Source organism: Variovorax ginsengisoli, assembly GCF_030811835.1.
Taxonomy (GTDB): domain Bacteria; phylum Pseudomonadota; class Gammaproteobacteria; order Burkholderiales; family Burkholderiaceae_C; genus Variovorax; species Variovorax ginsengisoli_C.
Window position 1 is genome coordinate 55923 of sequence record NZ_JAUSRO010000006.1, and the last position, 111433, is coordinate 167355.

Genomic DNA, 111433 nt, shown 5'->3' on the forward strand with positions numbered 1-111433 from the left:
TCACGCCGCCCGGCGTGCACGGCCCGGCCGGCTGCGTCGGGCTGCCGCTGCCGTATTCGCAGATGCGCATCGTCGCGCTCGACGCGCAAGGCGGTGCCAGCGAGCAAGACCTGCCGCCCGGCGAACACGGCATGGTGCTCTTCAAGTCGCCCAATGTGTTCTCGGGCTTCCTCGATCCGGCCGACACCGCCAAGGCCTTCACCGGCGACGGCTGGCTCGCGACCGGCGACCTCGGCTGGATCGACGGCGAAGGCCGCCTCAACCTCACCGGGCGCTCCAAGGACCTGATCATCCGCAGCGGCCACAACATCGATCCGAAGGTGATCGAGGACGCCCTGGGTGCCCACCCCGCGGTGCAGCTGTGCGCGGCCGTCGGCGCGCCCGACGCCTATGCGGGCGAGTTGCCCGTCGTGTTCGCCACGCTGCGCCCGGGGGCGCAGGCGAGCGAAGCCGAACTGCTCGCCTTTGCGGCGGGGAACGTGGACGAAGCGCCGTCGCGTCCCAAATCGGTCACCGTGATCACGCAGATGCCGATGACCAACGTCGGTAAGATCTACAAGCCCGAACTGCGCGCGCTGGCGGCAGGCCAGGTGGCGCAGGCGCTGGTCGACAAGGCCGTGGGTGACCTTACGCTGGCCCCTGGCCATGCGCCGCGCGTGCACAGCGACGAACAGCAGGGTGTGACCGTGTACATGATGCCGGGTGCGCAAGCGGCGCAGCCGCCGGACCTGCAGCAGCGGCTCGAAGCCGCGCTGGCGCCGCTACCCGTCAAGACGCGCGTGGTGTTGCAGACGCCAGCGTAGCGGGCGTTCGCGCACCTGAATACGCCGACGTTCTCGCGTGCGCTGCCCCTGTTTTTTCCAACGATAGAGAGAGACAAACCACCATGCCCATCACCTTCCAAACCGGGCGCCGAGCGGCGCTGGCCTGCGGCGCGGTTGTCGCGTTGCTGTGCGCCGTGGCGCCGGCTCTGGCGCAGACCGCGGCAACGTCCACGCCGTTCCCGAGCAAGCCGGTGCGCATGGTCGTGCCTTTCGCTGCCGGGGGCGGCACCGACACGCTGGCCCGCGTGCTTGGCGAGAAGATGGCGACCAGCCTGGGCCAACCGGTGATCATCGACAACAAGCCCGGTGCAGGCGGCATCATCGGCACCGACGCCGTGGCCAAGGCGCCGCCGGACGGCCACACGATGATGCTGGGCCTGAGCACCTCGCTCATGATCAACCAGTTCCTCTATTCCAAGCTGCCCTATGACACGCAGCGCGACCTGACACTGGTCTACCGCATTGCGATGGGTCCGATGGTGCTGGCCGTCAATCCGACCGGCATTCCGGCGAAGACCGGCCCCGAACTGCTCAAGTACGTGAGCGCCAACAAGGCGAAGCTGGCCTACGGTTCTTACGGCATCGGGTCGTATCCGCACCTGGGTGGCGCGTACCTGAGCGAGACGCAGCAGGCGCAGATGAACCACATCGCCTACAAGGGCGAGGCGCCGATGGTGCAGGACCTGATCGGCGGCCAGATCCACATGGCGTTCGCGAGCGCGCTGGCCGCCAAGGGCCACATCGAGTCGGGCAAGCTGCGCGCCATTGGCGTGACCGGCGACCGCCGCATGGCCGCGCTGCCCAACGTGCCCACGCTGGCCGAGCAGGGGCTGGACGACGAAACCTATCGCATCACCGGATGGCTGGCTGTGGCCGCGCCCGGCGGCACGCCCAAGCCGGTGGTCGACCGCGCGGCCAAGGACATCCACGCGGCGCTGCAACTGCCCGAAGTGCGCGAGCGAGTGGCCGCCATGGGTTTCGAGATCGAAGACAGCTCGCCGGAGCGCTTCCTTGCGGCTTACCGCAAGGAACTGCCGGTGTGGGAGCGGCTGGTCAAACAGTCCGGCGCACGGCTGGAGTAGCGTTCGGCGGGGTGGCCACTCGCTGGTGCAGGGCTGGATGAGCGTTATAGGCTTGTGCTTATCCGAAGCGCGCCGCTTTTCGATAAGCTCGAGCGCCCATGAAAAAAGCCTACCGCGCCTCCCTCCTGCGCTTCGACGATGCCGGCCGCGCCCAATTCGATGAAGACGCGCTCCTCGTCGTCGCCCCCGATGCGCGTGGCCGCCAGTGCGTCCTCGATGCCGGCAGCCACGACGACGTCGCGCCGCGCCACCCCGGCGTGGACACCACGTCGCTTCCCGGCCGCATCCTGGCGCCGGGCTTCGTGGACATGCACATCCACTTTCCGCAGACCGACATCATCGGCGCGCCGGCCGATGGCCTGCTGCCCTGGCTGGAAAACTACACTTTCCCGGCGGAGAGCCGCTTTGCCGAGGCGGGCCATTCCGCCGAAGTCGCCGAGGTCTTCCTGGACGAACTGATGCGCAACGGCGTTACCACCGCGCTGACCTTTGCGACTTCGCACGTGGCCTCGGTCGACGCGTTCTTCACCGCTGCACAGAAGCGCCGACTGCGCATGATCACCGGCAAGGTGCTGCAGGACCGCCATTCGCCCGACGGTGTGCGTGACGAGACCGCGCAAAGCCTGCTCGACACCGAGTCGCTCATCCAGCGCTGGCACGGCGTCGACCGCCTGGGCTATGCCATCACGCCGCGCTTCGCACCCACCAGCACCGACGCCCAGTTGCGCGGCGCTGGCGAACTGGCCATGAAGTACCCCGATACGTGGATCCACTCGCACGTCGCCGAGAACAGGGACGAGGTGCAGTGGGCGCGCGAGCTGTTCCCCCATGCGCGTTCCTACCTCGAGGTCTACAACGGCTTCGGCCTGATGCGCGAGCGCGCGGTGTACGCGCACTGCATCCACTTCGACGACGAGGACCGCCGGCTGATGCGCGCGACGCAGACGGCGACCGCTGTGAGCCCCACCAGCAACCTGTTCCTGGGCAGCGGCTTTTTCGACTTCGCGGGCGCAGACCGCATCGGCTATCGCTACGGGTTGGCGAGCGACGTGGGCGGCGGCACGAGCTTCAGCCCTTTCGCGACCATGATGGCCGCGTACTACGTCGGTCGCGAAGGCCAGACCAAACAGGGCATCAGCATCGCGCCTTCGGAGCTTTGGTGGCGGCACACGGGCGGGGCGGCGCGCGCGCTGGGGCTCGACGGTGTCATCGGCACTCTGCAGCCGGGTTCGGAGGCCGATTTCGTGGTGCTCAATCCCAAGGCCACGCCCTTGCTCGCGCGCAAGACGGGGCTGGCCGAGAACCTGGAGGAGCTGCTGTTCTCGATGATCGTGCTGGGCGATGACCGGTTGATCGAGCGCACCGTCATCTCACAGGCAGGTTGACGCGCCGGCGCGGGGAGCCATGCCACAATTCGAACCATCTTCTCCCGCAAAAGCAGCGACCGCATATGAGCATCAAGAGCGACAAATGGATCCGGCGCATGGCCGAGCAGACCGGCATGATCGAACCCTTCGAGCCCGGCCAGATCCGTGAGCGCGAGGGCCAGAAGATCATCAGCTATGGCACGTCCAGCTACGGCTACGACATTCGCTGTGCCCCTGAATTCAAGGTTTTTACCAACATCCACAGCACGGTGGTCGACCCGAAGAACTTCGACGAGAAAAGCTTCGTCGACATGAACGGCGACTACTGCATCATTCCGCCGAACAGCTTCGCGCTGGCACGCACTGTCGAATACTTCCGCATCCCACGCAACGTGCTGACCATCTGCTTGGGCAAGAGCACCTACGCGCGCTGCGGCATCATCGTCAACGTGACCCCGTTCGAGCCGGAGTGGGAGGGGTACGTGACCCTCGAATTCAGCAACACCACGCCGCTGCCGGCCAAGATCTACGCGGGCGAAGGCTGCGCCCAGGTCCTGTTCTTCGAAAGCGACAAGGACGACGTCTGCGAGGTCAGCTACAAGGATCGCGGGGGCAAGTACCAGGGCCAGCACGGCGTGACCTTGCCCAAGGCCTAAAGCTTCGTTGCGGTCCTACAGCCGCTCGCGCCACTTGGCCTGTTCGGCGCCACCGCGCCCGAGCACCATCGCTGCACTTCCACAGGGTGTGGATGGGTGGAGCGGCATATGGCTTTTTTTCAGTACTTCCGAGGCATGCAGCAGACGCGGCTTTGGCTGGTCGGTGCACTGGTCGCCTTGCTGGTGGGCTTGCTTGTCGCGTTCGTGAATGTCGCGCAGTCGCAGGTGCAACGCGCGGCCGAACGTGATGCGATGGAGCGGTCCGCTGCCGCTGCGCGTTGGGGCACCGACGCCACGCCGACCCGCGACCACGCGCTGCTGGCCGACGGCGTGATGACAGTCGGTTACGCACCCGTGCGTTGAGCGCTTACCATCCCGCCATAGCCGCCATCACGGCGGCGTCAAGGAGTGTGTGACATGAGATGGGAAGGCAACGAGCAGTCGGACAACGTCGAAGACCGGCGCAGCGGGGGCGGTGGCGGATTCGGCGGTCTGCCCATCGGCGGACGCAGCGTGGGCCTAGGTGCCGTCGCGGTGGCGCTGATCGCCGGCTGGATCTTCGGCATCAACCCGCTGACCATGCTCGGCATGCTCAGCGGTGGCCAGTCGGCACCGCAGGTGCAGCAGCAGGGGCCGGCGCCCAAGCCGCCTGCCAACGATCGCGAGGCAGCGTTCGTTTCCACCGTGCTCAAGAACACCGAAGTGGTCTGGACAGGCATCTTCCAGCAGAACGGCGGCACCTACCACCCGCCGCGGCTGGTGCTGTTCCGCGATGCCACGCCGACAGCCTGCGGGACCGGCGAGGCCGCAATGGGACCGTTCTATTGTCCCGGCGACAAGAAGGTCTACATCGACCTGGGTTTCTACGACACCTTGAAGAACCAGCTGGGTGCGCCCGGCGAGTTCGCGCAGGCCTATGTCATCGCCCATGAAGTGGGCCACCACGTTCAGGACGAACTGGGCGTGACCGCCAAGGTCGACGGCATGCGCAGCCGCATGAGCCAGACGCAGAACAACGCGATGAGCGTGCGGGTCGAACTGCAGGCCGACTGCTTTGCCGGCGTATGGGCCCACCATTCGCAGGAGTCCAAGAAGTGGCTGGACCCGGGAGATATCGAGGCGGCCATGAACGCCGCCCAGAAGATCGGCGATGACGCTTTGCAGCGTTCGGCCGGCCGGGCGGTGGTGCCCGACAGCTTCACGCACGGCTCGAGCGCGCAGCGCCAGCGCTGGTTCGGCAACGGCTACCAGAGCGGCCAGATCCAGTCCTGCGACACTTTTTCCGCCAAGACGCTCTGAGTCGCTCCGCGTGGCTTCTGACACCGGATTCAAGCCCGGATCCGGCGCAAAAACCGGGGCAGATACAGTGCGATAGTGTTATTTTTGCGGCGGTGCGACAATAGCGGGCTTCATGACAAGCTCCTTTTCCAATCTTTCGCTGGCAGAACCGCTGGCGCGCGCCGTGGCCGAAATGGGCTACGAGACCATGACGCCCATCCAGGAGCAGGCCATTCCAGTGGTTCTGTCCGGACAGGATGTCATGGGCGCGGCCCAGACCGGTACCGGCAAGACCGCCGCTTTTTCGTTGCCTTTGCTGCAACGGATGCTCAAGCACGAGAACAGTTCGACCTCTCCCGCCCGCCATCCGGTACGCGCGCTGGTCCTGTTGCCGACGCGCGAGCTGGCCGACCAGGTCGCCCAGCAGGTCAAGCTCTATGCGAAGTACACCAACCTGCGCAGTGCGGTGGTGTTCGGCGGCATGGACATGAAGCCCCAGACGGCCGAATTGAAGAAGGGTGTCGAGGTGCTGGTGGCCACGCCGGGACGCCTGCTCGATCACATCGAAGCCAAGAATGCGGTGCTCAACCAGGTCGAGTACGTGGTGCTCGACGAAGCCGACCGCATGCTGGACATCGGCTTTCTGCCCGATCTGCAGCGCATTTTGAGCTACCTGCCCAAGCAGCGGATCACGCTCCTGTTCTCGGCCACCTTCTCGCCGGAAATCAAGCGACTGGCGGGCAGCTACCTGCAAAACCCGGTGACCATCGAGGTGGCACGGCCGAACGAAACGGCTTCCACCGTCGAGCAGCGGTTCTACAGCGTCGGCGACGACGACAAGCGCCGTGCACTCAAGCAGATCGTGCGTCAGCGGGGCATCACGCAGGCCTTCGTGTTCGTCAACAGCAAGCTCGGTTGCGCGCGTCTGGCGCGCTCGCTGGAGCGCGAAGGTCTCAAGACCACAGCGCTGCACGGCGACAAGAGCCAGGACGAACGCCTGAAGGCACTCGATGCATTCAAGAAGGGCGAAGTCGACCTGCTCGTCTGCACCGATGTTGCGGCCCGCGGCCTGGACATCAAGGATGTGCCGGCGGTGTTCAATTTCGATATCCCGTTCAACGCGGAAGACTACGTGCACCGCATCGGCCGCACTGGCCGTGCGGGCGCTTCGGGCCTGGCCGTGAGTTTTGCGAGCGGCGGCAACGACGCACGTCTGGTTGCCGACATCGAGAAGCTGATCAAGAAGCCGATCGAGCTCGAGGCGATGGAATTCGAGGAAGACCGTCCTCGCGGGCACATCAACGACGGCCGCCGTCATTGGCGGGAAGCGGGCGAAACCGGCGACATGCGCGATGCGCTCGACCCGCCTCGCGAGCCGCGCGGCGACTTGCACGCGCCACGCGGCGGCGGGCGCCCGCACCGTTCGCAGGCGCCACGCGATCCGTTCTTCGAAAAACCCTACGAGGCCCCGGCCGTCGATGCCACGCCTGCCTGGGAAGCGGCTGCCAAGGCAGCACCGGCGCGCGGTATTTCGGCCAACATCAAGAGCAAGCGCAAGGTTGCCGCGTTGTTCAAGACGCCTGAACGCGGCTGAGCCGCGCTTCGCTATTCGCGGGCCTGCTCAGGCCCGCACACCCAACACCGACAGCACGATGGCCGCCAGGGTCAGGGTCACGGGCATCCGATGCACGGCCAGTGCGTGCACCCGTGTCATCGAGCGCTGCGAGAACAGCAGCAGGTTCTTTTCCGAGTGAAGTGATGTCGACATGAAGGACTCCTTGACGGGTTGGCGGACGGTGTGTCCGCATGCCTCCAAGATAGTCCCGTTGCGGCGCTGCAGCACGGACAGATGGAAGACACGGCGTTTCCATTTGCGAAACGAACTTTCCGCGCCGCTTGCGGTCGCAGCCCGCCCCGCCACCTTCGTCGCTCAGATCACCCTGAAGTGATGCGTGCCGTCGCGCGCGAGTTGCGCGACCAGGCCGAACTCCCAGTCCAGGTAGGCCTGCATGGCTTCGGCCGGTGCGTCGGTGCCTTCGTAGGGGCGACGGTAGCGATCGGTGCGCGCGGTGGCCAGGCGCTGTTCTCCTGCCTCTGAGGGCAGGCCTGCCGCGAACCAGGCCACATTGCCGCCGGTGAGTACATACACCTGGGTGTCGCTGCCGCGGGCGTCGAGCAGTGCGCGCAGGTCGCGCGCGGCAAAGCGGGCCAGCAGGCTGCTGCCGCAGGTCAGCACATGGCGCGGCACGTCGGGAATGCGTTCGAGCGCTTGCGCAAGTTGTGCGCGAATGGCAAACCATGCGCCCGGAATGTGGCGCTTGACGTGGTTGGCGCTGGTGGTGACGTCGATCACCGCCACCGTCGAGGGCGATTCGGCAAGCCACTGTGCCAGTTCGGCGGGTGACAGTTCCGTGACCTCGGGTTCGGGCGCATGCGTGGCCGTGGCCGGGCCGCACACGCTGAATGCCGAACGCGTCGGCGTGGCGACCACATGCACGTCCCAACCCATCTGGGCGAGCCAGGATGCGCTCATGGCAGCGCGCACACCGTCGTCGTCGGCCAGCACGATGCGGGCGCCGCGCACGGGTGCCTGATGGTCGGTTTCCTGCACCAGTTGCCCGCCGGGGGCGTTCGCGAAGCCTTCGAGGTGGCCGGCTTCGTATTCCTCGGGCGTGCGCACGTCGAACCGGTACACGGTACGCCCTGGCGCCTCCAGCGTGGACAGGGCGTCGAGCGCGATCCAGCGCACGCCTGCGCGTTCGGCCACGTGCCGTGCGTCGGCCTGCGCGGCCGCCTGCTGCGCCGCGCTCGGCGCAGGCGCCTGGCGCGTGGCGCCGTGGTCGAGTTGCTGCCCCGCGAGCTTCCAGCCAATGGTGCCGTTGCGCAGTGCCGCCACCGGATTGGGCAGCCCGGCGTTCACGAGGGACTGGGTGCCGATGATGCTGCGTGTGCGGCCGGCGCAGTTGACGATGACCTGCGTCTTCGGGTCGGGTGCAAGCGCACGGGCGCGCAGCACCAGTTCGGCGCCCGGCACGCTGGTCGCGCCCGGGATGCTCATGGTCTGGTACTCGTCAAAACGGCGCGCATCGAGCACCACCATGTCGGCGTGCGCGTCGATCAGCGCCTTGACTTCCTGCGCCGACAGCGAAGGCGTGTGGCGCTCGTGCTCGACCAATTCGCCGAAGGACTTGCTCGGCACGTTGACGTCGCGGAACAGTTCGCCGCCAGCGGCGCGCCAGCCTGCCAGACCACCGTCGAGCCGGCGCACCTGCGTGTAGCCCAGCGCCACCAGCCGATCGATCGCCAACGGCGCGAGGTCGACGCCGTCGTGTTCGCCGTAGACGACGATCAGCGTGTCGCGCCGCGGGATGCGGCGCCAGGCGTCGAGCTCGATGCGCGACAGCGGCAGGTTGGCAGCCCAGAGAGGATGTTCCTGCGCAAAAGGGTCCTCCTCGCGCACGTCGAGCAGCGCGATTTCGGTGCGGTCGAGCAGGTGCTGGCGCACCTGGGCAAAGTTCAGGGTGTCGGTCATGCGGGGGCGGTGGTCGGCCCGGCGCTGCTAGAGCGTCGGCGGTTCAGTGTTCGAATAGCCGGAGACGAATGGCTTGCGCCCGCCATCGGCCGGATAGGTGTGGCGCCGCACGGCGCCGATGTCGGCGCCGTAGACGTGAATGCTCACCGAGACGCGGTCGGCATGGGCGTTGTGCACGCGGTGCATGTCGCCGATGGTGGGCGATACGGCTTCGACCTGGCCGGGCTCCAGCCGCAGCGGTTCGCCGTCGGGCACGGCGCGGCTGTGGCCGCCGTCGTCCTGCAGCCGCCAGCGCTGGCTGTATTCGGCGCCGCGCAGCATGCCGATGAGTCCCCACACCGTGTGGTCGTGGACCGGCGTGGCCTGGCCGGGACCCCAGACGAAGCTCACGACCGAGAAGCGCGCTGCGGCGTCGACATGCAGCAGGAACTGCTGGTAGCGCTCGGGATCGGGTACGGCGCAGTCGTCGGGTAGCCAGTCGTCGCGCGCGCCCAGGGTGCGCAGCAAGGCGGCGCCTTCGTCGAGGATTCTCGGCTCGTCGGGATGGGTATCGAGCAGGCGGCCAAAGGCCGCCACGAACTCGCGCAGGGGGGCGAGGGCGCGCGTGGCGTCGGTGGCGTCGATGGAGGCGTCAGTGGCGGTCATGCGTATTGGAATCCGTGCGGCGGCAAGGGTGCATGGAATTGCAGAAGGGATGGGGTCGCATTGTGGGCCTGATCGGTTGCCCTGTCGCGCAGCTGAAGGGACCGGATCAGCGGGCGGCCAGCGCCGCCTTGCCGGCGGCCACCAGCACGGCGTCGTCCTGCGGCGTGTGAACGCGCCCGCACAGCACGTCGCGGTGGTGGCGTTCCAGCGGATGATGGCGGCTGAGTCCGTGATTGCCGCTCAGCTTGAGGGCGAGCTCGACGGCGCGGATCGCCTGGGTGGTCACCGTGTGCTTGAGCAGGCCGCTGTCGGTGGCCCCGGGCGTGCGGCCTGCATCGGTTTCGGTGGCGGCATGGCTGAGCAGCACGTCGTTGACACGCAGCAGCGCCGCGATGTCCCCGACCTGCTCCTGCACGCGCGGCAGCGTGGCCAGTGGCGCGCCGAGGCTGGCGGGTGCGCGTTCATGGAGAAAGCCGAGCAGCCAGCCCTGCGCGGCGCGGGCGATGGCGTCGTACAGCGTGCCGAGCAGCACCACCATCCAGGCCTGCTGGTCGGCGTGCGCCTCGATGTCGGCGGCGCTACCGGCCTGGGCGGCCCAGGCGGCGGGCGGGCGCAGATCGACGGCATGGTCGAGCGGGATCGACACGTTGTCGAACACGACCTCGTGGCTGCCCGAGGCGCGCAGGCCCAGGTGATCCCAGCTCGCGATCACGCGAATGCCCGGTGCATCACGTGGCACCAGGAACACGCCCACGCGGGGTTCGGGCTCTTCCGTGCGACCCCATACCGACAGCCAGCGCAGGCCTTCGATGCCCGTGGTGTACAGCTTGTGGCCGTCGATGCGCCAGCCGTCCGCGGTGCGGCGCCCGACCGTGCCCGGCAGGCCGCCGCGCGCGGGCGAGCCGAGTTCGGGCTCCACGCGCAGGGAATTGATGAGCGCGCCGTGCTGCACACAGTCGCGCAGCACGCGCTCGCGCAGGTGCGCCGGCCATCGGTTGTCCGGGCGGGCGATCGCGCGGTGCTGGAGATAGGTCATGGTCAGGACCAGCGCCGTGGCGGGCTCGCCTCGGGCGACGGCGGCGATCACGCGCCGGGCCTCACCGAGCGTGGCACCGCTGCCACCCAGATGGGCCGGCGCCAGCAGGCCGATCAGGCCGTGGCGCTGGAGCGTGGCGAAATTGTCGTGAGGGAAGCTGCCGTTGCGGTCGTAGTCGCCCGCGGTCGCCGCGAACTGTGCGGTGAGGGACGAGAGCACTGCAGGGGTCAGCGACGCCTCGCGTGCAGCAAGCGCGGGTGCCCGGGGCGAGGCGACCGCCGGGCGAAGCAGGGTGGTGGATGGCATGCAGCCGAAGGTAGCCAGGCGCAGGCCGAAAGGAAACAAAGTTTTCCGTCTATCCAAGCACGTTTTTCTGCGTTGGGATTCGGGGCGGCGGCGGGTACGGTCACCCTCCAGTCACATCGCACACCCGCTATTTCCAGTCACCGAGGAACGACGCTCATGTCCTTCAAGCCACTTCGCCCTTTGCGTCGCCCTTCACCGCTGCCGCGCGGCGCCGCATCCTCGCGCAGGCAATGGTTGCAGGCTGCCGCTGCGCTGGCCGTAGGCGCCAGCCCTCCTTTTGCGCAGGCGGCGGTGTCCGCGGGTGCCGGCCCCGACCTGTCGGGCGTGACGCTGCGAATCGGCACCTACAAGGGGCTCTGGCGCCCGTTGATCCAGGTCGCCGGCCAGGCTTCGACGCCGTACAGGATCGACTGGCGCGAGCTCAACAACGGCGTGCTGCACATCGAGGCGATCAATGGCGATGCGCTCGACATCGGCTCGGGCAGCGAGATCCCAGCCACCTTCGCCGCGCGGCAGAAGGCCAGTGTGCGTTTCATCGCGGCGTCCCATGAAGACCTGAACAACCAGGTCACGCTGGCACGCAAGGACACGCCGATACGCAGCATTGCCGACCTGCGCGGCAAGCGCGTGGGCTACGTGCGGGCCACCACCGCGCACTACTATCTCAGCAAACAGCTTGCCGAAGCAGGTCTGGGCTTCAGCGACATCCAGGCCGTGAACCTCACGCCTGCCGACGGTCTGTCGGCATTTGCCCGCGGCGACCTCGATGCCTGGGCGATCTACGGCTACAACGGGCAGATCGCGCGCACCCAGTACGGCGCGCGCATCCTCAAGACAGGCAAGGGCTACCTGTCGGGCAACTTTCCCGTGTACGCGAATCCGCGCGCGATAGACGACCCGCTGCGCCATGCGGCCATCACCGACTTCCTGCTGCGCCTGCAGCGTGCCTATGCATGGGCCAACCCGAACTTCCTGGCTTATGCCAAGGCGCAGTCCGCCGAGACGCGCGTGCCGGTGGGGGACCTGGTCGAGCTCTTTAACGGCCGCAGTGACGACTTCAGCCTGGGGCCGGTGACCGATGCCGTCGTGCGCAGCCACCAGGAGGTGGCCGATGCCTTTCAGCGCCTGGGCGTGCTCGACGGTCCGGCCCACGTGGCGCCGCTGTGGGACCGCAGTTTTTCCAAGGCACTCGCCGTGCGCAGCGTGGAAGCTGCCTGAGCGCTCTCTTCTCTTCATCCATGACAACAGGAACCCTCCCATGAGCCAAAACGACATCGAATTCATCGGCATGATCCAGGGACAGAAGGTGTCGGAGATCCATCCGGCGCAAGGCCCGGCGCTCGACCGCGACTACGTGCGTGCCTTCGCCCAGGCGCACGAGGCCGCCGGCTTCGACCGCATCCTGGTGCCGCACCATTCGAGCAGCCCCGATGCCACGCTCACCGTTGCGTATGCCGCGTCGGTGACCGAGCGCATCCACTTCATGCTGGCCCACCGGCCGGGCTTTGTGGCGCCCACGCTGGCGGCGCGCCAGTTCGCCTCGCTCGACCAGTTCAGCGGTGGGCGGCTCGCGGTGCACTACATCTCGGGCGGCTCCGACGAAGAGCAGCGCCGCGACGGCGACTGGCTCGACCATGACCAGCGCTATGCGCGTACCGACGAATACCTCGAGGTGCTGCACAAGGTCTGGACCAGCGACAAGCCCTTCGACCACGAGGGGCCGCACTACCGCTACCAGCGCGCGTTTTCCGAGGTCAAGCCGGTGCAGACGCGCCATGGCAAGCCGCATGTGCCGGTGTATTTCGGCGGTGCGTCGGAGGCGGCGATTCCTGTTGCCGGCAAGTACGCCGACGTGTACGCGCTGTGGGGGGAGTCGCTCGACCAGGCGCGCGAACTGACCACGCGCGTGCGCGCCGAGGCCGCCAGGCATGGCCGCAGCGTGCGCTTCTCGGTGTCGTTCCGCCCGATCGTCGCGGCGACCGAGGAGGCCGCCTGGGCGCGGGCCGAGAGCATCCTGGCGGAGACCCGGCGCCTGCGTGTGGTGCAGGGCTACAACCGCGGCGGGCCGCAGCAAAGCGAAGGGGCCAGGCGCCTGCTGGCTGCGGCGGACAAGGGGCCGCGTGTCGACAAGCGGCTGTGGACCGCCATCGCGCAGGAAATCGGCGGGCGCTCCAACAGCACCGCACTGGTCGGCACGCCCGAGCAGGTGGCCGACGCGCTGCTCGACTACTACGACCTCGGCGTGACCACCTTCCTGATCCGTGGCTTCGACCCGCTGGAAGACGCGCTCGAATACGGCCGCGAGCTGATCCCTCGCACGCATGCGCTGGTGGCCGAACGCATCGCTGCAAGAAGGAAGGTGGCATGAGCGCAGTCCTGTCCATCGACCGCGGGCAGAAGCTCGCGCTCAACCCGAGCCCGAAGCAGAAGTTCTGGTTCGATCCGAGCCTGCCGCGCACCAGCGTCGAGGCCGAGCGCCGCCATCGCCAGGAGCGCCTGGCCGGCGCCTTCCGCCTGTTCGCGCGCTTGGGCTTCGCGCAGGGTCTGGCCGGCCACATCACGGCGCGCGACCCCGAGCTGACGGACCATTTCTGGGTCAACCCGCTGGGCGTGCACTTCTCGCGCATCAAGGTGTCGGACCTCCTGCTGGTCAATGCCCGGGGCGAGACGGTGATCGGCGACCGCCCGCTCAACAAGGCCGCCTTCGCGATCCATGCCGCGATCCACGAGCACAACCCGAAGATCGTCGCTGCGGCCCACACGCACTCGACCTACGGCAAGGCCTGGTCGACGCTCGGCCGCAAGCTCGACACGCTGACGCAAGACAGCTGCGTGTTCCACGGCGACGTGGCGCTGTTCGACGACTTCACCGGCATGGTGGTTGACGGCAGCGAAGGCCAGCGCATCGCGCAGGCGCTGGGCGACGGCAAGGGCGCGATCCTGAAGAACCACGGCATCCTGACCGCCGGCCCGACGGTCGAGGCGGCTGCCTGGTGGTACATCGCGCTCGACAACGCCTGCCACACGCAACTGCTGGCCGAAGCCGCTGGCACGCCGCAGCCCATCGACGAGGCGACCGCGCGCCACACGCACGGCCAGATCGGCGGCCCCGAGGGCGCGCTGCATTCCTTCGAGAGCCTGTACGAAGGCTTGGTCGAAGCCGAACCCGAACTGCTTGATTGACCAGGACCTGCGGAGAACCCATGACCCATTCACTGTCCCGCCGTGGCGTGCTGCGCGCCGGCAGCGCGGCTGCCCTCGTTGCGTCCAGCGGCCTCATCGCCTCGCGCGCCTGGTCGCAGCAACGCAAGCTGACGTTCGCCTGGAACGCCTCGGCCTTCTGCCTGTCACCCGTGGTGGTGGCGCAGGAGCGCGGCTACTTCGAGAAGAACGGCCTACAGGTCGACCTGATCAACTACACCGGCTCGACCGACCAGCTGCTGGAGTCGCTCGCGACCGCCAAGGCCGACGCTGCGGTCGGGATGATCCACCGCTGGCTCAAGCCGCTCGAGTCGGGCTTCGACGTGAAGATCGTCGGCAGCTCGCACGGCGGCTGCGTGCGCCTGGTGGGCGTGAAGGAGGCCGGCATCACGAACTTGCAAAAGCTCAAGGGCACGACCATCGGCGTGTCGGACATCGCGAGCCCGGGCAAGAACTTCTTCTCGATCCTGCTCAAGAAGAACGGTATCGACGCCGACAAGGATGTGACCTGGCGCCAGTACCCGGCCGACCTGCTCGACATCGCCGTCAACAAGGGCGAGATCCAGGCGATCGCCGATGGCGACCCGACGCTCTACCTGATCGAGAAGCGCAACAAGGGCCGCTACGTCGAGCTCGCCTCGAACCTGTCGGGCGAATACAAGGACAAGGTCTGCTGCATCGTCGGCGCGCGCGGTGAATTGGTGCGCAAGGACAAGCCGACTGTCGCAGCGCTCGTCCGCTCGATCGTTCAGGCCTCGGACTTCGTCGCTGAGAACCCCAACGAGTCGGCCAAGCTCTTCGCCAAGTACTCGCCCAAGGTGCCGGTGGAAGACCTGCAGGCGCTGCTGGGTACGCTGACGCACGGGCATCACCCTGTCGGCAAGAACCTGCGCGACGAGGTCGAGTTCTATGCGCGCGATTTCAAATCGGTCGGCGTGCTCAAGGCGTCGACCGATCCGGTGAAGCTGGCCAATCACGTGTCGGTGGATGTGCTCGCATGACGACCGCTGACCAGGTTCTGGGCCGCCGGCTCGAGCGGCCCGGCGTTCCGCCCGCCCGCGCCGTTGCGCCGACTGCGCCGCGCACCGCAGCATTGCCAGCCTCGCTGCAGGACATCGCCGTCACCGGCCTCTGGCGCACCGGCCTGGCGGCCGCCCTCGCATGGCTGGCGCTGGGCGGGCTCACGCTCTACTGGCCGAACAAGGAAGTCGGCTTCAGCGACTGGGCCTTCACCACCGAACTCGGGGTGGCCGCGCTGGTCGTCGGCGTGTTGCTGCTCGTCGTCGCCGTGCTCGGCGCCAACGCCGGCCGCGTCGGCCGTACGCTGCGGCCCGCAGGGCAATGGTTGATCGCCGCACCGCTGCTGCTTGCGCTGTGGGAAGCGTTGACGGCCAAGCTCGGCGCGCTGCCGCCGCCGTTCTTCGCGCCGCCGCAAAGCCTGATCGACGTCGCCTATGAGGACTGGGCGCGGCTGGGCCTGTCGACCGCGCACTCGCTGCGGCTGCTGGCGCATGGTTTCGTGCTCGGCGCCTTGGTGGGTTTCGGCACCGGCGTGTGGATCGGCTGGTCGCGCATCGCGGGCTACTGGGTGCATCCGGTGCTGCGCTTCCTCGGCCCGGTACCGGCCTCGGCGTTGCTGCCGCTGGCTTTCTTCTTCGCGCCGTCGAGCTATGCGGCAGCCGTGTTCCTCGTCGGGCTCGCGACGTTCTTCCCGGTGGCGGTGCTCACCTGGTCCGGCGTGGCCTCGGTCCACAAGAGCTACTACGACGTGGCGCGCACGCTCGGCGCGTCGGAGTGGTTCCTCGTGCTGCGCGTCGCGATTCCCGCCGCGCTGCCGCAGGTCTTCGTGGGGCTCTTCATGGGGCTGGGCGCATCGTTCTCCGTGCTGGTCACGGCCGAGATGATGGGCGTGAAGGCCGGGCTCGGCTGGTACCTGCAGTGGGCGCAGGGCTGGGCGGCCTACGCCAACATGTACGCGGCGCTGCTGGTGATGGCGGTGCTGTGCTCGGGGCTGATCACGCTGCTGTTCACGGTGCGCGACCGCGCGCTGTCGTGGCAGAAGGGGACCGTCAAATGGTGAGCGTCGCTTCGGCCCCCGCCGCCGCCGACGCGAAGCTTTCACCCGGCGGCGCGCGCATCGACATCGAAGGCGTCAGCCACTGGTTCAAGCAGCAGGACGGCGTGCTGCAGGTCCTCGACAGCATCGACCTTCAGGTGCAGCCGGGCGAGTTCGTCGCACTGCTCGGCCCGAGTGGCTGCGGCAAGTCGACGCTGCTGCGGCTCGTCGCCGGCCTGGAGCCCGCCACCACCGGCCGCATCGCGCAGGACGGCGAGCCCATCACCCGGCCCGACCCGTCGCGCATCGTCGTGTTCCAGGACCCGACGCTGTACCCCTGGCGCAGCGTTTGGGACAACGTGGCGCTTGGCCTGCAGGCGCGCGGGCTGCTCAAGACGCAGCGCTCGCGGGTCGACGATGCGCTCGCGCTGGTCGGCCTCACCGATTTCGCGAAGAGCTTCCCGCACCAGCTCTCGGGCGGCATGGCGCAGCGGGTGGCGCTGGCGCGTGCGCTGGTCAACGACCCGCAGCTGCTGGTGCTCGACGAGCCACTGGGCAAGCTCGATTCGCTCACGCGCATCGCCATGCAGAGCGAGCTGGTCAATCTGTGGCAACGCGCCGGCTTCTCGGCGCTGCTGGTGACGCACGATGTGGAGGAGGCGCTGTTCCTCGCCAACCGCGTGATCGTGCTGAGCGACCGGCCGGCGCGCATCGCAGCCGAGTTGGTGGTCGACCTGCCATATCCGCGGCATCGTGGCCATCCACGTCTGGCGCAATTGCGCCATGAGGCGTTGCGGCATCTCGGGCTGGATGCGACCTGGTGACGGGTGCGGACGACGGCTGGCTCAACGCGCTGATCGGCTTGATGCAGAGCGCGCAATTCGCGCTGCTGCAGGCACTCGCTGCGCTGGGCCTGGTCGAAGCGAGCCATGGGCAACCGGGCTGGCCGTGGCCGGTCAAGCTGTCCGGCGAGAACCTGCTGATCGACGGTGGCCAGGCGCGGCGGCTGGCCGGCAGCTTGGCCGTTCTCGCGTTGGTCGTCTTCCTGTTGCTGCTGGCCATGGTGTGGCGCCGTCGACGTGTCGCCATCCTCGTCGCCGTGCCTGTGTTGCTGCTGGCCGCACCCTGGCCGGATGCGCACGTGGTCTGGGTGCCGGCCACACCGGCGAGCTTTCATCGTTCGCCGAGCGGCTTCACCGTGCGGTCGATCGCGCAGGGCCAAGCCCTCTATGCGCAGCACTGCGTGGGCTGCCATGGTGCGGACGGGCGCGGGCAGGGGGCGTTGGCCGATGCCCGGTCGATGTCGCCGCCGAACCTCGCGGGGCCACTCCTCTGGCGACGCGCCGACGGCGATCTGCTCTGGCATGTGATGCACGGCATGCGCGCCCGTGACGGTAAGGCGACGATGCCGGCCTTCGGCGAACGCCTGCGCGACGACGAGGCCTGGGCGCTGATCGATTTCATGAAGGCGCAGGCGGCCGGCGAGACGCTGCGCAGCACTGGCGTGTGGGCGTGGCCCGCCGCGCTCCCCGATGCGGCGGTGCGCTGCGAGGACCAGTCGGCGCGGCGCCTCGCAAGCTGGCACGGGCAGCGCGTGCGCATCGTGGCGCCGGGCGTTACGCAGGCGCCGCCGCTCGAAGACCCGCGCCTCGTGACTGTGCGGATCGCCCCGGATGCGGAATCCGCTCTGCGCGATGCGATCGGTTGCGTGGTCGACGCATCCGAAGCCGCCGACGCCTGGGCCGCCTTCGCGCTGGTCACCGGCACGCCGTCGCCGGCGGGCACCACGCTGATCGCCGACCGCGACGGCTGGCTGCGGGCGCGCAGCCAGCCGGGCCAGGCCGGATGGTCGGACGACGACCTGCTGTGCCGCACCGACGCGGTGCCGAGCGGAGCGCAGCCCGCTGTTGTCGCCGATGGCCTCGGCGCGCTGATCGCCCGCATGGACGCGCAGCCGGTGCGTTTCGTCAAGGGCGGCTTCGTCCACTGAATCACTTGTTCCAAAGGAGAAACCCATGTCCCATCCATCACGCCGGCAATTCGTCGCGCGCACGCTCGGTGCAGGGGCCGCGCTGGCGATGCCCGCCATTGGCCGCGCGCAGGCGCGTCCCGTTCTCAAGGCCGGCGACCAGAAGGGCGGCCTGCGCGCGTTGCTCGAAGCCGCCGGCGCGCTCGACGGCCTCGGCTACGACATCCAATGGTCCGAATTTCCGGCCGCAGCGCCGCTGGCCGAGGCGCTCAATGCGGGCGCGGTGGATTCCGGTCCGATCGGCGACGCGCCCCTGGTCTTTGCCCTGGCCGCAGGCACGCGGATCAAGGCCATCGGCGCGAACCGCTCCGACTCCTACGGCACGGCGGTGCTGGTGCGGCCGGACTCGCCGCTCCAGCGTGCCGCGGATCTCAAGGGGCGCAGCATCGCAACCAACCGCGGCTCCATCGGGCACTACGTGACGCTCAAGGCGATCACGCAGGCAGGCCTGAAGCCCGAGGACGTGAACATCCGTTTTCTCGCGCCAGCGGATGCCAAGCTCGCTCTCACGCAGGGCTCGGTCGACGCTTGGGCGACCTGGGAACCCTACACCGCGCTGGCCGAAGTCAGCCAGCATGCGCGCGTGCTGGTCAGCGGCCGGGGCCTGCTGCCGGGGCTGAGCTACCTGGCTGCCACGGACGATGCGATCGCGGCCAAGCGGGCCGTGCTGCAGGACTACCTGCAGCGCATCGTGCGCGCGCAGGTCTGGTCTTACCGCAACGTGGACGCCTACTCGGCCGCGCTGGCCCGCATCATCGGCATACCGCCCGAGGCGGCCAGGCTGCAGTTCGAGCGGCGCCAGCAGAAGTGGGTCGCGATCGATGCGAAGGTGATCGCCGACCAGCAGGGCACGGCGGACTTCTACCGGCAAGTGGGGCTGATCAGGCAGCCGTTGCAGGTGGCGCCCACCTTCGACACGGGCTTTGGCGTGACGGGCTGAAGATGGGGAGGGCGCTTCGTGCGCCTCAGCCTGGCGCCTGCGCCTGATCGCAGTGCACCTCGATGTGCTCGCGCTCGGCCAGCGTGGCGCCGATGCGCACCGCGCTCAGGCAACCGCCCCAGACGCAGCCGGTGTCGGTGGACAGCAGGTCGGGTCGCGACAGCCAGCCCAGGGTCGACCAGTGGCCGAAGGCGACGGTGGCGTTCGCCGTGCGGCGCCCGGGGACGTCGTACCAGGGCATGAATCCGGCAGGGGCCTCGGCCGATGCGTCCTTGCTGTCGAACTCCATCACGCCATCGGCGCTGCAATAGCGCAGGCGCGTGAGTGCATTGACGATCACCCGCAGGCGCGCGCTGCCTGCGAGTGCGTCGCTCCATTGCGCAGGCTCGTTACCGTACATGGACTGCAGGAACTCGCCGAGCTGCGGACTGCGCAGCACCTGCTCGACCTCGGCTGCGCGCGCGAGCGTGTCGGCCACCGTCCACTGCGGCAGCACGCCGGCATGCAGCATGAGCAGGTCGCCGGCCCGCTCGCCCGTGCCGACGCGCTGGTGCAACGCCATGTGCTGGTGGCGCAGCCAGTCGAGCAGGGCCGCGCGATCGGGTGCATCGAGGATGCCGGCGAGCGTGTCCCGACGGCCGGCCTTGCGGATGCCGTGCGCCACGCCCAGCAGATGCAGGTCGTGGTTGCCCAGAACGCTGCGCGCCGACGCACCCAGCCGCTGTACCCGGCGCAGCACGCCGACGGAGTCGGGGCCGCGGTTGACCAGGTCGCCCAGCAGCACCAGCGTGTCGCGGCTGGGGGAGAAATCGAGGGTGTCCATCAGCCGCCGCAGGGCATCGTCGCAGCCCTGCACGTCGCCGATCAAGTAAAGTGCCATGTCCCCATTCTCCCTCCCGTTCATGGATGTTTTTCTGCTGGCCATGCTGACGACGCTCAACGCGTTGTTCGCCATGTCCGAAATGGCCCTCTCCACCAGTCGCCGCGCGCGCCTTGCCGCATTGGCCGAAACGGGCGATCTCGGCGCCGCTGCGGCGCTCAAGCTCATGGAGGATCCGACCCAGTTCCTCTCCAGCGTGCAGATCGGCATCACGTCCATCGGCATGCTCAGCGGCATCGTCGGCGAGGCCGCTTTCGCCGCGCCACTGGCCGTCTGGATGGAAACCGTGGGCATGGGGGCCGGCACCGCGAGCGTGGCGTCGACCGCGGTGGTCGTGACCTGCATCACCTTCTTCACCATCATCTTCGGCGAACTGGTGCCCAAGCGCATCGGACAGCTTTACCCCGAGCCGGTCGCTCGCTTCGTGGCGCGCCCGATGCGCGGGCTGGCCACCGCGGCCAAGCCGTTCGTGCTGCTGCTCAGCGGTGCGACCGCCGCCACGCTGAAGCTGCTGCGCATCGACTCCAACGCTGCACGCACCGTGACGGAAGAAGAAATTTCCGCCAGCCTGGAAGAAGGTGTCGATGCCGGCGTGATCGAAATGCACGAGCACCAGATGGTGCGCAACGTGTTCCATCTGGACGACCGGCGACTGTCGTCGCTGATGGTGCCGCGCGCCGACATCGAATGGCTCGACGGTTCATTCACCGTGGCGCAGAGCCTGCAGAAGGTGGCTGCCGCAGGCGCGCTCAACCTGGTGCATTCCTGGTATCCGGTGTGCCGCCATTCGCTGGACGACGTGGTGGGCGTGATCAGCGTGGCGCACCTGCTGCGCCTGGGTCCTGCGCACGAAGGCAAGATCGAGAGCGTGGCGCAGCCGGCGTCCTTCGTGCCCGAGACGCTCACCGGCATGGAAATGCTCGAGCAGTTCCGTGCGCGGGCTGGCCGGCTGGTGTTCGTGGTCGACGAATACGGCGTGGTGCAAGGCCTGATGACGCCGCGCGATCTGCTCGAGGCCATCACGGGCGAGCTGCAGCCGGGCATGCACAGCGAAGCCTGGGCGCGCCTGCGCGAAGACGGCGCCTGGGAACTCGATGGGCTGATGCCGGTGTCGGAGCTGCGTGCACGCCTGGCGATCCGCGAGTTGCCGGAAGAAGAGCGCGGGCGCTACAACACGGTTGCCGGCTTGCTCATGGCCGTCTCGGGCGAGTTGCCTGCGGTGGGCGAACGCATCGAGTGCGCGGGCTGGATTTTCGAGGTGACCGCGCTCGAGGGGCGGCGCATCGACCGCGTGGTGGCGTATCCGGACGCCGGCGTGCCCGACGCCGCAGTGCGCCGGCGCTGAGGCTGCGGCGCCCTTGGGCGCCGGTGCGCAGCCGGTCGCCCGGACTCAGGGCTTGAGATTCAGCTTGGTGATCAGGTCCTTGAAGTACGCGTTGTCCTTGGCCAGCGTGTCCTTGAAGACGGCGCCGTCGGTGTACACATAGCCCAGGTTCTGCCGCTCCATGACCTCGTGCATGAGCGGCTCGGCTGCGGTCTTGGCGGTGATTTCGCGCAGCCGTGCAATGACCTCGGGTGGTGTGTTCTTCGGTGCGCCCAGTCCGCGCCAGGTGCCGATCGACAGATCGATGCCGCGTTCCTTGGCCGTGGGCACTTTCTCGAAGCCTTTCACGCGCTTGTCGGCCATCACCATCAGCACCTTGAGCTTGCCGCTCTGCACATGCGTCGTCACCTCTGCCGGGCTCACGGCCACGGCCTCGATGTGGCCACCCATCAGTGCCAGCACCGCCGGGGCGGCACCCTGGAACGGGATGTGGTTGAACTTGGCGCCGGTCTTGTCTTCCAGTGCTGCAGCGGCCAGGTGCCAGATCGAGCCGTTGCCCGAGTTGCCCACGCGAACCGCGCCGGGCTCCTTCTTCGCAGCGGCGAGGAATTCCTCGACGGTGTTCCAGGGCGCGTCGGCCTTGACCGTGATGGCGGCCGGGTCGGCGTTGAGCTGTGCGATCGGCTGGAAGTCGTCGTAGTTGAACTTGGCCAGGCCCAGATGTGGCAAGGTCAGCAGCTCGACCGTGAGCACGGCCAGCTTGTAGCCGTCGGGCTTGGCATGGATCACCTCGTTCCAGCCGATGGCACCGCCTGCGCCGGGCCGGTTGATGATGACGATGCTCTGGTCGATGTGCTTGCGGCTGGCTTCGGCGAAGGCGCGCGCCAGCCCGTCGGTTCCGCCCCCCGGCTGGTAGGGCACCAGCAGCTCGATCGTGCGGTTGGGAAAGCTCGACTGCGCCATGGCGGGCGCCGTCAGGCCCAGTGCCAGCAGGGCAGCGCCTGCGAGTGCTGCGATGCGATGGAAAATCTTCGGTGTCATGTTGTGGTCTCCTGCGTGTTGTTGATCTGTGTCACTTGACTACCATGAACATGCTCGGCAGCCAGGTGGAGAAGGCCGGCACGAAGGTCACCAGCCCCAGCGCGAAAATGAGCGCGCCGTAGAAGGGCCAGATGGTCCGCATCACCGTGCCGACCGACACACCGCCGATCGCGCAACCGACGAACTGCGTGGTGCCCACCGGCGGCGTGTTCAGCCCCAGTGCGCAGTTGATCAGCATCACGATGCCGAACTGCACCGAGGTCATGCCGTACTGCTGGGCGATCGGCAGGAAGATCGGCGTGCACAGCAGGATGGTCGCGGCCATGTCCAGGAAGGTGCCGAGCACGAACAGGATGATGTTGATCATCAGGAAGATCATCCAGGGCGTGCTGGTGATCTGCGACAGCATCTGCCCCGTGAGTTCGGCCACACCGTAGAGGCTGATGAGGTAGCCGAAGGTGCTCGAGATGCCGATCAGCAGCAGGATCACGCCGGTGGTGCGCACCGCCTTCGACGCCGCCTTGATGAAGTGTTCCCACTTCAACGTGCGGTAGAGGAAGATCGTCAGCGCCAGCGCGTAGAGCACGGCCACCGCCGCCGATTCGGTCGCGGTGAAGATGCCCGAGAGAATCCCGCCGAGGATCAGCACGACGATGAACAGGCCCGGCAATGCCGCTGCAAACGACCGCGCCACGATCGACCAGCCCGGGAAGGTGCCGCTCGGGTAGCCGCGCTTGACCGCCACCCCGTAGGCCGCTGCCAGATTGCTGATGGTCAGGATGGCTGCGGGCAGCAGTGCGGCCAGGATCAGCGCCGCGATCGACACCTTGCCGCCGGCGGCCAGCGAATAGATGATCAGGTTGTGGCTGGTCGGCATGAGGGCGCCGACGAGCGCGGCGTGGGTCGTCACGTTGACCGCGTAGTCCGCGTGGTAGCCCTCCTTCTTCATCATCGGGATCATCACGGCGCCCATGGCCGAGACGTCGGCCACGGGCGAGCCCGAGACGCCGCCGAACAGCGTGCAGGCCACCACGTTCGACATGCCCAGGCCACCGCGCACGTGGCCCACCAGGTCGCGCGCGAAGTTGACGATGCGGTCGGCGATGCCGCCGTAGAGCATCAGCTCTCCGGCAAAGATGAAGAACGGAATGGCCAGGAACGAGAAGATGCCCATGCCGGAGGTCATCTGCTGGAAGCCCACGGCCAAGGGCAGGCCCTCGTAGGCCAGTGTGGCCAGCGCCGAGAGCCCGATGGAAAACGCCACCGGCACGCCCAGCAGCAAGAAGAGCGTGAACGACACGCACAGGATCAACAGAGGAATGGTCATTGGCTCAGCCCCAGGCGGGTTCGACTTCGCGGCCTTGGGCGAGCGCGATGATGTGTTCGATTGAGAACATGACGATCAGCACGCCGGAGATCGCGGCGGGCACGTACTTCCAGCCTTCGGAGATCCACAGCGTCGGGAGCCGGTAGTCCCACACCGATTCGGCCAGCGAGGCGCAATTCCACGCCATCGTGGCGCCGAACACGAGGACCAGGAAGTGGATCAGCAGTTCCATCTTCAGGCGAAGCCAGTCCGGTGCGAGCACCAGAAAGGACTCCAGCCCGATGTGGCCCGCATCGCGCACGCCCACGGCGACGCCGAACATCGTGACGTAGATCACCAGCAGCAACGCCAGGCTTTCAGCCCAGGTGGGGGTGTTGTTGAGCACGTAACGGCCGAACACCTGCCAGCTCACGGCGCAGATCACTGCGACGAGTCCGAGGATGCCCAGCCACATGCAGGCACGCGCAAGCGTGCGGCAGATTTTGGTGTACATAACTTTCAATGTGAAAAAGAGCGCGCCGCTCTGCGCGTGAAACACCGCGGAACCGGCTCCGCCGGGCCGCAGGTGTTGCCCCCGGCAGGGGGTGGGCGGCGACACGCAGTGCGCAAGCCTGGGGGTGAGCCCTACTTCGTGTCCTGAACGCGCTTGACCAGGTCCTTGAGCCGCGCGTCGGTGATGAACTTGTCGTACACCGGCTTCATCGCTGCCTGGAACGGGGCCTTGTCGATCTCGATGATCTCGGCACCGCCGGCCTTCACGACAGCCAGCGACTTGATCTCGCGCTCTTCCCATTGCTTGCGCATGTAGGGCACCGACTCCTTGGCAGCCTGGCGGATCCAGCCTTGCTCTTCGGCCGAAAGCTTGTCCCAGGTGCGCTTGGAGAACAGCAGCATTTCAGGCGCCATCGAATGCTCGGTCTTGGTGTAGTACTTCGCCACCTCGAAGGCGCGGGCGCTCTCGTAGGTCGGGTAGTTGTTTTCCGCCGCGTCGATCAGGCCGGTCTTCAGGCCGGTGTACACCTCGCCCATGGGCATCGGCGTGGCGTTGGCGCCCATGGCTTCGAGCATGGTCACCCACAGGTCGGACTGCTGCACGCGGACCTTCAGGCCCTTCATGTCGGCGAAGCTGCGCACGGGCTTCTTCGCGGTGAACATCGAACGCGCGCCGCTGTCGTAGTAGGCCAGGCCGATGAAGCCCTGCTTTTCGCAGCTCTTGAGGATCTCCTCGCCGATCGGGCCGTCCAGCACCTTGTGCAGGTGGTCGACCGAGCGGAACAGGAAGGGCATGGTCGGCACCTGGGTTTCGGCGCAGATGTTGTTCATGGGCGCGATGTTCACGCGCACCATCGACAGGGCGCCGATCTTGGTCTGCTCGATGGTGTCCTTCTCGTTGCCGAGCGAACTGTTGTTGAAGACCTTGATGCTGTGCTTGCCGCCCGACAGCGCCTTGAGGCGCTCGCTCATGAACTTGACCGCCGTCACGGTCGGGTAGTCGTCGGGGTGGATGTCGGCCGAACGAAACTCGGTGGCGTGGGCGCCCAGGCTGGCCAGGGCGGCGGCAGCGCAGGTGGCCAGCGCGATCAGTGTTTTTTGTAGTTTCATTTGTCTTCCTCGGTAGGGTGGGCTCAAAGGTGGGGAACGTGGGAAATTAGAACTGGCAGTGCGGCTCCGGCAGGCCGCTCACGCCGGGGCGCAGCGCGAACACGCCCCCGGCCAGTGGCTGGTCGGTCAGGTCGCCGCCAGGGCGGATGGACGTGACGTACAGCGTGTCGAGTTGCGGGCCGCCGAACGCGCACATGGCGGGCTTCTTGACCGGCACGGCCAGCGAGCGGTCGAGCCTGCCGTCGGGCGTGAAGCGGTGCACCAGGCCCGCGTCGTTGCCGCAGATCCAGTAGCAGCCGTTGGCGTCGATGGCGGCGCCGTCCGGGCGGCCGGGCAGGGCGGTCATGTCGACGAACAGACGCCGGTGGTGCGGCGTGCCGTCGGCGATGTCGTAGTCGAAGGCCCAGACCTTCTGCACCTGCGGGTGCGAGTCCGACAGGTACATGGTGCGGCCGTCGGGGCTGAAGGCCAGGCCGTTGGGCACGATCATTTCCTCGAACTGCAGACGCAGCGCAACTTCGGCATTCAGGTCGCGCTGGTACCGATACACGCGGCCCACCGGATGGGCTGCGGCCATGTCCATGTGCATGGTGCCGGCCCAGAAGCGGCCCTGGCGGTCGCAGCGGCCATCGTTGAACCGCATGCCATGCCGGGCATGCGCGGCGCTGGCGAGCAGCGTCTTCGCAAGTGTGCCGTCGGGCCGTGTGGCGATGGCGAACAGGCCGCTTTCCATGCCGGCGATCCACTGGCCCGGATGGCCGGCGCGCGGCGCGACGCAGGCGAGCATTTCGTCGCCCGTCCATTGCGCGTGGGTGCCCGTGGCGGGGTCGAGTCGGTGGAGGGTGCGCTGGGGAATGTCGACCCAGTAGAGCGCTTGTTCGTCGGCGTGCCAGACCGGGCTTTCGCCCGTGCCGCAGCGTGCATCGAGGACGAGTTCGGCGTGCATGGCGACCGTCTCAGTCGCCGAAGGGGCCTTGGGCGGTGAAGGCGCCGCCCTGGTAGATGGCGTTCGGGTCGGTGGCGGCCACGGGAGGCTGGGCCTCGACCTTGTCGCGGAACACCTCGGAAGTGTCCTGTGGCACGAAGCCCAGATGCGCGGCCTGGCTGTTGTCCCACCAGAGGCCTTCGTTGTCCGACGCGCCGTAGACGATGGTGTGGCCCACGTGGGGCGTGAACAGCGACTTTTCAATCAGCGTGGTGAGGTCGCGGTAGCTCAGCCAGGTGTGCATCATGCGGCGGTTGGCCGGCTCGGGAAAGGAGGAGCCGATGCGGATGCTCACGGTCTCGATGCCATAGCGATCGAAGTAGAAGTTCGCCATGTCTTCGCCGAAGGACTTCGACAGGCCGTAGTAGCCGTCGGGCCGGCGCCGTACGTTGGCGTCGATGCGTTCGTCCTGCCTGTAGAAGCCGATCACATGGTTGGAGCTGGCGAAGACCACGCGTTGAACGCCATGTCGGCGGGCGGCTTCATACACGTGGAATACGCCGCGGATGTTGGCTTCGAGGATTTCCTCGAAAGGCCGTTCCACCGACACGCCGCCCAGGTGCACGATGGCATCGCAGCCTTCGACCAGCGCGTCGACCGCCTGCTTGTCTGCCAAGTCGCAGGGCACCACTTCTTCCTGCGGCCCGATGGCGCCCTGCATGGCGCCGATATCGGACAGTCGCAGCACATCCGCATAAGGCTTGAGGCGCTCGCGCAGCACCTTGCCGAGTCCGCCTGCTGCGCCGGTGAGCAGCAGGCGTTGCACATGGCCGGCCGTGGAGGGAGAGGAGGTGTTCGTCATGGATATGTCTCTAAAGTTATCTGTTGTCGTACAACTGTTCGGACGATTATCATCAGGCAATGCCAAGCCTGTCAACAGAAGTTCCCAGCACGCCGGACGCCGGCGTGACCGCAGGCGTCGCCCCGCCTTTCACGGGTCGGGTGCGCACCCGCGGACGCGGCCTGGCGCACAACCTGGTGGACGATTTCGGCGCGCGCATTCGTGACGGCGTGCTGCGTCCGGGCGACAAGTTACCGACCGAATCGGAAATCATGCAGGCCTTCGGCGTGAGCCGCACGGTGGTGCGCGAGGCGCTGTCCAAGCTGCAGGCGGCCGGGTTGGTGGAAACCCACCATGGGGTAGGCACTTTCGTGCTGCAGCAGCGTGCGAGCGGTGTGTTCCGGCTGGACGCCGGCGACATCGCCACCTCGGTCGATGTGCTGGCTGTGCTGGAGTTGCGCATCAGCCTGGAGACCGAGTCCGCCGGCCTGGCGGCCACGCGCCGTACCGATGAGCAGCTGCGCGCGATGCGCCAGGCGCTGGACGACTTCGAGGGCAACGTGGGCGTGGCGGGCGACACGGTGGCGCCGGACTTCCGCTTTCACCTGCAGATCGCGCAGTCGACCGGCAATCCGTATTTCGCGGACATCATGAGCCACCTGGGCACCACCATCATTCCGCGCACGCGCATCAGTGCCATCCGCAATCTGGACCGCAGTGGTGTCTATCTCAGCCGCGTGAATCGCGAGCACGAAGAGATCTACGCGGCCATTGCGCGACGCGACGCAGAGTCGGCGCGCGCGGCCATGCGCATTCACCTGACCAACAGCCGGGAACGGTTGCGCATGGCGCAGGAGGCGGCCCAGCAGGCGGCGTCCAAGTCCAGGTCTGCGGGCGCTGCCTCCGAGGGCAACGGCTCGCGCTGATCGCGTGCGGTTCGCGGCACTGCCGTGGATTCTCTTCGAAAAGTCCGCTCCCAGGCGGCAGAAATCTGGACAACTCATTCTTTGAGTTGTACGATGACTGATAACTAAAAAACAGATCCATCCTTTCTTCCATCGACCGCAGGAGACACACCTTCATGACTTCCACCCGTCGCGGCGTCATTGCCGTCGCCCTGGTCACCGCTGCCACCACCCTGGCGCCGCTGACCGCCTCTGCGCAGGCACCCGCCTGGCCCAGCCGGCCGATCAAGCTCATCGTGCCGTACCCGCCAGGCGGCTCGTCGGACATCATTGCGCGTGCCATCAGCCAGCCGCTGTCCGAGGTGCTCAAGCAGACCGTGATCGTCGAAAACCGTCCGGGAGCCAATGGCAACCTGGGCGCCGACTTCGTGGCCAAGTCGACACCGGACGGCTACACGCTGCTGCTGTGCGATGTGGGCGCGCTCGCCATCAGCCCGTCGGTCTACACCAAACTGCCGTTCGACCCGTCCAAGGATCTGCGCGGCGTGGGCATGCTGGCCTATTCGCCGCATTTGCTGGTGGTGCATCCGTCTGTGAAGGCGAACAACCTGAAGGAACTGATCGCGCTGTCGAAGACGAGCGACCTGAACTTCGCCGTGACCGCCACAGGCAGCGCGCCGCACCTGGCCGGCGTGGCGCTCCAGCGTGCAGTCGGTGCCAAATGGACCTACGTGCCCTACAAGGGCGGCGTGCAGGCGATTCAGGACACGGTGGCCGGGCAGACCCAGATCCTGATGAATGGCATGCTGGCCACGCTGCCCCAGGTGCAGGGCGGCAAGCTCAAGGTGCTGGCAGTGTCCAAGGGCACGCGCATGCCGCTGATCGGCGACGTGCCGACCATTGCCGAGCAGGGCGTGCCTGGCTTCGAGTCGGGCACCTGGCAGGGCGTGAAGGTGGCGCGGGGCACGCCCGACGCGATCGTCCAGCGTCTGAACAGGGAGCTCGTCACCATCATTCGTTCACCCGACATCCGCTCGCGCCTGGCCGGGCAGGGCGCAGAGGTCGTGACCATGACGCCCGCCGAAGAAGAAGCCTTCTTCAACAAGGAACGCGCGCGCTGGGCCCAGGTCGTCAAGGACGCCGACATTCGCATCGACTGATGCATCGCTCTCGCTTTTTCTCACTCTCCATTCCACGACCTTCTTCATCATGAACCCGCAAGAACTCAAGACCATCATGGGCTCCGGCCTGCTGTCGTTTCCGTTGACCGACTTCGACGCGAACGGCGACTTCCACAAGAAGGGCTACGAGCAGCGCCTCGAATGGCTCGCGCCGTACGGCGCCAGCGCGCTGTTCGCCGCCGGCGGAACGGGCGAGTTCTTCTCGCTGACCGGTGCGGAATACCCCGGCATCATCCAGACGGCCGTCGACACCTGCCGTGGCGTGGTGCCGATCATTGCCGGCGCGGGCGGCCCGACGCGTTTTGCCATCGAGTGCGCGCAGGCGGCAGAGAAGGCCGGCGCCCACGGCATCCTGCTGCTGCCGCACTACCTGACCGAAGCCGGCCAGGAGGGCCTGTCCGCCCACGTCGAGGCCGTGTGCAAGAGCGTGGACTTCGGCGTGATCATCTACAACCGCGGCACGACCCGCTTCAAGCCCGACACGCTGGCCCGCCTGGCCGAACGCAACCCCAACCTCGTGGGCTTCAAGGACGGCATCGGCGACATCGAGACCATGGTCGCCATCTACCAGCGCATGGGCGACCGCTTCGCCTACCTGGGCGGCCTGCCCACGGCCGAGGTCTACGCCGCCGCCTACAAGGCGATGGGCACGCCGGTGTATTCGTCGGCCGTCTTCAACTTCATCCCGAAGACCGCGATGCAGTTCTACGCAGCCGTGCGCGACGACGACATGGCCACGCAGCACCGGCTGCTCAAGGACTTCTTCATGCCCTACCTCGACCTGCGCAACCGCATGCAGGGTTACGCGGTGAGCATCGTCAAGGCCGGTGCCACGATCGTCGGCCACACCGCCGGCCCGGTGCGCCCACCGCTGACCGACCTCAAGCCCGACGAGATGGAAATGCTCAAGGCCCTGATCGACAAGCTCGGCCCGCAGTAAGCTGCGCAGCGATGGTTTTTCCCTCTTCATTGTCAGCAGCAGCAAGGATTTTTCAATGCAACAACACGACAACCTCATCGGCGGCGAGTGGACCCCAGGCAACAGTTACAGCCCGAACCTGAATCCCTCGAACCTGTCGGACACCATCGCCGAATACGCGCAGGGTGATGCCGCCCAGGTCGACGCGGCCGTGGCTGCCGCCACTGCTGCCTTTCCCGCCTGGTCGACCAGCGGCATCCAGGCGCGTTCTGACGCGCTCGACAAGATCGGCACCGAGATCCTGGCGCGCAAGGAAGAACTGGGCACGCTGCTCGCGCGCGAAGAGGGCAAGACGCGCGCCGAAGGCATCGGCGAAGCCACCCGCGCCGGCCAGATCTTCAAGTTCTTCGCCGGTGAATGCCTGCGCCTGGCCGGCGAGATCATCCCGTCGGTGCGCCCGAACATCGGCGTCGAGATCACCCGCGAGCCCGTGGGCATCGTCGGCCTGATCACGCCGTGGAACTTTCCCATCGCGATTCCCGCCTGGAAGATCGCACCGGCGCTCGCCTTCGGCAACTGCGTGGTCCTTAAGCCCGCCGACCTGGTGCCCGGCTCCGCCTGGGCCCTGGCCGAGATCATCAGCCGCTCGGGCATTCCGGCGGGCGTGTTCAACCTGGTGATGGGTCGCGGCAGCGTGATCGGCAATGCCCTGGTCGAGCACCCCGGCATCCATGCGATCAGCTTCACCGGCTCGGTCGGCGTGGGTCGCAACATCGCCCTGCAGTGCGTCAAGAGCCACAAGAAGGTGCAGCTGGAGATGGGCGGCAAGAACCCGCAGGTCATCCTGGACGACGCCGATTTGGCCCAGGCCGTCGAGCTCAGCGTCCAGAGCGCCTTCTATTCCACCGGCCAGCGCTGCACCGCGTCGAGCCGGCTGATCGTCACCCAGGCCATCTATCCGAAGTTCATCGAGGCGATGAAGGTGCGCATGGAGAAGATCAAGGTGGGCGACGCGCTGGCGCAGGGCACCGACATCGGCCCGGTGTCCAGCCAGAGCCAGCTCGACCAGGATCTGGACTACGTGAAGATCGGCCAGGACGAAGGCGGCACGCTCGCCGCGGGCGGGCTGCGCCTGAAGCTGGACACCGACGGCTTCTACATGTCGCCGGCACTGCTGGTGGACACCGACAAGACGGCGCGCATCAACCGCGAAGAGGTGTTCGGTCCGGTGGCGAGCGTGATCCGCGTGAAGGACTACGAAGAAGCGCTGGCCACGGCCAACGACACGGAGTTCGGCCTGTCGGCGGGCATCGCGACGACCAGCCTGAAGTACGCGACGCACTTCAAGCGTCACAGCCAGGCCGGCATGGTGATGGTCAACCTGCCGACAGCGGGCGTGGACTACCACGTGCCCTTCGGCGGCCGCAAGGGCAGCAGCTACGGACCCCGCGAGCAGGGCAAGTACGCTCAGGAGTTCTTCACTGTCGTGAAGACGGCTTACACGCTGGCTTGATTCGCCAATAGCCGGTTGCTGGCGGCGCTCGATGGCCCGACGGCGGGCCGGCAACGGCAACAGTCAAGGCGCACCCGCCACGCCATGCCGGCGGGTGCGTCACTCCTGCACTGCACGCTGTCGCGCCTGCCGCCGCACCAGCAGATACCCCAGCACCTCGAAGAACAGTTCGCTCAGTACGGCCATGGCCGCTGCGGGTACGGCACCTGCGACGAGCAGCGCGCGGTCGTTCAATGCAAGTCCGGTGACGATGCGCTCGCCAAAGCCGCCAGCGCCGATGAACGCGGCGATGGTGGCCGTGCCGATGGCGATGGTGGCCGCCGTGCGTACGCCGGCCAGCAGCGTCGGCAGCGCGAGTGGCAGCAGCACGAGGCGCAGGTTCTGCATACGACCCATACCCAGCGCCATGCCCGCCTGCTGCATGCCGTGCGGCACTTCGGCCAGGCCGGTCACGGTATTGCGCATGATGGGCAGAAGGGCGTAGAGCGTGAGCGCAATCAGCGCGGGCAGGGTGCCGATGGCGCCCAGCGCGGAGATCAGCACGGCGAGCAACGCGAGCGAGGGAATGGTCTGCAGCAGGCCGGTGATGCCCAGCACCGTCGTGCGCCAGCGCGCATGCGCGAACACGGCAATGCCCACCGGCACCGCCATCAGGATGGCCAGCCCGACCGATGCCACCACCAGCAGCAGATGCTGGCGGGCGAGCCGGCCGAGGTCGGGGCCCATCAGCTTGGCCATGAAGCCGCGCGCGCCGACGGGGGATGCGGCGGGAGCGTCGGACGTGTGCCCGGCCAGGAAGTCGCGCGCGATGGTGTCGAAACCCGCCCCCTGCAGTTCGGCGCGCGCATTCATCGCGATCATCGCGCGCTCGTCGATACGGCCTTCGAGCTTTTGCAGCGCAGACCAGACCGGCGGCAGTCGTTGCGGCAGATCGAGCCGGTAGAGCAGCACCGCGTCGTAGCGCGGGAAATACTGGCGGTCATCCACCAGCACGCGCAGGCCGAGGTGGTCGATCTTGGCATCGGTCGTGTAAATGTCGATCACGTCGATCTGCCTGGAGGCGAGCGCGTCGTAAGCAAGGCCATGGTCCAGGCCCGTGGGCGTCTGGCCAAAACCGTAGCGTGCGGCCAGCCCTTTCCAACCGTCGGCGCGACCGATGAACTCGTTCGACAGACCCAGCTTGAGTTCACGATGGCGTGCGAGGTCGCTCAGCGTGCGCACCTGCAGCCGGTCGGCGTCGGCCGCACGCATGGCAAGCGCATAGCCATCGTTGAAGCCCAGCGGCACGGCCACGCCCAGGCCCAGCGGAGCGAGTGCGGCGTTCATGGCTGCGGGCGTGAGCACGTCGCCTTCGGCGGGGCGCTTGAGGATCTCCTGCGCGATGGTCCCGGTGTATTCGGCGTACACGTCGATGCTGCCGGCGCGCAGCGCCTCGTACACGATGGCCGTGTTGCCCAGGCCCTGTCGCAACTGCGGCGGTTCCTTCAGGTGCGGCGCCGCCGTCTGCGCGATCACCTCGGCCAGGATGTACGACTCGGTGAAACGCTTGGAGCCCACGCGCAGTTGCGTGTCCTCTTGCGCCTTCGCCTGCGCTGGCAGAGCCCACAGTCCCAGCAGCGCCAGCGCGCCCAACGAGAGGAACAACGCGACGTTGACCGGCATCCTGCGGTGCCGCGCAGTGCGCCAGGCGGGGTGGGGCATTTGCATCGTCGGCAGTGTATCGGCCAGGGGTGTGCGGCGGTGCGCACGTGCTGCATTCAGGCCACATTCCTACAGGCGTTCGTGCGCCGGGCCGATCGGCCGAGGGTGCGCGGGCATGCACAGTGGTTCATCACTTTTCGAAAGAAGCCATGGCAGACAAGTCCCCGCCTGTTCCTGACCCCGAAGTGCACGGCACCCGCGAATTGCCTTCGGTGACGGTCGACGGCTACAGCCTCCAGGTGCGCGACAAGGACGGTTTCGTCGGCGATCAGGCAAGCCAGACGGCGTTCCGCGAACTCCTCGAACGCTGGCGTCGGCGCCGCCGCAAGAAAGGCGACGATCCGCTGGGCGATGCGCATTCGCGCGACCTGAGCAAGAAGTCGCTCGACCGGGTGCTGGCGAAGAAGAAGGCGTCTGAAGCTGCCGACGTGGTGCACGGCGCCATCGAGGAATTCGCCGAAGACCTCGCCTATGTGGTCGACCGCTTCCTGCGCCAACCCTCCTGGAAGAAGGTCGAGCGCATCGTGATCGGCGGCGGCTTTCCGGAGAGCGACGTGGGCGAACGCGCGATCCTGCAGGCCTCGGCCATCCTGCAGCACATGGATATTCACGTGCCGTTGGCGCGCCTCTCTCACGAGGTCGACGATGGCGGCCTGCTCGGCTGGGTGCACCTGGCGCCGCCGCGCATGGTGAAGAAGTACGACGCCATTCTGGCGGTCGACATCGGTGGCACCAACGTCCGCTGCGGCATCGTGAAGACGCGCTACCGAAAGGCCAAGGACATGTCCCGGGCCAAGGTCGTCCGGCGCGAAAAGTGGCGCCATGCCGATGACAAGCCCAGCCGCCGCGGCCTGGTCGAGCGGCTGGCCGAAATGCTGGAGGACATGGTGCGCTACTGCCGACGCCACGAGATTCGCCTGGCCCCCTTCGTGGGCATCGCCTGCCCCGGCGTGATCCGCAAGGATGGCTCCATTGCCAATGGCACGCAGAACTTGCCCGGTGACTGGGAGTCGGACACGTTCCATCTGCCGAGCGAACTGCGCAAGCGCATTCCGGAGATCGAGGGCGAGCCGACGGTGGTGCTGATGCACAACGACGCGGTGGTGCAGGGGCTGAGCGAGCTGCCCTTCATGCGAGAGGTCACGCGCTGGGGCGTCCTGACCATTGGGACCGGGCTGGGCAATGCCAGTTACACCAACCGAGAGCCGGTCGAGATCGAACCGCCGGTGCGCGCCAGGAAGACGCCGAAGTCCGGATCTGGGCCGGCTGCCAAGGCTCGCTGAGCCTGCGCCATCAGAGCTGGAATGCGATGGCCAGCAGCAGGCCTTCGGCCACATCGCGAACGAGGCCGGGGCGCCGCGCACGGTAAGGCTCGCCGGCCGAAGCGGTGGTTTCGATCCAGCGCGCCAGGCCGTCGATCTCTTGCTGGCCATAGAAAACCACCGCGGCTTCGTGGTTCAGCAGCAGGCTGCGCAGGTCGAGGTTGATGGAGCCGCACAGGGCCAGGTCGTCGTCGACCACCACGGCCTTGGCATGCGCCATGAACGGCAGCATGCGGAAGGTCACGCCCGCCCGCGCCAGGTCGCGCATGGCGCGGGCACGCACGAAATCGGTGAGCCGGTGGTTCGACCGAGCAGGAATGGCAATGGTCACCTGCACGCCGCGCCGCGCGGCCAGGCGCAGCGCATCGCGCAATCCGTCGCCGGGCACAAAGTAGGGCGTGACGGCGAGCACACGGTGCTCGGCGCGAAAACACGCGTCGATCAGCAGGGCGTGTGCCGTGTCCTCGGTCTGGTCTGGGCCGCTCGGGAGGAACTGCGCATAGGCACCGCGGTCGTCGCTTTCCAACAGCGGGACTGGTTTGCGCGCCTTGCGGCCGCGCACCGAACCCCAGTCATGGTTGAACTGGCGCGCAGCCGCAGCGGCCACGTCACCGTGCAGGTCGAAGGACAGGTCGCGCCAGGGCACGGGGTGCGCCGCATTGCCGGTGAAATACTCGCCTGCGAGGTTGCGGCCACCGGCCCAGAGCCAGGCATCGTCGGCGATCACCAGCTTGCGGTGGTTGCGCAGGTTGCGCGGTCCGCTGTGGCGCAGGCTGAAAAAGGGGCGGAACACCGACACCTCGGCACCGGCCGCGCGCAGCAGGTCGAAGTGGTGGCGTGGCAGCGTGAGCGCGCCGAAGCCGTCGAGCAGCACGCGCACCTGCACGCCCTCTTGCGCACGCTGGGTCAGGCGCGCCAGCACCTCATGGCCGAGCGCGTCGTCGCCGATGATGAAAGTGCACACGTCGAGCTGCTCGCGCGCACCGGCGATCACCCGCCAGAGGGCGTCGCGCGCGGCCTCGCCATCGGCATGCAGTTGGATGTCGCAGCGGCTGGGCGCAGCCAGGCCGAAGCTTTCAATGAGGTCGGCCGCCCAATGGCCGGCGGGGATCGAGCGAGGCGGACGGGGCGAGCCCGCAGGCCGCAGCTTGCGCTGGCCGAACACCAGGTAGGCCGGCAGCGTGAGGTAGGGCATCAGTACCAGGCCCATGACCCAGGCGATGGCGGTGGCAGGCGCCCGCTGTTCGCGCCGCGACCGTGTGGTCAGCACGTACACCAGCAACGCGAAGGTGACCACCAGGAAGTGCTGTGACGGGGAGGGCAGCCAGGACAGGGATGAGTGGATCATCGGTGTCCGAGATTAACCGCGTTGTCTGCGCCCTCCCCGGATTTCCCCTCGAAATGCCGCCGGTTTGCGCAGCGCACCAGCGCACATCACGCTTCTGGCGCCTTCGGGCTCAGCGCGTACCCCAGACCTCCTGCGCCGTTTCCACCACCAGGCGCAGCTTGGCGCGCTGCGCCTCCACGGCAATGTTGTTGCCATGCACGGTGCTGGAGAAGCCGCACTGGGGCGAGAGCGCCAGTTGCTCGAGCGGCACGTACTTTGCCGCGTCGTCGATGCGGCGCTTGAGCTCGTCCTTGTCCTCCATTTCGCCGAACTTGGTGGTCACCAGGCCCAGCACCACGGTCTTGCCCTTGGGCAGGAAGCGCAGTGGCTTGAAGTCGCCGGAACGCGCGTCGTCGTATTCCATGAAGTAGGCGTCGAGGTCCATCTCCTTGAGCAGCGCCTCGGCCACGGGCTCGTAGTTGCCAGCCGCAGCGTGCGTGCTCTTGAAGTTGCCGCGGCACAGGTGCATGGCCAGCAGCATGCCCGCGGGCTTCTGCGCGACGACCTTGTTGATGAAGGCGGCATAACGGTGCGGCAGTTCGTTGGGGTCGTCGCCGCGCTGGCGGGCCGCCTCGCGCATCTTTTCGTCGCACAGGTAGGCCAGGTTGGTGTCGTCCATCTGGACGTAGGTGCAACCGGCCGCGGCCAGCGAGCGCAGCTCGTCGCCATAGGCCTTGGCCACGTCGTCGTAGAAGGCCGGGTCGAGCTCGGGATAGGCCGTCTTGCTGATGCCGGCGCGGCCGCCGCGAAAGTGCAGCATGGTGGGCGAGGGGATGGTCACCTTGGGCGTGTTGCCTGCTGAGACCTGGCTCTTGAGGTACTGGAAGTCGGCCAGCTGGATGTCCTTGGCATGGCGCACCTTGTCGATCACACGCAGCACCGGTGGCGCGAGTTCCTCGGTGCCATCGGGCTTGCGGATCGTCACCGGGATGTCGGTCTTCACGCCCCCGAGCTGATCGAGGAAGTCGATATGGAAGTAGGTGCGGCGGAATTCGCCGTCGGTGATGCTCTTGAGGCCGATGTCCTCCTGGAACTTCACGATCTCCGTGATGGCCTTGTCTTCTACGGCGCGCAATTGCTCGGGCGTGATCTCGCCCGAGGCCTTCTGCGCGCGGGCCTCAAGCAGGTATTGGGGACGCAGGAAACTGCCGACGTGGTCGTAGCGGGCAGGCAGGGCGGCGTGCTGGGACATGGGAATGGCTCCGTCGTGTTGGAAAAGAACGATCGATCCTAAACCCTCTATCGATGGCCTTGATGGATACATAAGACTCAGTGTTTACCCTGAAAATAAGCAATTTCGCTGGATTTTTAAGCATGGCTGGATACAGTCCGTATCCATGAACAAGCCCACGAGCGCCTTTCCCCTGAACGCGTGGTACGCCGCCGCCTACGATGTCGAGGCGGGTCGCACCTTGCTGCCACGCACCATCTGCAACCAGAAGATCGTGCTGTTCCGTCGCACCGACGGGCAGGTCGCAGCGCTCGAAGACGCCTGCTGGCATCGGCTGATGCCGCTGTCGCTGGGGCGCCTGGAGGGCGACGAGGTGGTCTGCGGCTACCACGGGCTGGTCTACAACGCCCAGGGCCGCTGCACCTTCATGCCCAGCCAGGAAACGCTCAATCCGTCGGCTTGCGTGCGCAGCTTCCCCGTGGTGGAGCGGCATCGCTTCGTCTGGGTCTGGCCCGGCGATCCGGCCAAGGCCGATCCCGCCCTGGTCCCCGACATGCACTGGAACGACGACCCGCAATGGGCCGGCGACGGCAAGATGATCCGCGTGGCCTGCGACTACCGTCTGGTGGTCGACAACCTGATGGACCTCACGCACGAGGCTTTCGTGCACGGCTCGTCGATCGGCAACCGCGCAGTGGCCGAGGCTCCGTTCGTCGCCACGCATGGTGACCGCTCGGCCACCGTCACGCGCTGGATGGAGAACATCGATCCGCCGCCGTTCTGGGGCGCGCAGATCCGCCATGCGCGCGGCTATACCGGCAAGGTCGACCGCTGGCAGGTGATTCGCTTCGAAGGCCCCTGCACGGTCAACATCGACGTGGGCGTGGCCGAGGCCGGCAGCGGCGCCGTGCCGAGCGACAGCTCGCCGGGTGACCGCAGCAAGGGCGTCAACGGCTTCGTGCTCAACACCATCACGCCGGAAACCGACGGCACGTGTCTCTACTTCTGGGCCTTTGCGCGCAACTACTGCATCGGCGAGCAGCGTCTCACGCACGAGCTGCGCGAAGGCGTGGCCGGCATCTTCCGCGAGGACGAGGTGGTGCTCGAAGCGCAGCAGCGCGCCATCGACGACCACCCTGATCACGCGTTCTACAACCTCAACATCGACGCAGGCTCGATGTGGGCGCGCCGGCTGATCGACCGCATGATCGAAAAGGAGCGTCCGCGCATGCCGGTCATTCCGATCCATGCGGCCGAGCGGGCCACGGCATGAGCGTTGCCAGCGCTGCCGTGAGTTCGCTGCCGGGCGCCGATGCAGCCGACGGCGGCAATTCGCAGGCGGTCAAGGCGCAATTGCGCCTGCGCGAAATGGTGCTGGCCGGCGACCTGCCGGGCGGCTCGCGCATTGCCGAGGTGGCTATCGCCGAGCTGCTGGGCGTGTCGCGCACGCCGGTGCGCAGCGCGCTGATGCGCCTCGAGCAGGAAGGCCTGCTGCAGGCGCTGCAGAACGGCGGCTATGCGGTGCGGACCTTCTCCGAGCGCGACGTGGCCGATGCGATCGAACTGCGCGGCACGCTAGAAGGACTGGCCGCGCGGCTCGCGGCCGAACGTGGCGCCGCGCCGGTGGTGCTGCGCGAAGCCCGCGCCTGCCTTGCGCGCATCGACGCATTGCTGCGCGAGCATGCGCTCGATGACGCGGCTTTCTCGCGCTACGTGGCCTTCAACGAGCAGTTTCATCTGCTGCTGGCCGAAATGTCGGGCAGCCCCGTGATCGCGCAGCAATTGCAACGCATCGTCAATCTGCCGTTTGCGTCGCCCTCAGGCTTCGTCGTGGTGCAGGCGAACTCGCCGGCCGCACGCGACATGTTGCTGATCGCGCAGGACCAGCATGTGCAGGTCCTCGATGCCATCGAAAACCGTGAAGGCTCCCGCGCGGAAGCGCTGATGCGCGAACACAGCCGCATCGCGCAGCGCAACCTCAAGGAGGCGTTGCACGGCAGCGCTGAACATTCCCTGCCTGGCGTCCAACTGATCCGGCGCCGCGACTGAAGCTGTCCCATGATGAAAAGCGAAACCCAATGGATGCCCGCGCGCATCACGGCCCTGCGCGACCTGACGCCCACCGTGCGCGAGTTCGAGATCCGGCCCGAGTCCGGCGTGGTCGCCACGCACGAGCCCGGCGCGCACCTGCAGGTGCAACTGCTGGTCGGGCGGCCCGGCCAGGGCAAGGTGCAGACACGCTCCTATTCGCTGGTCGGTGCGCCCGACGGCCAGGCGTGGCGCATCGCGGTCAAGCGGCTGGACGACGGCCGCGGCGGGTCGCTGGCGATGTGGGGCCTGGCCGAGGGCGACCGCTTGCTGGTCGGCTCGCCGCAGAGCCATTTCGGCCTGGACCTGTCCGCGCCCGGCTACCTGCTGGTGGCGGGCGGTATTGGCATCACGCCGTTGGTGTACATGGCGCAGCGCCTGGCCGCCAGCGCGCAGCGCGGCGCGGTGCGCATGCTCTATGGCGCGCGCAGCGCCGAGGAACTTGCCTATCTGCCGCACCTGCAGGAGGCGCTGGGCGACCACGTCCAGGCGCATGTCGGCACTGCGGCGATCGACTTCGCCGCCGAGATTGCCGCGTTGCCGCCGGGCGCACAGCTCTACACCTGCGGCCCCGTGCCGATGCTCGAAGCCATCAAGCGCGCCTGGGCCGCCGCGGGCCGTGCGCCGGCCGACCTGCGCTTCGAGACCTTCGGCAGCAGCGGCCGCCTGGCCGCGCAGGCCTTCGAAGTGCGCATTCCGCGCCACGACCTCACCATCCAGGTGCCGGCCGACAGCACGCTGCTGGACGCGCTCGACGCCGCGGGCGTACAGACACTGTGGGACTGCCGCCGTGGCGAATGCGGCCTGTGCGCGATGGACGTGCTGGCGGTCGACGGTGAGATCGACCACCGCGATGTGTTCCTGAGTGCGCACGAAAAGCAGCAGTCGCAGCGCATCTGTGCCTGCGTGTCGCGTGCCGTCGGTGCCGTCACGCTCGATTCGGCCTGGCGCCCCGACGCACGCTGATGGGCGCTACTTGGTACCCCTGGGGCCTTTGCGCGATCATCGCGCAGTCGCATTGCTGATCGCGCATTAGTGTGCGCCCGCATCGGCGGCCCTAGGGATTGCCAAGGGGCGTCACGCACCTTCCTTTGCCAACAATAGCCTCATCCGGCACTTCGCCTGTCATTTCGCCCGTCATCAGGAGACAACCCCATGCAGCGTCGCCATCTCATCCAGGCCGCCGGCCTGACCGCCATCGCCCTGGCCATGCCTTTTGCGCATGCGCAGGACAACAAGTTCAAGATCGGCCTGATCCTGCCGATGACCGGCCAGTCGGCCTCCACCGGCCGGCAGATCGAGGCCGCCGCGCGCCTCTACATGGCGCAAAACGGAGACACCGTGGCGGGCAAGAAGATCGAACTGATCGTCAAGGACGACACAGGCCTGCCTGACGTGACCAAGCGCCTGGCGCAGGAACTGGTGGTCAACGACAAGGTCAACGTGCTCGCCGGCTTCGGTCTGACGCCGCTCGCGCTTGCGGTGGCCCCGGTCGCCACGCAGTCGAAGACGCCGCAGGTCGTGATGGCCGCGGCCACCTCCAGCATCACGGAGGCCTCGCCCTACATCGTGCGCACCGGCTTCACGCTGCCGCAGGTGTCGGTGCCGATGGGCGACTGGGCACCGAAGAACGGCATCAAGAGCGTGGTCACGCTGGTGGCCGACTACGGCCCTGGCAACGACGCCGAGAAGTTCTTCAGCGAGCGCTTCCAGCTCAATGGCGGCAAGGTCATCGACAAATTGCGCGTGCCGCTGCGCAACCCCGACTTCGCGCCGTTCCTGCAGAAGGTGCGCGACGCCAAGCCCGACGCGCTCTTCGTCTTCGTGCCGTCGGGTGCGGGCGCCGCGGTCATGAAGCAGTTCCTGGAGCGCGGCATGGACAAGGCCGGCATCAAGCTGATCGCCACCGGCGACGTGACCGATGACGATCAACTCAACGACATGGGCGACGGCGCGCTCGGCGTGGTCACCTCGCACCACTACTCGGCGGCGCACCCGTCGGCGATGAACAAGAAGTTCGTCGACGCCTTCCAGCAGGCCAATCCCAAGCTGCGTCCCAACTTCATGGCGGTGGGCGGCTACGACGGCATGCGCGTGATCTATGAAGCGCTCAAGACCAGCAAGGGGCAGGGCGGCGGCGACGCCTTGCTGGCCGCGATGAAGGGCCAGGTCTTCGAGAGCCCGCGCGGCCAGGTGCTGATCGACGCGCAGACGCGCGACATCGTGCAGGACGTGTACCTGCGCAAGGTCGAGAAGAAGGACGGCCAGCTCTACAACGTCGAGTTCGACGTGATCAAGGCCGTCAAGGACCCGGGCAAAACTAAATAAAGGGCTCGCCACCAGGCTGCGCGCACTGCGTGTCGCTTCGCCTTCCCCCTACCGGGGGCAACACCAGGGGCCCGGCGAAGCCGGTTCCTCGGTGTTTCCCGAAGAGACCGCGCTGTGCGGCAAGCTGGTGAATCGCTGATATGTTGACCATTCTTTTCGACGGCATCGCCTACGGCATGCTGCTCTTCGTCCTTGCCGTGGGCCTGGCCATCACGCTGGGCCTGATGAACTTCATCAACCTGGCCCACGGAGCCTTCGCGATGGTGGGGGGCTACCTCACCGTGTTCGCGATGCAGAAGCTCGGGCTGCCCTTCCTGGCCTGCCTGCCGCTGGCCTTTGTCGTGGTCGGCCTGGCCGGCGCGCTGCTCGAGCGCACGCTCTACCGGCCGATGTATGGCAAGTCGCACCTCGACCAGGTGTTGTTTTCCATCGGCCTGGCGTTCATGGCCGTGGCGGCCATCGATTACTTCGTCGGCTCCTCGCAGCAGAACGTGCAACTGCCCGAGTGGCTGCGCGGTCGTACCGAGGTCGGCGACGGCGCGCTGCTGCTGGGCATGGGGCACTACCGGCTCTTCATCATCGGCGTGTGCGCTGTGCTCACGGTGGTGCTGCAGCTGATCCTGTCGAAGACGCGCTTCGGCAGTCGCCTGCGTGCCGCGGTCGACGACCCGCGCGTGGCCGCCGGTCTGGGCATCAACGTCAACATCGTGTTCCTGCTGACCTTTGCGGTCGGTTCCGGTCTGGCAGGCCTGGGCGGCGCGCTGGGCGCGGAAATTCTCGGGCTCGACCCGACATTTCCCCTCAAGTACATGATCTATTTCCTGATCGTGGTCTCGGTGGGCGGCACGTCGTCGATCACCGGTCCGCTCGCAGCGGCGCTGCTGTTGGGCATCGCCGACGTGGCGGGCAAATACTTCATTCCGAAGATGGGGGCGTTCACCGTCTACCTGCTGATGATCCTGATATTGATGTGGCGCCCCCAGGGCCTGTTCACCCGCAAGGGAGGTCGTTGATGAGCGCGCCTTCCAACGTTGACTTCCAGTCGGCCCTGCTTCGCAAGGCGCGCTGGAAGCCGCTGGAGTTCGTGGCCTGGGCGATCGCCTTTGCGCTGCCGCTCGTCATGCCTTCGCATTCGCTGCTGGTCAACGAAATCGCCATCGTCGCGCTGTTCGCGATGTCGCTCGACCTGATCCTGGGCTACACCGGGATCGTGTCGCTGGGCCATGCGGCATTCTTCGGCTTCGGCGCCTACGTGGCGGCACTCTTCGCCAAACTGGTCATGCCCGATCCGACGGTCGGCCTGCTGGTGGCCATCGCCGCTTCGGCCGCGCTCGGCGCGGTGGCCAGCGTCACCATCCTGCGCGGCAGCGACCTGACGCGGCTCATGGTCACGCTGGGCACGGCGCTGCTGCTGCTTGAGCTGGCCAACAAGCTCGACTGGCTGACCGGCGGCGCCGACGGCCTGCAGGGCGTGGTGCTCGGTCCGGTGCTCGGACTGTTCGACTTCGACCTGTACGGCCGTGTGGCCGCCTGGTACTCGCTGGCCGTCATGCTGGTGCTGTTCCTGCTGATGCGGCGCTTCGTGCACTCGCCGTTCGGTGCCACCCTCAAGGCGATCCGCGACAACCGCCTGCGCGCCATGGCCATCGGCCTGCCTGTGGTTTCGCGGCTCGCCGTGATCTACACCCTGGCCGCCGGCGTGGCGGGCGCTGCGGGTGCGTTGCTGGCCCAGACCACGGGCTTCGCGTCGCTCGACGTGCTGGCCTTCGACCGCTCGGCCGATGTCCTGCTCATGCTGGTCATCGGCGGCGTGGGCTGGCTCTACGGCGGCGTGCTCGGCGCCATCGTGTTCAAGCTGTTGCAGACCTGGCTGTCTGCCGTGACGCCGCAGTACTGGATGTTCTGGATCGGCCTGATCCTGGTGCTGCTGGTGCTGGTCGGGCGCGAGCGGCTGCTCAAGCCGTGGCTGTGGTTCGGGAGGCGCGCATGACCGACACCGTGCTTTGTGCCACCGGCCTGGTGATGCGCTTTGGCGGCATCACGGCCACCAACAACGTCACGCTGAATCTCAAGCGCGGTGCACGTCATGCGCTGATCGGCCCCAACGGGGCGGGCAAGACCACGCTCATCAACCTGCTCACGGGCGTGCTCACGCCCACCGAAGGCCGCATCGAACTGCTGGGCGAGGACATCACGACGCTCGCGCCGTACCGCCGCGTGGCGCGCGGCATGGTGCGCACCTTCCAGATCAACCAGTTGTTCGACTCGATGACGCCGCTGGAAACGCTCGCCCTCGTGGTGTCGCAGCAGCGGGGCATGGCCGGGCAGTGGTGGCGGCCGCTGGGCGCTTCCCGCGCGGTGGTGGAGCGGGCGACCCAACTGCTCGAACAGTTCCACCTGGGCGATGTCGCGCAGCAGCAGGTCAAGCACCTGGCCTATGGCAAGCGCCGCTTGCTGGAGATTGCGATTGCGCTGGCCTGCGAGCCCCGCGTGCTGCTGCTCGACGAGCCGGTGGCCGGTGTGCCGGCTGGCGAGCGCGAGGAACTGCTGCAGACCGTGGCGGCATTGCCGGCCGATGTGTCGGTGCTGCTGATCGAACACGACATGGATCTGGTGTTCAGCTTCGCCGACCGCATGACGGTGCTGGTCAACGGCACGCTGCTGACCGAGGGGGACCCCGATACGATCGCCAACGATCCGAAGGTCAAGGAGGTCTACCTGGGCCACGGAGAAGCCATCCATGTCTGATTTCCTGCGCATCGACAACCTGAGCGCCGGTTACGGCGAAGCCGTGGTACTGCACGACGTCGCGCTCACGCTGGGCGAGGGCCAAACGCTGGCGCTGCTGGGCCGCAACGGCACCGGCAAGACCACGCTGATCAACACGCTCGCCGGCAGCACGCGCCAGCACGGCGGCAGCATCATGCTCGGCGGCGTGGCGTTGCACCGGCTGGCGCCACACCAGCGCGCGGCGGCCGGCATTGGCTGGGTGCCGCAGGAGCGCAACATCTTCAAGTCGCTCACGGTGCATGAAAACCTGACCGCGGTGGAGCGGGCCGGCCCCTGGAACGCGCAACGTGTCTATGAGATGTTCCCGCGTCTGGCCGAGCGAAAGACCAACCTGGGCACGCAGCTCTCGGGCGGCGAGCAGCAGATGCTCGCGGTGGGCCGTGCGCTGGTGGTCAATCCGCGGCTGCTGCTGCTCGACGAGCCGCTCGAAGGCCTGGCGCCGATCATCGTGGAAGAGCTCCTGCGCGCCATCCGTCGCATCACACGCGACGAGGGACTGGCCGCGATCATCGTCGAGCAGCATCCGCAGGCGATCCTGGCCATTTCCGACCATGCCGTGGTGCTCGACCATGGCACCGTGGTGCATGCGGACACGGCACCGGCCCTGCGCGCGCAACCCGCCGTGCTCGACCGTCTGCTGGGCGTGGCGCGCTGAGGCGGCGCCTCGCGTGGAAGGCCCGGTCCCAGAGCCCCGACCATGGGGTCCTGTCAGGTTGAGGTTGCCAGCGGGGCCTGCGACGGCAGCCATGCAGCGACGAGCTTGCGCAAGGCGTCGACCGACTGCGGGCGCCCGAAGAGCCAGCCCTGCGCGTACTGCACGCCGCGTTCGCGCAGGAAGTGCGCTTGCGCCTCTGTTTCGACGCCTTCTGCCACCACTTCCAGGCCGAGCGTGCGGGCCAGATCGATGACCATCGTCACGACCTTGTCGCCCGTGCCGATGCCGGCCACACCGATGGCGTCGACAAAGCGCTTGTCGATCTTCAGCACGTCCAGGCGGAAGCTGCTCAGGAATGCCAGGCTCGAGTAACCGGTGCCGAAGTCGTCGATCGCCACCCGCAGGCCGACGGTGCGGATGTCGTCGATGACCTGCATCACGTCGGTGCTTTCGAGGAAGCCGCGCTCCGTGGCCTCCACCCAGAAGCTCTGCGGCGGCAGGCCGGTGCGCTCGAGCATGTTGGCGAGCATGCTCACCGTGCGGCCTGAGCTCAGATCGGCCGCCGACAGGTTGATGCTGATGTGAAAGTCCGGATGCTCGTGCAGGAAGACTGCGGCGTCGCGGGCCACCAACTGGACCACGCGCTCGGTCACCCGCTCGATGAATCCCGCCTTTTCGGCCGCGGCGATGAAGTGGTCCGGTGGAACCATGCGCTTGCCGCGCTGCCATCGCATCAGCGCTTCGGCACCGATGCACCGGCCCGAGCGCAGGTCGACGATGGGTTGGTATTGCATGAACACCTGAGGCGACTGCAACGCATAGCGGAAATCAGCCGCTTTCTGCACGTAAAGCCGTGACAGCAGCCACAGGCAGGCTGACAGCACCACACCGAAGAGGGCGCCGATCGGCAGCAGGAACAGGCGCGCCTCGTCGATGCGTGTTTGCGTGCGCGGCCGAGGAAAGGCCACGTAGGCCACGACGTCGTGTTCGGGTGTGGCGTGCATGGCGACGACGTAGTCGCCATCGACGAAGGTCGCGGAGGTTTGTTGGGCCATCGAGGAGGCCCAGGCCGGATTGAAGTCGCCGCGACCGATCAGGCGCCGGTGTTCCGTGCGCAGGAACATGCCCAACGCCACGTCGGGCGCCGTGCGGAAGATGTCGAGCGTCACCGCTTCGTCGATGAAGACGATCACGCCGTCACGTTCAGCGGCCAGGTACTTGTGGCCCTCCATGCCCGGCAGGCTCATGCCGGTATGAATGCGCAGACCGGTCGAGCTGACCGTGGTGGCGGCATCGAGCAACAAGCCTGGCCCATAGAGGCCAAGCGAGGAGCACATCAACCGCCCGTTCTGGATGCGGCCCACCGCGCTCGCGAACAGGGACGCCGCATCGGCCTGGCGCAGGCGCAGCATGCCTTGCTCGCTGCAGGCGTCGGCATGGACGGGCGTGCGAGAGACGATGTTGATGATGGCGTCGACATCGGCACTGCTGGCCTGCGCCTTGCGCAGCACTTCCGCGACGATGCGCGTCGCACCCTCTGCGCTGTCGTGGCGGCCACGCAGTTCGGCCATGTGCGCTGCGAGGAGCATGCAAGCGGTAATGACCATTGCGCTGGCAAACAACAGCGCCACGTTGGCCAGTTTGCTGCGTAAGTCGATGGCGGGCAGGATCACAGAAGCGTTCTCGCGTGGCGCGGGGCGAAGGCGCCGTTCGCGGTCTTCAGGGGATGGAGGTGCATTCAGTTGGCGCCGGCAGGGACGATGGTCATACCGATCATCCCCGCAATCTGCAGGCTGCCTTCAAGATATCTTCATTCGATCGGGTGGTAAGCCCGCGCCGTGTCGCGGCCCTCGGCCTTGGCTTGGTAGAGCGCCTGATCGGCGCGTCGCAGGAGTTCGTCCGTGGGAATGAGTCCGTCCGAGCAGCTCGCCACGCCAATGCTCACCGTCACACCACCATGCAGCCCGCGGGTGTCGCGTGCGATCACCGTCACCAGTTCATGCGCCACCTGCAGCGCAGTGGCGGTATCCGTGTCGGGCAATATCGCCGCGAATTCTTCTCCGCCCAGGCGCGCGACCACGTCGCCCGTGCGCAGGTTGGTGCTCAGCAGTGCAGTGAGGCGGCGCAGCACCTCGTCGCCCACCGCATGGCCGTGAACGTCGTTGATTTGCTTGAAATGGTCGGCGTCAATCATCAGCACGCTGAGCGAGCGCTTCTGACGGCGCGCATCGGCCAGCGCACGGGCCAGCAGGGGATCGAACATGCGGCGGTTTGGCAGGCCGGTCAGCGCATCGGTGTGGGCCTGGTGGCCGAGTTCGGCGTTGGCGGCTTCGAGTTCGAGCGTGCGTTGGCGTACCTGCTGCTCGAGGTCTTCGCGTGCATCGACCAGCCGGCGCGTCATGCTGCTCAGCGCGACGGCCAGTGTCTGCATCTCGGCGCTGCTGGTGGCCATCGGAATCCTGGCACCGGGAGCACCGGACTCCACGTCGCGCGCCGCACGTGCCATGCGCATCAGATCGGCGCCGAAGCGGCGTGCGGCCACGCCAGCGAGCAACGAGCCCACCAGCGCGGTCAGCAGTCCGATGAGCAGCGCGCTGCGCGTGGTGTCGGCCACGGCCGCAAACGCGTTGGCCGCAGGTTCGCGCGCCACAATGGTCCAGCCCAGGTCGCTGACCCGATCGTGCGCCGCCAGCGGGCTTGTGGCGGTGAGGTAGTCGGCGCCATCGTGCCAGCGCACGACGGCAGCGGCGCCGGGCGCCTGGCCGCTCGCTGGCAAGCGCACGCCGGCATCTGCGAGGCGCCGACTCTGGCCGCCGGGTGCATAGATGACATCGCCCTGCCGGTCGAAGATGAAGACCTCGATGCCGGCGGCGCGTGCCTCGGCCGGCAGCACGGTGTCGATGACCTCGCCTGCCCAGTCCCAGCTGGTGTGCACGCCGATCACGCCGATGATGCGGCCTTCATGCATCACGGGCGCCGAATAATCGAGGAAGCGAAGCGGTTCGTTGTTCTTGTCAGGTGGCAGCAGCGTGGCCAGCAGCTTGGCTGGATGCACGTCGCCCACATAGAGGCTTCGCTGGCCGTTCTGGAACCAGGGCCGCTCGGCCACGCTTTCGTTGTGCAGGATGTCGCGGGTGGAGGCTGCCACGCGACCTTGCGGATTGGCCACGCCGACCCACAGGTTCGTCGGTTGGGTGGCCTCGATCAGTTCCAGCGCGCGGCGGGCCTCCGGCGAGGCCAGCCCATCGCCCCACAGTGCCTCGCGGCTGGCGATCATGCCCACCACGGCGGCGTTTGCATGCAGTCCATTGGCGAGCGTGCGAGAAGCGGCGGCGGCCGCGAAGATGAGCGAGCGGCCAGCATCGGCACGAATCCGGCCGCGCAGCATGTCGCTCAGGATCCATGTGGTGGCGATGGAAGCCAACACCACCAGCGTACCGAACACGATCGTCAGTTGGACCGTCAAGCTGGGCGGTGTGTTGGCGGGACGGTCGGGCATGCGATGGATTCTAGGGGCCGCCCCGGGGGCACCCAGCGCTCAGATCGGCAGCGCCGTGGTGGTCTTGACGCGGTCTAGCACGAAGCTCGTCTTGCAGTCCTGCACGCTCGGATGCTTGAGCAGCGTGTCCATGACGAAGCGCGAGTAGTCCGCCATGTCGGCCACCACGACGCGCAGCAGGTAGTCCATGTCGCCGGTGAGCGAGGCGCATTCGACCACCTCGGGCCAGCCCTGTACCGACGCGCGAAAGGCATCCATCGGGCTGCGCTTGTGACTTTCGGTGTGCTTTTCCAGACGCACGTTGATGTATGCGGTGAGCGCCAGGCCGACCCGCTCAGCGCGCAGCAGTGCCACGTAGCCGGCGATCACACCGGTTTCCTCCAGCCGCTTGACCCGGCGCAGCGTGGCCGACGACGACAGGCTGACGATGGCCGCCAGCTCGTCATAGGTGGCACGTCCGTGGGTCTGCAGCGCGCGAAGCACGCGCAGATCAATGGCATCGAGTTCAGCTGAGGCGTTCATTTCCGCAATCTTGCAGGAATCTTGCGCCGCTGACCAGCCAAGCCCTGCAAGTTGCAGGAATTCTGTGCGCGGATTGCCTACGATCGATCCCATACCCCACCTCATTCCGGAGACGCACGATGACCGACCTTTTCGACAATCCCATGGGCCTGATGGGCTTCGAATTCGTGGAGTTCGCTTCACCCGAAGCCGGGCTGCTCGAATCGGTGTTCGAGACGCTGGGCTTCACGCTGGTCGCCAAGCACCGTTCGAAGGACGTCGTGCTCTACCGCCAGGGAGGCATCAACTTCATCGTCAACCGCGAGGCCAAGAGCGAGGCGGGCTATTTTGCGGCGGAGCATGGCCCGTCGGCCTGCGGCCTGGCCTTCCGGGTGAAGGATTCGCACAAGGCGTACGAACGCGCTCTGGCGCTCGGTGCCCAGCCGGTCGAGATCGCCACGGGTCCGATGGAACTGCGCCTGCCCGCCATCAAGGGCATCGGCGGCGCGCCGCTGTACCTGATCGATCGCTTCGAGGAAGGCAAGTCGATCTATGACATCGACTTCGAATTCATCGAAGGTGTCGATCGCCATCCGGTCGGCCATGGCCTCAAGTTGATCGACCACCTGACCCACAACGTCTACCGTGGCCGCATGACCTTCTGGGCCGACTTCTATACGAAGCTCTTCAACTTCCGCGAAATCCGCTATTTCGACATCAAGGGCGAATACACCGGCCTGACCTCCAAGGCCATGACCGCGCCGGACGGCAAGATCCGCATTCCGTTGAATGAGGAGTCGAAGTCGGGTGGCGGCCAGATCGAGGAATTCCTGATGCAGTTCAACGGCGAAGGCATCCAGCACATCGCACTGATCTGCGACGACCTGAAGGCTGCGGTCGACAAGCTCGCGCTGGCCGGCGTGCCGCTCGCAACCGCACCGAACGACGTGTACTACGAGATGCTGGACACCCGCCTGCCGGGCCACGGACACGACATTTCAGAGCTGCAGACACGTGGCATCCTCATGGACGGGACGACCGAAGGCGGCGAGCCACGCCTGCTGCTGCAGATCTTCTCGCAGCCCTCGCTCGGCCCGGTGTTCTTCGAGTTCATCCAGCGTCAGGGCGACTACAGCGAAGGTTTCGGCGAGGGCAACTTCAAGGCGCTGTTCGAATCGCTCGAGCGCGACCAGATCCGCCGCGGTGTGCTGGACACGGCCGAGGCCTGAGCGTGTCGGCTGCCCAAGCGACCAAGCACGGTCTCGCCGCCGGCGATGCGGCCGCGCCCGAGCGGCCGGACTGGACGATCGACCAGGGCTGGTCGAACTACACGCCGGCCGAGCACGCCGTCTGGAAGACGCTGTTCGAGCGCCAGACGAAGCTGCTGCCCGGCCGCGCCTGCGATGAGTTCGTCGAGGGCATGAAGAACCTGCCCATCGGCGCCGACCGGATTCCGGACTTCCTGGAACTGAGCGAGGTGCTGATGCAGCGCACCGGCTGGCAGGTCGTGGCCGTGCCGGGCCTGGTGCCCGACGAGGTGTTCTTCGAGCACCTGGCCAACCGCCGCTTTCCCGCCGGCAACTTCATCCGCAAGCCGCACGAGCTCGACTATCTGGAAGAGCCTGATGTCTTCCACGACGTGTTCGGCCACGTGCCGATGCTGATGAACCCGTCGATCGCCGACTACATCCAGGCCTATGGCGTGGGCGGCTTGCGGGCAAAGAAGCTGGGCATGCTCGACAAGCTGGCACGCGTGTACTGGTACACGGTGGAATTCGGCCTCATCCAGCAGAAGGACGGGCTGCGCATCTACGGCGCGGGCATCGCCTCGTCGCGCACCGAGAGCGTCTTCTCGCTGGACGACCCGTCGCCGAACCGGATTGCGTTTGACCTGGAGCGGGTGATGCGCACGCACTACCGCATCGACGATTTCCAGGAGAGCTACTTCGTCATCGACAGCCTGGCCGAGCTGCTCGACCTGGCGACGATCGATTTCGCGCCGCTGTACGAACGCATCGCCGGGCAGCCGGAGTACCAGCCGGGCGACGTGCTGCCGACCGACCGCGTGATCACGCGTGGCACCGGCCGCTACCACGACGCCAAGCGCCGGCAGGCGGTCACCGCCTGAAAGAGCGTCAGTAGCGGGTGACCTGCCGGCCGATCTCCGGCCAGCGGCGGTGCAGCCAGGCCCAGGCCACCAGGCCGATGCCCATCATCAGGATCGACGTCACGGCCAGCGCCAGCGTCGAATGCATCACCAGCGGTGCGATCACACCGGCCACCAGGCCGTTGGCGGTCGAGCCGATGACGGCCTGCAGCGACGATGCCATGCCGCGGCGCTCGGGGTGGAGGTCCAGCACCAGCAGCGTGATCACCGGCACCATCAGCGCCCAGCCGAAGGCGAAGATCGCGATCGGCCACATGGCCCAGAGTGCGTGCGGCTCGAACAGCGCATTGGCCGCGACGTTGGCCGCGGACGTGGCCAGCATGATGAAGAAGCCGTCGCGGATCTGCCGCTTGGGCGCGACCTTGCCTGCCATGCGGCCGCTGGCCCAGGCGCCGGCCATGATGCCGCCGATGGTCAGCAGGAAGAACCAGAAGAACTGCGTGGGCGCCAGGCCGAGGTGGTCGCCGAGGAAGGCCGGCGCCGACAGCACGTAGAGGAACATGCCGTTGAAGGGCACGCCGCTGGCCAGCGCCAGCAGCAGGAAGCGTGGGTCGGAACACAGGTCCCAATAGCCGCGCATCAGGTGCCGCGCATGGAAGGGTTGGCGCTGCGTGGCGTGGAGCGTCTCGGGCAGCAGCTTCCAGTTGGCCGCGAACAGCACCACGCCGACAGCGACGAGGAACCAGAAGACGGCGTGCCAGCCGGCATGCACGAACAGGAAGCCGCCGACGATGGGCGCGATGGCCGGCGCCACGCCGAAGTAGATGGTGACCTGCGCCATCACCTTCTGCGCCTCGGCCGGCGGGAACATGTCTCGGATCACCGCGCGCGACACCACGATGCCTGCACCCGTCGACAGGCCCTGCAGCGCACGGAACAACACCAGCTGCCCAATGGTCTGCGACATCGCGCAGCCCAGCGACGCGAGCGTGAACACGGCCAGACCCCAGAGCACGACCGGGCGCCGTCCGAAGCTGTCCGACAGTGCGCCGTGGAACAGGTTCATGAAGGCGAAGCCGAAGAGGTACGCCGACAGCGTCTGCTGCATCTCCACCGGCGTCGCGCCGATCGACTTCGCGATGCCCGAGAAGGCCGGGATGTAGGTGTCGATCGAGAAGGGGCCCAGCATGCCGAGCACCGCGAGCAGGATGGCGAGCGCCCATCGCGGGGCTTTCCAGAGGGTTTGGGCGTCGGGGTTCATGGGTCTCTCAAAAACAAGCGGACTTGCCGAACGCAGGGTCCGGCAAGTCCGCTTTTGGGGGCGTGGCTGTTTAGAGCGTGTCGATGAAGGAGCGCAGCTTGTCCGAGCGGCTCGGGTGCTTGAGCTTGCGCAGCGCCTTGGCCTCGATCTGGCGGATGCGCTCGCGCGTCACGTCGAACTGCTTGCCGACTTCTTCCAGCGTGTGGTCGGTCGACATCTCGATGCCGAAGCGCATGCGCAGCACCTTGGCTTCGCGCGGCGTCAGCGAGTCGAGGATGTCCTTGACCACGTCGCGCAGGCCGGCCTGCATGGCGGCCTCGATGGGCGCCGTGTTGCTGCTGTCCTCGATGAAGTCGCCCAGGTGCGAATCGTCGTCGTCGCCGATCGGGGTTTCCATGGAGATCGGCTCTTTGGCGATCTTCATGATCTTGCGGATCTTGTCTTCCGGAATCTCCATCTTCTCGGCCAGGATGCTGGCGTCGGGCTCGAAGCCGAACTCCTGCAGATGCTGGCGCGAAATGCGGTTCATCTTGTTGATCGTCTCGATCATGTGCACCGGAATGCGGATGGTGCGCGCCTGGTCGGCGATCGAACGGGTGATGGCCTGGCGGATCCACCACGTGGCGTAGGTCGAGAACTTGTAGCCGCGACGGTATTCGAACTTGTCGACCGCCTTCATCAGGCCGATGTTGCCTTCCTGGATCAGATCGAGGAACTGCAGGCCGCGGTTGGTGTACTTCTTGGCGATGGAGATCACGAGGCGCAGGTTGGCCTCGATCATTTCCTTCTTCGCGTCGCGCGACGACGACTCGCCGTCGTTCATGCGCTTGTTGATGTCCTTGAGCTGCGTGAGCGGCACCACCACCTGCGACTGGATGTCGGTCAGGCGCTGCTGCAGTTCCTGCACCGGCGGGATGTTGCGGGCGAGCACGGCACTCCATGGCTTGCCGGCAGCGGCCTGCTTCTCGACCCACTTGAGGTTCAGCAGGTTCGACTCGACACGCTTGCCGTTCTTGTCGAAACCGCTGAAGTCGCGGATGAAGTCGTCTTGCGGGTAGCCGCACTTGTCCACGATGATGCGGCGCAGTTCGCGTTCCTTCTTGCGCACGTCGTCGACCTGCGTGCGCACCAGGTCGCACAGCTTTTCAATGGTCTTGGCGGTGAAGCGGATGGTCATCAGCTCGTCCGACAGGGCCTGCTGCACCTTCTGGTAATTCGGCGTGCCGTAGCCTTCCTTGTCGTAGATCTTGTGGACCTTCTCGAACATGGCGGCGATGCGGTCGAAGCGCTCGAGCGCGTCGCGCTTGAGTTCTTCCAGCTTCTTGGTCAGCGCCTTGGAGCCGCCCTTGCCGTCGTCGTCGTCTTCCTCGTCGAATTCGTCGAAGTCTTCTTCGGCCACGTAGTCGTCGGCCTCGTTCGGGTTCGAGAAACCGTCGACGATGGTCGAGATGACGACCTTGCCTTCGCGGATGTCGTTGGCCAGGCGCAGGATCTCGGCGATGGTCGCAGGCGATGCGGAGATCGCCTCCATCATGGCCATCAGGCCGCCTTCGATGCGCTTGGCGATCTCGATTTCGCCTTCGCGCGTGAGCAGTTCGACCGTACCCATCTCGCGCATGTACATGCGCACCGGGTCGGTCGTGCGGCCGAATTCGCTGTCCACGGTGGAGAGCGCGGCTTCGGCTTCTTCCTCGGCTTCTTCCACCGTGGTGGCGGTCGGCGCGGTGTTGTTCAGCAGCAGCGTCTCGGCGTCGGGCGTCTGTTCGTAGACGGCCACGCCCAGGTCGTTGAGCATCGTGACCACGACTTCCATGGTCTCGGCGTCGACCAGCTTGTCGGGCAAGTGGTCGGAGATTTCGCCCTGTGTCAGGTAGCCGCGGGTCTTGCCCAGAGTGATCAGGGTCTTCAGGCGCGAACGGCGCTTGGCCATGTCTTCTTCGGACAGGACGGTTTCGTCCAGGCCGAATTCCTTCATCAAGGCGCGTTCCTTCGCCTTGCTGATCTTCATGCGCAGCGGCTTGACCTTTTCCTCGGTCGCACCCGGCGTGGCTGCCACGGGTTCATCGCCAGTGATGTCGTCCTCGATGTCCGACAGGTCCACATCGCTTTCAGACGCGTCGCTGCCCGCCTTGGGCTTGCGTCCGCGCTTGGCGCCGGTGGCTGCGGGTGCGGCTGCCGTGGCGGCCTTGGGCGGGCGTCCTACCTTCTTGGCGGCGGCAGGGGCAGCGGCCTTGGCGGTTGGCTTGATGGTTTCGTCGGTCGTCGATTTCGTAGGCACTGTTTTCACTTTCGTTGCTGCTTTTGCCTTGGACGTGGCAACACCTGCCTGAGTTGCCGGCAAAGCGGCAACTTTCAATGGCTTTTCTGCAACGGCCTTCTTGGCGACGGACACGGCTGGCTTCTTCGGACTGGGCATATGACCTCGGTGCAAAAAGAATGGACAAGCGGAATCACACGCGCCACGAACCCGGCGCAGGGATATACACGGACAAGGGGCAAGGAGGGAGGAATCCCTCAAAGGCAAGATGTCGGGCGATCATTTGGTGTGCAGTCCTTGCGGTGTATTGACCCGTTTCCCTGTGGGAAGTGCATTGCGCATGGGGTCGGCCCGGAGGTGCTGCTGTCGCTCTTGCCTAATTTCGCCTGTTGCGAAGCCCTACATTATAGCGCAATACGAATTTTCAAGGCTCAGCCGTCATTGCCGGACGCTTTGAGCCGCGCGCGCAGCGCAATGCGGCGCACTTCCAGTGCCCGGTAGCGCTCCAGCGCCAGGGGGTCGGAGCCGACGGCGGCAATGGCTTCGCTTTGCCGCGCCTTGAGGAAATCGTCGAGCATGAAGTCCAGCACGCTGCGCAGTTCCCGTGCGGCATCGGCTGCGCCGTCGGTGTGTGGCGTGCCGGCCTCGTCAGCCGGGCCACCGCCCGGGTCCGTCATCGCACGCACGGCCAACGCTTCGAAGGGCTGGCCGCGCAGGCCTTCGCGCAGGGCGGCCCAGGGCTGCACACCGTGTTCGTGGAACTGGCTGTCGAGCCAGGTGAAAAGCTGGCCGTGGTCGCCGGGCAGGTCGCACAGCAGGCCGTGCAGTTCGTGCGACAACGCCTCCCATTCGTGCATGTTCGACAGCAGCAGGCGTGCTGCCACGTCGGGGCGGCCGGGCGGGCGCACGCGGCTCTTGCCGGGGGTGCGGGGTTCGGAATACCGGTCGGCATCGCCCGCGCCGCGCTTGCCGCGCTGCCATTTGCCTTTGCCCTTGAAGTCGCCGCGCTCGAAGCTGCGTGGCGCCGATGCTTCGTAAAAGCCGGGCGGCGCGTCGTCCATCGGCATGTCGTCGTACGACGGCGGCGATGACGACGAAAAACCGCCTGTCGGTCCTGCCGGGCCGCGCCCGCGGCCGGGCGCCGCGGCCTTGCCCCAGAGCGACTCCAGTTCTGCGGCGCCGAGCTGGACGTGTTCCGCGATCTCGCCGAGCAACTGCCGCTTGAGCGCGCCTTCGGGCATCGCACTCCAGAGCGGGCGGGCGTTGCTGGCCATGTGGGCACGGCCTTCGGCGCTGCCCAGGTCGCAGCCTTCGCGGGCGGCCTCGACCATGAAGCGGCTCAGGGGTGTCGCTTCGGCGACGAAGCGGGCGAAGGCGTCTGCGCCGAACTCGCGGATGAAGCTGTCGGGGTCGTGTTCGGCCGGCAGGAACAGGAACTTGACGCTGCGCACGTCGGTGGCGAAGGGCAGGGCGGCGTCGAGCGCCTTGCGTGCCGCACGACGTCCGGCGGCGTCGCCGTCGAAGCTGAAGACGACCGCATCGGTGAAGCGAAAGAGCTTCTGCACGTGCTCGGTGGTGCAGGCCGTGCCGAGCGTGGCCACCGCATTCGGAAAGCCGAGCTGCGCGAGCGCCACCACGTCCATGTAGCCCTCGGTGACCAGCGCGTAGCCGCGATCCCGGAAGGCAGCGCGGGCCTCGTACAACCCATAGAGCTCGCGGCCCTTGCTGAAGACCGGGGTTTCGGGCGAGTTGAGGTATTTGGGTTTCTCGTCGCCCAGCACGCGCCCGCCGAAACCGATGCATTCGCCCTTGACGTTGCGGATCGGGAACATCACGCGGTCGCGAAAGCGGTCGTAGCGCTTGGCGGCATGGCCGGCGCCGTCCGCCGGGTCTTCCTCGCCCACGATCACCAGGCCGCTCTCGGCGAGCAGCGGGTCGTCGTAAGACGGAAAAACGCCTGCCAGCGTGCGCCAGCCGGCCGGCGCATAGCCAATGCCGAACTGCCGGGCGATCTCGCCTGAAACGCCGCGGCCCTTCAGGTAGTCGATCGCGCCCGGCGACTGGCGCAGTTGCTTGCGGTACGCCTCGCCGGCCTTCTCCAGCACCTCGGACAGCGTGGCCTGTTTCTGCCGCTGGCCGGCGGCGCGAGCACGTTCCTCGGGCGAGGCGTCGTCTTCGGGCACCTGCAAGCCGTACTGGCCGGCCAAGTCGTGCACCGCCTCGACGAAGCCCATGCCGGCATGTTCCATCAGGAAACCGATCGCGTTGCCGTGCACGCCGCAGCCAAAGCAGTGATAGAACTGCTTGGTCGGACTGACAGAGAATGAGGGCGACTTTTCGCCATGGAAGGGGCACAGCCCCATGAAATTGGCGCCGGCCTTCTTGAGCGGAACGTAGCGGCCGACGATCTCCACGACGTCGGCGCGTGCGATCAGTTCCTGAATGAATGAGGGAGGGATGGTCATGTAGGCGGGGAGCGGCAAATCATACGCAAGCGGCCGCTGTGTCGCAGTGTGACGGCATACTGGCCGCGTTTCGGCCTGCTCATCCATGATTTTCCACAGTCCTCTCACGAACGTGCCGATCCTGTTGCGGCATCCGCTGCGCTTCCTCTGGGACGCGCTGAAGGTGTTCAAGGCCAACCAGGGGCTGCTGCTGGCGGGGGCGGTGGCCTATTACGCGCTGCTGTCCATCGTCCCCCTGCTGATCGTGAGTGTGATCGCGCTGTCGCACCTGATCGATCAGGCCGAGCTGCTGAGCACGATCGGCCGGTACCTCGAATGGCTGCTGCCAGGGCAGTCGAAGGCGATCGTGCAGGAGCTGTCGAACTTTCTCGCCCACCGGGACGTCCTCGGACCGGTGCTGCTGGTGACCATGATCTTTTTCAGTTCGCTGGCCTTCACGGTGCTGGAAAGCGCCATGGCGGTGATCTTCCATCACCGCAAATCCGAGCGGCGCCGTCATTACCTGGTGTCGGCGGTGATGCCCTACGTCTACATCCTGTGCCTGTGCGTGGGGCTGCTCCTGGTGACGATCGTCTCCGGTGCGCTGCAGCTCATCGGGCAGGAGAGCGTGAATCTGCTGGGCTACAGCTGGTCGCTGTCGGGCATCTCGGGTGTGCTTCTGTACCTGCTGGGCCTGGGGGGCGAGATCTTCATGCTGACGTCGCTCTACCTGGTGATGCCGGCTGGCCGGCTGTCGCTGCACCATGCGCTGCTCGGCGGCGTGACGGCTGCGCTGCTGTGGGAGGTCACGCGGCGCGTGCTGGTGTGGTATTTCTCGACGCTGTCCCAGGTCAACGTGGTCTATGGGTCGCTCACCACGGCCATCGTGGTGTTGTTGAGCCTGGAGATCGCGGCCACGCTGGTGCTGTTCGGTGCCCAGGTGATCTCGCAGTACGAGCGCCTGGAGCGCACCGGCAGCACGACGCCGGTGCCGGGCGAGCGGGTCGGCTTGTAGCGCCCGCTGCGGCGCCTCAGCGCGGTGCCAGCCGGATGGCGCCGTCCAGGCGAATCACCTCGCCATTGAGCATGTCGTTCTCGATGATATGCCGGGCCAGCTTGGCGTAGTCCTCGGGCGTGCCCAGGCGTGACGGGAAAGGCACGCTGGCGGCCAGCGCGTCCTGCACTTCCTGCGGCATGCCGAAGAGCATGGGCGTGCCGAAGATGCCCGGCGCGATCGTCATGTTGCGGATGCCGCTGCGCGCCAGGTCGCGTGCGATCGGCAATGTCATGCCGACCACGCCGCCCTTGGAGGCGCTGTACGCGGCCTGTCCGATCTGCCCGTCGTAGGCTGCCACCGAGGCGGTGGAGATCAGCACGCCGCGCTCGCCGGTAGCCTCGGGTTCGTTCTTCGCCATCGCGTCGGCGGCCAGGCGGATCATGTTGAAACTGCCGATGAGATTGACCGTCACCGTCTTGCTGAAAACCGCCAGCGCGTGCGGCCCGTTCTTGCCGACGGTCTTCTCGGCAGGCGCGATGCCCGCGCAGTTGACCAGCCCCATGAGCTTGCCGAGCTGCTGCGCCGCCGCCACCACCGCTTGGCCGTCGACCTCCTGGCTCACGTCGCAGCGCACGAACACGCCGCCGATTTCCTTGGCGACGGCTTCACCCTTTTCGGCCTGCATGTCGGCGATGACGACCTTGCCCCCATGGGCCGCCAGCATGCGTGCCGTACCTTCGCCCAGCCCCGACGCGCCGCCGGTGACGATGAAAACCTTGCCTTCGATCTGCATTCGATGTCTCCTCTTGGTTGGAGCGGGCAGTTTATCGAAAGGGCATAAAAAAAGCCCTGTCCGAAGACAGGGCCTGAATTGGATCCGCGAGGATCCAAGGAGACAACGGGTGTCGCTCAGCGCTTGCGCGGGGCGGTGGCGGTCTTGGCAGCGTTGACGGCTTGCGTCGAGACCGCGGTGAAGTTGGCTTCGGCGACGTCGGAAGCTTGCTTGACGGCCTTTTGCACCGATTCGAAGGCGTTGTTGGCGGCAGCCACTGCGCTCTTCATCACGGCGACGGCGGTTTCCGAGCCGGCGGGTGCGTTCTTGGCGGCGCTGTCGACCATGCCGACAAATGCTTGCTGGGCTTCGGCAGCCTTGCCTTCGAAGGCCTTGCTGAATTCAGCGCCGGTGCCTTGGGCGATGTCATACAGATGACGGCTGTAGGCGGCGGTCTTTTCGGCCAGGGGCTGGAACAGGCTGGCTTGCAGTGCGAGCAGTTCCTGTGCGTCCTTGACGCTCAGGATGGCTTGCGTGCTGGCAGCAGCTTCGCTCAGCGCGGCCTTGGAGGCAGTCACGTTGAGCTCGACCAGCTTTTCCACGCCTTCGAAGGCCTTGGTGGTCAGTCCGAACAGGGTTTCGAGATTGGCTTTTTGGGCGGCGAGGATTTGGTCAGCGGTCAGTGCCATAACGGGACTCCAGAAGGTTGATTGGGAATTCACTTTGCGCTGCGCCTCGTCATCTATGTTGCGGTGCAGCATGAGGTGGAAGTATAGGGAGATGCGCCGGGGGATCAAGCGATTTTCCTTGCGCCACGCCAGTTTAGAGCGCACTTTCTAATTGTGGATACCCGATATTTCGGCGGAAGCGGGCCTATGTGCTGAATTGGTATTACTGTCTTCACGGCGGCGGCCACTGGCAGAATGCCGCGCCATGAGCAGCCTCAGGCCCACACCTTCATCACGCAGCGCGTACCGCGTTTTTCGCCCCATCCCCACCCGCTGGGCAGACAACGACATCTATGGTCATGTCAACAATGTCGTCTACTACAGCTGGTTCGACACGGCGGTCAACGCCTTGCTGATCGAGCGTGGCGCCCTGGACATCCATGCGGGCGACACCATCGGCTTCGTGGTCGAGACCCAATGCCATTACTTCGCGCCGATCGCCTTCCCGCAGACGGTCGACGCCGGTATCCGGGTGGCGCATGTGGGAAGCTCCAGCGTGCGTTATGAAATCGGCCTGTTCGCACAAGGTGCGGACGTGGCGGCCGCGCAGGGCCATTTCGTTCATGTCTATGTGGGGCGAGAGACAAAGCGGCCGGTCAAGCTGCCTGATACGTTGCAGCGGGTGCTTGGGGAGCTTCGCATCTGACGCGCCGACACATGCGGCTTTCATACGAGAAAAGGCGAGGAAAATGCAAAAAGGCGCCCAAAGGCGCCTTTTGATATTCCGGGGTGCCGGAATTACATCTTCTTCATGGCCTTGACATCGGCCTTGCCCTTGGCTTCGTCGGCCTTGGCTTGCTTCACGCAGGCGGTCTTCGCGTCACCGGACTGGTCATCGCACTTCTCCTTGGCGACTTCGTACGCGGCCTCGACCTTTTCTTCAGCCACCTTGCGGGCGTGAGCTGCGGTCGGCTTGTATTGCTGCTCCAGTTCTGCCTTGGCAACCTTTTCGTTGCCCTTGGCTTCCTTCTCGCACACGTCCTTGGCGTTGTCCTTGAGCGCATCGCACTGGGCCTTGGCGACCTTGTAGTCGGCTTCGACCTTTTGCTTGGCGACGTTGTATTCGTCCTTGGTCATGGCGCTGGCGTAGCTGCCGACAAAACACGACGATGCGATGGCGAGAACGAGCAAATGTTTTTTCATGGTTTTCTCTTGGAGTCGGTTATGGGTAGAGGGTGATGATTTCAGGGGTCGAACGAGTGGATGTCTCAAGACTTCTCGTACCACAGGCCTGCCGGGGTGCGGCCGTCGCGCGCTTCCCATTCCTTGACCTGGGTTTCGGCTTCATCCTTGCTGATGCCGTGGCGTTCCTGGATGCGGCCGAGCAATTGGTCGCGCTTGCCGGCGATGACGTCGAAGTCGTCATCGGTCAGCTTGCCCCACTGTTCCTTGACCTTGCCCTTGAGCTGCTTCCAGTTGCCTTCAATGGTGTCTTTGTTCATGCCTATCTCCTTCGCGATGATTGAAGACCCGGACCGCGCTGGAGCGCCTTGTCCGGGGTGAAGACAATGTCGCGCCGGAGCCTTGGAAAGGCGGTAGGACTCGCCGGGAATGCCCCGTAGGCAGACGCCGACGCGCGCCGTGATAATCGAGCGCACGACGACATTGAGATACTTGAGATACGCGCCTCGGCGCCTCGCACCATGATCATCCACAGCCTGCTCGACACCGACCTCTACAAGTTCACCATGATGCAGGTGGTGCTCCACCACTTTCCTGGGGCGCGCGTCGAATACCGGTTCAAGTGCCGCAATCCGGGCGTGAACCTGGCCCAGTTCGCCGACCAGATCCGCGACGAGGTCCGCCAGTTGTGTTCGCTCCAGTTCAAGGAGGAAGAACTCGCCTACCTCAAGGCCATGCGCTTCATCAAGAGCGACTTCGTCGACTTCCTCGGGCTGTTCAAGCTCAACGAGAAGTACATCGACATCGTGCCGCTGCCCTCGGGCGAACTGGAGATCGGCATCAAAGGGCCCTGGCTGCACACGATCCTGTTCGAGATTCCTGTGCTGGCGATCGTCAACGAGGTGTACTTTCGCAATACCCAGCCTGAACCCGATTTCGCCGAAGGCCGACGCCGACTCGACACCAAGATCACCCAGCTCCAGGCCGAGGGGCTCTCTGACCTGAAGATCGCCGACTACGGCACCCGTCGCCGTTTTGCCAAAGGCTGGCATGAAGAGGTGCTGCGCACGCTGAGCAGTCGTCTGGGCGTGGTCACAACGCCGGTCCAGACAGGCACCAAGCTGCCGCAGTTCGCCGGCACGAGCAACGTGCTCTACGCGAAGAACCTGGGTCTCATTCCGCTGGGCACCATGGCGCACGAGTACCTGCAGGCCTGCCAGGCGCTCGGGCCGCGGCTGCGTGACAGCCAGATCTTCGGCTTCGAGTCGTGGGCGCGCGAATACAGGGGCGACCTGGGCATCGCGCTGTCCGACGTCTACGGCATGAGCGCCTTCCTGCGCGACTTCGACATGTACTTCTGCAAGCTGTTCGATGGCGCGCGCCATGACAGCGGCGATCCGTTCCAGTGGGGCGAACGCATGCTGGCACACTACATCGCCAACCGGGTTGACCCGCGCACCAAGACGCTGATCTTCAGCGACGGACTGACCGTGCCGCGCACCATCGAGCTGTACCAGCAGTTTCGCGGACGCTGCCAGCTGGCCTTCGGCATTGGCACCAACCTCACCAACGACCTGGGCTACGAGCCGTTGCAGATCGTCATCAAGATGGTTCGCTGCAACGACCAGCCGGTCGCCAAGCTGTCGGACACGCCTGCCAAGAACATGTGCGACGACGAGAAGTACCTGGCCTATCTGCGCCAGGTCTTCGAGATCGAGCCGCCGGCCGCCTGAACGCGTCCGCCTGCGAACCTGTCATTCTTCTTTTGCCGAAAGCCCTGCCGCGATGAGCGCCACCCGACCCCAGATCCTCGTCGCACGCGGCGTGTTCCCCGAAACGATTGCCCGCCTGAAGCAGCACTTCGATGTAGAGGCCAACCAGGAGGACGTGGTCTGGAGCAAGGACGAACTCGTGGCGCATCTGCAAGGCAAGCAGGGCGTGTTCACCACCGGGAGCGAGCGCATCGATGCCGAACTGCTCGCGGCCTGCCCTGACCTCAAGATCTGCGCCAACATGGCCGTGGGCTACAACAACTTCGACGTCGATGCGATGGCTGCGCACGGCGTGGTCGGCACCAACGCGCCCGACGTGCTGACCGAGACCACGGCCGACTTCGGCTTCGCGCTTCTGATGGCCACCGCGCGGCGCATTGCCGAAAGCGAGCATTACCTGCGCGCCGGGAAGTGGAAGAAATGGTCCTATGACATGTTCTCGGGCAGCGACATCCACGGCGCGACACTCGGCATCATCGGCATGGGGCGCATCGGGCAGGGCATTGCACGGCGTGGCGCGCATGGCTTTGGCATGAACGTGATCTATCACAATCGGTCACGCCTGTCGGAGGCGCTCGAGGTCGAATGCAAGGCGCGCTACGTGGCCAAGGACGAGTTGCTGCGCACCGCGGATCACGTCGTGCTGGTGGTGCCCTACACACCGGCCTCGCATCACACCATCGGCGCAGCCGAACTGGCGCTGATGAAGCCGACCGCCACCCTTGTCAACATTGCCCGCGGTGGCATCGTCGACGACGCCGCGCTGGCGGCGGCATTGCGCGACGGCCGCATTGCCGCCGCCGGTCTGGACGTGTTCGAAGGCGAACCGAAGGTGCATCCCGATCTGCTCACCGTACCGAACGTGGTGCTCACGCCCCACATCGCCAGTGCGACCGTGCCCACGCGCCGCGCCATGGCCGACCTTGCGGCCGACAACCTGATCGCCTTCTTCGGCGGCAAGGGACCGCTCACACCGGTGACACCACCGGTGGCGCGCGCCTGAACCCGCAATGCCACAAGCATCCGATGCCGTCACCTGGATCCTGCTGACCCTCGGCGCGCTGAACCTCGGTCTCGTGGCGTGGCTGATGCTGCGACCCGTGCGCCCCGACTACAGCGAGTTGCTGGCCACCATGGACGAGGCCAGCGATCGCTCCGAGCGTGAGTTGCGCCGCGAGATCAGCGATTCCGCGCGCGGCGTGCGCCAGGAAACGGCACAAGCCTTCGACACCTTCCAGCGCGCGCTGGTCATGCAGGGCGCAGAGGCCACTCGCACGCAGAACGCGCAGCTCGATGCCTTTTCGCAGCAGCTCACGCTGTTGCAGAAGACGCTGGCCGACACGCTCAGCAGCCAGTTGCAGGGCCTGTCGGAGTCGAACGCGCGGCGCCTGGCCGAGGTGCGAGCGACCATGGAAACCCAGCTCGCGCAGCTGCAGCAGAGCAATGCGGCCAAGCTCGACGAGATGCGCCAGACCGTCGACGAAAAGCTGCAGACCACGCTGGAGACGCGCCTGGGCGAAAGCTTCAAGCAGGTCGCCGACCGGCTCGAGCAGGTGCACAAGGGTCTTGGCGAAATGCAGACGCTGGCCGTTGGCGTGGGCAGCCTGCAGCGCGTGCTGACCAACGTGAAGACGCGTGGCATCTTCGGCGAGGTGCAGCTGGAGGCATTGCTTGAACAGGTGCTCACCGCCGACCAGTACGCCCGGCAGGTCGAGACCAAGCCGCGCAGCAACCAGCGCGTGGACTTCGCCGTGCGCTTTCCAGGACGGGGCGACGGTGGCGCGCCGGTGTGGCTGCCCATCGATGCCAAGTTCCCGCGCGACGACTACGAACGCCTGATCGACGCGCACGAGCGCGCCGATGCGGTGGCGGTCGAACTCGCCGGCAAGGCGCTGGAGGCACGCATCCGCGCCGAGGCGAGGTCGATCGCCGACAACTACCTCGAGGCACCGCACACCACCGACTTCGCCGTCCTGTTCCTGCCCGTCGAAAGCCTCTATGCAGAAGTGCTGCGGCGCCCCGGCCTGATGGACGCCGTGCAGCGCCAGCACCGGGTCACGCTGGCCGGCCCGACCACCTTGCTGGCCATGCTCAACAGCCTGCAGATGGGCTTTCGCACCCTGGCGCTCGAGCGCCAGGCCTCGGAAGTCTGGAAAGTGCTTGGCGCGGTGAAGACCGAGTTCGAGCGCTATGGCGAGTGGGTGGCCCGCATCAAGGAGCAGGTGGCCAAGGCCTCCGACACGCTCGACAAGGCCGACACGCGGGCGCGCCAGATGCGGCGCGCGCTCAAGGTGGTGGAAGCGTTGCCCGATGCACAGGCGCAGGCACTGCTGCCCGAGGCCGACGCCACGGGCGACCGAGACAGCGAAGAAGACAACGTTCCATGACCCAAGAGCTGAAGCCATGAAAGGCAACGAACTCGTACGCGTGATCGCCACGCATGTCTTCCTGCAGGGCACCATGGGCGGCATGCGACTCGCGGCCCCGCTGCTGGCGCTGCAACTCGGCTACAGCGCGGTGGCGGTCGGCGTGCTGATTGCGCTGTTCGCCGTGACCCAGATGCTGCTGGCCCTGCCGGCCGGTCGCTATGCCGATCGGCAGGGTCTCAAGCGGCCTCTGGCGCTGGCGGTCGTGGCGGCTTGCGGCGGTTCGATGCTGCTGGCCCTGGTGCCGACCTTTCCCGCCATGTGCGCGGCCGCCTTGCTCACGGGCGCGGCGACCGGAATGACGACCATCGCGCTGCAACGCCATGTCGGGCGTGCAGCCGATGGCCCGACGCAACTCAAGCGCGTGTTCAGTTGGCTGGCCATTGCACCGGCCGCAGCCAACTTCGTTGGCCCCTTCGTGGCCGGCCTGGTGATCGACCATGCCGGGCTCGCGCCCGCCGACCTGCAGTCTTACCGCGTCGCATTTGCCGTGCTGGCGCTGATGCCGCTGATCTCCTGGGCGCTGGTGCGCACGCTGCCCGAGCCGCCCATTGCGCCGCCCGTGGCTGGTGCCCGTACGACGCGTGCGTGGGACTTGCTGCGCGACGGCATGTTCAGGCGCCTGCTCTTCGTGAACTGGTTGCAGTCGTCGAGCTGGGACGTGCATGCCTTCGTGCTGCCGATCCTTGGCCATGAGCTTGGCCTGAGCGCTTCGGTGATCGGTTCGATCCTTGGGGCTTTTGCCATCGCGGCTGCGGTGATCCGCATCGTGCTGCCGATGGTCGCCACGCGCACCACCGAGCGCGGCGTGATCCTTGCGGCAACGCTGACCACGGCCGTGGTGTTCGCCATCTATCCGTTACTGAGCTCCGCCTGGACGATGGGACTGTGTTCGATCGTCCTGGGCTTTGCGCTGGGTGCGGTGCAGCCCATGGTCATGAGCATGCTGCACCAGATCACGCCGCACGCGCGCCATGGCGAGGCCCTGGGCCTGCGCCTGATGACGGTGAACGCATCGAGCGTCGCCATGCCGATGTTGTTCGGTGCGGCCGGTGCGCTCATCGGCGTCGCCAGCGTGTTCTGGGTGGTGGGGGGCGTGGTCGCCGTGGGCAGCCGCGCCGTCTGGGGCCTGCGCGCTGGCGCTCAGAGCTTGTAGAAGCGCTTGATCGCGTCCCATGCGTCCTGGGGCGCGTCGACGTACTCGAACAGGTTCACATCGGCGGGCGAGATCACGCCTTCGTCAACGAGAAAGTCGAAGTCGATCAGACGCTTCCAGTAGTCCGAGCCGAACAGCACGATCGGCACCGGCTTGGCTTTGCGCGTCTGCACCAGGGTGACGACCTCGAAAAGTTCGTCGAGCGTGCCGAAGCCACCCGGAAAAGCCACCAGCGCCTTCGCACGCATCATGAAATGCATCTTGCGGATCGCGAAGTAGTGGAATTTGAAGCTCAGCGCAGGCGTGACATACGGGTTGGCCTCTTCTTCCATTGGCAGCGCGATCGCCAGGCCGACATTGAGACCGCCACCTTCGTAGGAGCCGCGGTTGGCCGCCTGCATGATGCCGGGGCCGCCGCCGGTGCAGATGAAGAGCTTGTCCTCGGGCTCCTTGTCGTTGCTGTATTGCGCCACCAGCTTGCCGAAGGCGCGCGCCTTTTCGTAATAGTGTGAATTGCGCGCCAGCTTGCGCCAGCGCTCGGAGGCGATGGCGTCGCCCGAGGCTTCGGCCTGCGCGATCAGCGCGCCGGACTCTTCCTGGCTGCGAAAGCGTGCGCTGCCAAACACGACGACCGTGTTTTCGATGCCATGTTCGCGCATCTGCAGGTCGGGCTTCATGAGTTCGAGCTGCATGCGCAGGCCGCGCGTTTCGCGGCGCAGCAGGAATTCCGGATCGGCGAAGGCTAGGCGCGACGGGTCGTTGTCGAGCGGCAGGCCCTTGTCGGAGTGCGCTTGCAGGGTGGCCCACGCGTCGGCGAGGCGTTTGTCGTGAAGGTCGTGCGTCTTGTTCATGCAAATTTCCTGGAGCAAATTCGGGGCCCGGTCGTCGGCTCATCGGGCGACCATGAAAAAAGGCTCCGTGAGGAGCCTTCTTTATATACGTGCATTGCCTGTGCAATGCAGCGATCAGACGCGCTTACGGTACTCGCCGGTGCGCGTGTCGATTTCGATCTTGTCGCCCTGGGCGACGAACAGCGGCACGCCGATCTCGAAGCCGGTGGAGATCTTGGCCGGCTTCATGACCTTGCCCGACGTGTCGCCCTTGACGGCGGGTTCGGTCCAGGTGATTTCGCGCTCGACGCTGGTGGGCACTTCAACCGAGATGGCCTTGCCGTCATAGAACACCACTTCGACCGACATGCCGTCTTCGAGGTAGTTGAGCGCGTCGCCCATGTTCTCGGCTTCGACTTCGTACTGGTTGAACTCTTCGTCCATGCAGACGTACATCGGGTCGGCGAAGTAGGAGTAGGTGCACTCCTTCTTGTCGAGCACGATCTGGTCGATCTTGTCGTCGGCCTTGAAGACCACTTCGGTGTTGAAGTTGGCGATCAGGCTCTTCATCTTCATGCGCACGGTGGCGGAGTTGCGGCCGCCGCGGCTGTATTCGGTCTTCAGGACGACCATTGGGTCCTTGCCGTGCATGATCACGTTGCCGGCGCGGATTTCTTGAGCGATTTTCATAACAATGTCTGGCTGGTTGGCCGCAGCGCGCGGCAGGCCCTGTGAACCATTGCGGAACCGGATTGGCCGGGCCGAACAGCGGGCAGCAATTTTGGATAGCCTCCGATTTTAGCGGCTTTCGCGCCGCGCGGCTATTTCGGGCAGACTGTCGGCCGTCAAGACGCCCAAAGGATGGAATCAACCTTGTCTCTCGCACCTGCTCTTCAAGCCGTTTGCGCCGCATTGGTCGCAGCCCGCCGTACCGGCATTGCCGCCGATGAACGCGCACTTCCCGACACCCCTTTGACCGCCGATGAGGCCTACGCCGTGCAGGAGCACGTGGCCCGCGAACTCGGCTGGAACACGGGGGAGGATGCGCCGAGCCACTGGAAAGGCGGTGGCCCCGGCGCGGGCTCGACCGCCGTATTCGCCCGGCTGCCACCGCCCTGGGTGCAGTCGTCACCCGGCGAGTTCGCAGCCAGGGACTTCCACCGCAAGGGCATCGAGATCGAAATCGCCTTCCGGCTGGCCCGCGACATCACCGCTGTCGACCTGGCCGCGCGTTCGGCGCACGACCCGGCTGCCTTCATCGATGCGATGGCGGTGTCCATCGAGCTGGTCGATTTCCGCTGGCAGGGTTGCGAACGCGCGCCCGCATCGCTGCGCATGGCCGATCTGCAGTCCAATGGGGCGCTGGTCGTTGGCGACTGGGTGCCGCTGCGCCCTGTCGACTGGTCCCGGCAGGTCGCTACGCTCGAAGTCGATGGTGCACAGGTCGGCCGCTACCAGGGCGCGCATCCGGCGGGCGATCCGTTGTGGTTCGCCACCCAATGGCTGGCGCACGGCGTGGCGCGCCACGACCGGCTCGCCGCCGGCAGCGTGCTCACCACAGGATCGTGGTGCGGCATGGTCTGGCTCGATGGGCCCGCCAACGCGAGGGCCGTGTTCGACGGCATCGGCGAGGCGACGCTCAAGCTGGTCTAGGCTGACGCGAAGGCTCCACGGCGGCGTCCAAGCAAAGCCAGGAGCTGGGTCTACGCGGCCTATTCGACCTGCGGCGCCAGCGGCGTACCGACGCCCGTTCGCTCCACGATCAACCCATAGTGCTCCGGCCGCCGATGCTTGGCGAAGTTGAAGACATGGTTGCGGAAGTTGTCGCCCAGCGTCATATCGATGGCCGCGAAGATCACTTCGTCTTCCTCGCTCTGCGACTGCGCGACGATCTCGCCGGTCGGCGCCACGATGGCGGAGCCGCCGATCATGTGGAAGCCGTCTTCCGAGCCGCACTTGGCTGCGGCACCGATCCACAGCGCGTTCTGATACGCGTTGGCCTGCATCGACAGCAGGTGATGGAACATGCGCAGGTGCGGCGGCTCGGTCCAGTGGATGTTCCACGACGGCGTGTTGTAGCCCAGCACCACCAGCCGCGCGTCCTGCAGGCTCATCACGCGGAAGGTCTCGGGCCAGCGGCGGTCGTTGCAGATGCACTGGCCGACGTTCGTGCCCAGCATGGGCCACACGCCGAAGCCGTCGTTGCCCACCTCGAAGAACTTCTTCTCCAGGTGCTGGAAGGGTGCCTCGGGCTTGTGGTCCGAATGGCCGGGGAGGTGGATCTTGCGGTAGCGCCCGACGATGTTCGCCTGGTCGTCGACCAGGATCGACGTGTTGAAGCGCCGCCCGTCGGCGGCGCGCTCCGCATAGCCGAGGTAGAAGCCGATGCCCAGCGACTTCGCCAGGTCGAACAGCGGCTGCGTCACCGGGCTCGGCATCGAGGGCTCGAAGAAGCGCGCTTCGGCGTCTTCCTCGCTCATCCAGTAGCGCGGGAAGAAGGTCGTGAGCGCGAGCTCGGGGAACACCACCAGCTTTGCACCGCGGCTCGCTGCCTCGCGCATCATTTCCACGAGCCGTGCGACAGCCGATTCGCGGCTGTCGCTCAGATGGATCGGGCCGAGTTGGGCCACGGCCAGGCCGAAACGTTCCTTGGTCATGCGGTCATTCCTTTCGTCCATGCGGACAGTGCGCCCTTGCTGGTGCCGGCCGCCTTGCGCTGCATCGGCTCCGGCTTGCCGCGTGGCACGTAGCGCCCTGAGCCGCGCTCGGCGTTCAATGTGTTGTCCTTGACCACCACGCGGCCACGGCTGAGCACCACCTCGGGCCAGCCGCGCAGCGTGCGGCCTTCGTAGGGCGTGTAGCCGACGTTGTCGTGCAGCATCGACCAGGTGATCGTCGTCTCGCGCGCGGGGTTCCACAGCGCAAGGTCGGCATCCGCGCCGATCGCGATGCTGCCTTTTTTCGGCGCCAGTCCGTACATGCGTGCATGGTTGGTCGAGGTCAGCGCGACGAACTGCTCGATGGTGATCCGGCCCGCCATCACGCCTTCGGAGAACAGGAGCGGCATGCGTAGCTCGATGCCCGGCACGCCGTTGGCCATGTCCTTGAAACCGGTCTGCTCGCCCTTGGGCAGCTTGCCGGTCTCGTCGAAACGGTAGGGCGCATGGTCGGACGAGAACACGCCCAGCGTGCCGTCCTTCAGGCCTTCCCACACGGCCTCCTGCGAGGCGCCGTCGCGCGGCGGCGGGCTGCAGCAGAACTTGGCGCCTTCGAGGCCCGGCTGGTCGAGGTCGTCAGCCGTGAGGAACAGGTACTGCGGGCAGCTCTCGGCATGCACCTGCGCACCCAGCGCGCGCGCATCGCGGATGACCTTCACCGTTTCCTGGCCGGCCACGTGGACGATCAGCACCGGCACGTCGAGCAAGCGCGACAGCGACACGGCGCGGAAGGTGGCCTCGGTCTCGGCCAGAGGGTCGTGCGCCACGCCGTGGAACCTGGGCGCCTTCAACCCGCGCTCGATCAGCCGCTGCGCGAGCCAGCGGATCATGTCGTGGTTCTCGGCGTGCAGCATCACCAGGGCGCCTTCGCGGTCGGCCAGCGCCAGCACGTCGAGCAGCTGGTAGTCGTCGAGCTTGAGCCGGTCGTAGGTCATGTAGACCTTGAGCGAGGTGATGCCGTTGCGGATCGCCTCGGGCAGATCGACCGTGAGCGCGGTCTCGTCCGGGTTGGCGAGGATCAGGTGGAAGCCGTAGTCGATCACCGCCTTCTCGCGCGCGAGCTTCGCGTAGTCGGCGATCACCTCGGGGATCTTCATGCCGCGGTGCTGCGCCGCGAACGGGATGATCGTGGTGGTGCCGCCGAACACGGCCGACACGGTCGCCGAATGGAAGTCGTCGGCGCACATCACGCCCATGCCCGAGAGCTGCTCGACATGCACATGGCTGTCGATGCCACCCGGCAGCACCCAGCGGCCGGTGGCGTCGATGTCCTCGCGGCCCGGGGCCAGGTTCTTCTCGATTGCGACGATCACGCCGTCGCGGATGCCGATGTCGGCCTCGAAAGTCTGCGTGTCGGTGGAGATGCGCCCGTTGCGCACCGTCAGGTCGAAAGGCGTTGAGCTCATCAGAAGGTTCCTGGGTAGTGACCACCGTCCATCAACAGGTTCTGGCCTGTGATGAAGCCGGCCTGTGCGCTGCAGAGGTAGGCGCAGGCATCGCCGAACTCGGCTGGGGTGCCGAAGCGGCCGGAAGGGTTGGCCGCGCGGCGCTCGGCCAGCACCGTCTCTTCGCTCTTGCCGGTCTGCTTCGACCATTGCCGTGCGGTCTCGCGCAGGCGGTCGGTCTCGAAGGGGCCTGGCAGCAGGTTGTTGATCGTCACGTTGTGCGCCACCGTCTTGCGCGCCAGCCCGGCGACGAAGCCGGTGAGGCCGGAGCGCGCGCCGTTCGACAGGCCGAGGATGTCGATCGGGGCCTTCACTGCGCCCGAGGTGATGTTGACGATGCGGCCGAAGCGGCGCTCGATCATTGCGTCGACCGTGGCACGGATCAGTTCGATGGGCGTGAGCATATTGGCGTCGAGTGCAGCGATCCAGGCGTCGCGATCCCAGTCGCGGAAGTCGCCGGGCTTGGGGCCACCCGCGTTGGTCACAAGGATGTCCGGCATCGGGCAGGCGGCCAGCGCGGCGGCACGGCCGGCGGGCGTGGTGATGTCGGCGGCCACGGCTGTCACCGTGCCACCGGTGGCCGCGCGGATGGCCGCAGCGGCGGCTTCGAGCGCTTCGGCGCCGCGCGCGACGAGGGTCACCGCCACGCCTTCGCGTGCGAGCGACTGCGCGCAGCCCAGTCCGAGTCCCTTGCTGGCGCCGCAGACCAGCGCGGTGCGTGTGGAGAGTCCGAGATCCATGCTGTCTATCCTGGTTGGCGTGGCGTGATGATGGCCTGCGGCACGTCATAGGCGCGCAGCGAGGCCCAGTGCTGTTCGACATCGTCGCGGAACAGGCCGCGGGTGATGCCCGACACCAGCTTCGGGATGGCGGTCGTCAGCGCATTGATCGAGGAGCCCGAGGCGCCGAAGCTCATCGTCGAGCCGATCGCGAAAAGGTGCACGTTGCGCAGCCACGGCGTCGCGCCCGGCGTGCGCTCGCTGAAGGCGTAGTCGTCGGCGAGGTACGGGAAGGCGGCCAGCCGTGCGTCCTGCTCGTCGGCGGGCGGCACGTAGCGGTCGCCCCAGGTGGCGATGTTGTGGGCGAATGCGTGCAGTTCGGGCCGTGCGCCGAAGTCGACGTCGATGCCGGTCGCGCTGATCACGAAGTCGGCGTGCAGCGGGCCCTGCGTCGTGTCGAGTTCGATGCGGTCCTCGGTGCGGTCGAAGCGGCTGGCGACCGCGCTGCTGCCGGTATGCAGATGGAAATTGGCGTGCATCGCGCAGCGGTCGTAGGTCGGCTGCGGAAAGCCTTCGCGCAAGCCCAGGATGTGCCGCATGAAGCGCCAGCGCCAGGTGTCGTCGAGGTCCGACAGGTGCCGCAGGAACCCGCGGAAGGTGAGCCAGCGGTAGGGCTGCACCACCTGCGGTTCGAGCCGGCGGCACAGTAGGTGGACTTCGGCCGCGCCGGCTTCCAGTGCCGTCGCCGCGTTGTCGAAGGCCGATGCGCCGGCGCCGATCACGACCACCGCCTTGCCGCGCACGCGGTCGAAGTCGAAGGGCTGCGACGAATTCACGCAGCGGTCGGCGGGCAGACCCGCGAGCGTCGACGGAATCGTCCAGCGGCCGACGCCTTCCTGTCCTGTGGCCAGCACGATCTTGCGGGCGTACAGCATGCGGCCCTGGCCACCCGATTCCACCTCGGCCGCGAGCAGGTCGCTGCCTTCGACCGGTGCGATGCGCAGCAGCCGCGTGTCGTTCTGCACCGGGACGTTCGTCACGCGGCGCACCCACAGCAGGTACTCGGCCCACAGTCCTTTCGGCAGCATGTCGAGCGCGTCCCACGCGGCCTCGCCGAAGCGCGCCTCGTACCAGGCGCGGCAGGTCAGGCTCGGGACGTCGAGGTCGGGGCCGGTGTAGTCCTTCGGGTTGCGCAGCGTGTGCATGCGCGCGTAGGTGTTCCATGGGCCTTCGCCGGCAATGGGTGCCGCATCGATGGCGAGGATGTTGTCGACCTTCGAGCGCAGCAGGCCGAATGCGGTGGCGCTGCCCGACTGGCCGGCGCCGACGATCAGCACGTCGAGCGCCGGCTGTCCGTCGGGCCCGGTGCGCGGCGTGAGCCAGGGCTGATGTGGGTGCGCGATGCTGGCGAGCTCGCGCGTGACCCTGGCTTCCAGTGCTTCCAGCGCGTTCATGCGGCCAGCCATCCGCCATCGACCACCATCGTGGTCCCGGTCGTGAACGCCGACGCGTCGCTGGCCAGATGCAGCGCCGACGCGGCGATGTCTTCCGCGCGCCCGAAGCGGCCCAGCGCGTGGCGCTGGCGCGAGGCCTCGCGTGCCGCGTCCGGGTCGGCCTGGCGGCCGAAGCCACGCGCGAGCATCGGCGTGTCGATGGCGCCGGGCGCGATCGCGTTGACGCGGATGCCGTCGGCCGCGAAGTCCAGCGCCATGGTGCGGGTCAGGCTCATGATCGCGCCTTTCGCGGCGATGTACGCGCTGTTGCCGCGGCCGCCGGCCAGCGCCAGCTGCGATGCGAAGGTGATGATCGATCCGCCCCCCTGGCGCTGCATGGCCGGGACCACCGCGCGGGCCCACAGCCAGGTGCCGCCGACGTTGGTGCGGAACACCGCATCCCAATCGTCCGGTGCCGTCGTCAGCACCGTGCCGCCGCAGGAAAAGCCGGCGGCGCACATCAGCACGTCGATGCGGCCCCAGTGCGCGAGCACGGCGGCAGCGTTGGCGTCGGCCGTGCCGGGCATGCCCACGTCGGCGCCGAAGGCCAGGGCGTCGCCGCCTTCCGCCCGGATGCGTGCGGCAGTGCCTTCCGCGGCCGCCAGTTCGCTGTCGACGATGGCCACGCGCGCGCCTTCGCGCGCGAAGCGCAGGGCCGATGCCTGCCCGATGCCCGATCCGCCACCGGTGACGATGGCGACTTGTTCTTTCAATCTCACGAAACTTCCTTGGATGACGATGCGTGGTGTCGGCACCAGGCCTCGAGGTGATCGGCCGACGCGTCCATGCCGAAGCCGGCCTGCCAGCCGAACTCGGCCCGCAGCCGTGCGACGGACAGTGGCGCGCGGTCGGCCGGTGCATGCAGGTCGATGGTCGGTGCGTCGCCCTCGCGGGCCAGCCGGCATTCGAAGCCGGGCCGCAGCGCGGCGAGCCGCTCGCCCCAGGCGAGTGCCGTCCAGCTCTGCGGCGCCGACACGTTGTAGATGCGGTGGTTCAAGGTCGCGGCATGCGCAACGGCATGCACTGCGCGCGCCACGTCGGGCGCGTAGACCCAGTCGCGCAGGCCGGGCCGCGCCAGCAAGGCGGGCGTGCCGCGGCGTGCGGCTTCGGTGATCTGGAACTGCGGGCTGGTCGTGTCGCGCACGCCGGTGGCGCGCTCCCACGGGCCGAACACGCCGCTCAGGCGCAGGCTCACGAAGTCCAGCGACCACAGGTCGGCCAGGCGCCCGCCGATCATTTCCGAGGTGAATTTGGTGATGCCGTACAGGCCGGTAGGCTGCGGCGGCGTGTCTTCGTCGACCATGGTCACGCCGGTCGCGGCGCGGCCGTACACGGCGGCCGAACTCAGGTTGATGACGCGCCGCACTTCCGCAGCACGGGCCGCGCGCAGGATGGGCGTGAGCGCCGCCAGGTTGACGTGCTGGATCGTCTCGGGGTCACGCGCCTCGCGCGCCGCATCGGCCGTGATGGCGGCACCGAGCACCACGGTGTCGATGTCGCAGGTCATGGCGCGCATGACGGCGTTGGCATCGGTCACGTCGCCCTGCACGACGTCGAGCGAGCCTGGTAGCGCCGCGAACGCCTCGGCGGCGGCTGGCGGAGGCGGCAGCCGATCGAACAGCACCACGGCCTCGCCCTCGGTTAGCAGCCGCTCGGCGATGTTGAGGCAGACGAAGCCCGCGCCGCCGAAGACCAGTGTCTTCCTCATGCCGGCACCGCCTCGAAGGCCACCGGCGCCGCGTGCGGCTCGAAGTGCGGAATCGCGGCCAGCAGCGCCTGCGTGTAGGCGGTCTTCGGCGCACGGAACAGGTCGGCGCTCAGGCCTTCCTCCACCACCTCGCCATTGCGCAGCACGATGGTCCGCTCGCACATCATGCGCACCACGTTCAGGTCGTGGCTCACGAACAGGAAGGCCAGGTCTTCCTCGCGGCGCAAGCGGTCGAGCAACTGCAGGATGACGGCCTGCACCGACACGTCGAGCGCCGCGGTCGGCTCGTCGAGCACCAAGAGGCGCGGCTTGCAGGCGATGGCGCGCGCGATGCCGATGCGTGCCTTCTGCCCGCCCGAGAGCTGGTGCGGGAAGCGTTCGAGCAGTTCGAGCGGCAGGCCGACGCGCAGCGCGCAGTCGTTGACGGCCTTCGTCAGCGCGGTGCCCGACGACATGCCTTCGAGCCGGCGCAGCGGATGCGCGATGCAGTCGAAGGCATTGAAGCGCGGGTTCAGGCTGTCGTGCGGGTCCTGGAAGACGATCTGGATGTCCTTGCGCAGCGGCGACGTGTGGAAGTCGTTGGCCTTGATCTGGCCGATGCTGCCGCCGTCGAACAGGATGTCGCCGTCGCTGCTGTCGATCAGCCGGCACAGCATGCGCGAGATGGTGCTCTTGCCCGAGCCCGATTCGCCGACCAGGCCCAGGCTCTCGCCGCGCGCGAGCCGGAACGACACGTTGTTCACTGCCGTGATGCCGCCGGGGTAGCGCTTGGACAACTTCTGCACTTCGAGCAGGAGCGGCGTGCCCGGTGGCAGCGCGGGCCGGGGCGCGCTGACGACCGGCGGCAGCGCCTCGTCGCCACCGACGACGAGTTCGGCGATGGTTGACGTGAGCGTCGGCGACGCCGCCACCAGCCGCTTCGTGTAAGGGTGCGCCGGTGCGCTGAAGAGCTGCAGCGGTGGTGCGTCTTCCACCACCTGGCCGCGTTCCATCACCACCACGCGGCTGCAGTACTTGGCGGCCAGGCCGAGGTCGTGCGTGATCAGGATGGTCGCCATGCCGCGCTTGGCGGTGATGGCGGCCAGCAGGTCCATCACGGTCTTCTGCGTGGTCACGTCGAGGCCGGTGGTGGGCTCGTCGGCGATCAGCAGCGCCGGCTCGCTCGCGATCGCCATCGCGATCATGATGCGCTGGCACATGCCGCCCGACAGTTCGTGCGGGTAGGCATCAAGCCGCTTCTCGGGCTCGCGGATCAGCACGTCCTTCAACAGGTCGAGCGCACGTGCGCGGGCCTCGCCCGGCGTGAGCTTCGAATGCACGCTGAGCGCGTCGGCGATCTGCAGGCCGACCGTGCGGATCGGGTTGAGCGCCGCGCGCGGGTTCTGGAAGATCATTGAAATCGCCGCGCCGTGCGTCGAGCGCAGCGTCTTCCAGGTCGCGTTCGTGATGTCCTGGCCGCGGTAGCGGATCTTGCCACCGACGATGCGGCCGGCCGCTTCGAGCAGGTGCGTGACGGCGAAGGCGGTGACCGACTTGCCTGAGCCGCTTTCGCCCACGATGCCCAGCGTCTGGCCCACGTCGAGCGACAGGCTCACGCCACGCACCGCCTCGACCATGCCGCGCCGCGTGGAGAAGCTGACGCGCAGGTCTTCGATATCCAGAAGTCTTGCAGCGCTCATGTCCGCATCCTCGGGTCCAGGATGTCGCGCAGGCCGTCACCCAGCAGGTTGAAGAAGAGCACGGCGATCATCAATGCGAAGCCGGGGCAGGCCACCAGCCACCAGTTGCCGGTGGAGATGAAGCGCGCGCCTTCGGCGACCATGATTCCCCACTCGGGCGTGGGCTGTTGCACGCCCAGGCCGATGAAGGACAGGCCGGCCGCGTTCAGCACCGCCCAGCCCAGGTTCAGCGAGATCTGCACCGCCATCGCCGGCAGGATGTTCGGCAGCAGGAAGCGCAAGATGACCGACAGGTGCGAGTCGCCGCAGGCGCGGGCCGATTCCACCCAGCCGGCGTTGCGCCGCACGTTGACTTCTGCTCGCGCGAAGCGGATGTAGAAGGGCAGGTTGATGAAGGCCGTCGCGATCACGATGTTCTCGACGCGGTTGCCCAGGGCCGCCACCATCGCCATCGCCAGCACGAAGAGCGGGAAGGCCATCAGCACGTCGACGAAGCGCCCGACCATGCGGTCGAGCCGGCCGCCGACGTAGCCGCAGATGCTGCCGATGACCGCGCCGACCACGAAGGACAGGCTCACGGCTGAGGCCGCGATCATCAGGTCGAGCCGGGCCGCGACGATGGTGCGGCTGAACACGTCGCGCCCGAGCTGGTCGGTGCCGGCCCAGTGCAGCGCGCTCGGCGCCTGCAGCGCGATGGCGACGTTCGAGGCGATCGGGTCGTACGGCACGATCCACGGCCCGATGGCCGCCAGCACGCACAGGATGGCGACGCCGACCGCGGCCACGGCCGTCAACGGGTTGCCGCGCAGCACCCACGCGACGTGATTGAGGGTTGCAGTACTCATCGAGTCCGTGCCTTGGCGGGGATGCCGCGGAACCGGCTTTGCCGGGCCGCTGGCGTCGCCCCCTGGAAGGGGGTGGGCGAAGCGACACGAAGTGCGCGAAGACTGGGGGTCAGCATGTTCTATTCGATGGAGATGCGGGGGTCGGAGATGCTGTACAGGATGTCGACCGTCAGGTTGACCATCACGAAAATCGAGGCCATCAGCAGCACGAAGCCCTGCACCGGCGCGTAGTCCGATGCCAGCAGCGCGTCGAGCGCATACGACGCCACGCCCGGCCACGAGAAGACCTTCTCGACCAGCACGTTGGCGCCCAGCATGGTCGAGAAGACGATGCCCAGGATGGTCAGCACCGGCAGCACCGCATTGCGCAGCGCGTACGTGACGACGATGCGCCAGGCCGGAAGCCCAATGGAGCGTGCGGTGCGCACGAAGTCGCTGCCCAGCGCGGCCAGCATCGAGGCGCGCGTGATGCGCGCGATCGGCGCCAGCACGAAGAGCGCCATGGTCAGGGCCGGCAGCACCAGTTGCTTGGCCGCGGCCCACCAGCCGGCCATGTCGCCGGCGATGAGGAAGTCGATCAGCAGGAAGCCGGTGACCCGCGGCGCGGCGCTGGTGAACACATCGAGCCGCCCGGTCGGGTCGGGCGCGATGCCGAACATGTAATAGAAGACGTAGACCAGCAGCAGCCCGGACACGAACGTGGGCACGCACACGCCCACCACGCAGAACATGCGCACCGCATGGTCGATGAAGGAGCCGGCGCGCAGCGCGGCCAGGATGCCCAGCGGCACGGCGCTCACCAGCGCGATGAGCAGGGCGGTGAAGGTGAGTTCGAGCGACGCGGGCAGGCGTTGCCGGATGTCGGCCACCACCGGCTGGCCGGTGGTGAGCGAGCGGCCGAGCTTGCCGGTGCCGACGTCCTTCAAGTAGAGAAAGAGCTGCTCGGGCACCGGCTTGTCCAGCCCCATCTGCTTGCGCACCATCTCGATTTCTTCCTTGCCCGAATTGGCGCCCGAGGCGAAGAACACCGCCGGGTCGCCGGGCAGCACGCGCATCAACAGGAAGGTGAAGACGAGCACGCCGAACAGCGCCGGCAGCGAGGAGACGAAGCGCCGGCCGGTCCGGCGCAGCGTGGTGGCGAGCAGGCTCATTCGCAAGCAATCGGACGACGGGCGGTCATGGTTTCATTCCAGGAATGCCGCGGAACCGGCTTTGCCGGGCCGCTGGCGTTGCCCCCTGCAAGGGGGTTGGCGGCCACACGAAGTGGGCAAGCCTGGGGGTCATTTCCTTGCCACGTCGCGGAAGTCGACCTGCCGGTGGAACTGGTAGACATAGCCGTCGAGCGACGGCACCATCACCGCGTCCTGGCTGGCCTGCCAGATGGGGATCTGCGCCATCAGGTCGAAGGCCATCGCATTGAGCTGCCTGGCGTAGGCCGCGTACTTGGCCGGGTCGGTCTCGAAGCGCGCCTTCTCGGCGATCTCGACCAGTTTCGGATCGTTCAGCGAGCTGTAGTTCCAGCGCTGGTTGCCGGTGTAGAAGTTGCGATAGAAGTAGTCGTTCGACGGCAGCCAGGCCACGATGTTCTCGGTGAAGAAGGGTGCCTTCTTCTCGTTGATGAGCGTGGACATCTGTGCGTCGGGCAGCTTCTGGATGTCGACCTTGATGCCGATCTTGGCGAGCGATTCCTTGATCAGCGCGGCCATCGGCTCGGCGATGTTGGCCTGGCCCAGGTTGAAGGCGAAAGGCGTCTCGAAGCCGTTCGGGAAGCCGGCTTCGGTCAGCAATTGCTTGGCCTTCACCAGGTCGAGCTTCACCGGCTGCGGGATCGGGAAGTCGGCGCTCGGCGGGCCGTCGGTCCATGTCGCGTTGAACAGCGGCTTGCCGCGGCCGAACAGCGCCGCCTTGAACATGTCGTCGTAGGGCAGCGCATAGGCGATGGCCTGGCGCACCTTGACGTTGTCGAAGGGCTTCATCTGGGTGTTGAATGAGATGAAGCTGACCGCGTTGTACTGCGGCGTCGAGATGACCTTGACCTTGCCTTTGGTGGCGAGTGACGCGGCGTCGTTGGCCTGCAGGTCGATGGCCAGGTCGGCATCGCCGCGCTCGACCAGGTTGGCGCGCGTCGCGGCTTCGGGAATCGTCTGCGCGATCACGCGCTTGAAGGGCGCCGGCTTGCCGTCTGCGCTGCGGGTCCAGGCCTCGTTGCGTTTCAGGATGATCTGCTCGCCCGGCTTGAAGGTCTCGACGCTGTAGGCGCCGCTGCCGGCGGTGTTCTCCTTGAGCCAGGTCTGCGCCCACGGGTCTTCGGCCGTCGCGTGCGACTTGGCGACCTTCGAGTTGATGATGATCGGGTAGACGGTCGCCAGGTTCGATAGCGCCAGGCGGTCGGGCTTGGGCAGCGTCACTTCGAAGGTGCTGGCGTCGATCACCTTGAACTGCTCGGGCTTGGTCATGGAGCCGGTCAGCAGTTGGGCGGCGGCGAGCGACTTGGCGCTCACGGCGCGGTCGAGCGACCACTTCACGTCGTCGGCGGTGACGGGCGTGCCGTCCTGGAACTTCGCGTCCTTGCGCAGGTAGAAGGTGATCTTCAGGCCGTCGGGGCTGATGACGTAGCGCTCGGCCAGTTCGCCGCGGATCTTCTCCAGGTCGAACACCCAGTTATCCCCCTGCTTCTTCTTGCCGAAGGACACGAGGCGGTCGTAGGTGCTCATGCCGACGGTGAAGGCTTCGCGCGTGGTGCCGAGCATCGTCGGGTCGAGCGTGTTCACGGTGCCGCCGGTGACGAAGCGCATCGTCTCCGCACGGCTCTGGGCGGAAGCGGGCGCGCTCAAGAGCGTGACGGACATCGCGACCGACATCGCGATGGTGGAGGCAACGAAGAAGGGAGGTCGCTGGGTCTTCATGGTTTCGCTCTCGATCAAGGAGGGTGGAGATGGCAGGGAAGTCAGAACCGCAGTGGCGGCGCGTCGATGGCGAGGCCGACGCGCTGGACCACGGCTTCGAGTTCGCGCGTGGTGATGTCGTCGATGCGCATGCCCGGCGAGCGGATCGCGTTGCAGGCGATGGCGCCGCGGCGCATGTAGATGTACTTGCGCAGGGCCAGGCCGATCTTGGGCTGGAACTCGTAGCGGATGAGCGGGCAGTACTTGTCGTACACCGCCGCGGCGCCCGCTTCGTCGCCGGCGGCGAAGCGTTCATAGATGGCCGCGAGGATCTCGGGGAAGGCGAAGCCGGTCATGGTGCCGACAGCGCCGCGCTGCAGCTCTTCGAGCAGGTAAACACCGCCGAGGCCGCCGAAGATGCGCATGCTGTCGCCGGCGAGTTCGTGGATGCGCGTGATCTTCTGGCCGACCGGCGGCTCTTCCATCTTGATCATGCCGACGCCGCCTTCACGGCCCAGCCTGGCAACCACTTCGGCCTTGATCTCGGTGCCGAAGGAGTCGGGGAAGTCGTGAATGATCACGGGGATGGCGACGGACTTGGCCAGCGTCGCGTAGTACTCGAACTGCATCGCATCAGACGCGCCGTCGAGTGGTGCCGCGAAGACGGCGGTCGCACCCAGTTCCTGCGCTTCGAGCGCCTGTTCGATGGCGCCGGCCAGGCCCAGCGCGCGCACGCCGACCCAGACCGGCAGCCGGCCTTCGGCGCAGCGCACGAAGGTCGCGACAACCGTGCGGCGTTCTTCGCTCGACAGCTTGTGAGCCTCGCCGAGGAAGCCCAGGATGGCCAGGCCGGTGACGTTTGCGCGCACCTGGAACTCGACGAGCGTGCCGATGCTGGTGAGGTCGAGCGTGCCGTCGGCCTGGAAGGGCGTGGGGCAGATCACGTAGACGCCCGAGGGCGCGGCGGGAGAAGCGTTGGCAGGGGCGGTGACAGTCATGAAGGCTCCGTGGCGTCGGTCATCGCACGGGATGGCCGGGGTCGACGTGCATTCTTGATGGCGCGTTGTCGCATGTCGTGTGCCTTTCTGTGCGGCATCCTTAACCTGCTGTTAAGCGCCTTGCCCGCGGATCCGAAGCGGTGCGCGGCGCGCACCAACACGGTGGCGTCGCTCACGAAGGCGGTGCGTCGACGGCGCTGTGGCGCCTAGCGCGCGGCATCCGCCAGGGCGGCGGTCAGTGCGTGGGGGGTGTCGTGCGGGCTCTCGAAGCCCTGGCGCTGCATCAGGTCGCGCAGCACGCGCACGAAGCGTTGTGCCAGCGTCGACAGTGGGTCAAAGCGCGGGTGCACGAGGTTGGCCTGCAGCACCGGCGCGTTGACCACCGGGCGCACGATCAGCTGGTGCGTCGGCCAGTTGCGCACCGAGAACTCGTCGACCAGCGCGATGCCTGCCCCGGCCTGCACCAGGGAGCAGGCGTTCTGCGGCGAGCCGACCTCGATGGCGGACTTGAGCGCCTCGTCGGCGGCCTCGTACATGCGGTCGAGGATCACGCCGAAGGGCGTGGCGCGGTCGTAGGAGATGAGCGGATACGGACGCATGTCTGCCAGCGTCAGTGTGGAAAGGCGCGACAGCGGATGGTTGTACGGGCAAATGCACACCAGCTGGCCCTGGGCCAGCGGCGTGACGTCGAGGTTCGGGTGGTCGACCGGAAGAATGGTCACGCCCAGGTCGGCCTGATGGTTGAGCAGCCGTTCCTTCAGCGGCGCGTAGCCGAGGTACTGGAAGGTGAGCTTGACCTGCGGGTGCTCCTCGCGAAAGGCGGCGATGGCCTGCGGAATCATCATCTGCCCGATGCTCGGGCTCGACACGATGTTGAGGATGCCCTCGCGGTTCTCGGCCAGCTCCCGCGCCAGCTCGTTCACCCGCTGCACGCCCTGGTACATGCGCTCGATCTCGTGGAACAGCTTCTTGGCCTCGGGTGTCGCGTAGAGCCGCCCCTTGATGCGCTCGAACAGCGCGAAACCGACGCGGCTTTCGGTGTGCGACAGCAGCCGGCTCACCGCGGGCTGCGAGACAAAGAGCAGCTCCGACGCACCGCGGATCGAGCCGGTCGTCATGACCGCGCGGAAGACTTCGATTTGACGCAGATTCAGGGACATGGCGGCGGCTGCTGCACGCGGGGCCGGAGGCGCGCAGTACATAACCAAACGTTAAGGGTGGCCCATGAAAAAGCAAGGAGCGTGCCCTTGGGTCGCACCTAGACTGGAACGCACCCTCAGGAGCGCGCCCGCATGAAACCGCCCATCTACGTCATCAACCCCAACAGCAGTGAAGTGGTCACCGCCGGCATCGACGCCGCCATGGCGCCGCTGCGCATGGTGGGCGGCCCGGAGATCCGCTGCCTGACGCTGGCCGAAGGGCCGCCCGGCATCGTGACGCACTTCGACGTGCAGTCGGTGGCGCAGCCGTTGGCTTTACGCGCCGACGCATTGGCCGCGGAAGCCTCGGCCTTCGTCATCGCCTGCTACAGCGACCCCGGCCTGTACGTGCTGCGTGAGCGCCTGAAGCAGCCGGTGTTCGGCATCGGCGAATGCGGCGTGCTGACTTCGCTGACGCTGGGCGAGCGCTTCGGCGTGATCGCCATCCTCGATGCATCGATCCCACGCCACCTGCGCAGCTATGGCGCGATGGGCGTGATGGGCCGCTTCGCCGGCGAGTTGGCCATCGGCCTCAACGTGCAGGAGCTCGCGCAGTACGACCGCACCCTGGCGCGCATGACGGAAGTCGGCCGCCGCCTGCGCGACGAGCGCGGCGCCGACGTGATCGTGATGGGCTGCGCCGGCATGGCCGCCTACCGCGCCCCGCTGCAGCAGGCATTGGGCATCGCGGTGGTCGAGCCGACGCAGGCCGCGGTCGGCATGGCGATCGCCCGGGTGCAACTCGGCTGGGAAGGCTGCTGACATGTCGGAAGTCGCCATCCAGCGCCTGATCAACAAGCTGCATGCCCTCGTTGGCCCGGCCGGCCTGCTGACCGATGCCCAGGCGCAGGCACCGTACCTGACCGACTGGCTCGGCAAGTGGAAGGGCGCCACGCCCGTGGTGGTGCGCCCGGCCAACACGGCCGAGACTGCGGCCGTGGTCAAGCTGTGCAGCGAAACCCACACGCCGATCGTCACGCAGGGCGGCAACACCGGCATGAGTGGCGGTGCGACGCCCGATGCCAGCGGCGCCCAGGTGGTGCTGAGCACCACGCGCATGAACCGCGTGCGCGCCATCGACCCCATCAACAACACGCTGACCGTGGACGCCGGCGTGATCCTCGCGCATGCGCATGACGCGGCGCGCAGCGTCGACCGCTTCTTTCCGCTCAGCCTCGGCGCGCAGGGCAGCTGCACGGTGGGTGGCAACGTCGCGACCAACGCCGGCGGCATCGCGGTGCTGCGCTACGGGAACACGCGTGACCTGGTGCTCGGGCTCGAAGTCGTGCTGCCGGATGGCCGCATCTGGCATGGACTGCGCGGCCTGCGCAAGGACAACACTGGCTACGACCTCAAGGGGCTCTTCATCGGCTCCGAGGGCACGCTGGGCGTCATCACCGGCGTCGTGCTCAAGCTGTTCGCGCAGCCAACGGCGCACGCCACGGCCTGGGTCGGGGCCGAGTCTCTCGATAAGCTGGTCGACCTGCTGAGCCTGATGCGCACGCGTTGCGGCGAACGCCTCACGGCCTTCGAGATGATGACTGCCGCGTCGCTGCAGCTGGTGCTTGACCAGGTGGCCGACACGCGCGCCCCGCTCGCGCAGGCGGCGCCCTTCAATGCGCTGATCGAACTGAGCGACACCGACGACGAGGCGGGGCTGCGCGACCTGCTCGAGGAATCGCTCGGCGAATCGATGGAGACCGGTCTGACCCACGATGTGATGCTGTCGTCCAGCCAGGCGCAGACGATGGCGTTGTGGAAGCTGCGCGAAGGCATCTCGCAGGCGCAGGTGCGCGCGGGCAAGGCGATCAAGCACGACATCGCGCTTCCCATCTCGTCGCTGGCGTCCTTCGCGGCGCAGGCCGAGCAGGACGTGCTGGCGTGCATGCCCGATGCCCGCATCGTCAACTTCGGCCACCTGGGCGACGGCAACCTGCACTACAACGTGCTGATGCCGCCTGACGCCGACTATGACGCGCTGAAGCAGCGCACGCACGAGCTCAATGGCGTGGTGCACCAGCTGGTGACCGACTATGGCGGCAGCATCAGCGCCGAGCACGGCGTGGGGCAGCTGCGGCGCGACGAGTTGCGCATCTACAAGTCGCCGGTCGAGATGGAGCTGATGTTGCGCATCAAGCAGGCCATGGACCCGAACCATTTGATGAACCCGGGCAAGCTGCTGTGAGCGCGCAGCACCCGATCGACACCCGGCTGCCGGAGATGTTGCGCAGCGGGCGCCGGCTGCGCGGTGTGTTCAACGGCATCCCGTCGCCGGCCATCGTCGAGATGTGCGCCTTCGCGGGCTTCGACTTCATCCTGCTCGACAACGAACACGGCAGCGCGGGTCTGGAGACCACCGAAAACATGCTGCGCGCCGCGCGGGCCAGCGGCATTCCGGCCATCGTCCGATGCCTTGAGCACGACATGGCGCGCACACTGGACCTGGGCGCGAGCGCCGTGCAGATTCCGATGGTCGAGACCGCCGCGCATGCCCAGGCGCTGGTGCAACGCATCAAGTACCCGACGCGCGGCCAGCCCGGACAGCGCGGCGCCGCCTTCTCGACGCGCGCCGCCGGCTATGGCGCTTTCGGTGGCGTGGCGCACACGCAGCGCAGCAACGACGGGGTGGCGCTCATCGTGATGATCGAGACCGAACGCGGCATTGCGAACGCCTTCGACATCGCGGCGGTCCCCGGTGTCGACGCGGTGTTCATCGGCCCGAACGATCTGGCGCACAGCATGGGCCTGGACAACCGCTGGCACGAACCGCCCGCGCAGGTGGCCATCGAGTCGGCGCTCAGGGCGATCAGCGCAGCAGGCGCCTGCCCCGGTATCCTGGCGCTGTCGCCTGAGGAGGAGGCACGCTATGGCGCATGGGGCGCGCGTTTCCTTGCCAGCAATACCGCAGGCATCCTGACGGCGGCGCTTCGTGAGGCTGCGACCCGAGGCCGCTGAGCCGGCGTTCAGTTGCGGTGCAAAACCCGCCGCTCTTGCACGAACTGCAGCAGCTGTGTAACGAGGTCGTCCTGGTTGTGCAGTGCCCCTTGCGCAGCTTGCACGGCGGCGGACCAGCTCGCCAGCACGTCGGGTCCGGGCGGCTCGACCGACATGTTGTCGATGCCGTTCCATGCGTGATGAAAACGGCGCAGCGAGGCCGGCGCGTCGATGGCGTCCAGCCATGCGTTCAGCTTCACATGATGGGCGTCGTCGTCCTGCGCGTAGATCTGCCAGACGAAGGGGCGGCCTGCCCACAGCGCGCGCACCAGGGAATCTTCGCCACGCACGAAGTTCAGGTCACAACTCCACAGCAGGCGATCGAAGTCGCGCTGCGCCAGCAATGGCAGATGTTGCACGCTGAGCATGCCGCGCTCGGTGCAAGGCGTGCCGGCTGTGGTGCCGAGTGCCGCATGCACCGCCGCCGAGGCGCGACCTGCCGTCACCAGCAGCCGTACGCGCGATGCGCCATCCGTCCATTGCGCGAGCAGGCCGGCAAGCGCCATCGGTTCGTAGCAGAACAGCAACACCAGCAGTTCGTCAGGATGCCGGTCGACGCCTTGCACAGCCAGCCACGCAGCGCGGTCGAAGTCGGCCTGTTGCTGCCTGAGGTCGGGCTCGCGCAGCAGGCCACCGGTCGCGGTCGTGAAGCCGGGATAGAAGAAGTACTTCGTGAGCCCCTCGCCCGGCCCCTTGAAGACGGGTGACGGCAGCGTGTGCAGCCGCTCCACGTAGGGTTCGGCCGAGAGGTATTCGAGATTGAGCCAGACGCGCGGCGCATCGCCTGTCCGGGCCTCCCGGGCGAACTGGGCGATCAGGCCGGTGTCGGGGTCGCAGCCGAATGCCTCCACCAGCACGTCGGGTGCTGGCGCATGCAGTGCGGCAGCCACTGCCGCAGGCTGCGCCCAGTCGATCACTTCGACGTTCTCGCTGCCCGCAGGCGCCATCCACTGCAGGGCCGCGCCATCGTCGACCCACAGACGCACCGTCTCCCCACGCGCGGCGAGTTGGGCAGCCAGGCGCCAGCACACACCCAGGTCACCATGGTTGTCGATGACTTTGCAGAAAAGGTCCCAGCGCATGTGTCGACGTCGCTCCAGAAGAAAAAAAGGCCCCCGCGGCCTCGATGAACCGTGGGAGCCTAGCGCAATGCGGCGCATGCCGGCCGAAGCCTGCTACGCCAGGGTGCGGCTTCAGGGCGTGTAGGTGTCGCCCAGCACGATGCCTTCGCGGCGCGGGTCGGCGCCACCGGTCAGCACGCTGGCGCCGCCGACGTTCTTGCGGATGATGGTGCCGATGCCGCTGGACTGCGCGCTCACCGACACGGTGTGCCCCAGTGCACGCAAGCCCAGCACCAGCGGGTCGTTGTTGCCGTTGTTGGTGGCATCGATGTTCGGGTGCTCGCCGCCCACGGACGTCGTCGCGCTGTTGCTGGCGCCGAAGTCGACCATCGAGGTGGCCTGCTGCGCGTCCAGGCCCCAGTCGAGGGCTCCGACCACCGTCTTGGCCACGTACTGGATGATGGTGCCGCCGCCGGGCGAGCCGGTGGCCATCAGGAAGTCGCCGGGGCCGCTGCCGTTGAACACCATGGTCGGTGCCATCGTGCTGCGCGGTCGCTTGCCCGGTGCCACGCGGTTGGCCACCAGGTCTCCGTTGCTGTCGGTCGGCGATGCGGCGAAGTCGGTGAGCTGGTTGTTCAGCATGATGCCGCGCGCCATGTGGTAGGAGCCCAGCGTCGATTCCACCGTGGTCGTCATGGTCGCGACGTTGCCGTCCTTGTCGACGATCGAGATGTGGGTGGTGCCGTTCTCGGGCGTCTTGTCGATGCCCAGCGGAATCGTGCCCAGGTTGCCCGCGACGGCGGTGCCCATGCTCCTGCTGAAATCGATCAGGTTGGCGCGCGAGCGCATGTAGGTCTTGTTGAGCAGCGTGTTGGCGCTGCCACCGGGCAGCGGCACGAAGTCTGTGTCTGCCACGTACTTGTCGCGGTCGGCATAAGCCAGGCGCTCGGCCTCGGTGACCAGGTGCACGCCCATCACGTCGGGCTTGCCGCCTTCGAGATCGATGTTGCTTGGCGGGTAGAGACCCAGGTTGAAGTTCTCCAGGATGCCCAGCGTCGACAGCACGCCGATGCCGCCGGAGGAGGGCGGCGACATGCTGCACACGTAATACGCACGGTAGGTCACGCACACGGGTTCGCGGCGCTTGGCCTGGTAATTCTTCAGGTCGGTGAGCGTGGTTTTGCCGGGTGTGATGGCGGAGCCGTCGGCACCCACGGTGACCTGGATCTTGGCAACGATATCGGCGGCGATCGGGCCGGTGTACAGCGCATTGGCACCCTGGCTGGCGAGTGCCCGCAGGACGTCTGCGTACGCCGGGTTGGTCAGCGTGGTGCCCAGTGGCTTCGGGTTGCCGTTGGCGTCGAGGAAGTAGGCGGCGGCCTCGGCGTCGCGCTTGAGATTCGATGCCGACGAGACGATGGCGGCGGCCATGCGCCCACCGATCTTGAAGCCGTTGGCGGCCAGATCCGTGCCTTCGCCGAACAGGTCCTTCCAGGCCAGCTTGCCATGGTCGCCCTGTGCAAGTTCGAGCATGCGCATGACGCCGGGCGTGCCGATCGAGCGGCCGCTCGCGCGCGCGCTGGGCACCGGCGTCGTGAGGTTGGTGCTGTCGTCGATGTACCGCAGGTAGTTGGCGGTGGCTGCCGCAGGCGCGGTTTCGCGACCGTCATAGGCCTGCACCTTCTTGGTCTTCGCATCGTAGTACAGCAGGAAGGCGCCACCCGCCAGGCTGCTCGACTGCGGCTCGACCAGGCCGAGCACGGCCTGTACGGCGACCAGTGCGTCGGCGGCGCTGCCGCCGGCCTTGAGCACGTCGCAGCCGGCCTTGCTGGCCAGCGGGTGGTTCGCCACCACCATGTAGGACTTGGCGTAGACCAGCTTGTGCCCCACCACGTAGCCGGAGGCCGGCTCGGGGGCGGCCGGGTCACCCGACAGTCCGGAGCCGACGACGGTCGGCGTGCCATTGGCGTCGGTCGTCAGGCAGCTGTTGTCGACAGCAACGGGCGTCGAAGGTGCGGTGGCAACGGGTGCTGGTGCGGGGCTGGAGTCGCCGCCGCAGCTCCAGAGCGTGAGCGACAGTGCGATGGGCGCAAGGGTGCGCAAGGTGTTGTTATTCATTGGACTCGGACGTTCTCTGCGTGAAAAAAAGCATCGGGGCGCTCTTGCGCCCCGACCCGTGAGTGTGAGCACGAGCCGTGCCAGCAACACCCCTGGCCCGTCTGCGGACTGGCGCCCACGCGACAATAGTGCCATGTCCCAGATGCATCCCGATTCGCTGCTTGCCGAAGTCGCCGCGCTGCCCGCCTTGCCGGGTGTCTACCGTTATTTCGATGCCGCCGGTGCCGTGCTTTACGTCGGCAAGGCGCGCAACCTGAAGAAGCGCGTCGCGAACTATTTCCAGAAGAGTCACGGTGGCACCCGCATCGGCCACATGATCAGCAAGATCGTGCGCATGGAAACGACGGTGGTGCGGTCCGAGGCGGAAGCGCTGCTGCTCGAGAACAACCTCATCAAGACGCTCAAGCCGCGCTACAACATCCTGTTTCGCGACGACAAGAGCTATCCGTACCTGAAGATTGCCGCGCACACCTTTCCGCGCCTGGCCTACTACCGCGGCGCGACCGACCGCAAGCACCGCTATTTCGGCCCGTACCCGAGCGCCTGGGCGGTCAAGGAGTCCATCCAGTTGCTGCAAAAGGTGTTTCGCCTGCGCACCTGCGAGGACACGGTGTACGCCAACCGCACGCGGCCGTGTCTGCTGTACCAGATCAAGCGATGCAGCGGCCCGTGCGTCGACTTCATCACGCCTGAGGCCTACGCGCAGGATGTGAGGAACGCCGAGGCACTGCTGACCGGCGATACCCAGGTCGTGCTCGGCCAGCTCGAATCGCGCATGATGGCGCACGCCGAAAAACTCGAATTCGAGCAGGCCGCCGACCTGCGCAACCAGATGTCGGCGCTGTCGCGCGTGCTGCACCAGCAGTCCATCGAGATCGCTTCCGACAAGGATGTCGACATCCTTGCCGTGCGCGTGCAGGGTGGCCGGGCCTGCGTCAACCTGGCCATGGTGCGGGGAGGGCGCCACCTGGGCGACCGGCCTTATTTCCCCGTGCATGTGGAAGACGCGGCGCAGATCCACCACGGCGAACTCGATGCCGACGATGGCGACGCCGCAGCCGCGGCCGACGCGGTCGAGGTCCAGGTGCTGGAAGCCTTCATCGCCCAGCACTACATCGACGTGCCGGTGCCGGCCACGCTGGTGCTTGGCGAGCAGGTCAGCCGCATGCTCATCGAGGCGGTCTCGCAGCAGTCGGGCCAGCGCGTGACCGCGGTGTTCCAGCCGCGGGAGCAACGTCGCCACTGGCTCGAGATGGCGCAGACCAATGCCGACCTGCAGCTCGCGCGGCTGCTGGCCGAGGAGGGTTCGCAGCAGGCGCGCACCCGCGCGCTGGTCGAGGCGCTCGACCTCGCGCCCGACGAGCTGGACCGGTTTCGCGTGGAATGTTTCGACATCTCGCACACGGCCGGGGAGGCGACGCAGGCCTCGTGCGTGGTGTTTGAGAACCACGCGATGCAGAACCGCGAGTACCGCCGCTACAACATCGACGGCATCACGCCGGGCGACGACTATGCGGCGATGCGGCAGGTGTTGACCCGGCGCTACGGCAAGCTCGCCGAGGTCATCGCCGCGCAGAGCGACGCGCCGCCCGTCGGCGGCAGCGAGACCGTGCAGGATGCGCCTGCCGGCACCAAGGCGGCGCGCATGCCCGACCTGGTGCTGGTCGACGGTGGCAAGGGCCAGGTGTCGATGGCGCGCGAAGTGTTCAGTGAACTGGGCCTGCCGTTGTCGCTGATCGTGGGCGTGGAGAAGGGGGAGGGCCGCAAGGTCGGACTGGAGGAGCTGGTATTTGCCGACGGCCGCGAGAAGGTCTATCTGGGGCGCGACTCGGCCGCGCTGATGCTGGTGGCGCAGATCCGGGACGAGGCGCACCGATTCGCCATCACCGGCATGCGTGCCAAGCGCGCCAAGGTGCGCGTGGGCGGCAGCCAGCTGGAGGACATTCCGGGGATCGGCCCGAAACGCCGCGCGCGCCTGCTGCAGCGCTTTGGCGGCATCCGTGGCGTGGCATCGGCCAGCGTGGCTGACATCGCTTCGGTCGATGGCATCGCAGTCGATCTGGCCGAAGAAATCTACCGCGCGCTGCACTGAGTCCTGGCCGGGAGAAGGCCAGGCAAACAGTGCCACAATCGCCGCCATGTTCTGGACCTTGCCAACCATCATGACCTGGACGCGGATCGTCGCGATCCCGCTGATCGTGGGCGTCTTCTACCTGCCCATCGCCGAGCCGATGCGCAACCTGCTCGCCACCGTCATGTTCGTGGTGTTCGCGGCAACCGACTGGCTCGACGGCTTCCTGGCGCGCCGGCTCAACCAGACCTCCGCCTTCGGCGCCTTCCTTGACCCGGTGGCCGACAAGTTCCTGGTTTGCGCCTCGCTGCTGGTGCTGGTGCACCTGAACCGCGCCGACGTGTTCGTCGCGCTCATCATCATCGGGCGCGAGATCGCCATTTCGGCGCTGCGGGAGTGGATGGCGCAGATCGGCGCCGGCAAGAGCGTGGCCGTGCACATGATCGGCAAGGTCAAGACGGTGGTGCAGATGGTCGCCATTCCTTTCCTGCTCTATGACGGAGTGCTGTTCGATCGCATCGCCACGGGGCTGTGGGGGCAGTGGCTGATCTGGTTGTCGGCCGTGCTCACGGTCTGGTCGATGGTGTACTACCTCCAAAAGGCGATTCCCGAAATCCGGGCGCGCGCCAAATGAACGTGGCCGCGCGTGCCGCGGGTTCGTTGCGGGCGATGCCGGCGGTGTTCGTGCTCATCTGGAGCACCGGGTTCATCGTGGCGCGCTATGGCATGCCGTATGCCCCGCCGCTGAAGTTTCTGCTCGTGCGCTTCGTGCTGAGCTTCCTGTGTTTCGCGCTCTGGACCTGGGTGGCACGCGTGCCGCTGCCGCGCAGCCGTGCGCAGTGGGGACATCTGGCCGTGACCGGCGCGTTGATGAACGCGGGCTACCTTGCCGGCGTATGGGCCGCAGTGCATGCCGGCATGGGGGCAGGGCTGATCGCGCTGCTGGTGGGTGTGCAACCGGTGCTCACCGCCGTCTGGCTGGCGTCGCAAGGCGGCACTGTCTCGCGCAGGCAATGGGCCGGTCTGGCTTTGGGATTCGCAGGGTTGGTGATGGTGGTGATGCGCAAGCTCGCCCAGGGTGGCGAGGTCAACGCGTTGACCATGGGGCTGGCTGTGGCCGCGCTGCTGTCCATCACCATCGGTACACTGTACCAAAAGCGGTTTGTCGCGGCCTGCGATGTGCGCAGCGCGAACATGGTGCAACAGGGTGCGGCATTGCTCGTGACGCTGCCCTTTGCGCTTCTGGAAACTCAGGCGATCGACTGGAATGTCTATTCGGCCGGTGCCATGGCCTGGTCGGTGCTGGTGCTCACGCTCGGCGGCAGTTCGTTGTTCTACCTCCTGATCCAGCGCGGCACGGCCACCGCCGTCACCAGCCTGCTGTACCTCGTGCCGCCTTGCACGGCCCTGATGGCGTGGTTGTTCTTCGACGAACCGGTCACGGTGCTCACTCTGGCAGGCACGGCGCTGACTGCGATCGGCGTCAGCCTGGTGGTGCGCGACGGCCGTCCGGCGGCAGTTTCGCGCGGTTGATCGGCGCGGCCGGTTTCCACGGCTCGCCGCGAAAGCGTTCCAGCAGGAAGTCGACCAGCAGTCGGGTGCGGCGTGGCGTGCGCGGCTGCCAGGGCGCGATCCAATGGATGTCGGCGTCCGGCATCGCATAGGCAGGCAGCAGGCGCACCAGCGCGCCACTGGCGAGTTGGGGCGCAATGTCCCAGAGGCTGCGCAACATGATGCCGCGGCCGGCCAGGCACCAGTCGCGCACCAATTCGCCTGAATTGCTCGACAGCGGTCCTCGCACGCGGACCCGTACGAGGCGGGGTTCCTTGGCCTGCTGCAACGCCCAGTGTTCATATCGCTGCCGGTCGGCGTCTCCGTTTTCCTGGACGACCAGGCAGTCATGGCTCTCCAGATCGGCCGGTGTGGCCGGCGTGCCCCGTTGGGCGAGATAGGTCGGTGCGGCGACCAGCACGCGCTGGTTGCGCGCGAGCCGGCGAGAGGTCCATTGCGTGGCACGCGCGCCCTGCACCGGCCACAGCCAGATGGCGCCGTCGTAGCCTTCGGCGCTGAGGTCGGGCAGGTGTTCGGTCAGCTGGATCTGCACCTGTACGGCGGGATGCCGTTGCTGGAAATCGGCCAGGGCCGGACCGACCCAGCGTCGCCCAAAGCCCAGTGTGCCGGCCAGCCGGATGCTGCCCGCGACCGTACTCTGTCGCTCGCTGAGTTCGGACTCCAGCGCGGCAAAGCCTTCGAGCAGCCGTTGTGCATGCCGGCAAACCGCTTCACCCTCGGCCGTCAGGCTGAGCCGGCGCGTGGTGCGCGCGAACAACCGCTGGCCGATGCGCGTTTCCAGCGCGGCCAGGCGCTTGGTGACGACCGACGGCGCAACGTTCATGGCTTCGGCCGCAGCGGACAGGCTGCCGCGCTCGCGGATGGCCAGCACCAAGGTCAGGTCCGCTCGATCCATTCCGGCTTTCATGGAAATAATGAATTCACCGATTGTTTCTTGATTCAGGCGAAGGTGCAACGCACAATTCGCGGGTGCTGAACCACTTCACCTCTTTCGACATCGTGCGCGATGGCGTCGCGCTGCACGGCCGCGTGGGCGGAACCGGTCGTCCATTGCTCCTGCTGCATGGGCATCCGCAAACGCATGCAATCTGGCATCGCGTGGCGCCGGCCCTGGCTGCCCACTTCACCGTGGTGCTGATGGACCTGCGCGGCTACGGCGATTCGGGCCGGCCCGCGCCCGACCCGGCGCATCGCAACTACAGCAAGCGTGAAATGGCGCTCGACGCGCTGGCCGTGATGCGGCACCACGGTTTCGATCGCTTCCAGGTGCTGGCGCACGACCGCGGCGCGCGCGTGGCGCATCGGCTGGCGGCAGACCATCCGAGTGCGGTCGAACGGCTCATGGTGCTGGACATCGCGCCCACGCTCGGCATGTACGCCAACACGTCCGAAGCCTTTGCGCGCGCTTACTGGCACTGGTTCTTCCTGATTCAGCCGCCACCACTGCCCGAGGCGCTGCTCGATGCCGATCCGGCGCGCTACGTGCGCAGCGTGATGGGCGGGCGGCATGCCGGTCTCGCGGCTTTCGCGCCAGAGGCGCTTGCCGAGTACGAGCGTTGTGCTGCGCTGCCGGGGGCGTCGGCAAGCATCTGCGAGGACTATCGCGCGTCGGCCACCATCGATCTCGACCACGACCGCGAGGACGTGGCGGCGGGTCGCCGCCTCGCGATGCCGCTGCGGGTGTTGTGGGGCGAGCATGGCGCCGTGGGCAAGTGCTTCGATGTGCTTGCGCTGTGGCGCGAGCGTGCCGACGATGTGGCCGGGCAGGCGTTGCCTTGCGGCCACTATGTACCCGAAGAGGCGCCCGATGCACTGTTGCGCGAGGCGCTGGCCTTCTTCCATTCCTGAAACCGAGGACCTCCATGAGCAAGAAAAGAATCGCAGTCATCGCTGGCGACGGCATCGGCAAGGAAACCATGCCCGAGGGTCTGCGTGTGCTCGACGCGGCATCGCGCAAGTTCGGCATCGACCTGCAGTTCGACCACTTCGACTTCTCGAGCTGGGACTACTGCGAGAAGCACGGGAAGATGCTGCCCGACGACTGGAAGGACCAGATCGGTGGCCACGACGCCATCTATTTCGGCGCGGTCGGCTGGCCCGAGAAGATTCCAGACCACATCTCGCTGTGGGGCTCGCTGCTGCTGTTCCGCCGTGAGTTCGACCAGTACATCAACCTGCGTCCGGCGCGCCTCATGCCCGGCATCGTTGCGCCGGTGGTGCGCCGCGACGGCACGGCGCGCGCGCCGGGCGAGATCGACATGTACATCGTGCGCGAGAACACCGAGGGCGAGTATTCCAGCATCGGCGGCCGCATGTACGAGGGCACGCCGCGCGAGATCGTGGTGCAGGAAACGGTGATGTCGCGCATTGGCGTGGACCGCGTGCTGAAGTTCGCCTTCGAGCTGGCACAGTCGCGTCCTAAGAAGCACCTGACCAGCGCGACGAAGTCGAACGGCATCTCGATCACCATGCCGTACTGGGACGAGCGCGTCGCCGCGATGGCCAAGAACTACCCCGGCATCACGCTCGACAAGTTCCACATCGACATCCTCACGGCGCACTTCGTGCAGCGGCCCGACTTCTTCGACGTGGTGGTGGCGAGCAACCTGTTCGGCGACATCCTGTCGGACCTCGGGCCGGCCTGCACCGGCACCATCGGCATTGCGCCGAGTGCCAACCTGAATCCTGAGCGCACCACGCCTTCGCTGTTCGAACCCGTGCATGGCTCGGCGCCCGACATCGCGGGCAAGGGCATCGCCAACCCGATCGGCCAGATCTGGTGCGGTGCGATGATGCTTGAATTCCTGGGGCACAAGGATGCGCATGACGCGATCCTGGGTGCCATCGAGCGCGTGCTCGCGCCCGGCAGCGGCGCGCCGCGCACACCGGACATCGGGGGAACGGCGCACACCGCCGACCTCGGGCGAGCGATCGCCGAGGCGCTTTGAAGCCTGGTTCACAAAAGCCCCTAAAATCGCGCCTCTCGCGGGGCCAAGCGGCCAGGTGTCTTATTGACACCCCGTAGCCCTGTGGTTTTAATCGTCCTCGGCGGTCCGCTGCCGATGCGTCGGCCGGCCGCTCCCACTTTTCGCAACCCCTGGCGCGTGCCAAGGTGCCGGTAACGTACTGACGACACCTGATCAACATTTATCCTACAAGGGGCCCTTGTGAACAAGACCGAACTGATTGAGCACATCGCTAACAACGCCGACATCTCCAAGGCCGCAGCCACCCGCGCGCTGGAGTCCACGATCGGTGCCATTCGGACGACGCTCAAGAAAGGCGGCTCTGTGTCGCTGGTCGGATTCGGCACGTTTGCCGTCGGAAAACGCGCTGCGCGCACCGGCCGCAATCCAAGGACCGGAGAAGCGATTAAAATCAAGGCTGCCAAGATTCCGAAGTTTCGTCCAGGCAAGGCGCTCAAAGACGCGCTGAACTGAAGGAAGCTTCCCGGGGGTGCTTAGCTCAGTTGGTAGAGCGTCGCCTTTACACGGCGCAGGTCGGCGGTTCGAGACCGTCAGCACCCACCACCCAAAAGGCAATGAAATCAAGGGCCCGGAGCGATCCAGGGCTCTTTTTCTTTGGCCGGTCGGTCCGCTGCAACAGCCGTCCCCAGTCCAGGTGCAATGGCGCGGCGCATGCCGGGGACGTGGGTAAAATCCAGCGCAGCCCGTATCGCCGTCAGGCGGACCGGGTTGGCCGCTGACGTGACAAGGCGAACTCCCGTTCGCCTTTTTTCGTTTCTTGCCCCGGCATCCTTCCAAGAGAGTGTTCAAGCATGTTTGAGTTCTTCCGCAAGTACAACAAGATCGTCATGGTGCTCTTGTTCTTGCTGATCATTCCGTCGTTCGTGCTGTTCGGCGTCGATCGCTATCAGGGCGATACCAAGGGCGAAAAGGTCGCTACCGTCGACGGCCATGACATCACCCGCCCCGAGTGGGACTTGCAGCATCGCAACGAGGTGGGCCGCATCCGCGAGCAGGCACCGAACATCGATCCTGCGCTGCTGGACTCCGACGCGGCGCGCTACAGCACGCTCGAACGCATGGTGCGCGACCGCGTGCTGGCCGCCGCCGCCGCCAAGGCCAACATCACCGTGTCGGAAGAGCGCCTGGCACGGCTGTTTGCGGAGGACAGCGGACTGGCTTCGTTCCGCACGGCCGACGGTAAGTTCGACCGCGAACGCTTCGTGATGGTCACTGGCCGTACGCCGGAACAGTACGAAGCGTCGGTGCGTGCCGATCTGTCGACCCAGCAGGTGCTGCTGGGCATCTCGGGCACGGCATTCGCAACGCGGGCGCAGGCCGATCTCGCACTCAATGCCTTTTTCGACCGCCGTGAAATCCAGGTGGCGCGGTTTGGCCCTGCTGACTTCTCCTCGAAAGTCAGCGTGAGCGATACCGATGTCGAGGCCTATTACAAAGAGCACGCCTCGCAATTTCAGGCACCCGAGCAGGTGAATATCCAGTATCTGGTGCTGGACCTGGAGGCTGCCAAGAAGAATATCGTGGTGAGCGAAGCGGACCTGCAAAGCTATTATCAGCAGAACGGCGCGCGCTTTGGAAGCAAGGAAGAGCGTCGTGCCAGCCACATTCTCATCAATGCACCCACCGGTGCCAGCGCCGCCGACCGCGAAAAAGCCCGTGCAAAGGCCGAGCAGTTGCTGGCGCAGGTGAAAAAGGATCCGGCGTCGTTTGCTGACGTCGCGCGGAAGAATTCACAGGATCCCGGTTCTGCCGAAAAAGGTGGCGACCTCGATTTCGTGACGCGCGGCGCGATGACCAAGCCTTTTGAAGATGCGCTGTTTGCGCTGAAAAAGGGCGAAATCAGTGGCGTCGTCGAAACCGAATTCGGCTATCACATCATCGAACTCACGGACATCAAGCCCACCGTGATGCAGCCTTTCGCGCAAGTGCGCAGCGCCATCGAGAACGAAGTGCGCAGCCAGCAGGCGACGCAGGAATTCGCCAAGGCCGCCGAAGTGTTCACCGATGCGGTCTATCAGCAACCCGATACGTTGCAAGGCGCGGCGGACAAGTTGAAGTTGCCGATCCAGACGGCGAACAACGTGCCGCGTGTGCCTGCGCCGGGCGCCACCGGTGCCTTGGCGAGCCGCAATTTCCTTGCGGCCCTGTACGCGCCCGAGGCATTGGAGCGCAAACAAAACACCGAAGCCATGGAGATTGGCCCGAATCAGTTGGCGTCGGGTCGTGTGACCCAATATTCCCCAGCCCGTACGCTGCCACTGGCCGAGGTCAAGGATCGGGTGCGTGCACAACTGATGTCCGAAAAGGCGGCGGCATTGGCCAAGACCGAAGGGCAGGCCAAGCTTGCGGCGTGGCAGGCCAATGCCACAGGGGCTGCATTGGCGTCTTCGGTCGCCGTATCGCGGCTCGAAACCCAGTCGCTGCCCCAGCCACTGATCGAGGCTGCGCTGCGTGCGGATTCCACCAAGCTCCCGGTCCTGGTGGGTGTCGATCTGGGTTCGCAAGGTTACGCCGTGGTGCGAGTCAATAAGCTCAGCCCACGCGCGGCACCCGCAGGACCGGCCGCTCAGCAGGAACTCGAGCAGTTCACGCAAGCCATGAGCAGTGCGGAAAACGCGGCTTACTACAACCTGCTCAAGGAGCGCTTCAAGGCCCACATCGCCGTACCGAAGCCTGCGGATCCGATTCTGGGCGCAACACGCTGATTTTCAGGCTATAATTCAAGTCTCTGCGGTGGCTGTAGCTCAGTTGGTAGAGTCCCAGATTGTGATTCTGGTCGTCGTGGGTTCGAGTCCCATCAGCCACCCCAAGTTATACCGGTAGTGCCGGGCACAATTCATATGTGCTTTCGGTACAAGTCACAAAGCCCAGTCGCTCAGCGCCTGGGCTTTTTGCGTTTGCTGGGGTCTGTGTGCATGAGGGCTGGATCGCTTGCTGGTTTGACGAGCGTCCAGGCGCTTTTCCTTTCTTTTTGTAGGGTTATTTTCATCCTTGCCTCTGTGTGCCGAACGGGCCACTCGCGCATCCAGCCGTGGGGGCTTGTCACCAGAATTAGGGATTGACACGGCGCCGAAGACACGTCGCGTTAGGCAACGCAAGCCCGCGCCAGTATTGGTTTTTTTGGGTATCTGCACGCTATTCGAACACAGGCTTGCAACGCCGATTGGGTCGCGACGCAGTACCGTCTTCATGACTCGACTTGCAAGAGACGCGAACTTTTTACTCAAGATGCTTGCAGTAATAGTAAACTCAATTAGAATTCCGCCATCTAATTGAGGACCTTACACATGTCGTCGACGCTTGCTGATATCAATTCCCAGATCAAGAAGAGTGAAGAGCAGATTGCTCAATTGCGCAAGCAGGCTGAAGAGCTGCGCAATCACGAACGCGCGGGAGTCATTGAAGAACTGCGCAAGAAGATTGCCGAATACGGCCTGAGCGCCGCAGATCTCAAGTTGGGTGGTGCGCGATCGCCTGCCACCAAACGCGGTGCGGGTGCACCGGCCGCCAAGGCGGAAGCCAAGTACCGCAGCCCCAATGGCGAAACCTGGTCGGGCGGCCGTGGACGCAAGCCCCGTTGGGTGACCGAGGCCCTCGCTGCTGGCAAGTCGCTGTCTGATTACGAAATCAAGTAACGTTGCGTAAATAAAAAAACCCGCCATTTGGCGGGTTTTTTTATTGGACGTCGGGTTCCCGTCAGTTTGTCATCACCAGTTTGCCTTTGACGCCGCGCGAACCCATGTGCGCATAAGCCTCTTTCAATTCGGCCATCGGCATCGTGCGGTCGATCACGGGTTTGATTTTTCCTTGCCCATACCAACTGGCCAATTCGGCCATCATTTGCGCGTTGGCCTTGGGCTCGCGTTTGGCAAAATCACCCCAGAAAACGCCTACCAGTGAGGCGCCCTTGAGCAGCATCAGGTTGAGCGGGAGCGATGGAATCGGACCGGCGGCGAACCCGACGATCAGATAGCGGCCACGCCATCCAATGGACCGGAAGGCGGGCTCTGCAAAATCTCCGCCCACTGGGTCATAGATCACGTCAGGCCCTTTGCCATCGGTCGCCGCCTTGACGGCGTCACGAAAGCCGCCCGGCAGCGCATGGGTGGTGTAGTTGATGCTCGCGTCGGCGCCGATCGATTCGCACAGGGCGCATTTTTCATCGGTGGATGCGGCAGCGATGACGCGCGCGCCCGCAGCTTTGGCAATCTGGATGGCCGCCGTGCCGACGCCACCCGCGGCGCCTAGCACCAGCACCGTTTCACCGGGCTTGAGTTGTGCGCGGTCCATCAATGCGTGCCATGAGGTGGCGTAAATCATGATGAAGGCTGCGGCATCGACATGACCGAAGCCGTCGGGCAAAGGCATGCACAGGGCAGCGGGCGCCAGGGTGTGCGTACCGAAACCACCCGTTCCCGACAGGCAGGCAACGTTCTGGCCCACCTTCAGGTGCGTCACGCCTTCGCCCACCGCACTCACCACGCCGGCGTATTCGGAGCCCGGCACGAAGGGCAGGGGAGGCTTCATCTGGTACTTGTTCTGAACGATGAGCAAGTCTGGAAAGTTCAGGCTCGCGGCTTTGATCTCGATGAGAACCTGTCCAGGCCCGGGTGTCGGCGTGGGCAGTTCCTTCCAGGTGAGTGCATCGACGCCAGTGGGTGTTTCGCAAAGCCAGGCATGCATGCATGTCTCCTTTATGTGAATGAGTGGTGAACGAACGGGGTTTTCTGAGCGGTCAAACAGGGCATGATAGGTGGCTGCGCAGGGCGCTGTTGTCCCTGTCGTGACCGCGTTTCGCGGCCTACAATTTTGTGCATTCCCAGACGCCATGAAGATACTCATTTCCAACGACGACGGCTTCCAGGCTCCCGGTATCGTGGCGCTTCATGATGCGCTCAAGGACATTGCCGAGGTCGAGGTCATTGCTCCCGAGCACAACAACAGCGCCAAGTCCAATGCCCTCACGCTGTCGGCACCGCTGTACATCCACCAGGCGCACAACGGTTTTCGCTACGTGACCGGCACGCCGGCAGACTGCGTGCACATCGCCCTCAAGGGTGTGCTGGGCTATCGGCCCGACCTGGTGGTTTCAGGCATCAACAATGGTGCCAACATGGGCGACGACACCATCTATTCGGGTACGGTGGGTGCCGCCATGGAGGCCTATCTGTTCGGCATCCCCGCCATCGCCTTCTCGCAGATCGAAAAGGGCTGGGCGCATGTCGATGCCGCTGCGCAGGTCGCGCGCAGGCTGGTCCAGCAGATCGAGCGAGAACGCATGACCGAGGGCCCCGCCTGGCTCCTCAACGTGAATGTGCCCAACAGGCCGCTGGACGCGCTCAAGCCGATCAAGGTCTGCCGCCTCGGGCGTCGGCACGCGGCCGAAAAAGTCATCGTTCAGGACAACCCGCGTGGCGACACGATGTACTGGATCGCCGGCGCTGGCGGCGCCAAGGACAGTGGCGAGGGCACCGACTTCCACGCTACGTCCGAAGGTCACATTGCCTTGACACCGCTGCAGATCGACCTGACCGACCATGCCAATCTCGGCCAGTGGCGCGAGACGGTGCAGCGCCTGGTGGGCTGAGTGGCGACCCAACGCCCCGGCTTTCCGGTCAAGCTGACGCCTACGGCCGCGGCTGCCACGCGGGGCGTCGGTCCTGCCATGCCGGTGCGGCCGATGAGCGTGTCGGCCACGCCGTCGATGGCGTCGGCTGCAGTGCGCGCGCGCATGGTGCAGCGGCTTGCCGCGCAAGGCGTGGCCGATGCCCGTGTGCTTCGCGCGATGGGGACGGTCGAACGGCACCTTTTCGTTGACAGCGCTCTGGTCAACCAGGCTTATGAGGACACCAGCCTGCCCATTGGCCTGGGGCAGACCATCTCCAAACCCAACGTCGTGGCCCGCATGATCGAATTGCTGCTGGGCGCGCCGGCACTCGCCAATCAGCCGGAAGAGAGGTTGGGGCGGGTGCTGGAAATCGGCACCGGCTGCGGCTATCAAGCCACGGTACTCAGCCATGTGGCCCGCGAGGTGTACAGCATCGAGCGGCTGCGCGGGTTGCACGAGCGCGCGCGGGTCAACCTGCGCCCATTCCGGCTGGCCACCGTGCACCTGTTGTTGGGCGACGGCATGATCGGCTATGCCAAAGGGGCGCCGTACGCCGCCATCATCGCTGCAGCAGGGGGGGAGTCGGTGCCTCAAACCTGGATCGACCAGTTGGCGGTGGGCGGCCGCATCGTTGCGCCTACGCAGTCGGCCGCTGGCGGGCAAGCGCTCGTCGTGATCGACAAAACACAAGCCGGGCTCCAGCGCAGCGTGCTGGAGGCCGTTCATTTTGTGCCTCTAAAATCGGGAATTGCTTGAAGGGACAACACATGCAGGGTATTGGCAAACGAAGCTGGCTCGCCGGCGTCACATCGGTGATGGCATTCGTGATCGCGGGCTGTACCGCGACCGGCGGACCCGCCCCGGTGGAAGATCGCGGCACCACTTCGCGCGCGCCGGCGGCCGCCGGGCTAGGCGTGCCACCGATCACGACCGACGCATCAGGCAAGCCACTGCCGGGCATCGAGAACTACGGAAAGCCCGGCTACTACGCGGTGCGTCCGGGTGACACGCTGCGCCGCATCGGCACCGAGACGGGTCAGAGCTGGCAGAACATCGTTCGCTGGAACAACCTGGAGAACCCCGACCGGATCGAGGTGGGTCAGGTGCTGCGTGTGGTGCCGCCGGGCGCCAATGCAGATGCCTCTGGTGTGGTCACGCGGCCCGTTGTTCCGCCGGCCGTGTTGGCGCCTTCGAGCGGCGCCAGCGCCTCGGCGTCCGCCGCACCCTCGAGCCGATCCGCAACGCCCGCCGCCACGGGCGGCGACGAGGATGTGGGCTGGATCTGGCCCGTGCACGGGCCGCTGATCGCCGGCTTCGACGAAGCCAAGAACAAGGGCCTGGACATCGGCGGCAAGGCCGGCGACCCTGTGCTGGCCGCTGCGGATGGCCGGGTTGTGTATTCTGGCGCGGGCCTGCGTGGCTATGGCAACCTGATCATCCTCAAGCACAACAACACCTATCTCACGGCGTATGCCCACAACCAGACGCTGTTGGTGAAGGAAGACCAGTCGGTGCAGAAGGGCCAGAAGATCGCCGAGATGGGCAACAGCGATGCCGACCGGGTGAAGCTGCACTTCGAAATCCGTCGCCAGGGCAAGCCGGTCGATCCGGCGCGTTACCTGCCAGCCAAGTAATTCGGTTTCCCAGGTGCGGCAGGGCGGCGACGCCCCCGCACCCTGAGACAATCCGTGCATGACGGATACGACAGACATAAAAAAAGGGGATGCCCCTGCCCCCGATGAATGGCTCCATGTCGAGTCGCTCGACCTGGACGCGCAAGGCGTGGCCCACAAGTCCGATGGCATGGTGGTTTTCATTGAAGGTGCACTGCCCTTCGAAGAAGTTCGGCTGAACGTCCACCGCCGCAAGAACAATTGGGAGCAGGGCACGGTCACCGCGATCCGCCGCGAGTCTTCGCAGCGCGTGCGTCCCGGGTGCCCGCATTTCGGCCTTCATACGGGCGCGTGTGGCGGTTGCAAGATGCAGCATCTGGACGCAGCCGCGCAGGTGGCTGTCAAGCAGCGTGCGCTCGAAGACAACCTCTGGCATCTGGGCAAGGTGCGCGCGCAGAACGTGCTGCGTCCTCTCGAAGGCCCGGCTTGGCACTACCGCTACCGCGCCCGCCTGTCGGTGCGCCATGTGGTCAAGAAGGGCACGGTGCTCATCGGCTTTCACGAGCGCAAGAGCCGCTATCTCGCCGACATGACGGTCTGCCCCGTGCTGCCGCGGCAGATCAGCGACATGCTCGTCCCGTTGCGGGCGCTGATCGGGTCCATGGATGCGCGCGACACCTGCCCGCAGATCGAGTTGGCTTGCGGTGACGCACCCGGAACCACACGCCTGGGTGCCCGTGCGCTGGTACTGCGGCATCTGGCGCCGCTCTCGGATGCCGACATCGGCCGGCTGCGCGCATTCGCTGCCGCCCACGAAGGCGTGCAATGGTGGCTGCAGTCCAAAGGGCCGGAGACGGTCAAGCTGCTCGACGGCGACGTCATGCCGCTGTCCTATGAACTGCCCGCGTTCGGCGTCACGATGCCGTTCAAGCCTACCGATTTCACGCAAGTGAACCCGCACATCAACCGCGCGTTGGTCGGGCGGGCGCTGCGGCTGCTCGACGTGCAGCCGGATGAGCGCGTCATCGACTGGTTCTGCGGCCTCGGAAATTTCACGCTGCCGCTGGCCACACGCGCACGCGAGGTGCTGGGCATCGAAGGCAGCGACACCTTGGTGGCACGTGCTACCGACAACTACCAGCGCAACCGGCCCGCCGGTGCCGTGCGTGGCGCGCTTGCACCCACGCGCTTTGTGGCGCGCAACCTGTTCGAGATGACACCCGCCATGCTGGTGGCCGACGGCGCGGCTGACAAGTGGCTGGTCGACCCGCCGCGGGAAGGTGCTTTTGCGCTCGCCAAGGCACTCGCCGATCTGCACCAAGAGACCGAACCCCACGCGGACAACTGGACGCCGCCCCGCCGCATCGTGTACGTCAGTTGCAATCCGTCGACGCTCGCGCGTGACGCCGGACTCCTGGTCCATCAGGCTGGCTACCGCTGCACCTTTGCCGGCGTGGTGAACATGTTCCCGCACACGGCTCACGTGGAGTCGATCGCCGTCTTCGACCGGGAATAGATATGGCAGGGAAGCCATGGCGTGAGAAAAGCCGGCGGACATTAAAAAAGGCCCGAAAGGGCCTTTTTTAATGGTTGAACTGGCGTCTCGCCTCAGTCGCGCTCGCCGCCCATGATGCCGAGCAGTGCAAGCAGGCTCTGGAACACGTTGAACAGGTCCAGGTACAAGGCCAGCGTGGCGCTGATGTAGTTGGTTTCGCCCCCGTCGATGATCTGCTTGAGGTCGTACAGCATGTAGACCGAGAAAATGCCGATGGCTGCCATCGAGATGGCCATCATCCCCGCGCTGGACCCCACGAACACATTGATCACCGCACCGACCACGAGCACCATCGCGCCGACGAACAGCCACTTGCCCAGGCCGGAGAGATCGCGCTTGATCACCGTGGCCAGCGATGCCATGACGAAAAACACGCCCGCCGTGCCGCCGAAGGCGGTCATGATGAGCTCGCCCCCATTGCGAAAGCCCAGCACCATGGCGATGAGCCGAGAGAGCATCAGACCCATGAAGAAAGTGAAGCCCAGCAGCACGGGCACGCCCGCGGCAGAATTCTTGGTTTTCTCGATGGCGTACATGAAGGCGAAGGCCCCGCCCATGAAGACGATCAGGCCCAGGCCGCCGGTGAGCGCGCGGGTGATGCCGGTCGCCACGCCGAACCATGCGCCCAGCACGGTGGGCACCAGGCTCAGGGCGAGCAGCCAGTAGGTATTGCGCAGCACGCGCTGGCGTTCGGCCTGCGGCAGCGTCTGGCCGAAGCCGACGCGGGTGTCAAGGGTGGTGACGCGGTCGTCCATGGCAATGATTCCTTGGGAGTGGGTCTGCAGGCATGCAGATGCCCTCATTTTAGAAGGATGCAAGGGCGCTGCGTGACAAATCGCGTGGGGTCCGCCCTCGGCCACTGCGGCGGGCCTGTGCCGACGGTATGCTCGACGTTTCCAGCCAACTCTGCATTCCATTCTTACCATGAAGACCAAGTCCTACCTCGAACTCGCCGACGTCAAAGCCATCGCAGCAGCGGCAGAGGCTGAAGCGCTCAAGAACGCCTGGGCCGTGACCATTGCCATCGCCGACGATGCGGGCAATCTGCTGTGGCTGCAACGGCTGGACGGTGCCGCAGCCCTGTCGTCGCACATTGCCCCCGCCAAGGCCCACACGGCCGCCATGGGTCGTCGCGAGAGCAAGGTGTATGAAGACATCATCAACGGCGGCCGCACTGCATTCCTGACGGCCCCCGTGGTCCAGGGCCTGCTCGAAGGCGGTGTGCCGATCGTCAAGGATGGCGAGGTGATCGGTGCGGTCGGCGTGAGCGGCGTCAAGTCGAATGAAGACGCGCAGATCGCCAAGGCGGGCATTGCCGCCCTCGGCCTCTGAGCATCTGACCGGCACGGCCGGCCATGAAAGCAAAACGCCGACCCTGGGTCGGCGTTTTCATGAGTGCATCAAGGTGGAAAAAAAGCTTGGCTGGTGGCGAACCGTTGGCTAGCAAAAAAACGACCCGTTGGAGATGGTTCTCCAGGAGTCGCCCCACGATGAAACTTGCGAGGGTGGAGACGTGATCCTGCTTACTTGGTGAGGATCAGTTTGCCGAGTTTGGTGGCCTGCAGGCGGTACAACGAGCCGTTGTGCATGATGGCGACCGTTTTGCTGCCCTTGAGCAGTTCGGCGCTCTCTAGCAGATGCGCTGGCCGTGCGGCTGGCACAGAACCACCGCCGGCCTGATCCAGCGAGGAATGGCTCAACACGGGAAGTGCGGTGGGTTTGCTTTGCATCGAGAACTCCTTCTGACGATTCGATGTAGCAATGATAATGATTCGCAATAAAAAATCAATCGCCGAGATGAATCTTTTTGTATGGCGACGTCGATCGCTTACTTCGCGTCGGGCTCCGTGATGAAGCCGATCTTGCGCACGCCGGCTTCGCGCGCCGCCGACATGGCCTGTGCCACACGCTCATAGCGCACCGCCTTGTCGCCGCGGATGTGCAGTTCGGGTTGAGGGTCCTTGGCGGCCTCAGCCGCCAGCATCGGCTTGAGCGCGGTGTCGTCGATCTTGTTCTCGTTCCAGTAGTAACTGCCATCCGCCGCAATGGTGAACAGGATGTTCTGCGGCTTGGCCACTTCGGGTTCGCTGGTGGCGCGTGGCAGGTCGATGTTTACCGCGTGCTTCATCACAGGCACCGTGATGATGAAGATGATCAGGAGCACCAGCATGACGTCGACCAGCGGCGTCATGTTGATCTCGTTCATCACCTCATCGGGCTCGTCTTGGGTTCCGAAAGCCATGGTGCTCAGCCTTTCTTGAGAGGCACGACAGTCGGTGCGTCACTGCTGCTCTGCACCCTGGCACCGGTCACGAAGTAGGCGTGCAGGTCGTGGGCGAAGCTGTTGAGCTTGGTCAGCACGAACTTGTTGCCGCGTACCAGGGCGTTGTAGCCAAGCACGGCAGGGATTGCCACCGCCAGGCCGAGTGCGGTCATGATGAGCGCTTCGCCGATCGGGCCCGCGACCTTGTCGATGGTGGCCTGACCCACGGAGCTGATGCTCATGAGGGCGTGGTAGATGCCCCACACGGTACCGAACAGGCCGATGAACGGGGCGGTCGAGCCGACCGAAGCGAGCACGGCCAGGCCAGTCTGCAGGCGTGCCGTGAATTCGTCGATGCCGTTGCGAAGTGCGCGTGTGATCCAGTCGCTCACGTCCAGCGCGTCATGCAGATGCACCTTGGTGTTGCGGTGGTGGGCGGCAGCCTCGCGGCCTTCAAGCGCCAGTGCGCGGAACGGGTTGCTCGGATCCTTGCCGAGCTTGTCCAGTGCCGTGGCGAAGTCCTCGCTGTGCCAGAAGTCCTGCGAGTTGTTGGCGTGACGTTTGTACTTGATGACGTCCAGTGCCTTGATCAGGATGACGATCCACGATGCCAGGGACATGCCGACCAACAGCACGGCGACGGCCTTGGTGACGAAGTCGCCCTGACTCCACACGTTCATCAGGCCAAATTGGGAATCCATACGAAGCTGCTCCAGAGAAAAATTAGTTGAGAACCCAGTTGATCGGTACGTTGAACTCCATGGGTTCAACCACCCCATTGCGCTTGCCCGGCACGAAGCGCCAGCTCATCACCGCAGTGCGCGCCGCCTCGTCGAGTCGCTCGTAGCCGCTCGAGGTGCGGATGCTGGCGCTCTTGGGCAACCCATCGATGCCGATGAGCACGCGCACGATCGTCTTGCCCTGTTCGCCCAGACGCTTGCTCATGGACGGATACACCGGCTTCGGGTTCTGCAGGTAGTCGGCGTCGGTGGACGGCAACTGGACGCTGGGCGGCGCCGGAGGCGCGGGTGGTGGTGCTTGCGGGGCCGGCGGGGCTGGCGGCGCAGGAGGTGCCAGAGGTGGCGCAGGCGGCTGCGGCTCGGTCACGCCAGTCGGCGCGGCAGGCGCTGGCCGGGGGTCGCGGATTGCCATCGGCCTGGGCGGTGGCGGCGCCTTCGTCACCTTGGGCTGCGGAGCCGGTGGAGGAGGCGGCGGCGGTGGGGGCGGTTCCTTGGGCTTGGGCGGCTCGATGAACTCGCTCAGGATCTCCACCGGGATGATGATGTCGGCCGCCTTGCGGATCAGGCCGCTTTGGAGCGCCCACAGTGCGGCGACGTGAAAGAGGATGACGCCGCCCGCAATGGCGACATTGCGGGACATGCCCAGCACAGAGCCGGGCGGAGAAGAGAAGCGGTCAGACACGGTCCACCATTCGAACATGGGGACGCCGAAACGTTCCCGATACAGCACAACCGCTGATTATTTGCGAAAGATCCACCAGGCAGAACTGGCGACGAAGATCAGGCTGCCAGCGAGCGATGAGAGGAGTGCCATGCGTTGCTTTCCTGGACGGAATTGGCAAGCTGGATGGTCCGGGTACCGTCGTCGCGATGAAGCGACGCCATCGGGTGGGACACACTGCACTGCGCGACCACATCGCGCGCGCAGCCTTCACAACGTCCACACTGAGTGGCAACGCCGAGTTCGAATTGCACTTCGTCAAACGTCATGCCCGCGCGCACGTGGCGTGCAATTTCGCGATCTGACACTCGGCGGCACACGCAAACGATCATGGAAGTGAAGGCGCTTTGGCTGGCTGGTTGAAGAGGCCTGATTATAAATACGAATTTTTCGCATTTGCAATAGCTATCGCGCTTCCCTGTCTGACGGAAGGGGTTAGACCTGTGACCACATCCGCAGAAGGTTGTGGTAGTGGCCAGTGAGGGCCACCGATTCCTCTGACTCGCCATGGCGCGCGCGCAGCCGTTGGATGGCCTGGTCGAGCTCGAACAGCATCGCGCGTTGGGCGTTGTCGCGCACCATGCTCTGCAGCCAGAAGAACGCGCATACGCGTGCTCCACGCGTGACCGGTGTCACCTGATGCAGGCTGGTGGAGGGGTAGAGGATCAGGTCGCCGGCGGGGAGCTTGACTTCGTGCACGCCATAGGTGTCGACCACCTCCAGTTCGCCACCCTCGTAGTCGTCGGGGTCGCAAAGGAAGAGCGTGCAGGACAGATCGGTGCGCAGTTGCTCGCCAGTACCGGGTACCGTGCGAAGGGCCCCGTCGACATGCAGGCCGTAATGCTCGCCACCTTCATAGCGGTTGAACAGTGGCGGCACGAAGCGCAGCGGCAGGGCTGCCGAAAAGAACAAGGGTTGGCGTGCCAGTGCCGCCAGTACGGTGCGTCCGAGCGACTGGCTCACGGGCGAGTGCTCGGGCAGCTGGCGGTTGCGCTTGACCTGGGCACCCTGGGGGCCCACGGTTTCCCGGCCGTCGATCCAGTCGGTGGCGTCGAGCGTAGCGCGCAGTTCGCGTACCTGATCGGTGGTCAGAACCTCGGGGACATGCAGCATCATTTCATGTGCCTCTGAATGGAAAAAGCCCCGGACTGGACGGGCCGGGGCTGGGAGTTTCGCACCCGAGCGGGCGCGACGGCTTGACCAGGGTCAGAACGCGAAGTTGGCGGTGATGCGCGCGGTGCGCGGTGCGCCGGGCGTGTAACGGTAGCCGCTCTTGTTGATCGCCGCGATGTATTCCTTGTCGAACACGTTGTACAGGTTGAACTGCAGGTCCAGGTTCTTGTTGACGCGGTAGGAGGCCATGGCGTCGACCACCCAGTACGCGTCTGCCATCGCCGGCGTGCCGACGGCGCCGTCGGTGCCGCGCTTGATCTCGCCGGTGTAGCGTGCACCGCCGCCGATCGTCAGGCCGAAGGGCAGTCGGTAGGTGGTCCACGACGTGAAGGCCTTTTCGGGCGTGTAGACCAGGACGGCCGTGCCGTCGGCTGCAACGGCCGGCCCGCTCAGCACGGTGGCATTCATCGTGGTGAAGCCGGCGCTCACGCCCCAGTTGTCGGTGATCGCGCCCGCCACGCCCAGTTCGATGCCCTGCACGCGCTTCTTGCCGGTCTGGTAATACACAGCGGTGTTGGTCGGGTCCTGCACCACTTCGTTGCTGACTTCGGTGCGGTAGAGCGCGGCGGTGACGGCCAGCTTTTTGTCGACCAGATCCCACTTGGTGCCGACTTCAGCCGTCTTGGCCTTTTGCGGCAGGTAGTTGGTGTTGGCCGCGCTGTTGGCCGCTGTGCTCAGCGCAAAGTTGGAGCCGCCCGGTGGCTGGGCCGCCGTGCCATAGGCCGCGTAGATGCTGCCGTTGTCGGTCGGTTTGTAAACCACACCGAGCTTGCCGGTGATGAGGTTGTCGGAGGTGCTCAGCGAAGACGACACCAGCGTGCCGACCGGCAATGTTGGGTTGCTGGTGGCCGTCGAGCGCGTGCCGGCGAGGTAGTCGGTGTTGTAGTGGTCCAGCCGCAGGCCGCCGGTCAGCGACCATTGCGGGCTGAGCTTGACCGTGTCGAAGACGTACAGGCCCACCGTGTCGGTCGTGCCCTTGCTGTCCGCACCGTTGCGGACGCGGCGATAGCCGCTCACGTTCGGGTCGGGGTTGTACAGGTTGGCTGCGGGCCAGGAGCCGTTGCCTACCGGCGTGCCGTTGGCGGTGGCGTTGGCACCGAAGTAGCCGTAGCTGTCCTGCTCCTCGCGCATGAGTTCGAGGCCCGCATTGAGCGAATGGCCGATGCTGCCGGTGTTGAACTTGGCACTCACGCTCGTCTGGTTGGCGAAGATCTTGTTGACCTGGTCCTTGTTGGTCGGCAGGCTGCGGGCGATCGTCCAGCCCGCCGGATTGGAAGCACTGGGCGTCACGAGGTTGGCCGTGCTTCCCATGAACGCGGTCAGCATGTAGTCCTGGGACGTCTTGCCGTAGCGCGTGGTGTTGCGCAGCGTGACGTCCGAGGTCAGGTCGTGTTCGATGCGCGCGGTGAACAGGTCCGACGTGACGTTGTCGAAGTCGGATGTGGTGCCGTAGAAGTTGCTCGAATCGACGCGCGCCGCAGTGCTCAGAAATCCGCGGTTGGCGGCCGGGCTGGAATAGCCCGGCAGGCCGATGGTCGGCACGCCGCCGTCGGGTATGTTGCGTTGCTCGACATGCACATAGTCGAGGAACACCCGCGTCGGGCTGTTCAGGCCGAAGGCCAGCGACGGCGCAATGGCGGTGCGCTTGTTCTTGACCACATCGCGGCCGGCCACACCGGCATCTTCGCTCATGGCATTCAGGCGGAAGGCCGCACCGATACCGTTCTCGCCGCTCAGGGACTTGTTCCAGTCCAGGCTACCGCGCTTGTAGTCGGCGCTGCCCAGGCCCAGCGAGCCCGAGAAGCTGTCCTGCATCGACGGCTTCTTGGTGATCAGGTTGATGTAGCCGGTAGGCGAGGTGCGACCCACGTCGGTGCCCGATGGGCCCTTGACCACTTCGACTTGCTCGATGTTGAAGGTATCGCGCGAGATCGAGCCTAGGTCACGGATGCCGTCCACGAAGATGCTGCTGGAGCTGTCGAAGCCGCGCATGTACACGGCGTCGCCCGTGTTGGTGTTGCCGTTTTCGCCCAGGAAGAAAGTGCTGACCCCCGGCGTGTTGCGCAGCGCTTCGGTGAGTGTGGTGGCGCCTTGCTCGCGGATGAGCTGCTCCTTGATCACCGAAATGGTCTGCGGTGTGTCCACCAGCGGGGCGGTGAATTTGGTGTTGGCCGAGGTGTCGGCCTTGTAGTCGGCTGCCGCCGAGTCCTGCACGCGCACTTCTTTGAGGGTGTTGCTGCTGGTTTGGGCAGCGACGGGCAGCGACAGCGCCACCAGCGTGACGGCTGCCACGCTGCTCAGTTGCGACGCGGAGCGCGCGCCAACGTGTTTACGGCTTTTTATGTAGGAATGGGCCATGGGTCGTTCTCTGAAAGACGGGAGGAAGCGAGAACTCGACTGGCGGGTCCGCGACTCCCCTCAGACGGATGTCAGGGAGCGGGATTGGCTTGCAGAGTGGGTTCGGTCAGCAAGCTGTCCGAATGGGAGTCGATGATAATGAATATCAATACCATTCGTCACAAATCTCCCAGATGATGACGAAATC

Annotated in this window: 104 protein-coding genes and 2 tRNA genes (1 of these 106 running past the window's edge); 56 read left to right on the top strand and 50 right to left on the bottom strand. The window is 66.3% G+C overall.

The window, feature by feature from the left end; all coding sequences use genetic code 11:
* The 7 genes from J2W36_RS10445 to J2W36_RS10475 all read left to right on the top strand — a co-directional run.
* Window positions 1-803: the 3' portion of an acyl-CoA synthetase gene (locus J2W36_RS10445; protein ID WP_307689667.1), read on the top strand. It extends 1132 nt beyond the left edge of the window; only the last 803 of its 1935 coding nucleotides appear in the window; its start codon lies off the left edge, out of view; its stop codon occupies window positions 801-803.
* An 83-nt stretch (window positions 804-886) separates the two neighbouring features.
* Window positions 887-1906, top strand: a complete 1020-nt coding sequence (locus J2W36_RS10450) for a Bug family tripartite tricarboxylate transporter substrate binding protein (RefSeq protein WP_307689668.1) — start codon at window positions 887-889, stop codon at window positions 1904-1906.
* Between the two features lie 98 nt (window positions 1907-2004).
* A complete protein-coding gene (gene guaD / locus J2W36_RS10455) occupies window positions 2005-3291 on the top strand; it encodes a guanine deaminase (protein ID WP_307689669.1) in 1287 nt (428 codons plus the stop codon).
* A 65-nt stretch (window positions 3292-3356) separates the two neighbouring features.
* Window positions 3357-3929 (top strand): dCTP deaminase, encoded by a 573-nt coding sequence (gene dcd, locus J2W36_RS10460; RefSeq protein ID WP_307689670.1) that lies wholly within the window; start codon window positions 3357-3359, stop codon window positions 3927-3929.
* 108 nt (window positions 3930-4037) lie between these two features.
* Complete coding sequence (locus J2W36_RS10465) at window positions 4038-4292, top strand: hypothetical protein (protein WP_307689671.1); 255 nt, start codon at window positions 4038-4040, stop codon at window positions 4290-4292.
* Window positions 4293-4346: 54 nt separating this feature from the next.
* A complete protein-coding gene (gene ypfJ, locus J2W36_RS10470) occupies window positions 4347-5228 on the top strand; it encodes a KPN_02809 family neutral zinc metallopeptidase (RefSeq protein WP_307689672.1) in 882 nt (293 codons plus the stop codon).
* A 112-nt stretch (window positions 5229-5340) separates the two neighbouring features.
* Entirely contained in the window at window positions 5341-6801 is a 1461-nt protein-coding gene (locus J2W36_RS10475) for a DEAD/DEAH box helicase (RefSeq protein ID WP_307689673.1), read from the top strand.
* A gap of 27 nt (window positions 6802-6828) precedes the next feature.
* Here the strand turns inward: J2W36_RS10475 and J2W36_RS10480 are convergent, their stop codons facing one another.
* The 4 genes from J2W36_RS10480 to J2W36_RS10495 form a co-directional block, all read right to left on the bottom strand.
* On the bottom strand, window positions 6829-6975 hold the full coding sequence (locus J2W36_RS10480) for a hypothetical protein (RefSeq protein ID WP_307689674.1): 147 nt from the start codon (window positions 6973-6975) through the stop codon (window positions 6829-6831).
* A gap of 162 nt (window positions 6976-7137) precedes the next feature.
* Complete coding sequence (locus J2W36_RS10485) at window positions 7138-8739, bottom strand: rhodanese-related sulfurtransferase (RefSeq protein ID WP_307689675.1); 1602 nt, start codon at window positions 8737-8739, stop codon at window positions 7138-7140.
* 27 nt (window positions 8740-8766) lie between these two features.
* A complete protein-coding gene (locus tag J2W36_RS10490) occupies window positions 8767-9384 on the bottom strand; it encodes a cysteine dioxygenase family protein (protein WP_307689676.1) in 618 nt (205 codons plus the stop codon).
* A 106-nt stretch (window positions 9385-9490) separates the two neighbouring features.
* Window positions 9491-10726: an acyl-CoA dehydrogenase family protein gene (locus J2W36_RS10495; protein WP_307689677.1), complete on the bottom strand. Its 1236-nt coding sequence runs from the start codon at window positions 10724-10726 to the stop codon at window positions 9491-9493.
* A 156-nt stretch (window positions 10727-10882) separates the two neighbouring features.
* On the opposite strand from J2W36_RS10495, the gene J2W36_RS10500 reads away from it, so the two are divergent.
* Genes J2W36_RS10500 through J2W36_RS10535 form a run of 8 tightly spaced genes read left to right on the top strand, consistent with a single transcriptional unit; the run spans window position 10883 to window position 18952 of the window.
* Entirely contained in the window at window positions 10883-11944 is a 1062-nt protein-coding gene (locus tag J2W36_RS10500; RefSeq protein ID WP_307689678.1) for an ABC transporter substrate-binding protein, read from the top strand.
* A gap of 40 nt (window positions 11945-11984) precedes the next feature.
* Window positions 11985-13094: an LLM class flavin-dependent oxidoreductase gene (locus J2W36_RS10505; RefSeq protein WP_307689679.1), complete on the top strand. Its 1110-nt coding sequence runs from the start codon at window positions 11985-11987 to the stop codon at window positions 13092-13094.
* Window positions 13091-13909: a class II aldolase/adducin family protein gene (locus tag J2W36_RS10510; RefSeq protein WP_307689680.1), complete on the top strand. Its 819-nt coding sequence runs from the start codon at window positions 13091-13093 to the stop codon at window positions 13907-13909. Before J2W36_RS10505 ends, J2W36_RS10510 begins: the two co-directional genes overlap by 4 nt.
* 20 nt (window positions 13910-13929) lie before the next feature.
* Entirely contained in the window at window positions 13930-14928 is a 999-nt protein-coding gene (locus J2W36_RS10515; RefSeq protein ID WP_307689681.1) for an ABC transporter substrate-binding protein, read from the top strand.
* Window positions 14925-16007 (top strand): ABC transporter permease, encoded by a 1083-nt coding sequence (locus tag J2W36_RS10520; protein WP_307689682.1) that lies wholly within the window; start codon window positions 14925-14927, stop codon window positions 16005-16007. The genes J2W36_RS10515 and J2W36_RS10520 overlap by 4 nt, the downstream gene beginning before the upstream one ends.
* Window positions 16001-16807 (top strand): ABC transporter ATP-binding protein, encoded by an 807-nt coding sequence (locus tag J2W36_RS10525; protein ID WP_307689683.1) that lies wholly within the window; start codon window positions 16001-16003, stop codon window positions 16805-16807. The genes J2W36_RS10520 and J2W36_RS10525 overlap by 7 nt, the downstream gene beginning before the upstream one ends.
* A gap of 41 nt (window positions 16808-16848) precedes the next feature.
* On the top strand, window positions 16849-17973 hold the full coding sequence (locus J2W36_RS10530) for a c-type cytochrome (RefSeq protein WP_307689942.1): 1125 nt from the start codon (window positions 16849-16851) through the stop codon (window positions 17971-17973).
* 25 nt (window positions 17974-17998) lie between these two features.
* Window positions 17999-18952: an ABC transporter substrate-binding protein gene (locus J2W36_RS10535; protein ID WP_307689684.1), complete on the top strand. Its 954-nt coding sequence runs from the start codon at window positions 17999-18001 to the stop codon at window positions 18950-18952.
* A 25-nt stretch (window positions 18953-18977) separates the two neighbouring features.
* On the opposite strand, the gene J2W36_RS10540 is transcribed toward J2W36_RS10535, so the two are convergent.
* Entirely contained in the window at window positions 18978-19832 is an 855-nt protein-coding gene (locus tag J2W36_RS10540; protein ID WP_307689685.1) for a symmetrical bis(5'-nucleosyl)-tetraphosphatase, read from the bottom strand.
* 22 nt (window positions 19833-19854) lie between these two features.
* Between J2W36_RS10540 and J2W36_RS10545 the strand changes: the two genes are divergently transcribed.
* On the top strand, window positions 19855-21177 hold the full coding sequence (locus tag J2W36_RS10545; RefSeq protein WP_307689943.1) for a hemolysin family protein: 1323 nt from the start codon (window positions 19855-19857) through the stop codon (window positions 21175-21177).
* Between the two features lie 45 nt (window positions 21178-21222).
* Here the strand turns inward: J2W36_RS10545 and J2W36_RS10550 are convergent, their stop codons facing one another.
* From J2W36_RS10550 to J2W36_RS10575, 6 genes are all read right to left on the bottom strand, one after another.
* Complete coding sequence (locus tag J2W36_RS10550; protein ID WP_307689686.1) at window positions 21223-22197, bottom strand: tripartite tricarboxylate transporter substrate binding protein; 975 nt, start codon at window positions 22195-22197, stop codon at window positions 21223-21225.
* A 31-nt stretch (window positions 22198-22228) separates the two neighbouring features.
* Window positions 22229-23524 carry a TRAP transporter large permease gene (locus J2W36_RS10555; protein ID WP_307689687.1) on the bottom strand — a complete coding sequence of 432 codons (1296 nt, stop codon included), beginning with the start codon at window positions 23522-23524 and terminating at the stop codon, window positions 22229-22231.
* A 4-nt stretch (window positions 23525-23528) separates the two neighbouring features.
* Window positions 23529-24017, bottom strand: a complete 489-nt coding sequence (locus J2W36_RS10560) for a TRAP transporter small permease (RefSeq protein ID WP_307689688.1) — start codon at window positions 24015-24017, stop codon at window positions 23529-23531.
* 131 nt (window positions 24018-24148) lie between these two features.
* On the bottom strand, window positions 24149-25126 hold the full coding sequence (locus J2W36_RS10565) for a TRAP transporter substrate-binding protein (protein ID WP_307689689.1): 978 nt from the start codon (window positions 25124-25126) through the stop codon (window positions 24149-24151).
* A 46-nt stretch (window positions 25127-25172) separates the two neighbouring features.
* Window positions 25173-26072, bottom strand: coding sequence for an SMP-30/gluconolactonase/LRE family protein (locus tag J2W36_RS10570; protein ID WP_307689690.1), 900 nt, complete (start codon window positions 26070-26072; stop codon window positions 25173-25175).
* Between the two features lie 10 nt (window positions 26073-26082).
* Window positions 26083-26913 carry an NAD-dependent epimerase/dehydratase family protein gene (locus J2W36_RS10575; RefSeq protein ID WP_307689691.1) on the bottom strand — a complete coding sequence of 277 codons (831 nt, stop codon included), beginning with the start codon at window positions 26911-26913 and terminating at the stop codon, window positions 26083-26085.
* 59 nt (window positions 26914-26972) lie between these two features.
* On the opposite strand from J2W36_RS10575, the gene J2W36_RS10580 reads away from it, so the two are divergent.
* From J2W36_RS10580 to J2W36_RS10595, 4 genes are all read left to right on the top strand, one after another.
* A complete protein-coding gene (locus J2W36_RS10580) occupies window positions 26973-27818 on the top strand; it encodes a FadR/GntR family transcriptional regulator (protein WP_307689692.1) in 846 nt (281 codons plus the stop codon).
* A 155-nt stretch (window positions 27819-27973) separates the two neighbouring features.
* Window positions 27974-28957 (top strand): Bug family tripartite tricarboxylate transporter substrate binding protein, encoded by a 984-nt coding sequence (locus tag J2W36_RS10585; RefSeq protein WP_307689693.1) that lies wholly within the window; start codon window positions 27974-27976, stop codon window positions 28955-28957.
* 49 nt (window positions 28958-29006) lie between these two features.
* Complete coding sequence (gene kdgD, locus J2W36_RS10590) at window positions 29007-29918, top strand: 5-dehydro-4-deoxyglucarate dehydratase (protein ID WP_307689694.1); 912 nt, start codon at window positions 29007-29009, stop codon at window positions 29916-29918.
* Between the two features lie 55 nt (window positions 29919-29973).
* The gene (locus J2W36_RS10595) at window positions 29974-31410 is read left to right on the top strand and encodes an aldehyde dehydrogenase family protein (protein ID WP_307689695.1); all 1437 of its coding nucleotides are present in this window, start codon (window positions 29974-29976) and stop codon (window positions 31408-31410) included.
* A 99-nt stretch (window positions 31411-31509) separates the two neighbouring features.
* Here J2W36_RS10595 and J2W36_RS10600 read toward each other — a convergent pair whose 3' ends face one another.
* A complete protein-coding gene (locus tag J2W36_RS10600; protein ID WP_370869305.1) occupies window positions 31510-33072 on the bottom strand; it encodes an ABC transporter permease/substrate-binding protein in 1563 nt (520 codons plus the stop codon).
* Between the two features lie 188 nt (window positions 33073-33260).
* Here J2W36_RS10600 and J2W36_RS10605 point away from each other — a divergent pair, with 188 nt between their 5' ends.
* Complete coding sequence (locus J2W36_RS10605; protein WP_307689696.1) at window positions 33261-34394, top strand: ROK family protein; 1134 nt, start codon at window positions 33261-33263, stop codon at window positions 34392-34394.
* 10 nt (window positions 34395-34404) lie between these two features.
* Here the strand turns inward: J2W36_RS10605 and J2W36_RS10610 are convergent, their stop codons facing one another.
* On the bottom strand, window positions 34405-35781 hold the full coding sequence (locus J2W36_RS10610; RefSeq protein WP_307689697.1) for a phospholipase D-like domain-containing protein: 1377 nt from the start codon (window positions 35779-35781) through the stop codon (window positions 34405-34407).
* Between the two features lie 109 nt (window positions 35782-35890).
* The gene (locus J2W36_RS10615) at window positions 35891-37012 is read right to left on the bottom strand and encodes a 5-methyltetrahydropteroyltriglutamate--homocysteine S-methyltransferase (RefSeq protein WP_307689698.1); all 1122 of its coding nucleotides are present in this window, start codon (window positions 37010-37012) and stop codon (window positions 35891-35893) included.
* A 145-nt stretch (window positions 37013-37157) separates the two neighbouring features.
* Between J2W36_RS10615 and J2W36_RS10620 the strand changes: the two genes are divergently transcribed.
* The 8 genes from J2W36_RS10620 to J2W36_RS10655 all read left to right on the top strand — a co-directional run bounded on the left by J2W36_RS10620 (window position 37158) and on the right by J2W36_RS10655 (window position 44852).
* The gene (locus J2W36_RS10620) at window positions 37158-38264 is read left to right on the top strand and encodes an aromatic ring-hydroxylating dioxygenase subunit alpha (protein WP_307689699.1); all 1107 of its coding nucleotides are present in this window, start codon (window positions 37158-37160) and stop codon (window positions 38262-38264) included.
* Window positions 38261-39040, top strand: coding sequence for a GntR family transcriptional regulator (locus tag J2W36_RS10625; RefSeq protein WP_307689700.1), 780 nt, complete (start codon window positions 38261-38263; stop codon window positions 39038-39040). The genes J2W36_RS10620 and J2W36_RS10625 overlap by 4 nt, the downstream gene beginning before the upstream one ends.
* Before the next feature lie 9 nt (window positions 39041-39049).
* Window positions 39050-40045 carry a PDR/VanB family oxidoreductase gene (locus J2W36_RS10630; RefSeq protein WP_307689701.1) on the top strand — a complete coding sequence of 332 codons (996 nt, stop codon included), beginning with the start codon at window positions 39050-39052 and terminating at the stop codon, window positions 40043-40045.
* A gap of 189 nt (window positions 40046-40234) precedes the next feature.
* On the top strand, window positions 40235-41407 hold the full coding sequence (locus tag J2W36_RS10635) for an ABC transporter substrate-binding protein (RefSeq protein ID WP_307689702.1): 1173 nt from the start codon (window positions 40235-40237) through the stop codon (window positions 41405-41407).
* 140 nt (window positions 41408-41547) lie between these two features.
* Complete coding sequence (locus J2W36_RS10640) at window positions 41548-42420, top strand: branched-chain amino acid ABC transporter permease (RefSeq protein ID WP_307689703.1); 873 nt, start codon at window positions 41548-41550, stop codon at window positions 42418-42420.
* Window positions 42420-43397: a branched-chain amino acid ABC transporter permease gene (locus tag J2W36_RS10645; protein ID WP_307689704.1), complete on the top strand. Its 978-nt coding sequence runs from the start codon at window positions 42420-42422 to the stop codon at window positions 43395-43397. The genes J2W36_RS10640 and J2W36_RS10645 overlap by 1 nt, the downstream gene beginning before the upstream one ends.
* Window positions 43394-44155 (top strand): ABC transporter ATP-binding protein, encoded by a 762-nt coding sequence (locus J2W36_RS10650; RefSeq protein ID WP_307689705.1) that lies wholly within the window; start codon window positions 43394-43396, stop codon window positions 44153-44155. Before J2W36_RS10645 ends, J2W36_RS10650 begins: the two co-directional genes overlap by 4 nt.
* Complete coding sequence (locus tag J2W36_RS10655; RefSeq protein WP_307689706.1) at window positions 44148-44852, top strand: ABC transporter ATP-binding protein; 705 nt, start codon at window positions 44148-44150, stop codon at window positions 44850-44852. Before J2W36_RS10650 ends, J2W36_RS10655 begins: the two co-directional genes overlap by 8 nt.
* 53 nt (window positions 44853-44905) lie before the next feature.
* Here the strand turns inward: J2W36_RS10655 and J2W36_RS10660 are convergent, their stop codons facing one another.
* The 3 genes from J2W36_RS10660 to J2W36_RS10670 all read right to left on the bottom strand — a co-directional run bounded on the left by J2W36_RS10660 (window position 44906) and on the right by J2W36_RS10670 (window position 48873).
* Entirely contained in the window at window positions 44906-46525 is a 1620-nt protein-coding gene (locus J2W36_RS10660) for an EAL domain-containing protein (RefSeq protein ID WP_307689707.1), read from the bottom strand.
* Window positions 46526-46662: 137 nt separating this feature from the next.
* Window positions 46663-48351 carry a sensor domain-containing diguanylate cyclase gene (locus tag J2W36_RS10665; protein WP_307689708.1) on the bottom strand — a complete coding sequence of 563 codons (1689 nt, stop codon included), beginning with the start codon at window positions 48349-48351 and terminating at the stop codon, window positions 46663-46665.
* A 39-nt stretch (window positions 48352-48390) separates the two neighbouring features.
* Complete coding sequence (locus tag J2W36_RS10670) at window positions 48391-48873, bottom strand: Lrp/AsnC family transcriptional regulator (protein ID WP_307689709.1); 483 nt, start codon at window positions 48871-48873, stop codon at window positions 48391-48393.
* Window positions 48874-48992: 119 nt separating this feature from the next.
* Between J2W36_RS10670 and hppD the strand changes: the two genes are divergently transcribed.
* Together hppD and phhA are read left to right on the top strand one after the other, a co-directional pair.
* A complete protein-coding gene (gene hppD / locus J2W36_RS10675) occupies window positions 48993-50081 on the top strand; it encodes a 4-hydroxyphenylpyruvate dioxygenase (RefSeq protein WP_307689710.1) in 1089 nt (362 codons plus the stop codon).
* 2 nt (window positions 50082-50083) lie between these two features.
* Window positions 50084-50980 (top strand): phenylalanine 4-monooxygenase, encoded by an 897-nt coding sequence (gene phhA / locus J2W36_RS10680; protein ID WP_307689711.1) that lies wholly within the window; start codon window positions 50084-50086, stop codon window positions 50978-50980.
* 7 nt (window positions 50981-50987) lie between these two features.
* On the opposite strand, the gene J2W36_RS10685 is transcribed toward phhA, so the two are convergent.
* From J2W36_RS10685 to dnaG, 3 genes are all read right to left on the bottom strand, one after another.
* Window positions 50988-52220, bottom strand: coding sequence for a multidrug effflux MFS transporter (locus J2W36_RS10685; RefSeq protein WP_307689712.1), 1233 nt, complete (start codon window positions 52218-52220; stop codon window positions 50988-50990).
* Between the two features lie 70 nt (window positions 52221-52290).
* On the bottom strand, window positions 52291-54636 hold the full coding sequence (gene rpoD / locus J2W36_RS10690) for an RNA polymerase sigma factor RpoD (protein ID WP_307689713.1): 2346 nt from the start codon (window positions 54634-54636) through the stop codon (window positions 52291-52293).
* A 272-nt stretch (window positions 54637-54908) separates the two neighbouring features.
* Window positions 54909-56942: a DNA primase gene (dnaG, locus tag J2W36_RS10695; protein ID WP_307689714.1), complete on the bottom strand. Its 2034-nt coding sequence runs from the start codon at window positions 56940-56942 to the stop codon at window positions 54909-54911.
* 85 nt (window positions 56943-57027) lie between these two features.
* Here dnaG and J2W36_RS10700 point away from each other — a divergent pair, with 85 nt between their 5' ends.
* Complete coding sequence (locus tag J2W36_RS10700; RefSeq protein WP_307689715.1) at window positions 57028-57936, top strand: YihY/virulence factor BrkB family protein; 909 nt, start codon at window positions 57028-57030, stop codon at window positions 57934-57936.
* Window positions 57937-57952: 16 nt separating this feature from the next.
* Here J2W36_RS10700 and J2W36_RS10705 read toward each other — a convergent pair whose 3' ends face one another.
* The gene (locus tag J2W36_RS10705) at window positions 57953-58711 is read right to left on the bottom strand and encodes a 3-hydroxyacyl-CoA dehydrogenase (RefSeq protein ID WP_307689716.1); all 759 of its coding nucleotides are present in this window, start codon (window positions 58709-58711) and stop codon (window positions 57953-57955) included.
* 116 nt (window positions 58712-58827) lie between these two features.
* Window positions 58828-59379, bottom strand: a complete 552-nt coding sequence (locus J2W36_RS10710) for a phasin family protein (protein WP_307689717.1) — start codon at window positions 59377-59379, stop codon at window positions 58828-58830.
* Between the two features lie 244 nt (window positions 59380-59623).
* Here J2W36_RS10710 and J2W36_RS10715 point away from each other — a divergent pair, with 244 nt between their 5' ends.
* On the top strand, window positions 59624-60064 hold the full coding sequence (locus J2W36_RS10715; protein ID WP_307689718.1) for an acyl-CoA thioesterase: 441 nt from the start codon (window positions 59624-59626) through the stop codon (window positions 60062-60064).
* A 92-nt stretch (window positions 60065-60156) separates the two neighbouring features.
* Here J2W36_RS10715 and J2W36_RS10720 read toward each other — a convergent pair whose 3' ends face one another.
* Together J2W36_RS10720 and J2W36_RS10725 are read right to left on the bottom strand one after the other, a co-directional pair.
* Entirely contained in the window at window positions 60157-60561 is a 405-nt protein-coding gene (locus tag J2W36_RS10720) for a hypothetical protein (protein ID WP_307689719.1), read from the bottom strand.
* 65 nt (window positions 60562-60626) lie between these two features.
* Window positions 60627-60860, bottom strand: a complete 234-nt coding sequence (locus tag J2W36_RS10725; RefSeq protein WP_307689720.1) for a CsbD family protein — start codon at window positions 60858-60860, stop codon at window positions 60627-60629.
* A gap of 201 nt (window positions 60861-61061) precedes the next feature.
* Here J2W36_RS10725 and pncB point away from each other — a divergent pair, with 201 nt between their 5' ends.
* From pncB to J2W36_RS10745, 4 genes are read left to right on the top strand one after another with little or no spacing between them, the layout of a single operon-like run.
* A complete protein-coding gene (gene pncB / locus J2W36_RS10730; RefSeq protein ID WP_307689721.1) occupies window positions 61062-62273 on the top strand; it encodes a nicotinate phosphoribosyltransferase in 1212 nt (403 codons plus the stop codon).
* A gap of 52 nt (window positions 62274-62325) precedes the next feature.
* Window positions 62326-63315 (top strand): 2-hydroxyacid dehydrogenase, encoded by a 990-nt coding sequence (locus J2W36_RS10735; RefSeq protein ID WP_307689722.1) that lies wholly within the window; start codon window positions 62326-62328, stop codon window positions 63313-63315.
* A gap of 7 nt (window positions 63316-63322) precedes the next feature.
* A complete protein-coding gene (locus J2W36_RS10740; protein WP_370869297.1) occupies window positions 63323-64699 on the top strand; it encodes a DNA recombination protein RmuC in 1377 nt (458 codons plus the stop codon).
* Window positions 64700-64715: 16 nt separating this feature from the next.
* Window positions 64716-65894 carry an MFS transporter gene (locus J2W36_RS10745; protein WP_307689724.1) on the top strand — a complete coding sequence of 393 codons (1179 nt, stop codon included), beginning with the start codon at window positions 64716-64718 and terminating at the stop codon, window positions 65892-65894.
* On the opposite strand, the gene J2W36_RS10750 is transcribed toward J2W36_RS10745, so the two are convergent.
* On the bottom strand, window positions 65882-66745 hold the full coding sequence (locus tag J2W36_RS10750; protein ID WP_307689725.1) for an LOG family protein: 864 nt from the start codon (window positions 66743-66745) through the stop codon (window positions 65882-65884). The genes J2W36_RS10745 and J2W36_RS10750 overlap by 13 nt on opposite strands.
* A gap of 114 nt (window positions 66746-66859) precedes the next feature.
* Window positions 66860-67414: an elongation factor P gene (gene efp, locus J2W36_RS10755; RefSeq protein WP_307689726.1), complete on the bottom strand. Its 555-nt coding sequence runs from the start codon at window positions 67412-67414 to the stop codon at window positions 66860-66862.
* Window positions 67415-67597: 183 nt separating this feature from the next.
* Between efp and J2W36_RS10760 the strand changes: the two genes are divergently transcribed.
* Entirely contained in the window at window positions 67598-68377 is a 780-nt protein-coding gene (locus J2W36_RS10760) for a fumarylacetoacetate hydrolase family protein (protein ID WP_307689727.1), read from the top strand.
* Between the two features lie 59 nt (window positions 68378-68436).
* Here the strand turns inward: J2W36_RS10760 and J2W36_RS10765 are convergent, their stop codons facing one another.
* The 12 genes from J2W36_RS10765 to J2W36_RS10820 all read right to left on the bottom strand — a co-directional run bounded on the left by J2W36_RS10765 (window position 68437) and on the right by J2W36_RS10820 (window position 82373).
* Window positions 68437-69381, bottom strand: coding sequence for an N-carbamoyl-D-amino-acid hydrolase (locus tag J2W36_RS10765; RefSeq protein ID WP_307689728.1), 945 nt, complete (start codon window positions 69379-69381; stop codon window positions 68437-68439).
* A complete protein-coding gene (gene hydA, locus J2W36_RS10770; protein WP_307689729.1) occupies window positions 69378-70847 on the bottom strand; it encodes a dihydropyrimidinase in 1470 nt (489 codons plus the stop codon). The genes J2W36_RS10765 and hydA overlap by 4 nt, the downstream gene beginning before the upstream one ends.
* Entirely contained in the window at window positions 70847-71626 is a 780-nt protein-coding gene (locus J2W36_RS10775; RefSeq protein WP_307689730.1) for an SDR family oxidoreductase, read from the bottom strand. Before J2W36_RS10775 ends, hydA begins: the two co-directional genes overlap by 1 nt.
* A gap of 5 nt (window positions 71627-71631) precedes the next feature.
* Window positions 71632-73059 carry an NAD(P)-binding domain-containing protein gene (locus J2W36_RS10780; RefSeq protein WP_307689731.1) on the bottom strand — a complete coding sequence of 476 codons (1428 nt, stop codon included), beginning with the start codon at window positions 73057-73059 and terminating at the stop codon, window positions 71632-71634.
* On the bottom strand, window positions 73056-73811 hold the full coding sequence (locus J2W36_RS10785) for an SDR family oxidoreductase (RefSeq protein ID WP_307689732.1): 756 nt from the start codon (window positions 73809-73811) through the stop codon (window positions 73056-73058). Before J2W36_RS10785 ends, J2W36_RS10780 begins: the two co-directional genes overlap by 4 nt.
* Before the next feature lie 2 nt (window positions 73812-73813).
* A complete protein-coding gene (locus J2W36_RS10790) occupies window positions 73814-74806 on the bottom strand; it encodes an NAD-dependent epimerase/dehydratase family protein (protein WP_307689733.1) in 993 nt (330 codons plus the stop codon).
* The gene (locus J2W36_RS10795) at window positions 74803-76485 is read right to left on the bottom strand and encodes a dipeptide ABC transporter ATP-binding protein (protein ID WP_307689734.1); all 1683 of its coding nucleotides are present in this window, start codon (window positions 76483-76485) and stop codon (window positions 74803-74805) included. The genes J2W36_RS10790 and J2W36_RS10795 overlap by 4 nt, the downstream gene beginning before the upstream one ends.
* The gene (locus tag J2W36_RS10800) at window positions 76482-77330 is read right to left on the bottom strand and encodes an ABC transporter permease (RefSeq protein ID WP_262077444.1); all 849 of its coding nucleotides are present in this window, start codon (window positions 77328-77330) and stop codon (window positions 76482-76484) included. The genes J2W36_RS10795 and J2W36_RS10800 overlap by 4 nt, the downstream gene beginning before the upstream one ends.
* Before the next feature lie 119 nt (window positions 77331-77449).
* Window positions 77450-78481, bottom strand: a complete 1032-nt coding sequence (locus J2W36_RS10805; protein WP_206664297.1) for an ABC transporter permease — start codon at window positions 78479-78481, stop codon at window positions 77450-77452.
* 129 nt (window positions 78482-78610) lie between these two features.
* The gene (locus J2W36_RS10810) at window positions 78611-80236 is read right to left on the bottom strand and encodes an ABC transporter substrate-binding protein (RefSeq protein ID WP_307689735.1); all 1626 of its coding nucleotides are present in this window, start codon (window positions 80234-80236) and stop codon (window positions 78611-78613) included.
* 41 nt (window positions 80237-80277) lie between these two features.
* Entirely contained in the window at window positions 80278-81213 is a 936-nt protein-coding gene (locus J2W36_RS10815) for a dihydrodipicolinate synthase family protein (protein WP_307689736.1), read from the bottom strand.
* Between the two features lie 206 nt (window positions 81214-81419).
* On the bottom strand, window positions 81420-82373 hold the full coding sequence (locus J2W36_RS10820; protein WP_307689737.1) for a LysR family transcriptional regulator: 954 nt from the start codon (window positions 82371-82373) through the stop codon (window positions 81420-81422).
* 132 nt (window positions 82374-82505) lie between these two features.
* Here J2W36_RS10820 and J2W36_RS10825 point away from each other — a divergent pair, with 132 nt between their 5' ends.
* From J2W36_RS10825 to J2W36_RS10835, 3 genes are read left to right on the top strand one after another with little or no spacing between them, the layout of a single operon-like run.
* A complete protein-coding gene (locus J2W36_RS10825) occupies window positions 82506-83174 on the top strand; it encodes an aspartate/glutamate racemase family protein (protein WP_307689738.1) in 669 nt (222 codons plus the stop codon).
* Between the two features lies 1 nt (window position 83175).
* Window positions 83176-84597, top strand: a complete 1422-nt coding sequence (locus tag J2W36_RS10830) for an FAD-binding oxidoreductase (protein WP_307689739.1) — start codon at window positions 83176-83178, stop codon at window positions 84595-84597.
* Window positions 84594-85367, top strand: a complete 774-nt coding sequence (locus tag J2W36_RS10835; RefSeq protein WP_307689740.1) for an HpcH/HpaI aldolase family protein — start codon at window positions 84594-84596, stop codon at window positions 85365-85367. Before J2W36_RS10830 ends, J2W36_RS10835 begins: the two co-directional genes overlap by 4 nt.
* Window positions 85368-85375: 8 nt before the next feature.
* Here the strand turns inward: J2W36_RS10835 and earP are convergent, their stop codons facing one another.
* Together earP and J2W36_RS10845 are read right to left on the bottom strand one after the other, a co-directional pair.
* Window positions 85376-86488, bottom strand: a complete 1113-nt coding sequence (gene earP / locus J2W36_RS10840) for an elongation factor P maturation arginine rhamnosyltransferase EarP (protein ID WP_307689741.1) — start codon at window positions 86486-86488, stop codon at window positions 85376-85378.
* A 111-nt stretch (window positions 86489-86599) separates the two neighbouring features.
* Window positions 86600-88585 (bottom strand): gamma-glutamyltransferase family protein, encoded by a 1986-nt coding sequence (locus J2W36_RS10845; protein WP_307689742.1) that lies wholly within the window; start codon window positions 88583-88585, stop codon window positions 86600-86602.
* 133 nt (window positions 88586-88718) lie between these two features.
* Between J2W36_RS10845 and uvrC the strand changes: the two genes are divergently transcribed.
* From uvrC to J2W36_RS10860, 3 genes are read left to right on the top strand one after another with little or no spacing between them, the layout of a single operon-like run.
* Window positions 88719-90677, top strand: a complete 1959-nt coding sequence (uvrC, locus tag J2W36_RS10850) for an excinuclease ABC subunit UvrC (protein WP_307689743.1) — start codon at window positions 88719-88721, stop codon at window positions 90675-90677.
* Between the two features lie 46 nt (window positions 90678-90723).
* Entirely contained in the window at window positions 90724-91290 is a 567-nt protein-coding gene (gene pgsA, locus J2W36_RS10855; protein WP_307689744.1) for a CDP-diacylglycerol--glycerol-3-phosphate 3-phosphatidyltransferase, read from the top strand.
* Window positions 91287-92189 carry a DMT family transporter gene (locus J2W36_RS10860; protein WP_307689745.1) on the top strand — a complete coding sequence of 301 codons (903 nt, stop codon included), beginning with the start codon at window positions 91287-91289 and terminating at the stop codon, window positions 92187-92189. Before pgsA ends, J2W36_RS10860 begins: the two co-directional genes overlap by 4 nt.
* Here the strand turns inward: J2W36_RS10860 and J2W36_RS10865 are convergent.
* Window positions 92140-93123 (bottom strand): LysR family transcriptional regulator, encoded by a 984-nt coding sequence (locus J2W36_RS10865; protein WP_307689746.1) that lies wholly within the window; start codon window positions 93121-93123, stop codon window positions 92140-92142. The genes J2W36_RS10860 and J2W36_RS10865 overlap by 50 nt on opposite strands.
* 77 nt (window positions 93124-93200) lie before the next feature.
* On the opposite strand from J2W36_RS10865, the gene J2W36_RS10870 reads away from it, so the two are divergent.
* From J2W36_RS10870 to J2W36_RS10900, 7 genes are all read left to right on the top strand, one after another.
* A complete protein-coding gene (locus J2W36_RS10870; protein ID WP_307689946.1) occupies window positions 93201-94076 on the top strand; it encodes an alpha/beta fold hydrolase in 876 nt (291 codons plus the stop codon).
* 14 nt (window positions 94077-94090) lie between these two features.
* On the top strand, window positions 94091-95176 hold the full coding sequence (locus J2W36_RS10875) for a tartrate dehydrogenase (RefSeq protein ID WP_307689747.1): 1086 nt from the start codon (window positions 94091-94093) through the stop codon (window positions 95174-95176).
* Window positions 95177-95395: 219 nt separating this feature from the next.
* Window positions 95396-95668, top strand: a complete 273-nt coding sequence (locus J2W36_RS10880; RefSeq protein ID WP_307689748.1) for an HU family DNA-binding protein — start codon at window positions 95396-95398, stop codon at window positions 95666-95668.
* A gap of 14 nt (window positions 95669-95682) precedes the next feature.
* A tRNA-Val gene (locus J2W36_RS10885) sits at window positions 95683-95758 on the top strand.
* Window positions 95759-96006: 248 nt separating this feature from the next.
* The gene (locus J2W36_RS10890; RefSeq protein ID WP_307689749.1) at window positions 96007-97920 is read left to right on the top strand and encodes a SurA N-terminal domain-containing protein; all 1914 of its coding nucleotides are present in this window, start codon (window positions 96007-96009) and stop codon (window positions 97918-97920) included.
* Window positions 97921-97948: 28 nt separating this feature from the next.
* Window positions 97949-98024: transfer RNA gene (locus J2W36_RS10895), tRNA-His, on the top strand.
* A gap of 478 nt (window positions 98025-98502) precedes the next feature.
* Window positions 98503-98850, top strand: a complete 348-nt coding sequence (locus tag J2W36_RS10900) for an H-NS histone family protein (protein WP_307689750.1) — start codon at window positions 98503-98505, stop codon at window positions 98848-98850.
* Window positions 98851-98911: 61 nt separating this feature from the next.
* Here the strand turns inward: J2W36_RS10900 and J2W36_RS10905 are convergent, their stop codons facing one another.
* The gene (locus tag J2W36_RS10905; RefSeq protein ID WP_307689947.1) at window positions 98912-99898 is read right to left on the bottom strand and encodes an NADPH:quinone oxidoreductase family protein; all 987 of its coding nucleotides are present in this window, start codon (window positions 99896-99898) and stop codon (window positions 98912-98914) included.
* 145 nt (window positions 99899-100043) lie between these two features.
* On the opposite strand from J2W36_RS10905, the gene surE reads away from it, so the two are divergent.
* Genes surE through rlmD form a run of 4 tightly spaced genes read left to right on the top strand, consistent with a single transcriptional unit; the run spans window position 100044 to window position 103952 of the window.
* Window positions 100044-100802 carry a 5'/3'-nucleotidase SurE gene (surE, locus tag J2W36_RS10910; RefSeq protein WP_307689751.1) on the top strand — a complete coding sequence of 253 codons (759 nt, stop codon included), beginning with the start codon at window positions 100044-100046 and terminating at the stop codon, window positions 100800-100802.
* Window positions 100803-101579 (top strand): protein-L-isoaspartate(D-aspartate) O-methyltransferase, encoded by a 777-nt coding sequence (locus tag J2W36_RS10915; RefSeq protein WP_307689752.1) that lies wholly within the window; start codon window positions 100803-100805, stop codon window positions 101577-101579.
* Between the two features lie 11 nt (window positions 101580-101590).
* Window positions 101591-102457 (top strand): peptidoglycan DD-metalloendopeptidase family protein, encoded by an 867-nt coding sequence (locus J2W36_RS10920; RefSeq protein ID WP_307689753.1) that lies wholly within the window; start codon window positions 101591-101593, stop codon window positions 102455-102457.
* A gap of 58 nt (window positions 102458-102515) precedes the next feature.
* On the top strand, window positions 102516-103952 hold the full coding sequence (gene rlmD / locus J2W36_RS10925) for a 23S rRNA (uracil(1939)-C(5))-methyltransferase RlmD (RefSeq protein ID WP_307689754.1): 1437 nt from the start codon (window positions 102516-102518) through the stop codon (window positions 103950-103952).
* 92 nt (window positions 103953-104044) lie between these two features.
* Here the strand turns inward: rlmD and J2W36_RS10930 are convergent, their stop codons facing one another.
* The gene (locus tag J2W36_RS10930) at window positions 104045-104746 is read right to left on the bottom strand and encodes a Bax inhibitor-1/YccA family protein (protein WP_307689755.1); all 702 of its coding nucleotides are present in this window, start codon (window positions 104744-104746) and stop codon (window positions 104045-104047) included.
* Between the two features lie 169 nt (window positions 104747-104915).
* Here J2W36_RS10930 and J2W36_RS10935 point away from each other — a divergent pair, with 169 nt between their 5' ends.
* Window positions 104916-105323 (top strand): GlcG/HbpS family heme-binding protein, encoded by a 408-nt coding sequence (locus J2W36_RS10935; protein ID WP_307689756.1) that lies wholly within the window; start codon window positions 104916-104918, stop codon window positions 105321-105323.
* Window positions 105324-105514: 191 nt separating this feature from the next.
* Here J2W36_RS10935 and hemP read toward each other — a convergent pair whose 3' ends face one another.
* The 7 genes from hemP to J2W36_RS10970 all read right to left on the bottom strand — a co-directional run bounded on the left by hemP (window position 105515) and on the right by J2W36_RS10970 (window position 111246).
* Entirely contained in the window at window positions 105515-105721 is a 207-nt protein-coding gene (gene hemP / locus J2W36_RS10940) for a hemin uptake protein HemP (RefSeq protein WP_307689757.1), read from the bottom strand.
* Between the two features lie 98 nt (window positions 105722-105819).
* Entirely contained in the window at window positions 105820-106233 is a 414-nt protein-coding gene (locus tag J2W36_RS10945) for an ExbD/TolR family protein (protein WP_307689758.1), read from the bottom strand.
* 5 nt (window positions 106234-106238) lie between these two features.
* The gene (locus J2W36_RS10950; protein WP_307689759.1) at window positions 106239-106955 is read right to left on the bottom strand and encodes a MotA/TolQ/ExbB proton channel family protein; all 717 of its coding nucleotides are present in this window, start codon (window positions 106953-106955) and stop codon (window positions 106239-106241) included.
* A gap of 22 nt (window positions 106956-106977) precedes the next feature.
* The gene (locus J2W36_RS10955) at window positions 106978-107694 is read right to left on the bottom strand and encodes an energy transducer TonB (RefSeq protein ID WP_442478261.1); all 717 of its coding nucleotides are present in this window, start codon (window positions 107692-107694) and stop codon (window positions 106978-106980) included.
* An 80-nt stretch (window positions 107695-107774) separates the two neighbouring features.
* Complete coding sequence (locus J2W36_RS10960) at window positions 107775-108047, bottom strand: (2Fe-2S)-binding protein (protein ID WP_307689761.1); 273 nt, start codon at window positions 108045-108047, stop codon at window positions 107775-107777.
* Between the two features lie 103 nt (window positions 108048-108150).
* Window positions 108151-108831, bottom strand: coding sequence for a Fe2+-dependent dioxygenase (locus J2W36_RS10965; RefSeq protein WP_307689762.1), 681 nt, complete (start codon window positions 108829-108831; stop codon window positions 108151-108153).
* 90 nt (window positions 108832-108921) lie between these two features.
* Window positions 108922-111246, bottom strand: a complete 2325-nt coding sequence (locus J2W36_RS10970) for a catecholate siderophore receptor Fiu (protein WP_307689763.1) — start codon at window positions 111244-111246, stop codon at window positions 108922-108924.
* Window positions 111247-111433: the final 187 nt, after the last annotated feature.

What these genes read in the sequence shown, in the direction of transcription:
- J2W36_RS10475 (WP_307689673.1), top strand. Translation starts at nt 5,341, where the DNA reads ATGACAAGCTCCTTTTCCAATCTTTCGCTGGCAGAACCGCTGGCGCGC.
- J2W36_RS10525 (WP_307689683.1), top strand. Translation starts at nt 16,001, where the DNA reads ATGGTGAGCGTCGCTTCGGCCCCCGCCGCCGCCGACGCGAAGCTTTCA.
- J2W36_RS10900 (WP_307689750.1), top strand. Translation starts at nt 98,503, where the DNA reads ATGTCGTCGACGCTTGCTGATATCAATTCCCAGATCAAGAAGAGTGAA.
- J2W36_RS10615 (WP_307689698.1), bottom strand. Translation starts at nt 37,012, where the DNA reads ATGTCCCAGCACGCCGCCCTGCCTGCCCGCTACGACCACGTCGGCAGT.
- J2W36_RS10890 (WP_307689749.1), top strand. Translation starts at nt 96,007, where the DNA reads ATGTTTGAGTTCTTCCGCAAGTACAACAAGATCGTCATGGTGCTCTTG.
- J2W36_RS10555 (WP_307689687.1), bottom strand. Translation starts at nt 23,524, where the DNA reads ATGACCATTCCTCTGTTGATCCTGTGCGTGTCGTTCACGCTCTTCTTG.
- J2W36_RS10750 (WP_307689725.1), bottom strand. Translation starts at nt 66,745, where the DNA reads ATGAACAAGACGCACGACCTTCACGACAAACGCCTCGCCGACGCGTGG.
- J2W36_RS10630 (WP_307689701.1), top strand. Translation starts at nt 39,050, where the DNA reads ATGATGAAAAGCGAAACCCAATGGATGCCCGCGCGCATCACGGCCCTG.
- J2W36_RS10710 (WP_307689717.1), bottom strand. Translation starts at nt 59,379, where the DNA reads ATGGCACTGACCGCTGACCAAATCCTCGCCGCCCAAAAAGCCAATCTC.
- J2W36_RS10810 (WP_307689735.1), bottom strand. Translation starts at nt 80,236, where the DNA reads ATGAAGACCCAGCGACCTCCCTTCTTCGTTGCCTCCACCATCGCGATG.
- J2W36_RS10780 (WP_307689731.1), bottom strand. Translation starts at nt 73,059, where the DNA reads ATGAACGCGCTGGAAGCACTGGAAGCCAGGGTCACGCGCGAGCTCGCC.
- J2W36_RS10500 (WP_307689678.1), top strand. Translation starts at nt 10,883, where the DNA reads ATGTCCTTCAAGCCACTTCGCCCTTTGCGTCGCCCTTCACCGCTGCCG.
- J2W36_RS10920 (WP_307689753.1), top strand. Translation starts at nt 101,591, where the DNA reads ATGCAGGGTATTGGCAAACGAAGCTGGCTCGCCGGCGTCACATCGGTG.
- pncB (WP_307689721.1), top strand. Translation starts at nt 61,062, where the DNA reads ATGATCATCCACAGCCTGCTCGACACCGACCTCTACAAGTTCACCATG.
- J2W36_RS10565 (WP_307689689.1), bottom strand. Translation starts at nt 25,126, where the DNA reads ATGAAACTACAAAAAACACTGATCGCGCTGGCCACCTGCGCTGCCGCC.
- J2W36_RS10520 (WP_307689682.1), top strand. Translation starts at nt 14,925, where the DNA reads ATGACGACCGCTGACCAGGTTCTGGGCCGCCGGCTCGAGCGGCCCGGC.
- J2W36_RS10480 (WP_307689674.1), bottom strand. Translation starts at nt 6,975, where the DNA reads ATGTCGACATCACTTCACTCGGAAAAGAACCTGCTGCTGTTCTCGCAG.
- earP (WP_307689741.1), bottom strand. Translation starts at nt 86,488, where the DNA reads ATGCGCTGGGACCTTTTCTGCAAAGTCATCGACAACCATGGTGACCTG.
- J2W36_RS10465 (WP_307689671.1), top strand. Translation starts at nt 4,038, where the DNA reads ATGGCTTTTTTTCAGTACTTCCGAGGCATGCAGCAGACGCGGCTTTGG.
- J2W36_RS10725 (WP_307689720.1), bottom strand. Translation starts at nt 60,860, where the DNA reads ATGAACAAAGACACCATTGAAGGCAACTGGAAGCAGCTCAAGGGCAAG.
- ypfJ (WP_307689672.1), top strand. Translation starts at nt 4,347, where the DNA reads ATGAGATGGGAAGGCAACGAGCAGTCGGACAACGTCGAAGACCGGCGC.
- J2W36_RS10875 (WP_307689747.1), top strand. Translation starts at nt 94,091, where the DNA reads ATGAGCAAGAAAAGAATCGCAGTCATCGCTGGCGACGGCATCGGCAAG.
- J2W36_RS10790 (WP_307689733.1), bottom strand. Translation starts at nt 74,806, where the DNA reads ATGAGGAAGACACTGGTCTTCGGCGGCGCGGGCTTCGTCTGCCTCAAC.
- J2W36_RS10490 (WP_307689676.1), bottom strand. Translation starts at nt 9,384, where the DNA reads ATGACCGCCACTGACGCCTCCATCGACGCCACCGACGCCACGCGCGCC.
- J2W36_RS10640 (WP_307689703.1), top strand. Translation starts at nt 41,548, where the DNA reads ATGTTGACCATTCTTTTCGACGGCATCGCCTACGGCATGCTGCTCTTC.
- J2W36_RS10670 (WP_307689709.1), bottom strand. Translation starts at nt 48,873, where the DNA reads ATGAACGCCTCAGCTGAACTCGATGCCATTGATCTGCGCGTGCTTCGC.
- J2W36_RS10610 (WP_307689697.1), bottom strand. Translation starts at nt 35,781, where the DNA reads ATGATCCACTCATCCCTGTCCTGGCTGCCCTCCCCGTCACAGCACTTC.
- J2W36_RS10930 (WP_307689755.1), bottom strand. Translation starts at nt 104,746, where the DNA reads ATGGACGACCGCGTCACCACCCTTGACACCCGCGTCGGCTTCGGCCAG.
- surE (WP_307689751.1), top strand. Translation starts at nt 100,044, where the DNA reads ATGAAGATACTCATTTCCAACGACGACGGCTTCCAGGCTCCCGGTATC.
- J2W36_RS10765 (WP_307689728.1), bottom strand. Translation starts at nt 69,381, where the DNA reads ATGACCAAGGAACGTTTCGGCCTGGCCGTGGCCCAACTCGGCCCGATC.
- J2W36_RS10625 (WP_307689700.1), top strand. Translation starts at nt 38,261, where the DNA reads ATGAGCGTTGCCAGCGCTGCCGTGAGTTCGCTGCCGGGCGCCGATGCA.
- J2W36_RS10825 (WP_307689738.1), top strand. Translation starts at nt 82,506, where the DNA reads ATGAAACCGCCCATCTACGTCATCAACCCCAACAGCAGTGAAGTGGTC.
- J2W36_RS10530 (WP_307689942.1), top strand. Translation starts at nt 16,849, where the DNA reads ATGCAGAGCGCGCAATTCGCGCTGCTGCAGGCACTCGCTGCGCTGGGC.
- J2W36_RS10830 (WP_307689739.1), top strand. Translation starts at nt 83,176, where the DNA reads ATGTCGGAAGTCGCCATCCAGCGCCTGATCAACAAGCTGCATGCCCTC.
- efp (WP_307689726.1), bottom strand. Translation starts at nt 67,414, where the DNA reads ATGAAAATCGCTCAAGAAATCCGCGCCGGCAACGTGATCATGCACGGC.
- J2W36_RS10955 (WP_442478261.1), bottom strand. Translation starts at nt 107,694, where the DNA reads ATGTTCGAATGGTGGACCGTGTCTGACCGCTTCTCTTCTCCGCCCGGC.
- uvrC (WP_307689743.1), top strand. Translation starts at nt 88,719, where the DNA reads ATGTCCCAGATGCATCCCGATTCGCTGCTTGCCGAAGTCGCCGCGCTG.
- J2W36_RS10795 (WP_307689734.1), bottom strand. Translation starts at nt 76,485, where the DNA reads ATGAGCGCTGCAAGACTTCTGGATATCGAAGACCTGCGCGTCAGCTTC.
- J2W36_RS10740 (WP_370869297.1), top strand. Translation starts at nt 63,323, where the DNA reads ATGCCACAAGCATCCGATGCCGTCACCTGGATCCTGCTGACCCTCGGC.
- J2W36_RS10815 (WP_307689736.1), bottom strand. Translation starts at nt 81,213, where the DNA reads ATGACTGTCACCGCCCCTGCCAACGCTTCTCCCGCCGCGCCCTCGGGC.
- J2W36_RS10805 (WP_206664297.1), bottom strand. Translation starts at nt 78,481, where the DNA reads ATGAGCCTGCTCGCCACCACGCTGCGCCGGACCGGCCGGCGCTTCGTC.
- J2W36_RS10935 (WP_307689756.1), top strand. Translation starts at nt 104,916, where the DNA reads ATGAAGACCAAGTCCTACCTCGAACTCGCCGACGTCAAAGCCATCGCA.
- J2W36_RS10570 (WP_307689690.1), bottom strand. Translation starts at nt 26,072, where the DNA reads ATGCACGCCGAACTCGTCCTCGATGCACGCTGCGGCACGGGCGAAAGC.
- J2W36_RS10720 (WP_307689719.1), bottom strand. Translation starts at nt 60,561, where the DNA reads ATGAAAAAACATTTGCTCGTTCTCGCCATCGCATCGTCGTGTTTTGTC.
- J2W36_RS10685 (WP_307689712.1), bottom strand. Translation starts at nt 52,220, where the DNA reads ATGAACCCCGACGCCCAAACCCTCTGGAAAGCCCCGCGATGGGCGCTC.
- J2W36_RS10860 (WP_307689745.1), top strand. Translation starts at nt 91,287, where the DNA reads ATGAACGTGGCCGCGCGTGCCGCGGGTTCGTTGCGGGCGATGCCGGCG.
- J2W36_RS10945 (WP_307689758.1), bottom strand. Translation starts at nt 106,233, where the DNA reads ATGGCTTTCGGAACCCAAGACGAGCCCGATGAGGTGATGAACGAGATC.
- J2W36_RS10515 (WP_307689681.1), top strand. Translation starts at nt 13,930, where the DNA reads ATGACCCATTCACTGTCCCGCCGTGGCGTGCTGCGCGCCGGCAGCGCG.
- J2W36_RS10705 (WP_307689716.1), bottom strand. Translation starts at nt 58,711, where the DNA reads ATGCAGATCGAAGGCAAGGTTTTCATCGTCACCGGCGGCGCGTCGGGG.
- J2W36_RS10540 (WP_307689685.1), bottom strand. Translation starts at nt 19,832, where the DNA reads ATGGCACTTTACTTGATCGGCGACGTGCAGGGCTGCGACGATGCCCTG.
- J2W36_RS10580 (WP_307689692.1), top strand. Translation starts at nt 26,973, where the DNA reads ATGCCAAGCCTGTCAACAGAAGTTCCCAGCACGCCGGACGCCGGCGTG.
- pgsA (WP_307689744.1), top strand. Translation starts at nt 90,724, where the DNA reads ATGTTCTGGACCTTGCCAACCATCATGACCTGGACGCGGATCGTCGCG.
- rlmD (WP_307689754.1), top strand. Translation starts at nt 102,516, where the DNA reads ATGACGGATACGACAGACATAAAAAAAGGGGATGCCCCTGCCCCCGAT.
- J2W36_RS10970 (WP_307689763.1), bottom strand. Translation starts at nt 111,246, where the DNA reads ATGGCCCATTCCTACATAAAAAGCCGTAAACACGTTGGCGCGCGCTCC.
- J2W36_RS10735 (WP_307689722.1), top strand. Translation starts at nt 62,326, where the DNA reads ATGAGCGCCACCCGACCCCAGATCCTCGTCGCACGCGGCGTGTTCCCC.
- J2W36_RS10845 (WP_307689742.1), bottom strand. Translation starts at nt 88,585, where the DNA reads ATGAATAACAACACCTTGCGCACCCTTGCGCCCATCGCACTGTCGCTC.
- J2W36_RS10700 (WP_307689715.1), top strand. Translation starts at nt 57,028, where the DNA reads ATGATTTTCCACAGTCCTCTCACGAACGTGCCGATCCTGTTGCGGCAT.
- J2W36_RS10800 (WP_262077444.1), bottom strand. Translation starts at nt 77,330, where the DNA reads ATGAGTACTGCAACCCTCAATCACGTCGCGTGGGTGCTGCGCGGCAAC.
- J2W36_RS10775 (WP_307689730.1), bottom strand. Translation starts at nt 71,626, where the DNA reads ATGGATCTCGGACTCTCCACACGCACCGCGCTGGTCTGCGGCGCCAGC.
- J2W36_RS10575 (WP_307689691.1), bottom strand. Translation starts at nt 26,913, where the DNA reads ATGACGAACACCTCCTCTCCCTCCACGGCCGGCCATGTGCAACGCCTG.
- hppD (WP_307689710.1), top strand. Translation starts at nt 48,993, where the DNA reads ATGACCGACCTTTTCGACAATCCCATGGGCCTGATGGGCTTCGAATTC.
- J2W36_RS10715 (WP_307689718.1), top strand. Translation starts at nt 59,624, where the DNA reads ATGAGCAGCCTCAGGCCCACACCTTCATCACGCAGCGCGTACCGCGTT.
- J2W36_RS10905 (WP_307689947.1), bottom strand. Translation starts at nt 99,898, where the DNA reads ATGCATGCCTGGCTTTGCGAAACACCCACTGGCGTCGATGCACTCACC.
- hemP (WP_307689757.1), bottom strand. Translation starts at nt 105,721, where the DNA reads ATGCAAAGCAAACCCACCGCACTTCCCGTGTTGAGCCATTCCTCGCTG.
- J2W36_RS10965 (WP_307689762.1), bottom strand. Translation starts at nt 108,831, where the DNA reads ATGATGCTGCATGTCCCCGAGGTTCTGACCACCGATCAGGTACGCGAA.
- J2W36_RS10645 (WP_307689704.1), top strand. Translation starts at nt 42,420, where the DNA reads ATGAGCGCGCCTTCCAACGTTGACTTCCAGTCGGCCCTGCTTCGCAAG.
- dcd (WP_307689670.1), top strand. Translation starts at nt 3,357, where the DNA reads ATGAGCATCAAGAGCGACAAATGGATCCGGCGCATGGCCGAGCAGACC.
- J2W36_RS10550 (WP_307689686.1), bottom strand. Translation starts at nt 22,197, where the DNA reads ATGACACCGAAGATTTTCCATCGCATCGCAGCACTCGCAGGCGCTGCC.
- guaD (WP_307689669.1), top strand. Translation starts at nt 2,005, where the DNA reads ATGAAAAAAGCCTACCGCGCCTCCCTCCTGCGCTTCGACGATGCCGGC.
- J2W36_RS10605 (WP_307689696.1), top strand. Translation starts at nt 33,261, where the DNA reads ATGGCAGACAAGTCCCCGCCTGTTCCTGACCCCGAAGTGCACGGCACC.
- dnaG (WP_307689714.1), bottom strand. Translation starts at nt 56,942, where the DNA reads ATGACCATCCCTCCCTCATTCATTCAGGAACTGATCGCACGCGCCGAC.
- J2W36_RS10585 (WP_307689693.1), top strand. Translation starts at nt 27,974, where the DNA reads ATGACTTCCACCCGTCGCGGCGTCATTGCCGTCGCCCTGGTCACCGCT.
- J2W36_RS10620 (WP_307689699.1), top strand. Translation starts at nt 37,158, where the DNA reads ATGAACAAGCCCACGAGCGCCTTTCCCCTGAACGCGTGGTACGCCGCC.
- J2W36_RS10745 (WP_307689724.1), top strand. Translation starts at nt 64,716, where the DNA reads ATGAAAGGCAACGAACTCGTACGCGTGATCGCCACGCATGTCTTCCTG.
- J2W36_RS10545 (WP_307689943.1), top strand. Translation starts at nt 19,855, where the DNA reads ATGGATGTTTTTCTGCTGGCCATGCTGACGACGCTCAACGCGTTGTTC.
- kdgD (WP_307689694.1), top strand. Translation starts at nt 29,007, where the DNA reads ATGAACCCGCAAGAACTCAAGACCATCATGGGCTCCGGCCTGCTGTCG.
- J2W36_RS10665 (WP_307689708.1), bottom strand. Translation starts at nt 48,351, where the DNA reads ATGCCCGACCGTCCCGCCAACACACCGCCCAGCTTGACGGTCCAACTG.
- J2W36_RS10510 (WP_307689680.1), top strand. Translation starts at nt 13,091, where the DNA reads ATGAGCGCAGTCCTGTCCATCGACCGCGGGCAGAAGCTCGCGCTCAAC.
- J2W36_RS10655 (WP_307689706.1), top strand. Translation starts at nt 44,148, where the DNA reads ATGTCTGATTTCCTGCGCATCGACAACCTGAGCGCCGGTTACGGCGAA.
- hydA (WP_307689729.1), bottom strand. Translation starts at nt 70,847, where the DNA reads ATGAGCTCAACGCCTTTCGACCTGACGGTGCGCAACGGGCGCATCTCC.
- J2W36_RS10650 (WP_307689705.1), top strand. Translation starts at nt 43,394, where the DNA reads ATGACCGACACCGTGCTTTGTGCCACCGGCCTGGTGATGCGCTTTGGC.
- J2W36_RS10560 (WP_307689688.1), bottom strand. Translation starts at nt 24,017, where the DNA reads ATGTACACCAAAATCTGCCGCACGCTTGCGCGTGCCTGCATGTGGCTG.
- J2W36_RS10450 (WP_307689668.1), top strand. Translation starts at nt 887, where the DNA reads ATGCCCATCACCTTCCAAACCGGGCGCCGAGCGGCGCTGGCCTGCGGC.
- rpoD (WP_307689713.1), bottom strand. Translation starts at nt 54,636, where the DNA reads ATGCCCAGTCCGAAGAAGCCAGCCGTGTCCGTCGCCAAGAAGGCCGTT.
- J2W36_RS10495 (WP_307689677.1), bottom strand. Translation starts at nt 10,726, where the DNA reads ATGCCATCCACCACCCTGCTTCGCCCGGCGGTCGCCTCGCCCCGGGCA.
- J2W36_RS10865 (WP_307689746.1), bottom strand. Translation starts at nt 93,123, where the DNA reads ATGGATCGAGCGGACCTGACCTTGGTGCTGGCCATCCGCGAGCGCGGC.
- J2W36_RS10960 (WP_307689761.1), bottom strand. Translation starts at nt 108,047, where the DNA reads ATGATCGTTTGCGTGTGCCGCCGAGTGTCAGATCGCGAAATTGCACGC.
- J2W36_RS10950 (WP_307689759.1), bottom strand. Translation starts at nt 106,955, where the DNA reads ATGGATTCCCAATTTGGCCTGATGAACGTGTGGAGTCAGGGCGACTTC.
- J2W36_RS10535 (WP_307689684.1), top strand. Translation starts at nt 17,999, where the DNA reads ATGTCCCATCCATCACGCCGGCAATTCGTCGCGCGCACGCTCGGTGCA.
- J2W36_RS10485 (WP_307689675.1), bottom strand. Translation starts at nt 8,739, where the DNA reads ATGACCGACACCCTGAACTTTGCCCAGGTGCGCCAGCACCTGCTCGAC.
- J2W36_RS10600 (WP_370869305.1), bottom strand. Translation starts at nt 33,072, where the DNA reads ATGCCGGTCAACGTCGCGTTGTTCCTCTCGTTGGGCGCGCTGGCGCTG.
- J2W36_RS10635 (WP_307689702.1), top strand. Translation starts at nt 40,235, where the DNA reads ATGCAGCGTCGCCATCTCATCCAGGCCGCCGGCCTGACCGCCATCGCC.
- J2W36_RS10505 (WP_307689679.1), top strand. Translation starts at nt 11,985, where the DNA reads ATGAGCCAAAACGACATCGAATTCATCGGCATGATCCAGGGACAGAAG.
- J2W36_RS10820 (WP_307689737.1), bottom strand. Translation starts at nt 82,373, where the DNA reads ATGTCCCTGAATCTGCGTCAAATCGAAGTCTTCCGCGCGGTCATGACG.
- J2W36_RS10595 (WP_307689695.1), top strand. Translation starts at nt 29,974, where the DNA reads ATGCAACAACACGACAACCTCATCGGCGGCGAGTGGACCCCAGGCAAC.